Annotated in this window: 98 protein-coding genes, 1 tRNA gene and 2 pseudogenes; 50 read left to right on the top strand and 51 right to left on the bottom strand. The window is 73.2% G+C overall.

The genetic code is table 11. The annotated features are described in order from the left end of the window. The first annotated feature begins 464 nt into the window (after positions 1-464). The 6 genes from ACTT8P_RS09515 (at position 465) to ACTT8P_RS09490 (ending at position 7,458) form a co-directional block, all read left to right on the top strand. On the top strand, positions 465-1,229 hold the full coding sequence (locus ACTT8P_RS09515) for an IclR family transcriptional regulator (RefSeq protein ID WP_442831107.1): 765 nt from the start codon (positions 465-467) through the stop codon (positions 1,227-1,229). 296 nt (positions 1,230-1,525) lie between these two features. Then, positions 1,526-2,320, top strand: coding sequence for an MIP/aquaporin family protein (locus tag ACTT8P_RS09510; protein ID WP_442831106.1), 795 nt, complete (start codon positions 1,526-1,528; stop codon positions 2,318-2,320). Positions 2,321-2,366: 46 nt separating this feature from the next. Then, a complete protein-coding gene (gene glpK / locus ACTT8P_RS09505) occupies positions 2,367-3,905 on the top strand; it encodes a glycerol kinase GlpK (RefSeq protein ID WP_442831105.1) in 1,539 nt (512 codons plus the stop codon). Positions 3,906-3,913: 8 nt separating this feature from the next. Continuing rightward, positions 3,914-5,530, top strand: coding sequence for an FAD-dependent oxidoreductase (locus ACTT8P_RS09500; protein WP_442831104.1), 1,617 nt, complete (start codon positions 3,914-3,916; stop codon positions 5,528-5,530). Positions 5,531-5,657: 127 nt separating this feature from the next. After that, positions 5,658-6,329, top strand: a complete 672-nt coding sequence (locus ACTT8P_RS09495) for a FadR/GntR family transcriptional regulator (RefSeq protein ID WP_442831103.1) — start codon at positions 5,658-5,660, stop codon at positions 6,327-6,329. Positions 6,330-6,477: 148 nt separating this feature from the next. Next, complete coding sequence (locus ACTT8P_RS09490; protein ID WP_442831102.1) at positions 6,478-7,458, top strand: PAC2 family protein; 981 nt, start codon at positions 6,478-6,480, stop codon at positions 7,456-7,458. Positions 7,459-7,612: 154 nt separating this feature from the next. Here the strand turns inward: ACTT8P_RS09490 and mshC are convergent, their stop codons facing one another. From mshC to ACTT8P_RS09470, 4 genes are all read right to left on the bottom strand, one after another. Further along, positions 7,613-8,842, bottom strand: coding sequence for a cysteine--1-D-myo-inosityl 2-amino-2-deoxy-alpha-D-glucopyranoside ligase (mshC, locus tag ACTT8P_RS09485; protein ID WP_442831101.1), 1,230 nt, complete (start codon positions 8,840-8,842; stop codon positions 7,613-7,615). A 95-nt stretch (positions 8,843-8,937) separates the two neighbouring features. Beyond that, on the bottom strand, positions 8,938-9,765 hold the full coding sequence (locus ACTT8P_RS09480; RefSeq protein WP_442831100.1) for an SCO1664 family protein: 828 nt from the start codon (positions 9,763-9,765) through the stop codon (positions 8,938-8,940). Next, positions 9,729-10,319 carry a DUF3090 domain-containing protein gene (locus ACTT8P_RS09475; RefSeq protein ID WP_442831099.1) on the bottom strand — a complete coding sequence of 197 codons (591 nt, stop codon included), beginning with the start codon at positions 10,317-10,319 and terminating at the stop codon, positions 9,729-9,731. Before ACTT8P_RS09475 ends, ACTT8P_RS09480 begins: the two co-directional genes overlap by 37 nt. Positions 10,320-10,386: 67 nt before the next feature. Continuing rightward, positions 10,387-11,073, bottom strand: a complete 687-nt coding sequence (locus ACTT8P_RS09470; RefSeq protein WP_442831098.1) for a histidine phosphatase family protein — start codon at positions 11,071-11,073, stop codon at positions 10,387-10,389. 61 nt (positions 11,074-11,134) lie between these two features. On the opposite strand from ACTT8P_RS09470, the gene corA reads away from it, so the two are divergent. Next, positions 11,135-12,130, top strand: a complete 996-nt coding sequence (gene corA, locus ACTT8P_RS09465) for a magnesium/cobalt transporter CorA (RefSeq protein ID WP_442831097.1) — start codon at positions 11,135-11,137, stop codon at positions 12,128-12,130. 15 nt (positions 12,131-12,145) lie between these two features. Here the strand turns inward: corA and ACTT8P_RS09460 are convergent, their stop codons facing one another. Together ACTT8P_RS09460 and ACTT8P_RS09455 are read right to left on the bottom strand one after the other, a co-directional pair. Continuing rightward, complete coding sequence (locus ACTT8P_RS09460) at positions 12,146-12,928, bottom strand: ferritin-like domain-containing protein (protein ID WP_442831096.1); 783 nt, start codon at positions 12,926-12,928, stop codon at positions 12,146-12,148. A gap of 231 nt (positions 12,929-13,159) precedes the next feature. Further along, positions 13,160-14,215: an LLM class F420-dependent oxidoreductase gene (locus ACTT8P_RS09455; RefSeq protein ID WP_442831095.1), complete on the bottom strand. Its 1,056-nt coding sequence runs from the start codon at positions 14,213-14,215 to the stop codon at positions 13,160-13,162. A 111-nt stretch (positions 14,216-14,326) separates the two neighbouring features. Here ACTT8P_RS09455 and ACTT8P_RS09450 point away from each other — a divergent pair, with 111 nt between their 5' ends. Beyond that, positions 14,327-15,313: an aldo/keto reductase gene (locus tag ACTT8P_RS09450; protein ID WP_442831094.1), complete on the top strand. Its 987-nt coding sequence runs from the start codon at positions 14,327-14,329 to the stop codon at positions 15,311-15,313. Next, positions 15,310-17,643, top strand: coding sequence for a helix-hairpin-helix domain-containing protein (locus tag ACTT8P_RS09445; protein WP_442831093.1), 2,334 nt, complete (start codon positions 15,310-15,312; stop codon positions 17,641-17,643). The genes ACTT8P_RS09450 and ACTT8P_RS09445 overlap by 4 nt, the downstream gene beginning before the upstream one ends. A gap of 129 nt (positions 17,644-17,772) precedes the next feature. Here ACTT8P_RS09445 and ACTT8P_RS09440 read toward each other — a convergent pair whose 3' ends face one another. Continuing rightward, positions 17,773-18,549, bottom strand: a complete 777-nt coding sequence (locus ACTT8P_RS09440; protein WP_442831092.1) for a hypothetical protein — start codon at positions 18,547-18,549, stop codon at positions 17,773-17,775. Between the two features lie 47 nt (positions 18,550-18,596). On the opposite strand from ACTT8P_RS09440, the gene ACTT8P_RS09435 reads away from it, so the two are divergent. Then, a complete protein-coding gene (locus ACTT8P_RS09435; RefSeq protein WP_355745702.1) occupies positions 18,597-18,785 on the top strand; it encodes a DUF5703 family protein in 189 nt (62 codons plus the stop codon). An 82-nt stretch (positions 18,786-18,867) separates the two neighbouring features. Here ACTT8P_RS09435 and ACTT8P_RS09430 read toward each other — a convergent pair whose 3' ends face one another. The 3 genes from ACTT8P_RS09430 to ACTT8P_RS09420 form a co-directional block, all read right to left on the bottom strand. After that, complete coding sequence (locus ACTT8P_RS09430) at positions 18,868-19,722, bottom strand: chaplin (RefSeq protein ID WP_442831091.1); 855 nt, start codon at positions 19,720-19,722, stop codon at positions 18,868-18,870. Between the two features lie 127 nt (positions 19,723-19,849). Then, positions 19,850-20,083, bottom strand: coding sequence for a chaplin ChpH (chpH, locus tag ACTT8P_RS09425; RefSeq protein WP_361165835.1), 234 nt, complete (start codon positions 20,081-20,083; stop codon positions 19,850-19,852). Between the two features lie 128 nt (positions 20,084-20,211). Next, positions 20,212-21,537, bottom strand: coding sequence for a M20/M25/M40 family metallo-hydrolase (locus tag ACTT8P_RS09420; RefSeq protein ID WP_442831090.1), 1,326 nt, complete (start codon positions 21,535-21,537; stop codon positions 20,212-20,214). 196 nt (positions 21,538-21,733) lie between these two features. On the opposite strand from ACTT8P_RS09420, the gene ACTT8P_RS09415 reads away from it, so the two are divergent. Together ACTT8P_RS09415 and ACTT8P_RS09410 are read left to right on the top strand one after the other, a co-directional pair. Continuing rightward, positions 21,734-21,821, top strand: a tRNA-Leu gene (locus tag ACTT8P_RS09415). 70 nt (positions 21,822-21,891) lie between these two features. Further along, a complete protein-coding gene (locus tag ACTT8P_RS09410) occupies positions 21,892-22,266 on the top strand; it encodes a YchJ family protein (RefSeq protein WP_361165829.1) in 375 nt (124 codons plus the stop codon). Positions 22,267-22,275: 9 nt separating this feature from the next. On the opposite strand, the gene ACTT8P_RS09405 is transcribed toward ACTT8P_RS09410, so the two are convergent. Next, the gene (locus tag ACTT8P_RS09405; RefSeq protein WP_442831089.1) at positions 22,276-22,977 is read right to left on the bottom strand and encodes a FadR/GntR family transcriptional regulator; all 702 of its coding nucleotides are present in this window, start codon (positions 22,975-22,977) and stop codon (positions 22,276-22,278) included. Positions 22,978-23,114: 137 nt separating this feature from the next. Here ACTT8P_RS09405 and ACTT8P_RS09400 point away from each other — a divergent pair, with 137 nt between their 5' ends. The 5 genes from ACTT8P_RS09400 to ACTT8P_RS09380 all read left to right on the top strand — a co-directional run bounded on the left by ACTT8P_RS09400 (position 23,115) and on the right by ACTT8P_RS09380 (position 26,478). Further along, a complete protein-coding gene (locus ACTT8P_RS09400) occupies positions 23,115-23,639 on the top strand; it encodes a gluconokinase (RefSeq protein ID WP_442831111.1) in 525 nt (174 codons plus the stop codon). A gap of 53 nt (positions 23,640-23,692) precedes the next feature. Continuing rightward, a complete protein-coding gene (locus ACTT8P_RS09395) occupies positions 23,693-25,090 on the top strand; it encodes a GntT/GntP/DsdX family permease (protein WP_442831088.1) in 1,398 nt (465 codons plus the stop codon). A 110-nt stretch (positions 25,091-25,200) separates the two neighbouring features. Continuing rightward, the gene (locus ACTT8P_RS09390; RefSeq protein WP_442831087.1) at positions 25,201-25,710 is read left to right on the top strand and encodes an NUDIX domain-containing protein; all 510 of its coding nucleotides are present in this window, start codon (positions 25,201-25,203) and stop codon (positions 25,708-25,710) included. A gap of 28 nt (positions 25,711-25,738) precedes the next feature. Continuing rightward, entirely contained in the window at positions 25,739-26,131 is a 393-nt protein-coding gene (locus ACTT8P_RS09385; RefSeq protein WP_442831086.1) for a YidH family protein, read from the top strand. Beyond that, positions 26,128-26,478: a DUF202 domain-containing protein gene (locus ACTT8P_RS09380; RefSeq protein ID WP_442831085.1), complete on the top strand. Its 351-nt coding sequence runs from the start codon at positions 26,128-26,130 to the stop codon at positions 26,476-26,478. Before ACTT8P_RS09385 ends, ACTT8P_RS09380 begins: the two co-directional genes overlap by 4 nt. A gap of 12 nt (positions 26,479-26,490) precedes the next feature. Here ACTT8P_RS09380 and ACTT8P_RS09375 read toward each other — a convergent pair whose 3' ends face one another. Continuing rightward, positions 26,491-27,447 (bottom strand): NADP-dependent oxidoreductase, encoded by a 957-nt coding sequence (locus ACTT8P_RS09375; RefSeq protein ID WP_442831084.1) that lies wholly within the window; start codon positions 27,445-27,447, stop codon positions 26,491-26,493. A 237-nt stretch (positions 27,448-27,684) separates the two neighbouring features. Here ACTT8P_RS09375 and ACTT8P_RS09370 point away from each other — a divergent pair, with 237 nt between their 5' ends. Both ACTT8P_RS09370 and ACTT8P_RS09365 read left to right on the top strand, forming a co-directional pair. Continuing rightward, complete coding sequence (locus tag ACTT8P_RS09370; RefSeq protein ID WP_442831083.1) at positions 27,685-28,707, top strand: phosphotransferase family protein; 1,023 nt, start codon at positions 27,685-27,687, stop codon at positions 28,705-28,707. 5 nt (positions 28,708-28,712) lie between these two features. After that, positions 28,713-29,927, top strand: coding sequence for an acyl-CoA dehydrogenase family protein (locus tag ACTT8P_RS09365; RefSeq protein ID WP_442831082.1), 1,215 nt, complete (start codon positions 28,713-28,715; stop codon positions 29,925-29,927). A gap of 39 nt (positions 29,928-29,966) precedes the next feature. Here ACTT8P_RS09365 and ACTT8P_RS09360 read toward each other — a convergent pair whose 3' ends face one another. From ACTT8P_RS09360 to ACTT8P_RS09350, 3 genes are read right to left on the bottom strand one after another with little or no spacing between them, the layout of a single operon-like run. Further along, complete coding sequence (locus tag ACTT8P_RS09360; RefSeq protein ID WP_442831081.1) at positions 29,967-30,560, bottom strand: TetR/AcrR family transcriptional regulator; 594 nt, start codon at positions 30,558-30,560, stop codon at positions 29,967-29,969. Positions 30,561-30,610: 50 nt separating this feature from the next. Further along, complete coding sequence (locus ACTT8P_RS09355) at positions 30,611-32,272, bottom strand: class I adenylate-forming enzyme family protein (RefSeq protein ID WP_442831080.1); 1,662 nt, start codon at positions 32,270-32,272, stop codon at positions 30,611-30,613. Beyond that, positions 32,269-33,039, bottom strand: coding sequence for an SDR family oxidoreductase (locus ACTT8P_RS09350; RefSeq protein ID WP_442831079.1), 771 nt, complete (start codon positions 33,037-33,039; stop codon positions 32,269-32,271). Before ACTT8P_RS09350 ends, ACTT8P_RS09355 begins: the two co-directional genes overlap by 4 nt. Before the next feature lie 155 nt (positions 33,040-33,194). Between ACTT8P_RS09350 and ACTT8P_RS09345 the strand changes: the two genes are divergently transcribed. Continuing rightward, positions 33,195-34,430 (top strand): exo-beta-N-acetylmuramidase NamZ family protein, encoded by a 1,236-nt coding sequence (locus ACTT8P_RS09345; RefSeq protein WP_442831078.1) that lies wholly within the window; start codon positions 33,195-33,197, stop codon positions 34,428-34,430. Between the two features lie 97 nt (positions 34,431-34,527). Then, on the top strand, positions 34,528-35,829 hold the full coding sequence (locus ACTT8P_RS09340) for a serine-threonine protein kinase (protein WP_442831077.1): 1,302 nt from the start codon (positions 34,528-34,530) through the stop codon (positions 35,827-35,829). A 34-nt stretch (positions 35,830-35,863) separates the two neighbouring features. On the opposite strand, the gene ACTT8P_RS09335 is transcribed toward ACTT8P_RS09340, so the two are convergent. Next, positions 35,864-38,635 carry a penicillin acylase family protein gene (locus ACTT8P_RS09335; RefSeq protein WP_442831076.1) on the bottom strand — a complete coding sequence of 924 codons (2,772 nt, stop codon included), beginning with the start codon at positions 38,633-38,635 and terminating at the stop codon, positions 35,864-35,866. A 265-nt stretch (positions 38,636-38,900) separates the two neighbouring features. Between ACTT8P_RS09335 and ACTT8P_RS09330 the strand changes: the two genes are divergently transcribed. Continuing rightward, entirely contained in the window at positions 38,901-39,503 is a 603-nt protein-coding gene (locus tag ACTT8P_RS09330; RefSeq protein WP_442831075.1) for a hypothetical protein, read from the top strand. 213 nt (positions 39,504-39,716) lie between these two features. After that, entirely contained in the window at positions 39,717-40,475 is a 759-nt protein-coding gene (locus ACTT8P_RS09325; protein ID WP_442831074.1) for a 3-keto-5-aminohexanoate cleavage protein, read from the top strand. Between the two features lie 33 nt (positions 40,476-40,508). On the opposite strand, the gene soxR is transcribed toward ACTT8P_RS09325, so the two are convergent. Further along, complete coding sequence (gene soxR, locus ACTT8P_RS09320) at positions 40,509-40,982, bottom strand: redox-sensitive transcriptional activator SoxR (protein ID WP_442831073.1); 474 nt, start codon at positions 40,980-40,982, stop codon at positions 40,509-40,511. Positions 40,983-41,095: 113 nt separating this feature from the next. Between soxR and ACTT8P_RS09315 the strand changes: the two genes are divergently transcribed. Beyond that, positions 41,096-41,557 (top strand): MaoC family dehydratase, encoded by a 462-nt coding sequence (locus ACTT8P_RS09315; protein ID WP_442831072.1) that lies wholly within the window; start codon positions 41,096-41,098, stop codon positions 41,555-41,557. Here ACTT8P_RS09315 and ACTT8P_RS09310 read toward each other — a convergent pair. The 3 genes from ACTT8P_RS09310 to ACTT8P_RS09300 form a co-directional block, all read right to left on the bottom strand. Continuing rightward, on the bottom strand, positions 41,548-42,177 hold the full coding sequence (locus ACTT8P_RS09310; protein ID WP_442831071.1) for a TetR/AcrR family transcriptional regulator: 630 nt from the start codon (positions 42,175-42,177) through the stop codon (positions 41,548-41,550). The two genes, ACTT8P_RS09315 and ACTT8P_RS09310, sit on opposite strands and share 10 nt — an antisense overlap. 78 nt (positions 42,178-42,255) lie before the next feature. Continuing rightward, positions 42,256-42,543 carry a YiaA/YiaB family inner membrane protein gene (locus ACTT8P_RS09305; RefSeq protein WP_442831070.1) on the bottom strand — a complete coding sequence of 96 codons (288 nt, stop codon included), beginning with the start codon at positions 42,541-42,543 and terminating at the stop codon, positions 42,256-42,258. A 61-nt stretch (positions 42,544-42,604) separates the two neighbouring features. Next, positions 42,605-43,759: an acyl-CoA dehydrogenase family protein gene (locus ACTT8P_RS09300; RefSeq protein ID WP_442831069.1), complete on the bottom strand. Its 1,155-nt coding sequence runs from the start codon at positions 43,757-43,759 to the stop codon at positions 42,605-42,607. Positions 43,760-43,844: 85 nt separating this feature from the next. Between ACTT8P_RS09300 and ACTT8P_RS09295 the strand changes: the two genes are divergently transcribed. After that, the gene (locus ACTT8P_RS09295; protein ID WP_442831068.1) at positions 43,845-44,486 is read left to right on the top strand and encodes a TetR/AcrR family transcriptional regulator; all 642 of its coding nucleotides are present in this window, start codon (positions 43,845-43,847) and stop codon (positions 44,484-44,486) included. On the opposite strand, the gene ACTT8P_RS09290 is transcribed toward ACTT8P_RS09295, so the two are convergent. Continuing rightward, a complete protein-coding gene (locus tag ACTT8P_RS09290) occupies positions 44,483-45,775 on the bottom strand; it encodes a PP2C family protein-serine/threonine phosphatase (RefSeq protein WP_442831067.1) in 1,293 nt (430 codons plus the stop codon). The genes ACTT8P_RS09295 and ACTT8P_RS09290 overlap by 4 nt on opposite strands. Then, entirely contained in the window at positions 45,729-46,583 is an 855-nt protein-coding gene (locus ACTT8P_RS09285; RefSeq protein WP_442831066.1) for an alpha/beta fold hydrolase, read from the bottom strand. The genes ACTT8P_RS09290 and ACTT8P_RS09285 overlap by 47 nt, the downstream gene beginning before the upstream one ends. A 179-nt stretch (positions 46,584-46,762) precedes the next feature. On the opposite strand from ACTT8P_RS09285, the pseudogene ACTT8P_RS09280 reads away from it, so the two are divergent. Further along, positions 46,763-47,510: pseudogene (locus tag ACTT8P_RS09280) on the top strand (ArsR/SmtB family transcription factor). 139 nt (positions 47,511-47,649) lie between these two features. After that, positions 47,650-48,624, top strand: coding sequence for a DMT family transporter (locus ACTT8P_RS09275; RefSeq protein ID WP_442831065.1), 975 nt, complete (start codon positions 47,650-47,652; stop codon positions 48,622-48,624). A gap of 206 nt (positions 48,625-48,830) precedes the next feature. Here ACTT8P_RS09275 and ACTT8P_RS09270 read toward each other — a convergent pair whose 3' ends face one another. From ACTT8P_RS09270 to ACTT8P_RS09235, 8 genes are all read right to left on the bottom strand, one after another. Continuing rightward, a complete protein-coding gene (locus tag ACTT8P_RS09270; protein ID WP_442831064.1) occupies positions 48,831-49,916 on the bottom strand; it encodes a Zn-dependent alcohol dehydrogenase in 1,086 nt (361 codons plus the stop codon). Between the two features lie 28 nt (positions 49,917-49,944). After that, positions 49,945-51,333, bottom strand: a complete 1,389-nt coding sequence (locus ACTT8P_RS09265) for an aldehyde dehydrogenase family protein (protein ID WP_442831063.1) — start codon at positions 51,331-51,333, stop codon at positions 49,945-49,947. A gap of 142 nt (positions 51,334-51,475) precedes the next feature. Next, the gene (locus tag ACTT8P_RS09260; protein ID WP_442831062.1) at positions 51,476-52,027 is read right to left on the bottom strand and encodes a DUF3574 domain-containing protein; all 552 of its coding nucleotides are present in this window, start codon (positions 52,025-52,027) and stop codon (positions 51,476-51,478) included. Positions 52,028-52,047: 20 nt separating this feature from the next. Further along, positions 52,048-53,379 carry an ABC transporter ATP-binding protein gene (locus ACTT8P_RS09255; protein WP_442831061.1) on the bottom strand — a complete coding sequence of 444 codons (1,332 nt, stop codon included), beginning with the start codon at positions 53,377-53,379 and terminating at the stop codon, positions 52,048-52,050. A 173-nt stretch (positions 53,380-53,552) separates the two neighbouring features. Further along, complete coding sequence (locus ACTT8P_RS09250; RefSeq protein ID WP_442831060.1) at positions 53,553-54,776, bottom strand: MFS transporter; 1,224 nt, start codon at positions 54,774-54,776, stop codon at positions 53,553-53,555. Between the two features lie 29 nt (positions 54,777-54,805). After that, a complete protein-coding gene (locus ACTT8P_RS09245; RefSeq protein WP_442831059.1) occupies positions 54,806-56,185 on the bottom strand; it encodes a CitMHS family transporter in 1,380 nt (459 codons plus the stop codon). A 166-nt stretch (positions 56,186-56,351) separates the two neighbouring features. Beyond that, positions 56,352-58,631, bottom strand: coding sequence for a molybdopterin oxidoreductase family protein (locus tag ACTT8P_RS09240; RefSeq protein ID WP_442831058.1), 2,280 nt, complete (start codon positions 58,629-58,631; stop codon positions 56,352-56,354). 363 nt (positions 58,632-58,994) lie between these two features. After that, positions 58,995-59,813, bottom strand: a complete 819-nt coding sequence (locus tag ACTT8P_RS09235) for a helix-turn-helix transcriptional regulator (RefSeq protein ID WP_442831057.1) — start codon at positions 59,811-59,813, stop codon at positions 58,995-58,997. Between the two features lie 86 nt (positions 59,814-59,899). On the opposite strand from ACTT8P_RS09235, the gene ACTT8P_RS09230 reads away from it, so the two are divergent. After that, entirely contained in the window at positions 59,900-60,613 is a 714-nt protein-coding gene (locus ACTT8P_RS09230) for an SDR family oxidoreductase (RefSeq protein WP_442831056.1), read from the top strand. A 14-nt stretch (positions 60,614-60,627) separates the two neighbouring features. Here ACTT8P_RS09230 and ACTT8P_RS09225 read toward each other — a convergent pair whose 3' ends face one another. Both ACTT8P_RS09225 and ACTT8P_RS09220 read right to left on the bottom strand, forming a co-directional pair. Continuing rightward, positions 60,628-61,245, bottom strand: coding sequence for a TetR family transcriptional regulator (locus ACTT8P_RS09225; protein ID WP_442831055.1), 618 nt, complete (start codon positions 61,243-61,245; stop codon positions 60,628-60,630). Then, positions 61,242-61,895, bottom strand: a complete 654-nt coding sequence (locus ACTT8P_RS09220) for a hypothetical protein (protein WP_442831054.1) — start codon at positions 61,893-61,895, stop codon at positions 61,242-61,244. The genes ACTT8P_RS09225 and ACTT8P_RS09220 overlap by 4 nt, the downstream gene beginning before the upstream one ends. A 251-nt stretch (positions 61,896-62,146) precedes the next feature. Here ACTT8P_RS09220 and hmgA point away from each other — a divergent pair, with 251 nt between their 5' ends. The 3 genes from hmgA (at position 62,147) to ACTT8P_RS09205 (ending at position 65,464) form a co-directional block, all read left to right on the top strand. Then, positions 62,147-63,466, top strand: a complete 1,320-nt coding sequence (gene hmgA, locus ACTT8P_RS09215; protein WP_442831053.1) for a homogentisate 1,2-dioxygenase — start codon at positions 62,147-62,149, stop codon at positions 63,464-63,466. A gap of 68 nt (positions 63,467-63,534) precedes the next feature. Next, on the top strand, positions 63,535-64,284 hold the full coding sequence (locus ACTT8P_RS09210) for a GntR family transcriptional regulator (protein WP_442831052.1): 750 nt from the start codon (positions 63,535-63,537) through the stop codon (positions 64,282-64,284). 22 nt (positions 64,285-64,306) lie between these two features. Then, a complete protein-coding gene (locus tag ACTT8P_RS09205; RefSeq protein WP_442831051.1) occupies positions 64,307-65,464 on the top strand; it encodes a type ISP restriction/modification enzyme in 1,158 nt (385 codons plus the stop codon). Between the two features lie 4 nt (positions 65,465-65,468). Here ACTT8P_RS09205 and ACTT8P_RS09200 read toward each other — a convergent pair whose 3' ends face one another. Further along, positions 65,469-66,173 (bottom strand): TetR/AcrR family transcriptional regulator, encoded by a 705-nt coding sequence (locus ACTT8P_RS09200; RefSeq protein WP_442831050.1) that lies wholly within the window; start codon positions 66,171-66,173, stop codon positions 65,469-65,471. Between the two features lie 63 nt (positions 66,174-66,236). Here ACTT8P_RS09200 and ACTT8P_RS09195 point away from each other — a divergent pair, with 63 nt between their 5' ends. Both ACTT8P_RS09195 and ACTT8P_RS09190 read left to right on the top strand, forming a co-directional pair. Then, the gene (locus ACTT8P_RS09195; protein WP_442831049.1) at positions 66,237-67,205 is read left to right on the top strand and encodes an ATP-binding cassette domain-containing protein; all 969 of its coding nucleotides are present in this window, start codon (positions 66,237-66,239) and stop codon (positions 67,203-67,205) included. Further along, on the top strand, positions 67,202-67,996 hold the full coding sequence (locus ACTT8P_RS09190; RefSeq protein ID WP_442831048.1) for an ABC transporter permease: 795 nt from the start codon (positions 67,202-67,204) through the stop codon (positions 67,994-67,996). The genes ACTT8P_RS09195 and ACTT8P_RS09190 overlap by 4 nt, the downstream gene beginning before the upstream one ends. 15 nt (positions 67,997-68,011) lie before the next feature. Here the strand turns inward: ACTT8P_RS09190 and ACTT8P_RS09185 are convergent, their stop codons facing one another. The 5 genes from ACTT8P_RS09185 to ACTT8P_RS09165 all read right to left on the bottom strand — a co-directional run bounded on the left by ACTT8P_RS09185 (position 68,012) and on the right by ACTT8P_RS09165 (position 70,917). Further along, positions 68,012-68,941, bottom strand: a complete 930-nt coding sequence (locus ACTT8P_RS09185) for a peptidase dimerization domain-containing protein (RefSeq protein ID WP_442831047.1) — start codon at positions 68,939-68,941, stop codon at positions 68,012-68,014. Next, a complete protein-coding gene (locus tag ACTT8P_RS09180) occupies positions 68,938-69,741 on the bottom strand; it encodes a hypothetical protein (protein ID WP_442831046.1) in 804 nt (267 codons plus the stop codon). The genes ACTT8P_RS09185 and ACTT8P_RS09180 overlap by 4 nt, the downstream gene beginning before the upstream one ends. A 273-nt stretch (positions 69,742-70,014) precedes the next feature. Next, positions 70,015-70,284 carry a hypothetical protein gene (locus ACTT8P_RS09175; protein WP_442831045.1) on the bottom strand — a complete coding sequence of 90 codons (270 nt, stop codon included), beginning with the start codon at positions 70,282-70,284 and terminating at the stop codon, positions 70,015-70,017. A 116-nt stretch (positions 70,285-70,400) separates the two neighbouring features. After that, positions 70,401-70,604, bottom strand: a complete 204-nt coding sequence (locus ACTT8P_RS09170; protein WP_442831110.1) for an anti-sigma factor — start codon at positions 70,602-70,604, stop codon at positions 70,401-70,403. Between the two features lie 67 nt (positions 70,605-70,671). Beyond that, on the bottom strand, positions 70,672-70,917 hold the full coding sequence (locus ACTT8P_RS09165; RefSeq protein ID WP_442831044.1) for a hypothetical protein: 246 nt from the start codon (positions 70,915-70,917) through the stop codon (positions 70,672-70,674). Between the two features lie 250 nt (positions 70,918-71,167). Here ACTT8P_RS09165 and ACTT8P_RS09160 point away from each other — a divergent pair, with 250 nt between their 5' ends. Then, positions 71,168-72,802, top strand: a complete 1,635-nt coding sequence (locus tag ACTT8P_RS09160; RefSeq protein ID WP_442831043.1) for a serine/threonine-protein kinase — start codon at positions 71,168-71,170, stop codon at positions 72,800-72,802. 12 nt (positions 72,803-72,814) lie between these two features. Here the strand turns inward: ACTT8P_RS09160 and ACTT8P_RS09155 are convergent, their stop codons facing one another. Continuing rightward, positions 72,815-73,621: an SGNH/GDSL hydrolase family protein gene (locus ACTT8P_RS09155; protein ID WP_442831042.1), complete on the bottom strand. Its 807-nt coding sequence runs from the start codon at positions 73,619-73,621 to the stop codon at positions 72,815-72,817. A gap of 528 nt (positions 73,622-74,149) precedes the next feature. Between ACTT8P_RS09155 and ACTT8P_RS09150 the strand changes: the two genes are divergently transcribed. From ACTT8P_RS09150 to ACTT8P_RS09130, 5 genes are all read left to right on the top strand, one after another. After that, complete coding sequence (locus ACTT8P_RS09150) at positions 74,150-74,968, top strand: glycosyltransferase family 2 protein (protein ID WP_442831041.1); 819 nt, start codon at positions 74,150-74,152, stop codon at positions 74,966-74,968. Beyond that, positions 74,965-75,954, top strand: coding sequence for a glycosyltransferase family 2 protein (locus tag ACTT8P_RS09145; protein ID WP_442831040.1), 990 nt, complete (start codon positions 74,965-74,967; stop codon positions 75,952-75,954). Before ACTT8P_RS09150 ends, ACTT8P_RS09145 begins: the two co-directional genes overlap by 4 nt. A gap of 33 nt (positions 75,955-75,987) precedes the next feature. Further along, complete coding sequence (locus ACTT8P_RS09140; RefSeq protein WP_442831039.1) at positions 75,988-76,791, top strand: polysaccharide deacetylase family protein; 804 nt, start codon at positions 75,988-75,990, stop codon at positions 76,789-76,791. 81 nt (positions 76,792-76,872) lie between these two features. Further along, positions 76,873-77,967 carry a DUF5925 domain-containing protein gene (locus tag ACTT8P_RS09135; protein ID WP_442831038.1) on the top strand — a complete coding sequence of 365 codons (1,095 nt, stop codon included), beginning with the start codon at positions 76,873-76,875 and terminating at the stop codon, positions 77,965-77,967. Between the two features lie 7 nt (positions 77,968-77,974). Beyond that, on the top strand, positions 77,975-78,745 hold the full coding sequence (locus ACTT8P_RS09130; protein WP_442831037.1) for a DUF72 domain-containing protein: 771 nt from the start codon (positions 77,975-77,977) through the stop codon (positions 78,743-78,745). A 48-nt stretch (positions 78,746-78,793) separates the two neighbouring features. Here ACTT8P_RS09130 and ACTT8P_RS09125 read toward each other — a convergent pair whose 3' ends face one another. Next, the gene (locus ACTT8P_RS09125) at positions 78,794-79,162 is read right to left on the bottom strand and encodes a GntR family transcriptional regulator (protein WP_442831036.1); all 369 of its coding nucleotides are present in this window, start codon (positions 79,160-79,162) and stop codon (positions 78,794-78,796) included. A gap of 82 nt (positions 79,163-79,244) precedes the next feature. Here ACTT8P_RS09125 and ACTT8P_RS09120 point away from each other — a divergent pair, with 82 nt between their 5' ends. Next, entirely contained in the window at positions 79,245-80,174 is a 930-nt protein-coding gene (locus ACTT8P_RS09120) for a GNAT family N-acetyltransferase (protein ID WP_442831035.1), read from the top strand. Next, a complete protein-coding gene (locus ACTT8P_RS09115) occupies positions 80,155-80,664 on the top strand; it encodes a DUF402 domain-containing protein (RefSeq protein WP_442831034.1) in 510 nt (169 codons plus the stop codon). The genes ACTT8P_RS09120 and ACTT8P_RS09115 overlap by 20 nt, the downstream gene beginning before the upstream one ends. Here the strand turns inward: ACTT8P_RS09115 and ACTT8P_RS09110 are convergent. Continuing rightward, positions 80,661-81,311 (bottom strand): class I SAM-dependent methyltransferase, encoded by a 651-nt coding sequence (locus ACTT8P_RS09110; protein WP_442831033.1) that lies wholly within the window; start codon positions 81,309-81,311, stop codon positions 80,661-80,663. The two genes, ACTT8P_RS09115 and ACTT8P_RS09110, sit on opposite strands and share 4 nt — an antisense overlap. Positions 81,312-81,450: 139 nt before the next feature. Here ACTT8P_RS09110 and ACTT8P_RS09105 point away from each other — a divergent pair, with 139 nt between their 5' ends. Continuing rightward, entirely contained in the window at positions 81,451-81,594 is a 144-nt protein-coding gene (locus ACTT8P_RS09105) for a hypothetical protein (protein WP_442831032.1), read from the top strand. 14 nt (positions 81,595-81,608) lie between these two features. On the opposite strand, the gene ACTT8P_RS09100 is transcribed toward ACTT8P_RS09105, so the two are convergent. Continuing rightward, positions 81,609-82,070, bottom strand: a complete 462-nt coding sequence (locus ACTT8P_RS09100; protein ID WP_442831031.1) for a GNAT family N-acetyltransferase — start codon at positions 82,068-82,070, stop codon at positions 81,609-81,611. 171 nt (positions 82,071-82,241) lie between these two features. On the opposite strand from ACTT8P_RS09100, the gene ACTT8P_RS09095 reads away from it, so the two are divergent. Then, entirely contained in the window at positions 82,242-83,267 is a 1,026-nt protein-coding gene (locus ACTT8P_RS09095; RefSeq protein ID WP_442831030.1) for a lytic polysaccharide monooxygenase auxiliary activity family 9 protein, read from the top strand. Positions 83,268-83,283: 16 nt separating this feature from the next. Here the strand turns inward: ACTT8P_RS09095 and ACTT8P_RS09090 are convergent, their stop codons facing one another. Beyond that, the gene (locus tag ACTT8P_RS09090) at positions 83,284-84,324 is read right to left on the bottom strand and encodes a DNA polymerase Y family protein (protein WP_442831029.1); all 1,041 of its coding nucleotides are present in this window, start codon (positions 84,322-84,324) and stop codon (positions 83,284-83,286) included. 10 nt (positions 84,325-84,334) lie between these two features. Further along, positions 84,335-87,856 carry a DNA polymerase III subunit alpha gene (locus ACTT8P_RS09085; RefSeq protein WP_442831028.1) on the bottom strand — a complete coding sequence of 1,174 codons (3,522 nt, stop codon included), beginning with the start codon at positions 87,854-87,856 and terminating at the stop codon, positions 84,335-84,337. 152 nt (positions 87,857-88,008) lie between these two features. Here ACTT8P_RS09085 and ACTT8P_RS09080 point away from each other — a divergent pair, with 152 nt between their 5' ends. After that, positions 88,009-89,067, top strand: coding sequence for a DUF3533 domain-containing protein (locus ACTT8P_RS09080; protein ID WP_442831027.1), 1,059 nt, complete (start codon positions 88,009-88,011; stop codon positions 89,065-89,067). 70 nt (positions 89,068-89,137) lie between these two features. Here ACTT8P_RS09080 and ACTT8P_RS09075 read toward each other — a convergent pair whose 3' ends face one another. The 4 genes and pseudogenes from ACTT8P_RS09075 to ACTT8P_RS09060 form a co-directional block, all read right to left on the bottom strand. After that, entirely contained in the window at positions 89,138-90,220 is a 1,083-nt protein-coding gene (locus tag ACTT8P_RS09075; RefSeq protein ID WP_442831026.1) for a S1 family peptidase, read from the bottom strand. A gap of 246 nt (positions 90,221-90,466) precedes the next feature. Then, a pseudogene (locus ACTT8P_RS09070) lies at positions 90,467-90,916 on the bottom strand (hypothetical protein); the annotation flags it as partial. A gap of 465 nt (positions 90,917-91,381) precedes the next feature. Continuing rightward, positions 91,382-92,290, bottom strand: a complete 909-nt coding sequence (locus ACTT8P_RS09065) for a S1 family peptidase (protein WP_442831025.1) — start codon at positions 92,288-92,290, stop codon at positions 91,382-91,384. 206 nt (positions 92,291-92,496) lie between these two features. Beyond that, positions 92,497-93,537: a DUF5685 family protein gene (locus ACTT8P_RS09060; protein ID WP_442831109.1), complete on the bottom strand. Its 1,041-nt coding sequence runs from the start codon at positions 93,535-93,537 to the stop codon at positions 92,497-92,499. Between the two features lie 353 nt (positions 93,538-93,890). On the opposite strand from ACTT8P_RS09060, the gene ACTT8P_RS09055 reads away from it, so the two are divergent. Then, positions 93,891-94,328: a cell division protein SepF gene (locus tag ACTT8P_RS09055; RefSeq protein WP_361165623.1), complete on the top strand. Its 438-nt coding sequence runs from the start codon at positions 93,891-93,893 to the stop codon at positions 94,326-94,328. 46 nt (positions 94,329-94,374) lie between these two features. Here ACTT8P_RS09055 and ACTT8P_RS09050 read toward each other — a convergent pair whose 3' ends face one another. Further along, positions 94,375-95,550, bottom strand: a complete 1,176-nt coding sequence (locus ACTT8P_RS09050) for an acyl-CoA dehydrogenase family protein (RefSeq protein ID WP_442831024.1) — start codon at positions 95,548-95,550, stop codon at positions 94,375-94,377. 194 nt (positions 95,551-95,744) lie between these two features. Then, entirely contained in the window at positions 95,745-97,358 is a 1,614-nt protein-coding gene (locus tag ACTT8P_RS09045) for an MFS transporter (protein ID WP_442831023.1), read from the bottom strand. Positions 97,359-97,516: 158 nt separating this feature from the next. Between ACTT8P_RS09045 and ACTT8P_RS09040 the strand changes: the two genes are divergently transcribed. Both ACTT8P_RS09040 and ACTT8P_RS09035 read left to right on the top strand, forming a co-directional pair. After that, on the top strand, positions 97,517-98,707 hold the full coding sequence (locus ACTT8P_RS09040; protein WP_442831108.1) for a hypothetical protein: 1,191 nt from the start codon (positions 97,517-97,519) through the stop codon (positions 98,705-98,707). A gap of 240 nt (positions 98,708-98,947) precedes the next feature. Further along, on the top strand, positions 98,948-99,955 hold the full coding sequence (locus tag ACTT8P_RS09035) for a phosphatase PAP2 family protein (protein ID WP_442831022.1): 1,008 nt from the start codon (positions 98,948-98,950) through the stop codon (positions 99,953-99,955). A 78-nt stretch (positions 99,956-100,033) separates the two neighbouring features. Here ACTT8P_RS09035 and ACTT8P_RS09030 read toward each other — a convergent pair whose 3' ends face one another. Then, positions 100,034-100,249 (bottom strand): I78 family peptidase inhibitor, encoded by a 216-nt coding sequence (locus tag ACTT8P_RS09030; RefSeq protein WP_442831021.1) that lies wholly within the window; start codon positions 100,247-100,249, stop codon positions 100,034-100,036. Between the two features lie 453 nt (positions 100,250-100,702). Between ACTT8P_RS09030 and ctaD the strand changes: the two genes are divergently transcribed. From ctaD to ACTT8P_RS09015, 3 genes are all read left to right on the top strand, one after another. Next, positions 100,703-102,394: an aa3-type cytochrome oxidase subunit I gene (ctaD, locus tag ACTT8P_RS09025; RefSeq protein WP_442831020.1), complete on the top strand. Its 1,692-nt coding sequence runs from the start codon at positions 100,703-100,705 to the stop codon at positions 102,392-102,394. Positions 102,395-102,692: 298 nt separating this feature from the next. After that, a complete protein-coding gene (locus ACTT8P_RS09020; protein ID WP_442831019.1) occupies positions 102,693-103,484 on the top strand; it encodes a hypothetical protein in 792 nt (263 codons plus the stop codon). Between the two features lie 103 nt (positions 103,485-103,587). Next, the gene (locus ACTT8P_RS09015; RefSeq protein ID WP_442831018.1) at positions 103,588-103,851 is read left to right on the top strand and encodes a hypothetical protein; all 264 of its coding nucleotides are present in this window, start codon (positions 103,588-103,590) and stop codon (positions 103,849-103,851) included. Positions 103,852-103,880 lie beyond the last annotated feature (29 nt).

The raw sequence follows: 103,880 nt of genomic DNA, 5'->3' as shown, positions 1-103,880 counted from the left end.
TCCAGCGTGGGGTTCTGCGCCTGGAGCATGGTGCCCATCGCACCGTCGGCGACCACCACACGGGTGGCGAGCGCCTCGCGCAGGGCGGTGACACGGGTCCGGGTGTCGGCGGACGGGGTGGACGGCGACGAGGCCATGTACGGGCTCCCTAGGATGCGACGGCTGTCGGCTTTGCGGCTTCCCGGGGTCATCGGTACACAACACACCGGGCGGGCGCACGCCGCCAGGGTAGCCGGGAGACGGGACCCGCGGTCAGGGCGTCCACGGGACGGACGAGGATGAGACGGGGGCGCCGGCCGGCCTCGGCGGGGGCGGCGCGGCGGAGCCCGGGGTGGCCGAAGAGTGCCACAGTTGCCCACCGGCCATTGGCGGGAGGTCGGCATGGACCGGTAGTGTTCGGCATTGCCGAACAGTGGAAGTGACGTCGCGCGTCGACGGTAGGACGGGACGGAGGCGGGACGGCGATGGCACGGAACATCCAGTCGCTCGAACGGGCGGCCGCGATGCTGCGGCTGCTCGCGGGCGGCGAACGACGGCTCGGCCTCTCCGACATCGCCTCGTCGCTGGGCCTGGCCAAGGGCACCGCCCACGGCATACTGCGCACCCTCCAGGCGGAGGGCTTCGTCGAGCAGGACACCGCCTCCGGGCGCTACCAGCTGGGCGCCGAGCTGCTGCGTCTGGGCACCACCTATCTCGACGTGCACGAGCTGCGGGCGCGCGCCCTGGTGTGGACCGACGACCTGGCCCGCTCCAGCGGCGAGAGCGTCCACCTGGGCGTGCTGCACCAGCAGGGCGTGCTGATCGTGCACCACGTCTTCCGGCCCGACGACAGCCGGCAGGTGCTGGAGATCGGCGCCATGCAGCCGCTGCACTCCACGGCGCTGGGCAAGGTGCTGTCCGCCTACGACCCGGTCGCGCACAGCGAGGCGCTGGAGACCGAGCGCCGGGCCTTCACCGACCGGACCATCTGCGCGCCGGACGCCTTCGAGCACGTACTGGACCTCACCCGCGCGCGGGGCTACGCGGCGGACGTCGAGGAGACCTGGGAGGGCGTCGCCTCGATCGCCGCCCCCATCCACGACCGGCGGCGGATGCCGGTCGGCTCGGTCGGCATCACGGGCGCCGTGGAGCGGCTCTGCCAGGAGGGCGAGCTGCGCCCCGAGCTGATCGCGGCGGTGCGGGACTGCGCCCGCGCGGTCTCCCGGGATCTGGGCGCCGGACGTTTCTGACCCCGCCGCGGCGGGCGGCACCGGGGCGCCGAGGGCAGCGTCCCGGCGCTCGGCATGCCCGGGACCAGCCGGAAAACGGCAATACATCACCGTAAGACGACAGACCTCACCAAAGTTTGATCAGGGGACTGATCGGTATCAATCGTGTTTTGGACAACAGAGCTCTTGACGTGCGTGCGATGTCGGGATGAGACTCCGTCCATCGGTCGGCATTGTCGAACACCTACCGGCATCACGCGATAGAGTGGACGACCTCAAGGGCCGGCTTCCCTGGACGAAGGACAAAGGAGTCGCGGGTGTCCAGCTCCGACATCTTCATCGGCGAGACCATCGGTACCGCCATACTCATTCTGCTCGGCGGTGGCGTCTGCGCCGCCGTCACACTCAAGAAGTCCAAGGCGCAGAACGCCGGCTGGGTGGCCATCGCGCTCGGCTGGGGCTTCGCCGTCATGGTGGGGGCCTACATCTCCACCCCGCTCTCCGGCGCCCACCTGAACCCGGCCGTCACGCTGGCCCTGGCGATCAAGGACGGCAACTGGGGCGACGTCCCGGTCTACTGGGGCGGCCAGATCCTCGGCGCCCTGATCGGCGCCACCCTGGTGTGGCTCGCCTACTACGGCCAGTTCCACGCCCACCTCACCGACAAGGAGATCGTCGGCGGTCCGGGCGCCCAGGACACCACGGCCAAGTCGGTGGAGGCCCAGGAGAAGGGCGCGGGCCCGGTGCTCGGCGTCTTCTCCACCGGCCCGGAGATCCGCAACACGTGGCAGAACCTGGTTACCGAGATCATCGGCACCTTCGTGCTGATCCTCGCCATCATGACCCAGGGGCTGAACCAGGACGGTGACGGTCTCGGCGCGCTCGGCGTCCTGATCACCTCGTTCGTGGTGGTCGCCATCGGCCTCTCGCTCGGCGGCCCGACCGGATACGCCATCAACCCGGCCCGCGACCTCGGCCCGCGCATCGTGCACGCCCTGCTGCCGCTGCCCAACAAGGGCGGCTCCGACTGGAGCTACGCCTGGATCCCGGTGGCCGGACCGCTGATCGGCGCCGCCATCGCCGCGGGCGTCTACAACGTCGCCTTCGCGTGAGCCACGCCGTACCCCACCGCCACCACCACGGACCCCAGGAGCAACAGTGAGCGACACCCACACCACCGGCCCGTTCATCGCCGCGATCGACCAGGGCACCACCTCCTCCCGCTGCATCGTCTTCGACCGCGACGGCCGCATCGTCTCCGTCGACCAGAAGGAGCACGAGCAGATCTTCCCCAAGCCGGGCTGGGTCGAGCACGACGCGAACGAGATCTGGCGCAACGTCCAGGAGGTCGTCGCCGGCGCCGTCCAGAAGGCCGGCATCACCCGCGACGACATCAAGGCCATCGGCATCACCAACCAGCGCGAGACCACCCTGGTCTGGGACAAGCACACCGGTGAGCCCGTCCACAACGCCATCGTCTGGCAGGACACCCGCACCGACGCCCTCTGCCGGGAGCTGGGCCGCAACGTCGGCCAGGACCGCTTCCGCCGCGAGACCGGCCTCCCGCTGGCCTCCTACTTCGCCGGCCCCAAGGCCCGCTGGCTGCTGGACAACGTCGACGGCCTGCGCGAGCGTGCCGAAGCCGGCGACCTGCTCTTCGGCACCATGGACAGCTGGGTCATCTGGAACCTGACCGGCGGCGTCGACGGCGGCCGGCACGTCACCGACGTCACCAACGCCTCCCGCACCCTGCTGATGAACCTGCGCAAGCGGGAATGGGACGAGAAGATCTGCGAGTCCATCGGCGTGCCACCGCAGATGCTCCCCGAGATCCGCTCCTCCGCCGAGGTCTACGGCGAGATCAAGGGCGGACAGCTCGGCGAGCTGCTCGGCGGCATCCCGGTCGCCTCCGCGCTCGGCGACCAGCAGGCGGCCCTGTTCGGGCAGACCTGTTTCGCCGAGGGCGAGACCAAGTCGACGTACGGCACCGGCACCTTCATGCTGATGAACACCGGTGACAAGGTCATCAACTCCTACAGCGGCCTGGTGACCACCGTCGGCTACCAGATCGGCGACCAGGAGCCGGTCTACGCGCTGGAGGGCTCCATCGCCGTCACCGGTTCGCTGGTGCAGTGGATGCGGGACCAGATGGGCCTGATCTCCACCGCCGCCGAGATCGAGACCCTCGCCCTGACGGTCGAGGACAACGGCGGCGCCTACTTCGTACCGGCCTTCTCCGGCCTGTTCGCCCCGTACTGGCGCTCCGACGCCCGCGGTGTGATCGCCGGCCTGACCCGGTACGTCACCAAGGCGCACCTCGCGCGCGCCGTCCTGGAGGCCACCGCCTGGCAGACGCGGGAGATCGCGGACGCCATGACGAAGGACTCCGGGGTGGAGCTGACCACCCTCAAGGTCGACGGTGGCATGACCTCCAACAACCTGCTGATGCAGACCCTCGCCGACTTCGTGGACGCGCCCGTGGTGCGCCCCATGGTCGCCGAGACCACCTGCCTCGGCGCCGCCTACGCCGCCGGCCTGGCCGTCGGCTTCTGGAACAGCACCGACGACCTGCGCGCCAACTGGCGGCGGGCCGCCGAGTGGACCCCCCGCATGGACGCGGACACCCGCGACCGCGAGTACAAGAGCTGGCTCAAGGCCGTCGAGCGGACCATGGGCTGGCTCGAGGACGAGGAGTAAGAACCACCATGACCACTCAGTCCACCCTGACGTCCGTACCTGCCCTGGGGACGCACCCGGCCGCCGGCTCGAACCCGAGCCGGGCCGAGACCCGGGAGCAGCTCTCCCAGGCGTCGTACGACCTTCTCGTCATCGGCGGCGGCATCCTGGGCATCTCCACCGCCTGGCACGCCGCGCAGTCCGGCCTCAGGGTGGCTCTGGTCGACGCCGGCGACTTCGCCGGCGCCACCTCCTCCGCCTCCTCCAAGCTGCTCCACGGCGGTCTGCGCTACCTGCAGACCGGCGCGGTGAAGCTGGTGGCGGAGAACCACTTCGAGCGCCGCGCGGTCTCCCGCCAGGTCGCCCCGCACCTGGCCAACCCGCTCACCTTCTACCTGCCCGTGTACAAGGGCGGGCCGCACGGCGCGGCCAAGCTCGGCGCCGGTGTCTTCGCGTACTCGGCGCTGTCCGCGTTCGGCGACGGCGTCGGCCACCTGCTCTCCCCGGCCAAGGCCCAGCAGGACGTGCCCGAGCTGCGCACCGAGAACCTGAAGGCGGTGGCCGTCTACGGCGACGACCAGATGAACGACGCCCGGATGGCGCTGATGACGGTCCGCGCGGCCGTCGACGCGGGCGCGGTGGTACTCAACCACGCCGCGGTGTCCGGGCTGCGCTTCACCAAGGGCCGGGTGACCGGCGCCGAGCTGACGGACCGGCTGACCGGCGAGGAGTTCGGCGTCAACGCCCGGCTGGTGCTCAACGCCACCGGCCCCTGGGTCGACCACCTGCGCAAGCTGGAGGACCCGGGCGCGGCGCCGTCCATCCGGCTGTCCAAGGGCGCGCACCTGGTGCTCAAGCGCACCTCGCACTGGAAGGCGGCGCTGGCCACCCCGATCGACAAGTACCGGATCACCTTCGCCCTCCCCTGGGAGGACATGCTGCTGCTCGGCACCACCGACGAGGAGTACGAGGGCGACCCGGCGGACGTCGCCGTCAACGACAAGGACATAGCCCAGATCCTGGACGAGGCGGCGTTCTCCGTCCGGGACCAGCAGCTGGACCGCGACCTCATCACGTACGCCTTCGCGGGACTGCGCGTCCTGCCGGGCGGGCCCGGGAGCACGGCCAAGGCCAAGCGCGAGACGGTCGTCACCGAGGGCCGGGGCGGCATGCTGTCGGTGGCCGGCGGCAAGTGGACCACCTTCCGGCACATCGGCCGCACCGTCATGCAGAAACTGGAGGCGCTGCCGGGCCACCCCCTCGGCGACGACTTCGAACCGGTCTCCTCGCTGCCGAAGAAGCTGCCGCTGCCGGGCGTCGCCAACCCCCGCGCGATCGCCCACCGGCTGCTGGTGGACGGCCCGGCGCCGGGCCCGCGGATGGCCGCCGACACCGCCAAGCACCTGGCGACGCACTACGGTTCGCTGGCCCTGGACATCGCCCGGCTGGCCAACGAGAGCCCGGAGCTGGCCGAGCGGGTGCACCCGGACGCGCCGGAGATCTGGGCGCAGGTGGTCTGGGCCCGGGACCACGAGTGGGCCGAGACGGCGGACGACGTGCTGCGCCGCCGCACCACGCTGACCATCCGCGGCCTGGCCACCGACGAGGTGCGCGGCAAGGTGCAGGACCTGCTCGACAAGAAGTAGGCGCCCGCGCCGGGCGGCGGCCCCGCGCCCTTCGGGGCCGGGGTCGCCGTCTGTCGTGTCGGTGCCCCCATAATGGCCTGATACATCGGATGTCTGAGGGGCGTCCGGCAGAGGCAGGAGGCCGAGCGTGGCAGTCACCGACGAGGCGATCGAGAAGATCAAGGACATGATCGTCTCCGGCGCGCTGCGCCCCGGCGACCGGCTGCCCAAGGAGAGCCGGCTCGCCGACGAACTCGGGCTGTCCCGCAACTCCCTGCGCGAGGCGGTCCGCGCCCTGTCCCTGATCCGCATCCTGGACGTGCGGCAGGGCGACGGCACCTATGTGACCAGCCTGGACCCGCAGCTCCTGCTGGAGGCGCTGAGCTTCGTGGTCGACTTCCACCGCGACGACACGGTGCTGGAGTTCCTCTCCGTCCGCCGCATCCTGGAGCCGGCCGCGACCGCGATGGCGGCGGCCTCGATCAGCGCGGCGGAACTGGACGCGCTCGACGCCCAGTTGGACGCGCTCGGTGCCGAACCCTCGGTGGAGCGGCTGGTCGCCTGCGATCTGGAGTTCCACCGGGGCATCGTGCGCGGCTGTGGCAACACGGTGCTGTGTTCGCTGCTCGACGGTCTGTCCGGGCCGACCACCCGGGCCCGGGTGTGGCGCGGTCTGACCCAGGAGGACGCGGTCGGCCGCACCCTGCGCGAGCACCGCGCGATCCTCGCCGCGCTGCGCGACCGGGACGCGGAGGCGGCGCGTTCCTGGGCGACCGTGCACATCGCGTCGGTGGAGCAGTGGCTGCGCTCCACCTTGTGATCCGACCCTGTGATCGCTCCCGCGTGTTCCACCCCGGGGAACGGGGCAGTGATCCGTTCACTCCCCCGTGCAAGGGGGCTGCGGGCGCCCCCGCCGCACGCCGTAAGGTTGGGTCGTTAGGCGAGGGCACGTCGGAAGGAGGCGCTGGGTGATCGAGCTCGAGGGGGTTCCCGAGCTGATCGACCCGGTCATGGTGGCCGCGTTCGAGGGCTGGAACGACGCCGGCGACGCCGCCTCCACCGCGGTCGCGCATCTGGACCGGGAGTGGAAGGGCGAGGTGTTCGCGGCGCTGGACGCCGAGGACTACTACGACTTCCAGGTGAACCGGCCGACGGTGTTCCTGGAGGCCGGGGTGCGCAAGATCACCTGGCCGACGACGAGACTGTCCGTGGTCCGGGTCGGCGGTGACAAGCCGCGCGACCTGGTGCTGGTCCGCGGCATCGAACCGTCCATGCGCTGGCGGTCGTTCTGCAACGAGCTGCTGGGCTTCGCCCATGAGCTGGGCGTCGAGCTGGTGGTCGTCCTGGGCGCCCTGCTCGGTGACACCCCGCACACCCGTCCGGTCCCGATCAGCGGCACCACGTCGGACGCCGACCTGGCCCGCCGCATGGACCTGGAGGAGACCAAGTACGAAGGTCCCACGGGCATCGTCGGCATCCTCCAGGAGGCGTGCACGCACGCGGGCGTGCCGGCCGTGTCGCTGTGGGCGGCGGTGCCGCACTACGTGTCGCAGCCGCCCAACCCGAAGGCGACGCTGGCCCTGCTGAACCGGCTGGAGGACCTGATCGACGTCCGCATCCCGCTGGGTGAGCTGCCCGAGGACGCGCGGGCCTGGCAGGTGGGGGTGGACCAGCTGGCCGCCGAGGACAGCGAGGTCGCGGAGTACGTGCAGACGCTGGAGGAGGCCCGGGACACCGCGGAGCTGCCGGAGGCGTCGGGCGAGGCGATCGCCCGCGAGTTCGAGCGGTATCTGCGGCGCCGGGACGGCGGACCGGGCGGCCACGCGACGGCGGACGGCGGCGAGGTCCCGCCCGGTCCGCCGTTCCGACGGGACGGTCCGGGCGGCCGGCCGCGACCGCCGAAGCCGCCGAAGACCGGCGGCGACGACGAGGAATCCTCGGAGGAGTGAGGTGGGGAGGGGGGCTCGTCCGAGCCCCCCTCCCCCGTTTCAGATCTGGTGCACCGGGCGCGGGGCCGGCCGGCGGCGAAGGAGCACGGCCCAGCACATGAACGAGGGCTTCCGCGGGGTCGGCCGCGGAAGCCCTCGTGTCGCTTCTCGCCCGCTACAGGGCGACGCCCAGCAGCGCGTCCACCGCGCGGGAGACGACGCCGGGGGCGCCGGTGTCGGTGCCGCCGGACTCCCGCTGGAGCGCGGCCCAGCGGTCCACCGCGGCCAGCGCGGCCGGGGAGTCCAGGTCGTCGGCGAGGGCCTCGCGCAGTTCCTCGACGAGCGGCTCGGCGGGCGGGCCGTCGGGCCGGGAGACGGCGGCCCGCCAGCGCTCCAGGCGGGCCTCGGCGTCCCGCAGCACCTGGTCGGTCCACTCCCAGTCGGACCGGTAGTGGTGGGCGAGCAGCGTGAGCCGGACGGCGGCCGGGTCGACGCCGTCGCGGCGCAGCTGGGAGACGAAGACCAGGTTGCCCTTGGACTTGGACATCTTCTCGCCGTCCAGGCCGACCATGCCGGCGTGCACGTACGCCTTGGCCATCGGGAACTCGCCGGTGAGCGCCTGGGCGTGCGAGGCGCCCATCTCGTGGTGCGGGAAGGCGAGGTCGGAGCCGCCGCCCTGGACGTCGAAGCCCATGCCGAGGTGGTCCAGGGCGATGGCGACGCACTCGATGTGCCAGCCGGGCCGGCCGCGGCCCAGCGAGCCGCCGTCCCAGCTGGGCTCGCCGTCGCGGGCCGCCATCCACAGCATCGGGTCGAGGGGGTTCTTCTTGCCCGGCCGGTCCGGGTCGCCGCCGCGTTCGGCGGAAAGCAGCCGCATCGCCTCGGCGTCCAGGTGGGAGACCTGACCGAAATGCGGGTCGGACTCGACGGAGAAGTAGACGTCCCCTTCGAGTTCGTAGGCGGCGCCCGCGTCGCGGAGCCGCTCGACCAGCGGGACGATGCCCGGTATGGCCTCCACGGCGCCTATGTAGTGCCGCGGCGGGAGCATCCGCAGGGCCGTCATGTCCTCGCGGAAGAGGGCGGTCTCCTGCTCGGCGAGGGCGGTCCAGTCGACGCCGTCCCGGACGGCCCGCTCCAGGAGGGGGTCGTCGACGTCGGTGACGTTCTGGACGTAGTGAACCTGCCGCTTGGTGTCCAGCCACACGCGCTGAACGAGGTCGAACGCGTTGTACGTCGCCGCGTGTCCCATGTGGGTGGCGTCGTACGGCGTGATGCCGCAGACGTAGATACGGGCGACGGGACCGGGGTCGAGGGTGACCGGACCGCCGGTCGCGGTGTCGTGAATCCTCAGGTCGCGGCCCTGACCAGGCAGGGCGGGGACCTCGGAAGCGGGCCAGGCATGCATGACACGAGCGTAACCGGACGGATGTTCCGTACACGAACCGGACGGCGGCAGGATGACCGGTTAGGCGTTCTTGCCGATCACCGCGGTATGTGCTGCTACACGGGCGGCCAGGGGATGGCCGGCCACTCGCCGCCCGGCTCGGGATGGGTCCCGGCGGTCAGCAGCGCGTCGACCCGGGCGCGGGTGGCCTCGGTCTCGGCCGGGGTGATCAGTTCGGCCAGCCGGGTGGCCAGGCTCCCGCCGTCCTTGAGCGTCTCCCGCAGGGCGCCGAGCACCGTCCGGGCCTCCTCGGTCAGCGGCTCCCCCGCCCAGCCCCACAGCAGGGTGCGCAGCTTGTCCTCGGTGTGGAAGGTGACGCCGTGGTCGATGCCGTAGAGCCGGCCGCCGGCGGGCAGCAGGTGGCCGCCCTTGCGGTCGGCGTTGTTGATCACCGCGTCCAGCACGGCCAGCCGCCGCAGCCGCGGGTCGTCGGCGTGCACCAGCAGCGCGGTCTTCCCGTCGCCGACCTCGGCGAGGCCGATGGCCTTCCAGCCGGGCTCCGGTTCCTCGGCGTCCACCAGGGCGAGCAACTCGGTGTCCGGGGTGGCCTCGATCCACTGCTGGACCATGCCCTCGCCGTACGGCCCGTCGCGCAGCACGGTCACCGGCACCAGGCCCCAGCCGGTCGCCTCGGAGACCTGGTACGCGGCGACCTCGCGCTGGGCGAGGGTCCCGTCGGGGAAGTCCCACAGCGGCTGTTCACCGGCCACCGGCTTGTAGACGCAGGCGGCCTCGCGGCCCTGGTGGGTGACCGTGCAGTACAGCGCCGCGTTGGAGGCGTCGCGGATGCGGCCGCGGACGGTCAGCTCGCCGTGGGTGAGCAGGTCGACGGCCACCGGGTCGGCGGTCACGCTCCGCGGCGGTATCCGTTCTGGCGCGGACATACGTGTCCTTCCGGGTCGAGCGGGAGGCTGCACAGCGGGCACGGCGGCCGCCCGGCGTTGACGACGTCGAGGGCGCGCTTGGCGAAGGCCCTGGCCTGCGCGCCGGTGAGCCGGACCCGCAGCATCGGGGGGCCGTTCTCCTCGTCCTGGAGAAGCCTTTCCTCGGCTTCGGCGAGGTCCTCCTCGGACTCGGCGTCCAGCTCCACCAGGGCCTGCGCCTCGACGATCATGCGCTGGTCGTCGCCGTCCCAGGCCAGCGCCATGGTGCCGACCCGGAACTCCTCCTCCACCGGGGCGTCCAGCGGGGCGGTGTCGGCGGGCTCGGTGGGCGCCATCGCGGGGACCGCGGCGACCCCGCCGCTGCGCCGGACCACCTCGTCGAGCAGCTCGTCCATGCGTTCGGCGAGCGCGGCGACCTGTGTCTTCTCCAGGGCCACGCTGGTCACCCGGGGGCCGGCGGTGGCCTGGAGGAAGAACGTACGGCGCCCGGGCAGTCCGACCGTGCCGGCCACGAAGCGGTCCGGCTGGTCGTAGAGGAACACCTGACGGGACACGTCCTGTCTCCATGGGAATTCGGGGGTGGCTACTGCTGGGACCGCTTCACCCTACTGCGGCCGACGATCACGGTGCGCCCGCGCCGCCCCCGACCGTCGCGTCGCCGCCCGGCGGCGCCTCGGGGGGCGCCAGCGAGGTGAGGTCGCCGGTGTCGCCGAGCCGCACCAGGAAGGGCCGCAGCCGGGTGTAGCGGATCGCCGTGACGGAGCACGGGTCCACGTGGATGCGCTGGAAGAGGTCGAGATGGAGGCCGAGGGCGTCCGCGACGAGCGACTTGATGATGTCGCCGTGGGAGCACATCAGGTACACGGCGTTCGGCCCGTGGTCGCGCTCCACGCGCGCGTTCCACTCGCGGACCGCCTCGGCCGCGCGGGTCTGCATGGCGCGCATCGACTCGCCGCCGGGGAAGGCCGCCGCGGACGGGTGCGCCTGCACGATCTCCATCAGCGGCTCGTCGTTCAGCTCGGCGAGCTTGCGGCCGGACCAGTCGCCGTAGTGGCACTCGCCGATCCGCTCGTCGGTGTGCACGCGCAGCTCGGGCCGGGCGGCCAGCAGCGGCCGGATGGTCTCCTGGCAGCGTTGCAGGGGGCTGGTGACGATCTCGGAGAGCGGCAGCGCGGCGAGCCTCGCGGGCAGGGCGGCGGCCTGGGCGGCACCGCGTTCGTCGAGGGCGACGCCGGGCGTCCAGCCGGCCAGCAGCCCCTCGGTGTTGGCGGTGGAACGTCCGTGCCTGACCAGGATCAGCGTGGGCATGCGCCAAGGGTAGGCGTACGGCACCGGGCACCGACGTCCGGGCGAGGGGAGAATGGGTTCGGTGATCGTCGACTGTGCCATCTACCGGGACGGGCACCGCTCCGAGGGCCCGGCGGACTTCTCCGACGCGCTGGAGCAGGCGCGGTCCGCGGGCGGCTTCGTGTGGATCGGGCTGCACGAGCCGACGGAGGAGGAGTTCGAGCACGTCACCCGGGAGTTCGGGCTGCACCCGCTGGCCGTGGAGGACGCTCTGAAGGCGCACCAGCGGCCCAAGCTGGAGGTGTACGACGACTCGCTGTTCGTGGTGGTCAAACCGGTGGTCTACGAGCCGGAGAGCGACACCGTCTCCTCCGGCGAGGTGATGATCTTCCTTGGCGACGCCTTCGTGGTGGTGGTCCGGCACGGCGAGGGCGCCGCGCTGAAGGCGGTCCGGCAGCGCCTCGAGCACGAGCCCGAGCTGCTCGGCAAGGGCCCGACCTCGGTGCTGTACGCGATCGCCGACGCCGCCGTCGACCACTACCTGGAGGTGGCCACCGAACTCCAGACCGACCTGGAGGAGCTGGAGGCGGAGGTGTTCTCGCCGGACAGCGGCGGCTCGCGGAACACGGCGTCGCGGATCTACACCTTCAAGCGGCAGGTCCTGGAGTTCCGCCGGGCGACCGGCCCGCTGGCGCTGCCGCTGACCCGGCTGGCGGGCACCGGCTCCTTCGGCGCGCCGGTGCCGTTCGTCAACGACCAGGCGCGGCCGTTCTTCCGCGATGTGCAGGACCACATCCTGCGGGTGAACGAGTCGGTGGACGGCCTGGACCGCCTGGTCTCGGACATCCTGTCGGCGCACCTGGCGCAGATGAGCGTCCGGCAGAACGACGACATGCGGAAGATCTCCGCGTGGGCGGCGATGGCCGCGGTCCCCACCATGATCGCCGGGGTCTACGGCATGAACTTCGACCACATGCCCGAGCTGCACTGGGTGTGGTCGTACCCGGCGGTGATCGCGCTCATGGCCGCCCTGGAGGTGCTGCTGTACCGGATGTTCAAGCACCGGGGCTGGCTCTAGCGGGTCCTACTGCGGTCAGGCGGGGGCGGGGGTCGCCGGGCCGCCGAGGGCGTCGCGGCGGTCGGGCATCCTCAGAGTCACCATGCGGCGCCAGCCGCCGAGCCGCTCGTAGGCGTACATCGCGCGGATGCCCGTGGCGAGCGCCGCCGACTTGGCGCGCGGCCAGCCCAGGAGGCGGCCCATGTGCGCCATCACCGCGAGGCTGACGTCCCGGTAGACGCCGATCTCGGCGAGCGCGCACGCGCGCAGGGTGCGCTGGATGAGCCGGCCGTGTCCGGCGGCGGCGAAGCGGAGCAGTTCCTCGTGCGAGTAGGCGAGGTGGTTGTCCTCGTCCCCCGAGATCATCCGGACCGCGTTGCCCACGTCCGGGTGGCCGGCGAAGTACTTGCGGAGCATGACCATCTGGTCGGCCGCCCGCTGCTCGGTGACCCTGCTGTGCGCCAGGTACGTGATGATGTCCTCGACGGTGAGCGGCTGGTCGGCCTTGAGCTTCTCGTGGGCGAGACCGATGCCGTGCCGCTCCAGGAGCGCCGTGTAGTCGGTCTCCGGGGGGACCGGCACCGGTTCCAGGCCGCGCTTCTTCAGCAGGGCGTCGAAGATGCGGCCGTGCTTGTCCTCGTCCGCGCCGTGCCGGGTGATCTTGGGGGCGAGGGCGCGCTCGCTCTCCGGTACCAGCGCCGCGATCCGCGCGTTCTCCCAGCCGCCCTGCGACTCACCGCTGGCCGCGATGGAGCAGAACAGCCGGAACGACTCGTCGTGGTCGAGGATCTCCTGGAACAGACTCTTGGCCGACAGCATCACCGGTCACCTCTCCGCCTCTGCAATGTTCCGCAAGGGTGCGCGAAGAACGAGTCAAGTGCGGGACACAGGGCGCGGCAACAGGTGTGTCGGACAACTCCGCCGAACGAAGGACAGGCGGGCCCATGCGCGGGCGTAACCACGCGCGCGTGCGGGCGTTGTTCCCCGTGACGGCCGTGGCGGGGAAGACCCCCGAGCCCCCACCACGGCCGTAAGACTTCTCCACGCCGCCTAGGCGAGTCCGGCGCGTTCGAGTGCTTCCGTGCCGGCCCGCAGCGAGGCGAGCCGCTCCTCCAAGGCGAAGCCCGCGGGGGCGAGGGTCAGGGTGGTGACGCCGGCCGCCGCGTAGGCCCGCATCCGGTCGGCGATCCGGTCGACCGAACCCAGCAGGGTGGTCTGGTCGATCAGGTCGTGCGGTACGGCGGCGGCGGCGCCCTGCTTGTCGCCGTCCAGGTACTTGTCCTGGATCTCGGCGGCCTGCTTCTCGTACCCCATGCGGCCGGCCAGCTGGTTGTAGAAGTTCTGCTTGCGGCTGCCCATGCCGCCGACGTACAGCGCGGTGTACGGACGGAAGGTGTCGGCGAGCGCGGCGACGTCCTTGTCGTCGCCGACGGCCAGCGGGACGGTCGGGCAGACGTCGAAGCCGTCGAGGGTCCGGCCCGCCTTCTCGCGTCCGGCGCGCAGATGCCGGATCGCCGTCTCCTCCAGGTGCTCGGCGGACGGGAAGATCAGCAGGGCGCCGTCGGCGATCTCGCCGGTCTGCTCCAGGTTCTTCGGGCCGATCGCGGCGATGTACAGCGGGATGTGCTCGCGCTGCGGGTGCACGGTGAGCTTGATGGGCTTGCCGGGGCCGCCGGGCAGCGGCAGCGTCCAGTGCGCGCCGTCGTGCGTCAGACGCTCCCGGGACATCGCCTTGCGGACGATCTCGACGTACTCGCGGGTGCGGGCCAGCGGCTTGTCGAACTTCACGCCGTACCAGCCCTCGGAGACCTGCGGGCCGGAGACCCCGAGGCCGAGGCGGAACCGGCCGCCGGAGAGCGAGTCCAGGGTGGCGGCGGTCATCGCGGTCATGGCCGGCTGGCGGGCCGGGATCTGGAAGATGGCCGAGCCGACGTCGATCCGCTCGGTCTGCGCGGCGACCCAGGTGAGCACCGTGGCTGCGTCGGAGCCGTAGGCCTCGGCGGCCCAGCAGACGGCGTAGCCGAGCCGGTCGGCCTCCTGCGCGACGGCCAGATTGTCCCCGTCCATTCCGGCGCCCCAGTAACCGAGGTTGATCCCGAGCTGCATGGCCGATCCCCTTACCGATCAGTAACGTCCCTGGTGCACCGACCTTAGCGGGCGAATCCGGTTGTCCACAGGCCCCCACAGGCGAAGCCGTGGCCAGTAATCTCGGCGTTCATGGAGCAGAGGCATCTCGGCCGCACCGGCCTGCGTGTGTCCCGTATCGGCCTGGGCACCCTGACCTGGGGCCGGGACACGGACGAGCACGACGCGGCGGAGTGCCTGAAAACGTTCTGGGAAGCGGGCGGCACGCTGGTCGACACGGCCGATGTGTACGGGGACGGCGAGGCCGAATACCTGCTGGGCCGGCTGATGGAGGGCCTGGTGCCGCGCCGGGACCTGGTGATCTCCACCAAGGCGGGCAGCGTGCCCGATCCCGACCGCCGCTTCGACGGCTCGCGCGGCCATCTGCTCTCCGCGCTGGACGCCTCGCTGTCCCGGCTCGGCACCGAGTACGTCGATGTGTGGCACGTGCACGCCTACGACCCGTACACCCCGCTGGAGGAGACGCTGCACGCCCTCGACCTGGCGGTGAGCACCGGACGGGCCCGGTACGCCGGGGTGTCGAACTTCTGCGGGTGGCAGCTGGCCAAGGCGGCCACCTGGCAGCTGGCGGCGCCGGGGGTGCGCAACCGGCTGGCGAGTACGCAGTTGGAGTACTCGCTGGTGCAGCGCGGCATCGAGCGGGAGGTGTTGCCGGCCGCCCTCGACCTGGGGGTCGGGCTGCTGCCGTCCTCACCGCTCGGGCGCGGGGTGCTCACCGGCAAGTACCGCGGTGGCACGACTCCGGGCGACTCGCGCGGGGCGTCGGAGCACATGGCGCCGTTCGTCGCGCCCTACCTCGACGACGCCGCCGGACGCATCGTGGACGCGGTGAGCACGGCGGCCGACGGGCTCGCGGTGACGCCGCTCCAGGTGGCGCTGGCCTGGGTGCGGGACCGGCCCGGGGTGGCCGCGCCGATCGTGGGCGCGCGCAACGCGCGGCAGCTCACGGCGGCGTTGTCAGTGGAGGCGCTTAGTCTTCCTGACGAGATCTGCCGGGCGCTCGACGACGTGTCGGAGCCCGTGCACCGCTATCCCGATCACGACTGGAGCACGCTGTGAGCACGGAGCCCGAGCCGGCCGAGAACACCGGGGACCCCGGGGACACCGTGGACGCCGGACCGACGACGCCGGGTGCTGTGGCGGGAGGCGGCGCGACGGAGGGCGCGGAGGGCGCGGACGAGACACCGGCGGGCGCCGAGGGAGCTGACGTCGAGGGCGTCGACGCGCAGGACGCCGGCGCCGAGAGCAGCGACGTTCAGGGCGCTGATGCCGAGGCCGAGGCCAAGAAGTTGTCCGAGGCCGAGGCCGAGCTGGCCGCCCAGCGGATCGAGCGGGAACGGATCGAGCGGCGCAAGGCGGAGCGCAAGGAGCCGGTGGCCGCCGGGACCAAGCTCAGTGGCACGGCAGCCGAGCTGCTCGCCGCCGTCCGGGCCGTGGAGAGCGGCGCGAAACCGGCGGCGACGGTCTTCGCCGAGCCGGCGCCCGCCCCCCGCCGCCCCTCCCCCGCGTCCGAGCCGGCGCCCGCCCCCCGCCGCCCCTCCCCCGCGTCCGAGCCGGTACGCCGGCCCCAGCCGGTGCCCGACCAGGCACCCGGCGCGGCGACCCCGGCGCCCGCGCCGGAGACCGTCCAGGCGGTACGGCAGGTACTGGCTCAGGGCGGCGCCCCCGAGACGCTCGCCCCGTCGGCCGCCGCGGCCCTCGGCGAGGGCGCGGACGAGACCCTGCGCGCGGACCCCTGGCAGTTGCTGCGGGTCGCCGGGGTGCGGCCGGAGCAGGCCGACGGCTTCGCGCGGGCGCTGCTCGGGGCCGACTGCCACCCGGACGACGAGCGGCGCGGGCGCGCGGTCACCGGCTGGCTTCTGGAGCAGGCGGCGCTCGCCGGGCACACCGCCCTGGAGCTGCCGACGCTCACCGCGACGCTGGCCCGGCGGGGCGTGCCGGACCCGGACGCCGCCGTACAGAGCGCGCTGGCCGAGGGCGAGGCGCTGGCCTTCCAGGACGCCCTGGAGGAGACCGGCGCCCCGGCTCCCCGGCAGGCGGAGGGCGATGAGGGCGAAGCGGAGGCGGAGCGTCCGGTCCGGGTGCTGATCGGGCTGGAGCGGTACGCGATGGCCGAGGAGAGCCTGGCCGACGGGCTGGCCCGGCTGGCCGGCTCGGTCCCGGAGCGGAGCGGGGCCCCGGAGGACTGGGAGCGGGCCGCCGCCGCGGCGCAGGGGGCCGCCGCCGACCTGATCAGCGCCGTCGCCGGCCACGGTCTGGTCCTGCACACCGGCGGCGAGGCGGCCCTGGCCGAACCGGCGGCCCTGCTGCGCGCCGCGGGCGGACTCGGTCTGCGCGCCTGGGCGGCCACGCCCAGCCCGGCCGGCCGCGACCGTTTCGTCGCCCTGCTCGAAGACGCGCCCGGCGCGGACACCTCGGCCGCGGCCGCGCCCCCGCCGGTCGCCACCGTCGCCGGTCTGCTGGCCGGGTCCGAGGGCCCCGGCCGGGACGGGGAGGGCGCCCTCGGCCTTGACCTGCTGGTCGTGTGCGACGCACCCCTGCTGGATGTGGAGGCGGCCGCCCTGCTGACCGAGTCGCTGCCGGACGGGGCGCGGCTGGTGCTGGCCGGCGACCCGGCGGTGCTGTGGTCGGTGGGCCCGGGGCGGGTCTTCGCGGATCTGCTGGCGGCCCGGATCTGCCCGCAGATCGCCTCCCGGCAGCCCGACCCCGGCCCGCTGGGCGAGCTGGTCTCCGCCATCGGCATCGGCGAGCTGCAACAGGTCCAGGCGCCCGGCAAGGAAGTCGTGATCGTGCCGGTGCGGGACCCGGGCGAGGCCGTGCACCGCACCGTGCAACTGGTGTCGGACTCGGTGCCGCGGGCGATCGGCGTACCCACCGAGGAGACTCAGGTGATCACGCCGGGGCACGGCGGACCGGCCGGCACCCGGGCGCTCAACGCGGCGCTGAAGGAGCGGCTCAACCCGGGACCGGGCCGGTTCGGCGGCTTCGACCCGGGCGACCGGGTCGCCTACACGCCCGTGCCCGGCCGGACGCTGCCGGGCCGGGTGGTGGACGCCGACGCCGAGGGACTGCGCCTGTCCTGCGCGGGCGGGACCGTGGTCGTACCGAGGGAGCAGGTGGAGAGCCGGGTGCGGCACGGGTGGGCGCTGACCGCGCACCAGGCGGCGGGCGGCAGGTGGCCCGCGGTGGTCGTGGTGCTGCCCGGTGACGCGGCGCAGGCGCTCAGCCGGCCCTGGGTGTACACGGCGTTCGGCCGGGCCGCCCGGCACCTGTCCGTCGTGCACGGCGTGGACCAGGCACTGCCCCGGGCCGTGGCCGAGGTCCCGGCCAAGCCTCGGACCACCCGGCTGCCGGCGCTGCTCGCGCCGCGGGAGCCGGCGGCGGACTGACCGCCGAGCGGGAACGCCGACGGCGGTGGCCCCGGGAGCCGGCTCCCGGCACCACCGCCGCACGTACGAGGGATACGAGGCGTACGAGCCCGTACGAGGCGGATGGCCGGTACGCCGCGTACGGCTCGCTCAGCGATCCGCGTCCAGCGGCTCCAGATCCTCGTCCTCGTCGAGCTCCACGGCCCCGTGCTCGTCTTCGTCCTCGTCTTCGTCCTCGTCTTCGTCCTCGTCGGCGTCGGCGTCGGCGTCGGCGTCGGCCAGTTCCTCCGGGTCGAGGTCGTCGTCGAGGTCGTCGTCCGCCTCGTCGTCGAAGACCGAGCTGACGTCGAAGCGGCACACCACGTGCTGCGCGTCGACGTGTTCGAACGGGGCCTCCAGCCATTCGCCGGCCTCGGCCGGTTCGTCCGCCGCCGTGACCCACAGCGTGGAGTCGCCCTCCTCCAGGCCGAACTCCTTGTGCCGGGAGGCGACCTCGTCCGGTTCGAACTCGCCGAACAGCAGCCCCAGCGCCCCGTGCACCGTGCCGGAAGCGCCGGTGCCGGAGCCGCGTTCGTCGTCCGCGTCCTCGACCCGGCGGGCCTGCGCCAGCAGCCGCTGCGGCTCCACCACGGCGTAGTCCCGGCGGATCAGCACACTCACCGCGTTCGGTTCCTCGGGACCCGTGTACGGCGGCAACGCGTCCTCCGCCGCGGGGATCTCGAAGGGAGTGACCTCGTCGTAACGGTCGTAGAGCAGCTCGTCGTACGCCTCGGCGGCCGCTGCCACCTCGTTGAACGCCTCGTAGACGGCCGGGTCGTCGTCCCCCGACCGTCGTTCGACCGCGGCCAGGTGACGGTCGAGCGCGGTCTTGACCGCCTCGGCGGCGGCGCGTACCTCGGCAGCGGTGGGCTGCACAGCATCAGACATACGGCAGACGCTATCCGTACCGAGCCCCAGCCCGCACAATAGATGCGATGCCGGAATACGAATTTGTCGACGTGTACGTGCCGCGCGGGGTCTCCCGCAGGGAGACGGCGCGTCTGCTGACCGACCATGCCGAGTACGGACACTGGGAGTTGTACCGCCTGAGCCTGCTGCGCGACGGCAGCCGCAGGGTGCGGCTGCGCCGTCGGATCATCCGACAGGTGCGCGCCACCTGGTGAGACGCGGCGGACCGGTGGCGGTGGAGACGGAGCGGGCCCCGCCGATGCAGCGGGGCCCGCTCCGTCTTCGCCGTGAGGTGTGTCACATCGAGGCGCGCGCCCTGCGGTAGAGCGTCGCGCCGGTGAGCAGTACGCCCGCGCCCATCGGCAGGGCGAGGCCCAGCGGCAGGTCGCTGCCGGTGTCCGCGAGCTGCGCCTCGGGGGCCGGCTGGCTGACGGACGGGCCGTCCGGGGTCGGGCCGCCGCCCTCGCTCGGCGGGGTGCTCGGCTCCTCCGGGGTGCCGGGCTCACCGGGGTTGCCGGGTTCGCCGGGGTTGCCCGGCTCCTCGGGCTCGCCCGGGTGTCCGGGTTCACCCGGCTCACCGGGCTCCTCGGGGCTGCCGGGCTCCTCCGGCTCCTCCGGCGGCGTCTCCTCACCGCCGCCGGGCGGGTTGCCGGGGTGACCGCCGCCGCCCTCCTGACCGCAGCCGTTGCCGGTGGCCGGGTTGGCGACGCCGACGACACTCACGGTGTTGCCACAGACGTTCACCGGCACGTGCACCGGCGCCTCGACGTGGTTGCCGGAGCCGACGCCGGGCGAGTCGGTGGCGTGGCCGTCGGCGTGCCCGCCGCCGTGGCCCGCACCGCTGTGCCCCCCGTCACCGTGTCCCCCGCCGCCGTGTCCGCCGGGCCCGTCGGAGTCCTTGCCGGAGCCTCCGTTGGCGCAGGCGTTGCCCACCGAGGCGTTGAGGCCGCCGATGACGGTGACCGTGTTACCGCAGATGTTGACCGGCGCGTGCACCGGCGCCTGCACCGAGTTGCCGGAGAGTACGCCGGGCGAGCCCGAGGCGCCGCCCTGGGCGCCGGAGCCCGTGGCGTGGGCGGTGCCGCTCGCGGCGGCGATCACGCCGGTGGCCGCCGCCACCGTCATCAGGCCCTTGCGGGTGACCTGTCGCATGTACTGAATTCCCTGTCTTCGACCTGGTACCGACGTTTCGCGTTCCGATAAGGCCGGTCGGCCCCGGAACACACGGCGTGCGTTCCGGGGCCGACGGGCTCAGGCCCTCAAGGGGCGAGGCACAACGTCACTTGTTGATGCAGGTGTTGCCGAAGGCCGGGTTCAGCAGACCGATCACGTTGATCGTGTTGCCGCAGACGTTCGCGGGGATGTGGATGGGCGCCTGGACGACGTTGCCGGAAAGGACACCCGGGGAGTGCAGGGCCGCACCCTGGGCACCGGAGTCGGCAACGGCCAGGCCCGCACCCGCGAGAACCAGTCCACCGGTGGCAGCGGCGGCGGCGACGACCTTCTTGATCATTATTCCTCCTAGTTGACAAGCGCGATCCAAAATGCGGATCACATGACCAGTAACGAGGAGGGAGTAATCAGGCTACGAGCTTATGGTCGCATTCACTCTCCCAGGGTGACTTTCGTATGAGCGAGCGATTAGGAGGCGTCGATGAAACGGTCCAGCACCCGCACCCCGAACTTCAGGCCGTCCACCGGCACCCGCTCGTCGACACCGTGGAACATCCCGGCGAAGTCCAGCTCCGGCGGCAGCTTCAGCGGGGCGAAGCCGAAGCCCCGGATGCCGAGGTCGTCGAAGGACTTGGCGTCCGTGCCGCCGGAGAGCATGTAGGGGATGGCCTTGGCGGCCGGGTCCTCCGCGACCAGCGCGGACTGCATCGCGGCGACCAGCGCCCCGTCGAAGGTGGTCTCGACGGCCTTGTCGGAGTGCACGTCCTCGCGCCGCACCTTCGGGCCGAGGATGCGGTCCAGGTCGGCGAGGAACTCCTCCTCGTAGCCGGGCAGGAACCGCCCGTCGACGTGCGCGGTGGCCTCGCCCGGGATGACGTTGACCTTGTAACCGGCGCCCAGCTGGGTGGGGTTGGCGGTGTTGCGCAGGGTGGCGCCGATGAGCTTGGCGATGCCGCCCAGCCTGGCGAGCGTGCCCTCCATGTCGTCGGCGTCGAGTTCGATGCCCATCGCGTCGCCGAGTTCGTCCAGGAAGGCCCGGGTGGTCTTGGTGACCCGGATCGGGAACTGGTGCCGGCCCAGCCGGGCGACGGCCTCGGACAGCTCGGTGATGGCGTTGTCCCGGTGGATCATCGAGCCGTGCCCGGCGGTGCCGGCCACCGTCAGCTTCATCCAGTGCATGCCCTTCTCGGCCGTCTGGACCAGGTAGAGCCGGCGCTGCTCGCTGACCGTGAAGGAGAAGCCGCCCACCTCGCTGATCGCCTCGGTGACGCCCTCGAAGAGGTCCGGGTGGTGGTCGACCAGGTACCGGGCGCCGTAGGTGCCACCCGCCTCCTCGTCGGCGAGGAAGGCCAGCACGATGTCGCGGGGCGGCTTGCGCCCGGCGCGCAGCCGGTCGCGGACGACCGCGAGGGTCATCGCGTCCATGTCCTTCATGTCGACGGCGCCACGGCCCCACACACACCCGTCGGCGATCTCGCCGGAGAACGGGCCGTGGGTCCAGTCGTCGGCGTTGGCCGGGACGACGTCCGTGTGGCCGTGGATGAGCAGCGCGGGCCGGGACGGGTCCTCGCCCTCGATCCGGGCCACCGTGGAGGCGCGTCCCGGGTGGGACTCGAAGATCCGGGGTTCGAGCCCGACCTCGGCGAGCTTCTCGGCGACGTACTCGGCCGCCGCGCGCTCGCCCGGCCCCGAGTGGTCGCCGTAGTTGCTGGTGTCGATCCGGATGAGGTCGCGGCAGAGGTCGACGACCTCGTCCTCGCCGGCCAGGTTCCCGGTCGTGCCCGAGTCGCTCACGTGCTTCCTCCCGCTGTCACTGCTGGTGGGTCCCCTTCATCCTCCTCCTTGGGAGGGTGACACCCAAGGCCGGTCCCGGCCCGTCACACGCCGTTCACGCGCGAGCGGGGCGGGTGGCGGGGTGATCGGGCACCCCGGGAAGCCTGGTAATGTTTACGTCGTCGCCGCGGGCAGCGCTCCGCACGGCAGACACCTTGTCCGGGTGGCGGAATGGCAGACGCGCTAGCTTGAGGTGCTAGTGCCCTTTATCGGGCGTGGGGGTTCAAGTCCCCCCTCGGACACCAGATGAGACCCCTGCTCGCCAGGGGTCTTCTGCTTTTCCCGGTCCGGGGACGACCCGGCACAATGGCCGCCATGAGCACGCGTACCTGCCCCTGCGGACTGCCCGAGCCGTACGAGAGGTGCTGCGGCCGGTTCCATACGGGGGCCGCCGCCGCGCCGACCGCCGAGGCCCTGATGCGCTCGCGGTACAGCGCCTTCACCCGGCTGGACGCGGGCTATCTGCTGCGCACCTGGCATCCGCGCACCCGGCCGGCCCGGCTCGATCTCGATCCGGGGATGCGCTGGACCGGGCTGGAGATCCTGGAGACCGGCGACGGGTCGGCGTTCCACACCACCGGCACCGTGACGTTCCGGGCGTCCTACCGGGGCGGCTCGCTGCACGAGCGCAGCCGGTTCCAGCGGATCGACGGGGGCTGGGTGTACGTCGACGGGGAGTTCCTGGACTGACGGCCGGCGCTACGGGGCCAGGATGTCCAGTTCCTGGAGGGCGCCGACGGTGATCTCGCGGGTGAGTGCCTCGGCGCGCCCGGCGTCACGCTCGCGGACCGCCTCGGCGAGCCGGACGTGCAGGGTGACGGCGGCCGGGTCGGGGTCCTCGAACATCACGTCGTGCTGCGTACGCCCGGTCAGCACCTCGGCGACCACGTCGCCGAGGCGGGCGAACATCTCGTTGCCCGAGGCGTTGAGGATGACGCGGTGGAAGGCCACGTCGTGGAAGAGGTACTGGTCCAGGCGGTGGCCGCTGGAGTTGGCGACCATGCCGAGGGCGCACTCGGTCAGTTCCGCGCACTGCCCCGAGGTGGCGTGGCGCGCGGCGAGTCCCGCCGCGACCGGCTCCACGGCCGAGCGCAGCACGGTGAGCGAGCGCAGTTGCCGGGCCCGGTCGGCGCCGGCCAGCCGCCAGCGGATGACCTGGGGATCGTAGACGTTCCACTCGCGCTCGGGCAGGACGGTGACGCCCACCCGGCGGCGGGACTCGACGAGGTGCATGGACTCCAGGACCCGTACCGCCTCGCGCATCACCGAGCGGGAGACGTCGTACCGCTGGGCGAGTTCGTCGGTACGCAGGACACTGCCCACGGGGTACTCGCCGGCGGTGATGGCGGGGCCGAGGGTGTCCAGTACTCGGCCGTGCAGACCCCGGCCCGGTGTGCTCATGCACTCAGCGTACGTGCCGCATCACAGCGACAAAAAGTCAGACTTATATGTCACAGACACTTGAATTTGTCGTACCTAATGAGCTTCAGTTGCGTCGACATCACGTGTCGACGAAGACAGCAGACAGCGAGAGCACGATGCAGCAGCCGCAGACCCCCCATGTCGTCGTGGTCATGGGCGTGGCGGGCACCGGGAAGACCACCATCGGTCCCCTGCTCGCCGCCCGCCTCGGCGTTCCCTACGCCGAGGGCGACGACTTCCACCCGCCGGCCAACATCGCCAAGATGACGGCCGGCACCCCGCTCGACGACGACGACCGGTGGCCGTGGCTGGACGCCATCGGCGGCTGGGCGCACCAGCGGGCGGGGCTCGGCGGGGTGGTCAGCTGCTCGGCGCTGAAGCGGTCGTACCGCGACCGGCTGCGGGGCGAGGCCCCCGGTCTGGTCTTCGTCCACCTCACCGGCAGCCGCGAGCTGATCGAGGACCGGATGTCGCACCGCGAGGGGCACTTCATGCCGACGGCGCTGCTCGACTCCCAGTTCGGCACGCTCCAGCCGCTCCAGCCGGACGAGCCGGGGGTCGCCGTGGACGTCTCCGGCGGCCCCGAGGAAATCGCCGAACGGGCCGTCACCGCGCTCCAGGCGCTCCCCGGACCCGCGTAGCCCACCCCGCCCCTCGTATCCCCCCGCATCCCCATCACCGCAAGGGAATCACCGTGACCAGACTCAGCGTCGAGATGCTGGCAGCGGACACCGTCGAGCCCATCACCTCGGCCGGTCATGCCCAGTTGGGCATCGCCGTGCTGCTGGGCATCGCCGTCATCGTCCTGCTCATCACCAAGTTCAAGCTGCACGCCTTTTTGGCGTTGACCATCGGGTCGCTGGCGCTCGGCGCGTTCGCCGGGGCGCCGCTGGACAAGGTCATCACCAGTTTCACCGCCGGACTCGGCTCCACCGTGGCCGGTGTGGGCGTGCTGATCGCGCTCGGCGCGATCCTCGGCAAGATGCTCGCCGACTCCGGTGGCGCCGACCAGATCGTGGACACCATCCTCGGCCGGGCGGGCAGGCGCTCGATGCCGTGGACGATGGTGCTGATCGCCTCCGTGATCGGCCTGCCGCTGTTCTTCGAGGTCGGCATCGTGCTGCTGATCCCGGTCGTCCTGATGGTCGCCAAGCGCGGCAACTACTCGCTGATGCGGATCGGCATCCCGGCGCTGGCCGGGCTGTCCGTGATGCACGGTCTGGTGCCGCCGCACCCCGGTCCGCTGGTCGCGATCGACGCGGTCGGCGCCAACCTGGGCGTGACGCTGGCGCTGGGCGTCCTGATCGCCATACCGACCGTGATCATCGCCGGTCCGGTGTTCTCGAAGTTCGCGGCCCGCTGGGTGGACGTCCCCGCTCCGGACCGGATGATCCCGCAGCGCGCCTCCGAGGACCTGGAGAAGCGTCCCGGCTTCGGCGCCACGCTGGCCACCATCCTGCTGCCGGTCGTGCTGATGCTCGCCAAGGCGCTGGTCGACATCATCGTGGACGACGCGGACGCCCTGGTGCAGCGGACCTTCGATGTCATCGGCAACCCGCTGATCGCCCTGCTGGCCGCCGTGATCGTGGGCATCTTCACGCTGCTGCGGCCCGCCGGGTTCGCCAAGGACCGCGTCTCGGGCCTGGTCGAGAAGGGGCTCGCGCCGATCGCGGGCATCCTGCTGATCGTCGGCGCGGGCGGTGGCTTCAAGCAGACGTTGATCGACTCCGGCGTCGGCCAGATGATCCTGGAGATCTCCAAGGACTGGTCCATCCCGGCGCTGCTGCTGGCCTGGCTGATCGCGGTGGCGATCCGGCTGGCGACGGGTTCGGCGACGGTGGCGACCGTCTCGGCGGCCGGTCTGGTCGCGCCGCTGGCGGCCGACATGTCGACCACGCACGCGGCTCTGCTGGTGCTGGCCATCGGCGCCGGTTCGCTGTTCTTCAGCCATGTCAACGACGCCGGCTTCTGGCTGGTGAAGGAGTACTTCGGCCTGAACGTCGGCCAGACGCTCAAGACCTGGTCGGTCATGGAGACGATCATCTCGGTGGTGGCCGGGGCGCTGGTGCTCCTGGTCTCCCTGATCCTGTAGCACGTCTCCGACAGCTCCTCCCCGGTAGCTGCGCACGACGGTGACGGACGGCCCGAGGCCCCGGCGGACACCCCGCCCTGGCCTCGGGCCGTTCCTGTTTGAATGGCCGGATGAGCGCTGAAGACGAGATCCTCGACATCGTCGACGAGCACGACCGGGTGGTCGGCCGGGCCCCGCGCGGCACGGTGTACGCCGAGGGGCTGCGCCACCGGTGCGTGTTCGTCCAGGCCCGGGACGCCGAGGGGCGGATCTTCGTCCACCGGCGCACCGCGGAGAAGCTGGTCTTCCCGTCCCTGTACGACATGTTCGTCGGCGGGGTGGTCGGCGCGGGCGAGTCCTACGACGCCGCGGCGCTGCGCGAGGCGGAGGAGGAGCTGGGGGTGAGCGGGCTGCCGCGGCCCCGGTTCCTGTTCAAGTTCCTGTACGACGACGGCGGCGGGCGTACCTGGTGGTCCTCGGTGTACGAGGTGCGGTGCGAGTCGGCGGTGCGGCCGCAGGTCGAGGAGGTCGCCTGGCACGCGTTCCTGCCGGCGGCGGAGGTGGAGCGGCGACTGGCCGAGTGGGAGTGGGTGCCGGACGGGCTGGCGGCGTACCGGCGGCTCACGGGGCGGGCAGGGTGACCGGCGGCGGCCCGGTAGGGTCCTGGGCGTGATCGACTTCGCACGGAACGTCCGCCTGTGGTTCGCGCCCGACGCGGTCCGGCGGGAGGGCGGCACCCCCGACTACCGGTTCTCGCTGGCGAACGAGCGGACCTTCCTGGCCTGGCTGCGCACCGCGCTCGCGCTGATCGGCGGCGGGTTCGCGGTGGACCAGTTCCTCCCCGACCTGCGCGGGCCCTGGCGGGTCGGGCTCGCGCTGACGCTGCTGGCGGCGGGGGCACTGTGCGCGCTGCGCGCCGTCAACCACTGGGTGCGCTGCGAGCGGGCCATGCGGCGCGGCGAGGACCTTCCGGTGTCCCGCTTCCCGGCGCTGCTCGGCGTCGTCGTCGCCGTGGTGGCGGTCGCGATGGTCGTGGTGGTGCTGGTGGGGTGGGAAGGGTGAGCGGGGACGCGGAGTCAGCACGGCACCCCACTCCCGATCCCGATCGTGATCCGGGGCTGCAACCCGAGCGCACCCGGCTCGCCTGGCGGCGGACCACGCTGGCGGGGGCCGTCGTCGCGGTGCTCGGGGCGAAGACCGCGCTGAGCGGCGGCGCCTCGGGGGTATCCGTGGCCGGCGGTGCGCTGGTCTGTCTGCTGTGGCTGGGCGTGCTGTTCCTGGCCCACCGCCGCATCGTCGCCGTCGCGGCCTCGAACCGGCCGCCGGCGCTCGGTCCGCCGCGGGCCGCCGCCGTCGCCCTGTGCACGGTGGCGATGGCGGCGTGCGGGGCCGTCCTGATCGTGGCCTAGCGGCCGGCCGGCTCAGCCCTCGTTCCTGTCCGCGTCCGCGGCCCCGTCCACCGTCACCACGATCTTGCCGCGGGTCCGTCCCTCCTGGTTGCGCCGGTAGGCGTCCGCCGCCCGCTCCAGTGGGAACGTCTCCGAGACGTGCACCGTCAGCACGCCCTGCTCGACCAGCTCGGTCAGCTGCCGCAGGTCGCGCGGGTCGGGGCGGACGAAGGAGTAGCGGCCGCCGTAGGCGACGACGTCCGGGTCGGCGATCGAGGTCAGGCGGCCCTCCGGGGCCAGCAGGTTGGCGGAGACCTTGAGCGTGTCGCCGCCGACCGTGTCGAAGACCGCGTCCACGCCCTCGGGCGCCAGCCCCCGGACCCGTTCGGCCAGGCCCTCGCCGTACGTCACGGGCTCGCCGCCCAGTTCCCGTACGTAGGCGTGGTGGTGTTCGCTCGCCGTGCCCAGCATCCGCGCGCCCAGGTGGCGGCCGAGCTGGACGGCGATCGAGCCGACGCCGCCCGCCGCCGCGTGCACGAGGACCGTCTCGCCGCGTTTGACCTCGAGTGCCCGGGTCAGCACCTGGTAGGCGGTCAGCCCGGTCAGCGGGAGGCCCGCCGCCGCCGCGAAGGACAGGTTGCGCGGCTTGCGGGCCAGGGCGCGCACGGGGGCGGCGACGTACTCGGCGAAGGTGCCGCGGGAGAGGAAGTCCTCGCGGCAGTAGCCGATGACCTCGTCGCCCACGTCGAACTCCGTGACGGCGGCGCCGGGCTGGACCACGACGCCGGCCACGTCCCAGCCCGGCACGACGGGGAAGACGGGTTCGAGGAGGGCGTCCAGGTGTCCCTCGCGGCACTTCCAGTCCACCGGGTTCACGCCCGCCGCGCGGACCTTCACCAGGACCGAGTCGGGGCCCACCCGGGGGTCGCGGACCTCGCCGTACTCCAGCACCTCGGGGCCGCCGTACCGTGCGTAGCTGATCGCCTTCATGGCTCCGACCCTCCGGGGTACCCGGGCGCCACGCAACCGGAATGAGGGCCACCGGGACGACCACTGGCCGCACGTGGTCCGAGCCCCTCGGCGGCTCCTCGCGCACCCGCGCGGGGAGCCGTCCGCGTGTGGTGGCGCGGATCACGTTCCGGTCCGCCCTCTGGACGGCATACCGACCGGTCGGCATCATGATCCCGGTACTGTCCCGTCCTCGTCCACCCCGCCCCAGGAGCGCCGATGAGCCCCGATCACCCGCCCGGACTCGATCCCGACCGGCTGCGCGGCCTGCTCGACCGGGAGCGGCCCGGTCTGGTGCGCGGCCCGCTGACCGGCCGGCTGATCGAGGGCGGGCGGTCCAACCTCACCTACGCGGTCACCGACGGCGTCTCGCGGTGGGTGGTGCGGCGTCCGCCGCTCGGCCATGTGCTGGCCACCGCGCACGACATGCGGCGCGAGCACCGGGTGATCAGCGCCCTGCACCCGACCGGGGTGCCGGTGCCCCGTACGGTGCTGCTGTGCGAGGACGAGGAGGTCCTCGGGGCGCCCTTCTACGTCATGGAGTTCGTGGCGGGCACGCCGTACCGTACGGCGGACCAGCTCGCCCCGCTGGGTCCCGAGCGCACCCGGAGCGCGGTGCTGAACCTGGTGGACACGCTGGTGGAGCTGCACGCCGTGGACCCGGGTTCGGTGGGGCTGGCCGACTTCGGGCGGCCCGAGGGGTTCCTCGACCGCCAGTTGCGCCGCTGGGCCAAGCAGCTCGACGCCTCCCGCGACCGCGACCTGGCCGGCATCGACGAGCTGCACGCCACCCTCGGCCGGGAGCTGCCCCGCTCCCCCGCCCCGGCGGTGGTGCACGGCGACTACCGGCTGGACAACGTGCTGATCGGCGCCGACGACCGGATCACGGCGGTGCTGGACTGGGAGATGTCCACGCTCGGCGATCCGCTGACCGACCTGGGGCTGCTGGTCATGTACAGCCAGCGGCTCGGCATGCCCGATTCCCCGGTGTCCACCACCGCCGAGGCACCCGGGCATCCCACGCCCCGGGAGCTGATCGAGCAGTACGCCGCGCGGTCGGGGCGGGACGTGTCGGGGGTCTCCTGGTACACGGCGTTCGCCTGGTTCAAGCTCGCCGTGATCCTGGAGGGCATCCACTACCGCTACACCCTGGGCCAGACGGTCGGGCGCGGCTTCGACCGCATCGGCGACCTGGTGCCCGTCTTCATCGAGCACGGACTGACCACTCTTCAGGAAGGCTGACCGGCATGGACTTCGCGTTCGACGCCCGCACCGAGGAACTCCGCGCCCAGCTGCTCACCTTCATGGACGCGTACGTGTATCCGGCCGAGGCGGTGGCGCACGAGCAGCGCGCCGGGCTGGCGTCGCCCTGGCAGACGCCGCCGGTGGTCGAGGACCTCAAGGCCGAGGCCCGCCGGCAGGGGCTGTGGAACCTGTTCCTGCCCGACGCCGAGCACGGCGCGGGCCTGACCAACCTCCAGTACGCGCCGCTGGCCGAGATCACCGGCCGCAGTCCGCAGCTGGCGCCGACGGCCACCAACTGCGCGGCGCCGGACACCGGGAACATGGAGGTGCTGGCCCAGTTCGGGAACGAGGCGCAGCGGGGGCAGTGGCTGGAGCCGCTGCTGGCCGGACAGATCCGGTCGGCGTTCGCGATGACCGAGCCGGAGGTGGCCTCCTCGGACGCCACCAACATCACCACCCGGATCGAACGGGAGGGTGACGAGTACGTCATCACGGGCCGCAAGTGGTACATCTCCGGGGCGATGCACCCGGACTGCAAGATCTTCATCGTGATGGGCAAGACCGACCCGGACGGCGCCGACATCCGCCGGCAGCAGTCGATGGTGCTGGTGCCCCGCGACACCCCGGGCGTCACGGTCGAGCGGGCCATGCAGGTGTTCGGGTACGAGGACCACTACCACGGCGGGCACGCGGAGGTCGTCTTCGACCACGCGCGGGTGCCGGTGGCCAATCTGATCGGCGAGGAGGGCGGCGGGTTCGCCATCGCCCAGGCCCGGCTGGGTCCCGGCCGCATCCACCACTGCATGCGGCTGATCGGCATGGCGGAGCGGGCGATCGAGCTGATGTGCCGGCGGGCCGCCTCGCGTTTCGCGTTCGGCAAGGCGCTGGCCCAGCAGGGGGTGGTGCAGAACTGGATCGCGGACGCCCGGGTCGCCGTCGAGCAGTTGCGGCTGCTGGTGCTGAAGACGGCCTGGATGATGGACACCGTGGGCAACCGGGGGGCCCACACGGAGATCCAGGCCATCAAGATCGCCACTCCGCGCACGGTCGTCGGCATCCTGGACCGGGCCATCCAGCTGCACGGCGCGGGCGGGGTGAGCCAGGACTTCCCGCTGGCCGAGCTGTACGCGGGGGCCCGGACCCTGATGCTGGCCGACGGCCCGGACGAGGTGCACCAGCGGTCGCTGGCGCGGCGGGAGCTGAAGAAGTACCTCTAGGCGGCTCGGTAAGGGGCGGGCGTCATGGGCGCTCGCCCCTTACGGGCGCAGCGCCCGCAGCAGCAGGTCCGCGAGGTGGTCGGCGAGTTCCTGGGGGGTGAGGGGGCCGTCGGGGCGGTACCAGGTGGACAGGTGGTGGATGGAGCCGAAGTGGTAGTCGACCACCAGGTCGGCCGGGGTCTCCTTGGTGAAGACGCCGGACTGCTGGCCCTCCTCCACCAGGGCGCGGAAGCGTTCGTGGTAGCGGCGGCGCTCGGCGCGTACCTGGAGGTTCTTCTCCGGGCTCAGGTGGTGCATGGAGCGGAAGAAGATCGACGCGTCGTCGAGGTTGTCGATGGTGGTGACCACGACGTCGGCCGCCGCGTCCCGCAGCCGCTTGTCGACCGGCTCGTCGGCGTCCGCGAAGTGGTCCAGGCGTTCCTGCTGGAGGCGCAGCACGCGCGCGTACACCTCGTGCAGCAGGTCGTCCTTGGAGCCGAAGTAGTGGTAGAGCGCGCCCTTGGTGACACCGGCCGCCTCGACGATCTCCTGCACCGAGGTCCGGTCGTAGCCCTGCTCCGCGAAGAGCCGGGTGGCGGCGGCCAGCAGCCGCTGCGGTACCGGGGTACCGCCCCCGTCCGTGGTTCTGGGCACTGCCGCCACCCGCCTTTCCGTCGTCCTGCTGGTCGTGCTGGTCGTACCGCTCAGTCGTTGCGGGAACGCAGTTCCCGACGGAGGATCTTGCCACTAGCTGTTTTCGGCAGGTCGGGCAGGATCTCCACCTGGCGCGGGTACTTGTAGGCGGCCAGTCTCTCGCCGCAGTACGCGGCGAGTTCGCCGGGGTCCGCCGCGGCGCCCGGGCGCAGGCTGATGTACGCCTTGACGGTCTCGCCGCGGTACCCGTCGGGCACCCCGACGACGGCCGCCTCGCGCACCGCCGGGTGGGTGTACAGGACGTCCTCGACCTCGCGCGGCCAGACCTTGAAGCCGGACGCGTTGATCATGTCCTTCTTGCGGTCGACGACGTACAGCCAGCCGCGTACGTCCATGAAGCCGATGTCGCCGGTGCGCAGTTCGCCGCCGGGGAAGGTCTCGGCGGTGGCGTCCGGGCGGCGCCAGTAGCCGGGGACGACCTGGGGGCCGCTGACCACGATCTCGCCCTGCTCGCCGAAGGGCACCTCCGCGCCCTGGTCGTCCAGGACGCGGACGACGGTCTCGGGGCCCGGCACGCCCACCGCGAGGGTCCCGGAGACCGGGTCGACCGGTGCCTCCAGGTGCGGCGGTACGGAGGCGCAGGGGGCGGTGCACTCGGTGAGGCCGTAGCCGTTGCGGACGTACGGTCCGAAGCCCGCGCGGAACTGCTCCACCAGGGCGGGCGGCAGCGGGGCGCCGCCGGAGGAGAGGACGGTGAAGGAGGCGAAGTGCTCGCGGGTGACGTCCGGGTGGGCGGCCAGCGCCATGAAGGCGGTGGACGGGCCGACGGTGTAGTGCGGGCGGTGCTCGGCGAACGCGTCGAGGACCACGCCCGGCTCGAAGCGGTAGGCGAGCACGAGGGTGCCGCCGCTGTTCAGGCAGGCGCCGAACTCGCACACCATGCCGGTGATGTGGAACAGCGGCGCGAGGGCGAAGTAGACCGGTGCCTCGGGCAGGCCGAGGCCGGTGCGCTGCCGTTCGGCGTTGTACATGATGTTGCGGTGGGTGTTGGTGGCGCCCTTGGGGGTGCCGCTGGTGCCCGAGGTGTAGCTGATCAGCGCGAGGTCGCCGGTCTCCGGGCCGCGGTCCGCCGGCGGCCGGTGTCCGGCGCGGGCCGCCTCGGTGAGGTCGTCGGTGTCGGCCGCGGGCTGCCGTTCGAAGGTCAGTACGCGCGCGTCGCCGCGGGTCTGGAAGTCCAGCTCGCAGGCGGTGAGCACGATCCGCACCGGCGAGTCGGCGGCCGTCTCGCGCAGGTACGCCGCCCAGGCCCGGTCGGAGCAGATCAGCGCGGTCACCTCGGCGTCCTTGAGGACGTGCCCGGTCTCCCCCGACTTGTACATGGGGTTGACGGGGACCACGACCCCGCCCGCCTTCCAGGCGCCGAGGACGGCGAGCACGAAGTGCGGGGAGTTCTGGAGCAGGACGGCGACCCGGTCGCCGCGCGCCAGGCCGCGGGCGGCGAGGTGGCCGGCGACGGAGTCGCTCAGCTCGTCCACCTCGCGGTAGGTCAGGCGGCCGTCGAAGTAGGCCAGGAAGGCGCGGTCGGGGGTCTCGGCGACGGCCCGGCGCAGGGCGTGCACCAGGGAGGTGTCCGGGTGCAGCGGGGCCTTCTGGGCGTCGGTGAGCAGGTCCAGCCAGGGCTTGGCGGCGTACCGGGAGCCGGTGGCGGTCATCGGGCGCTCGTCTCCTCCCACTGCCGCTGGAGCCGGTTCATGCCGCGCAGCCAGCGGTCCGGCTCGGCGGCGCGGGCCTGGTAGTACTCGGCGACCTCGGGGTGCGGCAGGATCAGGAAGCGGTCCGCCTCGATGCCCCGGAACAGGGCGTCGGCGACGTCCTCGGGCTCGATCGCGGTGGGGGTCAGCACCAGTTCGCCGGCGCTGCCGCTGGCGGTGAGCATGTCGGTGCGCACGCCCTGCGGGCAGATGGCGTGCACCTTGACGCCCCGGTGCCGGTAGGTGAGCGACAGCCACTCGGCGAAGGCGTAGGCGCCGTGCTTGGTGACGCTGTAGGGGGCGGCGCCGATCATGGTGAGCAGTCCGGCGGCCGACACGGTGGAGACGAACCGGCCGCGGCCGCGCTCCAGCCAGCCGGGCAGCAGGGCGTGGGCCGCGCGGACGTGGGCCATCACGTTGACGTCCCAGGCCCGGGCCCAGACCTCCTCGCCGGCCGCTTCGGTGCCGCCGGAGCCGACGCCCGCGTTGGCGCAGTAGACGTCGACGGTGCCGCCGAGCGCTTCGCGGGCCTCGTCGACGACGGCCGAGGCGTCGCCCGGTACCGCGATGCCGCCGATCTCCTCGGCGACCGTCTTCGCCCTGCCGGCGTCCAGGTCGTTGACGACGACCCGGGCACCCTCGGCGGCGAAGCGGCGGGCCAGCGCGGCCCCGATGCCGCCTCCCGCTCCGGTGACGACGACACCCGCGTCCTGCACGGCTTCCACCATCGGTCTCCTTTGACGCGACACTGACGGGGCGCTGCCCGAGGCACGGACCCGCCTTCGGCTCGGCGACAGACTAACCAGTCGGTATGTGCGGCGGAAGGGGTCCGCGCGGTTCGCCTCGTTCCGTCCGGCCGGGCCGGGCACTAGCGTGCGTGCGCATGACACTGTCCAGACGGGCCTTGCTCAGCACGACGACGGCGGCCGCGGTGGCGGCCGGTGCCGGTACCGCCGAGGCGTCCGCCGGGCGCCGGCTGCGGACCGGCTTCGAGCGGCTGGCCGCCGACGGGTACGCGCTGCTCGACGGCGACCGGGTCGGCGTCGTCACCAACCCGACCGGGATCACCCGGGACGCCCGGCACATCGTCGACGTCATGCACGCCGACGACCGGGTGCACCTCACCGCCGTCTTCGGCCCCGAGCACGGCTTCCGGGGCACCGCCCAGGCGGGCGGCTCCGAGGGCCGCTACGACGACCCGGCGACCGGGCTGCCGGTCTACGACACGTACCTCAAGAGCGGGCAGCCGCTCGCGGACGTCTTCACCGCGTCCGGCGTGGACACCGTCGTCTTCGACATCCAGGACGTGGGCGCGCGCTTCTACACGTACATCTGGACGCTGTACGACTGCATGGCGGCCGCCGCGCTCGCGGGCAAGCGGTTCGTGGTGCTGGACCGGCCCAACCCGGTGACCGGGCGGGCCGCGCTGGGCCCGGTGCTGCACAGGGAGTTCGCGACGTTCGTCGGACGGGAGCCGATCGCTCAGGCGCACGGCATGACCGTCGCCGAGCTGGCGCGGCTGTTCAACGGGGAGTTCCTGACCACGCCCGTCGCCCTGGAGACCGTGCCCATGACCGGCTGGCGGCGGTCCGACTTCTACGACGCCTGCGGGCTGCCGTGGGTGCCGCCGAGCCCGAACATGCCCACCCCCGAGACCGCGCTGGTGTACTCGGGGACCTGTCTGTTCGAGGGCACCAACCTGTCCGAGGGGCGTGGCACCACCCGTCCGTTCGAACTGCTGGGCGCGGCGGGGATCGACGGGGCGTGGGCGGCCGCCGCGAACGAGCTGGGGCTGCCCGGGGTGCGGTTCCGGGAGGCGTACTTCGCGCCGGTCTTCTCCAAGTTCCAGGGGACGACGGTCGGGGGCGTGCAGGTCCATGTCGCCGACCGCGCGGTGTTCGATCCGGTGCGGACCGCGATCGCGCTCCTGGTGACCGCCAGGCGGGTCTGGGACGGGTTCGCCTGGCGCTCCGACCAGTGGATCGACAAGCTGACCGGCTCCGCGCGGGTGCGCACGATGATCGACGCCGGCGCGGACACCGACGAGGTGGTGGCGGGCTGGCGGACCGAGCTGGCGGCGTTCCGGCGGGTGCGCGAGCGGTACCTCGGCTACCGCTGACCCGCCCGGGTCCGGCGGCTGGCCAACTCCCCTCCCCCGCAGGACGATGCGAGGACTATGCGAGCGGGGGGCCGCTTCGGGCCGGAGGGAGCCGGTCATGGCCGACCCGTCGATGAGTGTGTCTCCGTACTGGGAAGTGGCCTTCGACGCGGACGGGGACGCCGACCGCCGCGGGCGCGACCGGCTGCTCGCCGGGGCGGCCGGCGGCTCGGTCCGCGACCTGATCGTGTTCGCGCACGGCTGGAACAACGACCGGGCGGGCGCCACCCGGCTGTTCAGCCGGTTCTTCGCCCCGGTTCCGGGGATCGTGCCGAACGCCCGGGTCGGGTACGTGGGGGTGGTCTGGCCGTCGATGCGGTTCGCCGACGAGCCGATCCCCGGCTTCCCGCGCGCGGTGGCGGCCGAGCCGGTGCGGCCCCCGGCGCTGGACAAGGACACCCGGCACGCCCTGGTGGAGGCGTTCCCGGGACGACAGGTCATGGTCGAGCAGGTGGCCCGGATGCTGGAGCGGCAGTCGTTCGAGGCGGGCGAGCCGGCCGAGTTCCGGTGGGTGGTGCGGCTGCTGGTGGAGCTGGTGCCGCCGGGCCCGCAGGCGCTGTTCGCCGCGGACACGGTGGCGGACGGCGGGCCCGCGGACGAGCCGTGGATGTTCGCGGGGCCGGTGACGGAGGTCTGTGCGGAGTTCACCCGCGCGGTGCTCGGTGACGGCCCGCGGCCGCTTGTGGTGCCGAACCCGTGGGAGGGCGCGCGGGAACTGCTGCGGCAGGCGACGTACTACGCCATGAAGCGCCGCGCGGGGACCGTCGGGGAGCGGGGGCTGGGTCCGCTGCTGGGGCGGCTGGCCGAGGTGGCGCCCCGCGTCCGGGTGCATCTGGTGGGGCACAGCTTCGGCGCCCGGCTGGTGTCGTTCGCGCTGCGCGGGCTGCCGGCCGGCGTACGCGCCGTGAAGTCGGTGACGCTGCTCCAGGGGGCGTTCTCGCACTACGCGTTCGCCGAGCGGCTGCCGCACGACGGGCGCGCCGCGGGCGTGCTCCGGGGCCGGGTGGGCCGGATCGACGGCCCGCTGGTTTGCTGCCACTCCCGGCACGACACGTCGCTGGGCACGTTCTACCCGCTGGCGTCCCGGATGGCCGGTGACGACCGCGCGGTGGCCGCCGGTGCCGGCCGGGTGCTGGGCGAGCGGTGGGGCGCCCTCGGGTACGGCGGGGTCCGGGCGGTGCCGGGCACGCGCGCGTGCCCGCTGGCCGAGGCGCTGCGGGCCGGGCTGCCGGAGACGGGGTGCGTGAACGTGGACGCGGCGGCGGTGGTCCGGCGCGGCGGGCCGCCGTCCGGCGCGCACAGCGACATCCTGCACGCCGAACTGGCCCGGCTGGTGCTGGCGGCGGGCCGGGTCCGCTGACGGCCCGCCGCCTGTCTCGTTGCCTGTCCGGCCGCTACCGGTGCGAGGTGAACTCCACCACCTGCTGGTAGGTCGGCCGGTTCTGCCAGGCGATGCCGCCGTGCTTGATGCCGCCCAGGGTGCGGTGGATGATCGAGTCGGCGCACCACTGGTCGCCCGCCGCGCAGCTGTCGTCGCCGGGGTAGACCTGCGCGGGCGTCTTGGCCGCCGCCTCCTTCAGGGTGCTGAGCAGCGTGTCCCGGCAGGCCGCCGGGTCGCCGCCGCCGCAGTAGGTCCGGGCCAGGGGACCGCGGACGGACTCCCCGAGCACCGCCCGCAGATCCTTGTCGACGTAGCTCCACCAGCCGTACTGGAAGGAGCTGCCGGCGTGCGCGCCGGTCGCGCCGTGGGCGGCGGACGGGGACTCGTCGACGGGGAGGTTGGCGGTGAAGGCGGTGTAGAGGCCGCTGCCGAGGCCGGGTTCGAACGCGGCCCGCACCAGCAGCGGCCACCAGGCGTCCATCGCCCGGACCGCGTCGGCGTGGGCGTACGTCTTCGAACCGGCCGAGGTCTCGGTGCGCTTGCCGCCCGCCGCCAGCCAGGCCCGCAGCTTGTCGACGGCCGCCTTGGCCGCGGTGTCGGTCACCGGGGCGGTGTCGATCACCTTCAGCAGCTCGGGCAGTACGTCCTCGGCCCGCAGGTCGGCCAGGGCCGCGTCGGCCATCGCCTTGACCAGCGCCGCCCGGGTCACCCCGCCCTGCTCGACCAGTTTCCGCACCCGGTCGTCGAGCAGGTCGCCGCGGTGCACCGAACCGTCGCCCCAGGACGCGACCGAGTAGCCGTCGGCCACCTTGTTGTTCCAGGAGACGTAGTAGTCCTGGTCGGTGGACTGGGGGTGGGCGGCGGGCGGGGTGTAGTCGGCGGTGTTGGCCGCCGGGTCCCAGCCCTGCCACTCCCGCTCCGGGCGGGCCCAGACCGGGAAGTCGGCGTCCACGCCGGCCGCCCGTACCGGGTTGTCGCCGCTGTTGTAGTACGCGGTGTGCCCGGCGTCGGCGTAGAACCAGTTGAAGGTGTAGTTGATGTGCTGGACCGCGCGCTGGAAGTCCTGCGGGCCCTGGACGTAGCCGGGGTCGTTGAGCATCTGGAAGCCGATGATCGAGTCGGCCTCGTGCAGGAAGGACGAGCGCAGCGAGACGTAGGCGACCTTCTTGCCGCCGACGCTCGCGCGGTACTCCACCGGGCCGTACTTCGTGCGCCAGACCCGCATGGTGTACGAGCCGGCGGCGGTGGAGTCGGCCACGGTCGGCGTCCAGGAGTTCTTCCGCTCGACCGGTTCCATCGGGGTGCAGGTGCCGCGGTAGAGGTAGTGCCGGTCGTCCTGGCACAGCTCGACGGCGAAGGTGTCGATGATGTCCTGGCCCGAAGTCGTCGCGCTCCACGCGTAGTCCTGGCCGCGGCCCAGTTCGACGTACATGCTCAGGCCCGCGAAGGAGGCGCCGCGGGCGCTGAGGCCGGGGCCCTGGAGCTCCTGGAGCATCAGGAGCTGGGGGGCGAAGTAGCCGGTCTGCGGTCCGAAGACGGCCACCGGGTGGCCGCTCGCGGTGTGCTCGCCGCTGACCACCAGCGCGTTGGACATGCCGCGCCGGGCCGAGGAGAGACCGGTGGCCGAGGCTTGCGCGGCCGCGCTGCCGGTACGGTCGTACACGAGCGGTTCCGCCTGGACCGTGCCGGCGTCGGGCAGCGCCCGGCCCTGCGGGTCGGCGGGCGGGGTGAGGTACGGGAAGCTGCCGTCCTGGACGGTGCGGGCGGCTTCCGGGTCGTCGCGCTGGCGGAAGGACTCCCAGACCTTGGTGCCCTCGGTGACGCCGTACTTGTCCTGGGCGGCCAGCAGGGACAGGGCGTTGTTCACCTCCCCGCCGCCACCGGAGCCGAACAGGGCGCCGATCACGGAGGCCAGGGCGACCAGGTCGGCGGGCTCGAAGTGCTCGATGGTGCCGGCGTTGGTGATCGCGTCCTTGTGGCCGGTCAGGACGTACTCGCCGGGGAAGTTGCGGGCCTGGTCGGAGGCGTCGATGTAGGCGTTGACGCCGGCGATGTACGCCTCCACGTCGGCCAGGGCCTGTTCGCCGCGCGCGCCGGCCTTGGCGGCGGCGCTGTCGATCTGGGCCTGGAGTTCGGCCTCGGTGTACGGGGCGCTGCGCCAGAACTGCTGCTCCAGACCTTGGTTGGCGGGGGCGCCGCCGGCGAAGGAGGTCAGTTCGCCGCGGCCGACGTGGCGGAAGAGGTCCATCAGCCACAGCCGGTCCTGGGCGGCCGCGTAACCGGCGCCGAACTCGGTGCCGTACCGGGTGGTGCCTGTGATGTGCGGCACACCGGTCTTCTTGTCGCGCACGATCGTCACGTCGGCGCGGCCGGCCGGGCGGACGGTGGAGGCGACCTGGTCGGCGGGGACGCCGAACGAGGCGTCGTTGAAGAATGAGTTGATCTTGTCGTTGGTGAGCGACTGGTGCCCGGTGGCGAGGTTCGCGTAGGGCCCGAGCTGGTCCTCGGCGTGCGCCGGCTGGGTGCCGAACGCCTGGTTGAGCAGGATCTGGGCGAGAGTGGCGTTGCCGTTCTGGCCGGGCGGCAGGATGTCGGAACACTGTCCGCCGCAGTGGTCGTCGGCCGCCGCCGCGACGGCCGGGGCGGCCTGGACCGCAACGGCTGGGGAAAGCGGTGACAAAAGACCGGCAATGAGGGCGCATAGGGATGCGCCCTTCAGGAACCCGTGGATTCCGCGGGGAGTTCTCAGTCTGTCTAGGGCCGTGCGTGGGGTGCGCCGTGACATGGGGCAGCTCCTCCCGACGGGGACGCGCCGGATGTTACCGGCGGTATCCCCGGGAATGAAGATGAACATGCGTCACTTTTCAGCGACGGCACAGCGGACACACAGGTCACAGGAGTCGACTCGGGAGGCGGTTCGGCCGGTTCATGGGGGCCATCGGACATCGGATGGAGCCGAATCGCCTGTCGATACGTCTATTCGGCGACGTCCGTACGACGACGCCGAAGTGACCGGAATACAGGTGCAGGTGTGACGGAGGTGCAGGGCGATGGCCGGTTTCCGGAGTCTGGCGAGACAGGTCCGCGATCCGCGGTCCGACCTGGCGCTGCGGCGCTACTCGCTGCGCAAGTGCCTTGAGCGGTTCGCCCCTTACGGACACAGGGCGACCTGGGACCATCTGTGCTCCCACTGGGGGTTCGGACCGGAGGACAGGTCCCCCGACCCGGCGCGGCTGGTGGCCGCGCTGGAGGAGCTGGAACAGGCGCGGTCGGTGTGGCTCGCCTACGAGGTGGGGTTCGCCGAGCGGCGCCGCAAGGAGAAGCACGACGGGCTGCGCCGGCCGGGCAGCGTGGACGACTGGCACCGGCTGACCTGGGGCGGGTTCGGTGTGGCGTGGTGCGACGACCCGGCGGTGCATCCCCGTGGGCCGCTGGCCGAGGTACTGCGCCGGCTGATCGCCGCGCTGGAGCGGGAGCCGGGGGTGTCGTGCCCGGTGTGCGAGGGTGAGCGGCTGGTCTGGAGGTACGAGCTGGACCATGAGCCGTCGGCCGGGCCGGTCTGCGTGGACTGCGGGATTCTGGTGCCGCGGCCGGTGCTGACACCGGAGGCGCTGGCCGCGATTGGCCGGGGGCGGTTGCTGGTGTCGGTGTAGGGGTGGGGTGGCGGGGGTGGTGCGGAGGTTCGGTGCGGTGAGTTCTGTGAGTTCTGTGAGTTCTGTGAGTTCTGTGAGTTCTGTGAGTGCGGTGGGTTCGGTGGGTTCGGTGGGGCGTGGGGGCTGATTGTTGTCGGTCGGCTGCGGGTGGTGGGTGGTTGTTCGCGCAGTTCCCCGCGCCCCCAGGGGGCGCGTCACGCCGGGCGGCGAGGTGTGGTGCAGGTCTGTCTGAACGGGGTTCGGGGGGCCGGGGACGGGGGTGTGGTGCCGTTGTCGGTTGAGGCGTTGGCTGGGGCTGCTGTCGGGGCCGTGGTGGCTGGGGCGGTGGATGTTCATCTGCATCCGAAGACGCCGTGCGGGCAGGACACCTTGTCGCCCCGGGTGCTGGCGGTGACACTGGCGGCGGTGCGGGCCCGGGTGCCGGCGTCCGTGCCGGTCGGCGTGACCACGGGCGCCTGGGCGGAACCCGAGGCGACGCAACGGGTGGGGCGGGTACGGAGCTGGACCGTGCTGCCCGATCACGCCTCTGTCAACTGGCACGAGCCGGGCGCCGAGCAGGTCGCCGCCGCGCTCCTCGACCGGGGCGTCGGCGTGGAGGCGGGCATCTGGTCGGGGACGGACGGCGCCGCCCGGTTCGCGCGCTCGCCCCTCGGCCCGCGGGTGCTGCGCGTTCTCGCCGAGGTCACCGACCCCGACCCGGCGACCGCGCCCGCGACGGCGCGGGCCCTGTTGGCGGACCTCGGCTCGGCGCACGGCCGCCCGGTGCTGCTGCACGGCGAGGACGGCGGCGCCTGGCCGGTGCTGCGGCTGGCCGGACGGCTCGGCCTCGCCACCCGGATCGGCCTGGAGGACACACTGTTCCTGCCGGACGGCCGACGGGCCTCCTCCAACGCCGAGTTGGTCGCCGCGGGCACGGAACTGTGGCACGCGGCGCGGGTGCGGCGCCCAGGAGCTCCGTCAGAAGCCTTTTAGGCCCCGCTTCAGCCTTAGGCCCCGCTTCAGCCTTTAGGCCCCGCTTCGCCCGCCCCGTTCCACCATCAGGCGTGAGCCGGCGCGGCTTTCGCCGAAGACGTCGTCGGGGTTGGACAGGACGCAGGTGGCCAGGGACAGGCAGCCGCAGCCGATGCAGTCGGTGAGGTGGTCGCGGAGCCGGTTGAGCTGCTTGATGCGTTCGTCCAACTCGGTGCGCCACGCCTCGGAGAGGCGGGCCCAGTCGTCCCGGGTGGGTGTGCGTTCCTCGGGCAGTTCGGCGAGCGCCTCGCGGATCGTGGCGAGCGGGATGCCGACCCGTTGGGCGGCCCGGATGAAGGCGACCCGGCGCAGCGTGTCGCGGCCGTAGCGGCGCTGGTTGCCCGAGGTGCGGCGACTGCGGATCAGGCCCTTGGCCTCGTAGAAGTGCAGGGCGGAGACGGCGGCGCCGCTGCGGGCGGCGAGCTGGCCGACCGTGAGCTCGTGGATCTTCTCTGGGATCTGGGGCACTCCGCGGAGCCTACCCACCCCCTCACCCGTCCGGTCCGGGTCCGTTGACAGGGACCGCACGGCCGACCATGCTAAGCAGTTGCTTAGAGATGACCTATGGGAGAGGCCGGGACATGGCAGAGCCGAGGATCTTCACCTCCGCCGACGACCTGAAGGCGGCGGTGGGCCAGCGACTGGGGTACACCGACTGGCTGGAGATCGACCAGAAGCGGATCGACCTGTTCGCGGAGGCGACCGGCGACCACCAGTGGATCCACGTGGACCCGGCGAAGGCCGCCGCCGGACCGTTCGGCACCACCATCGCGCACGGCTATCTGACCCTGTCGCTGCTGCCCCTGTTCGGGCCGCAGCTGCTCGCCGTCGAGGGCGTGAAGATGGGCGTCAACTACGGCACCAACAAGGTCCGTTTCCCCGCCCCCGTGCCGGTCGGCTCGCGGGTGCGCGCCACCGCCACGGTCACCAATGTCGAGGACGTCACCGGCGGTGTCCAGGTGAGCGTCGCCTTCACCGTGGAGCGCGAGGGCGGCGACAAGCCGGTGTGCGTCGCGGAGTCGGTCTCCCGCTACTACCTCTGACCGGCCCCGACCATCCGCAGCACGAGGTCGGCGTAGAGCGCGCCGACCTCGTCGGGCGTCCGGGCGCCGTCGACGCTGAACCAGCGGGCCACGTCGATGCAGAGCGAGAGCACGGCCAGCGTCGTGCCCTTGAGGTCGGCCACCTCGAACTCGCCGGTGGCCACGCCGTCCTCGATGATGCCGCGCACCTCGGTGTCGCACTGGCGGCGCAGCGCGACGATCTCCGCGCGGGCGTCCGGACCGAGCGCGTCCAGTTCGTACTGGACCACCCGCGCGGTGGTGCGCCGGCCCGCGTGCCAGCCGACGAAGGAGCTGACGGCGTCGGCCAGCCGCGCCGTGGCGCTGCCCTCGCCGCGAGCCGCCGTGCGCAGGATGTCCAGCGCCCGGTCGTGGCCGATCCGGCTGATGCGGTGGAGCAGCTCTTCCTTGGTCTTGTAGTGAATGTAGAGCGCGGCCGGGCTCATGCCGGCCCGCCCCGCGATGTCCCGGGTGGTCGTGGCGTGGTAGCCGCGCTCGGCGAAGGCCTCCACGGCGGCGACCAGCAGCCGCCGGGCCGCGTCGGGGGTGACCTCGCTCCAGGGTTCGGTGTCGCCGCCCCTGGTCTCCTCCGCCGTACTCATCGCCTTTTACGCCCCTCTCGGTGACAGCAGCTCCACCATACCGCCGAAGCTGAGCGGTCGCTTAGAGCGCCTGTCGGCTCACAGCTTCTGGAAGGGGTCGTGCGCGGCGAGCAGCTGTTCCACCCGCGCCTGGTCGACGCGGCTCACGATCTGCCCGGCCTCCTGCCGGTCTCGGATGATCTTGGCGAGGGTGAAGCAGGAGGTGACGAGGTACAGGACGGCGATGCCCAGGAAGGCGCGCACCCAGGCGTCCGCGTCCAGGTTGAAGATGCCGATGGCGGTGGCGACGATGGCGACCGCGAAGGACGCGACGGCCTGCCCGTAGAAGGCGGCGGTGCTCTGCTGCTTGACCGGTGTGTCACTCATGGGGACAAGGGTCGGCGGAGGCGGCCGCGACCACATCCGCCGGACTACTCAGACCGGGTACTCAGAACGCGGACACCCCGGTGAGCGCCCGGCCGATGACCAGCTTCTGGATCTGGCTGGTGCCCTCGTAGAGGGTCATCACGCGGGCGTCGCGCAGCAGCTTGCCCGCCGGGTACTCGTCGATGTAGCCGTAGCCGCCGAAGACCTGGAGCGCGTTGTTCGCGGCGCGCACCGCGGCCTCGGAGGCGAACAGCTTGGCCTTGGAGGACTCGGTGGTGAAGGGCTGCCCCCGGTCGATCAGGTCGGCGACCCGCCAGGTCAGCAGCCGGGCGGCGTCCACGTCGACGGCGATGTCGCTGATCAGTTCCTGGACCAGCTGGTGGTGGGCGATGGTCTTGCCGAACTGTTCGCGCTCGCCCGCGTACCGCACGGCCGCGTCCAGCGCGGCCTGGGCTATGCCGACGCAGCCGGCCGCGACCGACATCCGGCCCTTGGCCAGCGCCGACATGGCGACCGCGAAGCCCTTGCCCTCGGGCCCGAGCATGGCGGCGGCGGGCACCCGGACGTCCTCAAGGACCAGTTCGGCGGTGGCCTGGCCGCGCAGGCCGAGCTTGCCGTGGATGGTGCGGCGGGTCAGGCCGGGCGTGTCGGTGGGCACCAGGAAGGCGGAGACGCCCTTGTGGCCGGGGGCGTCCGTGGAGCGGGCGAAGAGCAGCACGACGTCGGCCCAGGTGCCGTTGGTGATGAACATCTTGGTGCCGTTGATCACGTAGTCGCCGTCGCCGTCGCGCGCCGCGCGGGTGGTGAGGTTCCCGGCGTCCGATCCGGTACCGGGCTCGGTCAGGCCGAAGCAGCCGACGTACTCGCCGGAGGTCAGGCCGGGCAGCCAGCGGCGCTTCTGCTCCTCGTTCCCCCAGGCGGCGACGGTCTTGGCGACCAGGCCGAGGGAGACCGAGACGATGCCGCGCACCGAGGAGTCGCCGCGCCCCAGTTCCTCGGTGACCAGGCAGTACGCGAGGTGGTCGCCGCCGCTGCCGCCGTACTCCTCGTCGATGGTCAGACCAAGGAAGCCGACTTCGCCGAGCTTCTTGACGATCGCGCGGTCCACTTCCTCGGCGCGGTCCCAGGCGACCACGTGCGGGGCGATCTCGCGCTCGACGAAGTCCCGGGCCAGCTGCCGGACAGCGGTCTGCTCCTCGCTGAGCTCCAGGTTCATGCCGCGCACCTCACAGGTAGTCCAACGCCGTCCAGCGCTTAAATTAGCACTGCTAGTTTCTAGTCGCAGCCCTACTATGTGCGCCATGGCCCGACCGCGCAAGCCCCTGCTCAGCACCGACCGGATCGTCACGGCGGCCCGTGCGCTGGTGGACGCGGAGGGCCTCGCGGCCGTCTCCACCCGCCGGCTCGCCGCCGAGCTGGGCGTCAGCGGGCCCTCGCTGTACAACCACTTCCGCACCAAGGACGAGATCCTGGAGGCGGTCGCCGACTCGGTGAGCGGCCAGGTCGACCTGTCGATGTTCGAGGACGGCCGGCCCTGGCGCACGGCGCTGCACGACTGGGCCGTCTCCTACCGGGCGGCCCTGCGCGACCACCCCAACATCGTCCCGGTGCTCGCCCACGGCCCCGGCCGCCGCCCGTCCGCGCTGCGCCTGGCGGACGCCGTCTACGGGGCGATGGTCGAGGCCGGCTGGCCGCCGGCCCAGGCCACCTCCATCGGCGCGCTGATGCGGTACTTCGTGATGGGTTCGGTGCTGGGATCGTTCGCCGGGGGCTTTCCCGACGAGCCGGGCGCCTACGACCCCGCCGACTACCCGCACCTCCAGCAGGCCCACCGGCTCGCCGAGCAGCAGGAGAAGATCGACGAGCGGGCCTTCGAGACGGGGCTGGCCGCGCTGCTGGACGGCCTGGCGCAGCAGTACGAGCAGGTCGCGAGGGCTCTCTAGGCGCCCCTCGGCGGGGTGCCCAGGGCGAGCAGGGCGGTGTCGTCGTCGACGCCGTCGCCGATCTTCTCCAGCAGCGCGGCGACCGCGGCGACCAGGTCGTCCGGTGCCGTCGACGCCTGCCCGGCGACGAAGTCCCGCAGCCGCTCGTCGCCGTACAGGACCCGGCGCAGCGGGTCGATGCGGGCCTCGGTCAGGCCGTCGGTGTAGAGCAGCAGGCTGTCGCCGGGGTACAGGACGGCCTCGGCGGGGGTGAAGACGGCGTCGGGGAAGGCGCCGACCAGCATGCCGCCGGGCGTGGTCAGGTAGTCGGCGCCCGCGCCGGCCCGCAGCAGCAGGGCCGGCGGATGGCCGCCGGAGGCGAGCTTGACCGTGGTGCGGCCCCGCTCCGGGTCGGGTTCGGCGACACCGACGACGGCGGTGCAGTGGCGGGGGTCGGCCTCCGTGCCGTAGCGGTCGTGCAGAACGGCGTTGAGCGTGGTCAGGGCGGCGACGGGATCGGCGTCGTGGGAGACGGCCGCGCGCAGCGTGTACCGGGTGAGGGAGGTGACGGTGGCGGCCCTGGGGCCCTTGCCGCTCACGTCGCCGAGGAAGAACGCCCAGCGCCGCGCGTCCAGGGCGAACAGGTCGTAGAAGTCGCCGCCGAGCCGGTCGGGCGAGGCGGTGTAGTAGTACGAGGCGACGTCCAGGCCGGGCACGGTGGGCAGCTCGGCGGGCAGCAGCGCCTGCTGGAGCACGGTGAGGGCGTCGGTCAGCCGGGCCCGGTCCGCCTCGGAGCGGGTCCGGGCCTCCTGCGCCAGCCGCAGGGCGGCCTCGGCCTGGGCCCGGGCCTCGTCGGCCACCGCGCTGCGGCGCAGCAGTTCCTCCTCGTAGCTCCGCCGGTCGGCGGCGTCGAAGACGGTGGTGCGGATCAGTATCGGCTGGCCGGCCGCGTTCCGCTTGACGGTGGCCGAGACCAGCACCGGCAGTCTGCCGCCGGTCGCGGTGGTCAGCTCCAGCGCGATGCCGCCGATCTCGCCGCGCATGCTCAGCAGGGGCGCGAAGTGGGTCTCGTAATAGAGCTTGCCGCCGACGGTGAGCAGGTCGACGAAGCGCGTCCGGCCCACCACCTCCGCGCGCCGTCTGCCGAGCCAGCGCAGCAGGGTCGCGTTGATCTTGGTGATGGTGCCGTCCGGGGTGGTCGACAGGAAACCGCAGGGGGCCGACTCGTAGAGTTCCTCGGCGCTGTCGGCCGCCCCGGCGGGGTCAGGTGCCGTGCCGGGCGTCATGGCGGGTGTCGGGTGGGGCGTCATGCGTGCGGTCCAGGAAGTCGAGCAGGGCGTCGGCGGTGGCCTCGGGGGCGCTGAGCTGCGGGCAGTGTCCGGTGGCGGCCAGGGTGACCAGCCGGGAGCCGGGAATCCGGGCGTGCACGAACGCGCCGACGCCCCGGGGGGCGATGACGTCCTCGGCGCACTCCAGCACCAGCGTGGGTACCTTCACCCCTTCCAGGTCCCCCCGGTTGTCCGAGAGGAACGTGGTCCGGGCGAACACACGGGCCATCGCCGGGTCGGTCGCGCAGAAACTGTCGGTCAGCTCCTGGCCCAGCTCCGGGCGGTCCGGGTTGCCCATGACGACCGGGGCCATCGCGGACGACCAGCCGAGGTAGTTGGAGTCCAGCGAGGCCAGCAGTTCCTGGATGTCGGTCCGGCTGAAGCCGCCCCGGTAGCCGTCGTCGTCGAGATAGCGCGGGGAGGGGGTGACCAGCGCCAGGGAGGAGATGCGGTCCGGCGCGGCGCGGGCGGCCAGTACGCCGGCCATCGCGCTCACCGAGTGCCCGACGAACGCCACGTCCCGCAGGTCCAGCGCCGCCAGGATGTCGACGACGTCCTGCGCGTAGCCCTCCGGGGCGGCGTAGCGCCGGGCGTCCCAGGCGGCCGGGTCGGAGCGGCCCGAGCCGACGTAGTCGAACAGGACCACCCGGTGGTGCTCGGCCAGCCGGGGCACGATCAGCCGCCACATGTGCTGGTCGCAGCCGAAGCCGTGCGCCAGCATCACCACCGGCCCGTCCGGGTCGCCGGTCACCGTGACGTTGTTGCGGTGGCGTATGTCCGTGTGTGCCATTCCTGCTCCCGTTGTTGCCGTGTGTGGCGTCGTGTCGTCTCTGTCACATTCACATCTCTTCCTCCCTCAATACATAGGTAAGTCGATTTGTTTCCGTTTTCGCCGCGGTGGCCGCCGCGGCTGCGGTCCGCCCGGACCCTTCGGCGTCCGCCGAACCGTGGGTGCCGCATGCTGGTGGCATGACCACCAAGGACCCCGGGGCGGTCGGGCTCGCGCGGCTGGCCGGGCTGATCGCCGACGAGACCCGGGCCGGTGGGGGCGCCCCCGCGCGAGCGAAGCCGAGCGTGGGGGACTGCTGGCGCGCTCGACGGGCGGGCGTGGACCGCCGGTGAGCTGGCCCGGCACGCGGGGGTCGCGCCGTCGACGGCCAGCGAGCACCTGGGCAAGCTGGTCGCGGGCGGTCTGCTGGCCGAGGAGCGGCAGGGGCGGCACCGGTACCTGCGGCTGGCCGACGACCGGGTGGCGCAGCTCGTGGAGGACCTGGCCGCGCAGGTGGCGCCGGAGGCGGTGGCGCGGCGGCCGCGTTCGCTGGCCGCGGCGGGCGCCGGGTCGGCGATGGCCCGGGGGCGGACCTGTTACGACCATCTCGCCGGGCGGCTCGGGATCGCGGTGACCGACGCGCTGACCGCCCGGGGGCTGCTGCGGCAGGACACCGGGTTCGCGCTCACGGACGCGGGGCCGGCCTGGTTCGGCACGACCGGCATCGCGCTCGTCCGCACCGGGCGCCGGCCACTGGCCCGAGCCTGCCTCGACTGGACCGAACGCCGTCCCCACCTCGCCGGGGTGGCGGGCGCGGCGCTGTGTCGGCACGCCCTGGCCGCGGGCTGGTGCGTGCGGATCGGCAGCGGGCGGGCGGTGAAGGTGACGGCGGCGGGCGAACGGGCGCTGTCGGAGCTGCTGGGCGTGGCGCCGGACGCGTTGCGCTGAGCGGCGGGCCGGGCCGGGCCGGCAGGTGTACGGGCGGTCCGCGCCGCGCCGCCCCGCCTGAAACCCGTCCGGGCGGTCCGCGCCGCCCGGTCCGAAAACCGCGAGCTTTCCCTGCCCTGTTCTCCCTAGCCTCTGGAGCATGATGTCCCCCTCTCCCGCCCCCGTCCCCGCGCTGTCCGGCCGCCCGCGGTTGCTCGCGGCCGGGGCCGCCGCCGTCACCGTCGTGCTGTGGGCCTCCGCCTTCGTCTCCATCCGCAGTGCGGGCGACGCCTACGCGCCGGGCGCGCTGGCGCTCGGCCGGCTGCTGTCCGGGGCCCTGGTGCTGGGCCTGATCTGTCTGGTGCGGCGGGAAGGGCTGCCGCCCCGGTCGGCCTGGCGCGGCATCGCGATATCGGGCGTGCTCTGGTTCGGCTTCTACATGGTCGCCCTCAACTGGGGCGAACAGCAGGTGGACGCCGGTACCGCCGCGCTGGTCGTGAACGTCGGGCCGATCCTCATCGCGCTGCTCGGCGCCCGGCTGCTCGGGGACGTCATGCCGCCCCGGCTGCTGGCCGGGATGGCGGTGTCGTTCGCCGGCGCGGTGACCGTGGGGCTGTCGATGTCGGGCGAGGGCGGTGCCTCGGTGCTCGGGGTGGTGCTGTGTCTGCTGGCCGCCGTGGCCTACGCCGCCGGGGTCGTCGCCCAGAAGCCGGCCCTGGGCCGGGCGAGCGCGCTCCAGGTGACGACGTGGGGCTGCCTGGTCGGGGCCGTGGTCTGTCTGCCGTTCGCGGGGCAGCTGGTGCGGCAGGCGGCCGACGCGCCCCTGTCGGCGACCCTGAACATGGTGTACCTGGGGGTCTTCCCGACCGCGCTGGCCTTCACGACGTGGGCGTACGCGCTGGCCCGGACGACCGCGAGCCGGATGGGCGCGACCACGTACGCGGTGCCCGCGCTGGTCGTGCTGATGTCGTGGCTGGCGCTGGACGAGGTGCCGGGTCCGCTCACGCTGGTGGGCGGGGTGCTGTGTCTGGCGGGGGTGGCGGTGTCGCGGTCCCGGGCGCGGGTCCGGGCGGCCGCCGCTGCCCGGGACGGGGCGAAGCGGCGGCCGGAGCGCGCCTCGCGGGCCCGGCGTTGAGCCGGGTGACCCGGTGAGCCGGGTAAACCAGTGAGCCGAGTGAACCAGTGAGCCGGGTGAACCAGGTAACCCGGTGTGCCGGGTGACCCGGTGAGCCGGGTGACCCGATGAGCCGGGTGACCCGATGAACCGGGTGACCCGATGAACCAAGCGACCCGATGAACCAAGCGACCCGGTGCGCCAAGTGACCCGGTGCGCCGCGTGGGCTAGAAGACGACCAGCGCGCGTCCGCCCTTGCCCGCCAGCATGTTGTCGAAGGCGGCCGGGATGCCGTCCAGGGCGATGCGTTCGGTCACCAGGGCGGCGAGGTCCAGGCGGCCGGCCCGGACGTGGTCGGCGAGGACCGGGAGGTCGCGGGCCGGGTCGCTGTTGCCGTAGACGCAGCCGGTGAGGGTGCGGCCCCAGTGGAAGATCTCCAGGGCGTTGAAGGTGACCTGCTGGTCCTTGCCGCCGATGCCGACGACCGTGGTGCGGCCGCCGCGCCGGGTGGACTCCCAGGCGACGCGGATGGTGACCGCGCGGCCCACGCACTCCACGGCGACGTCCACGCCCTGCTTGGCGGTGAGCGCGCGGATCTCCCGGGCGGTGGTGTCGGAGGCGACGACGTAGTCGGTGGCGCCGGCCGCGCGGGCCAGTTCCTCCTTGGCCGGGGAGACGTCGACCGCGACGATCTTCGCGGCGCCGGCGATACGGGCCGCCTGGAGGGCGGCGAGGCCCACGCCGCCGACGCCGAAGACGGCGACCGTCTCGCCCTCGCGCACCCGCGCCGAGTGGTGCACGGCGCCGTAGCCGGTGAGGACGGCGCAGCCGAGCAGGGCGGCGTCGGCGAGCGGGACGCCGTCCGGGGCGGGCAGTACGCAGGACGCGTCGACGACCGTCTCCTCGGCGAACGCGGCGACGTTCAGCCCGGGGTGCAGTGCGGTGCCGTCGTCGGCGCGGTGGGCGTGCGTGCGCGCGGCGCCGGACAGGGCGTTCGCGCACAGCCAGACCTCGCCGAGCGAGCAGGCGTGGCAGGTGCCGCAGGACGGCGCCCAGTTGAGGACGACGGCGGCGCCGGGGGCGAGGCCCTCGACGCCCTCGCCGACGGAGACGACGGTGCCGGCGCCCTCGTGGCCGAGGACGGCGGGCAGCGGCACCCGCATGGTGCCGTTGGACAGCGACAGGTCGGAGTGGCAGACCCCGGCGGCGGTGAGCCGCACCCGGACCTGGCCGGGCCCGGGGTCGGGCAGGTCGATCTCGGTTATCTCCAGCGGGGAGCCGATGGCGGGGACGACGGCGGCGCGGACAGCCATGACGGAAGCAACTCTCCTGTTACTGGGGTTAGAACTGGAGGGACTTGGTCTGGAGGTACTCGGTGAGGCCGTGCCGGCCCAGCTCGCGGCCCACGCCGGACTGCTTGTACCCGCCGAACGGGGCGAGCGGGTTGAACCGGCCGCCGTTGATGTCGACCTGCCCGGTCTCCATCCGGCGGGCGAAGGCGACCGCCTCCTCCTCGTCCCCGGCCCAGACGGCGCCGGCCAACCCGTAGACGGTGCCGTTGGCGATCCGCAGGGCGTCGTCCTCGTCCTCGTAGCGCAGGATCGTCAGGACCGGGCCGAAGATCTCCTCCTGGGCGACGGTCATGTCCGCGGTGACGTCGGCGAAGACGGTGGGCCGGACGTAGTAGCCGCGCTCGTGCGGGGCGTCGGGGCCGCCGGCCACCAGCCGGGCGCCCTCGGCGACGCCCTTCTCGATGTAGCCGCGCACCCGCTGGCGCTGCCCGTCGTTGACGACCGGGCCGATCCGGTCGCCGTACTTGGCGGCGGCCGTCGCGGCGAGTTCGACGGCCTCGTCGTACTGGTCGCGGTGGACCAGCATCCGGGTCCAGGCGCTGCACGTCTGGCCGGAGTTGGACATCACGTTGGCGACGCCGACGTTGACCGCCTTGGCCAGGTCGGCGCTGGGCAGGATGACGTTGGCGGACTTGCCGCCGAGTTCGAGGGCGACCCGTTTGACGGCGGCGCCGGCCGTGGCGCCGATCCGGCGGCCCACCGCGGTGGAGCCGGTGAAGGAGACCAGGTCGACGCCGGGGTGCTCGGCGAGCGCCTGGCCGGCGACCGGGCCGAGGCCGGTGACCAGGTTGAAGACGCCGGCCGGGACGCCGGCCTCGTGCACCGCCTCGGCGAACAGCTGGGCCACCAGCGGGGTGTCCTCGGCGGGCTTGAGGACGACCGTGCAGCCCGCGGCGAGCGCCGGGGCGACCTTGGCGACGATCTGGTGCAGCGGGTAGTTCCAGGGGGTGATGGCGCCGACCACGCCGACCGGCTCCTGGTAGACGGTGGAGTTGCCGACCTTCTCCTCGAAGGGGTACGTCGTGGCCAGCTCGGCGTAGGAGCCGGCCACCGCGATCGGGGCGCCGGCGTGCACGGCCTGGGAGAACTTCAGCGGCGCGCCCAGCTCCGCGGTGACCGTCTCGGCGATCTCGTCCTTGCGGGCCACCAGGACGTCCCGCAGGGCGGCCAGCCGGGCGCCCCGCTCGGCCGGCGGGGTGGCGGCCCAGCCCGGCAGGGCGGCGCGGGCGGCCCGCACGGCGGTGTCGACGTCCTGCGCGTCCCCGGCCGGGACCCGGCCGATCACCTGCTCGTCGGCCGGGTTCACCACCGCGATCGTGTCCCGGCTCGCGGCGGGTCGCCAGGCTCCGTCGAGGTACATGCCGTCTTGTGCCTTCATCGCGTTCGCGTTCCTTCCGGGCGGGCGGTCTCCGTCGTCCGCGCCCCAAACTAGCGCCGTTAGTTTTCTGGCACCAGGGGCCGCTGTCATGGCACGGCTCACCCTGCCCGGGACCGGGTCGGGGCGACCGCCGGGCGGAACCTCAGAAGTCGGCGTCGCCGCGCAGATCGACCCGGCCCACGGACTCCTGCCCGAAGGTCTTCTCGTAAACCCGGCGGATCTCCTCGATCCGGCGGTCGCTCGTCCGCGCGGCGGCCACCGGGTACAGCAGGATCAGCTCGTAGGACCGCTCCTTCTCGACGGTGCCGGTGGCGTCCCGCCACTGCCCGTGGCCGCGCCGCACGGTCAGCCCGGCGGGGAAGCCCGGGGTGACCTCGGCGTCGACGAAGGCCATGAACTGCCGCTCGGTGACGGCCGGCCCGCCGTCGGGGCGGGCGGTGCCGAAGAAGAGCTGGGTCTGCACGTACGGGGTGCCGCGGGCCGGCGCCGGGGAGGCCGCGGGGGCGGTGTCCCCGCCGTGGCGGGCGGCGGGCGCGGTGTCCCCGCCGTGGCGGGCGGCGGGCGCGGTGTCCCCGCCGTGGCGGGCGGCGGGCGCGGTGTCCCCGCCGTCGAAGGTGCCGTACGCGGCGGGCGCGGCGACGGTCAGCAGGAGCGCGGCGGTGGCGAGGGCGGTACGGCCCCGGGTGCGGTTCATGGCCCTTCGTCTACCGGGTCTCACTCCTCCAGGTCGGGCAGCCGCGCCGGGGCCGGGCAGATCCGCTCGCCGTGCTGGTCGAAGACGAACAGGTGGGCGAGGTCGACGAGGAGCGGGAGCTGCATGCCGTGGCGGAGGTCGATGTCGGGGGTGGTGCGGACGATCAGGTCGCCGGGGAGCCGGCCCTCGGGGGGCGGCGGGCCGGTGTCGTCCGGCTGGTCGTCAAGGAGCACCACCGGTCCGGCCCGCAGGGTGCCCGCGCGGTCCCGCAGCCGGTCCAGGACCGAGCCCTCGCGGCGCCGGCGCCGGGCCGGTCGGGCGGGCCGTGGCGCCTCCAGCTCCGGTACGAGGGCGGGTCGGGAGCCGGTGTCGAGGTGGACGAGGGCCTCGTGGCCCTGGAACTCGACGTGTTCCACCAGGCCGGTGAGGAGGACCTCGCCGGGACGGGCCGCCGCCGGCTGCGCGATCCGGACGGCCTCCGAACGCAGGCCGACGATGATCTCGCGGCCCTGCTGGACGCGGAGCAACTGGTGGTCCCGGGTGAGCGGTTCGGGCAGCCGGAGGTACTGCTTGCCCAGGCTGATGGTCATCGCCCCGTCCAGCGGGGCGCGCACCAGGCCGCGCAGCAGGTTGATGCGGGGGGTGCCGATGAAGGCGGCGACGAAGACGTTGGACGGCAGGGCGTAGACCCGGCGGGGGGTGTCGACCTGCTGGAGGACCCCGCCGCGCAGCACGGCGACCCGGTCGCCGAGCGACATGGCCTCGGACTGGTCGTGGGTGACGTAGACCGTGGTGACGCCCAACTGGCGGGTGAGCCGGGTGATCTCGGCGCGCAGGTGGTTGCGGAGTTTGGCGTCGAGGTTGGACAGCGGCTCGTCCATCAGGAAGGCGGAGGGGTGCCGGGAGATGGCCCGGCCCATCGCCACCCGCTGCCGCTCCCCGCCGGAGAGCTGGGCGGGGAAGCGGTCGAGCAGGTCCTCGATGCCGAGCAGGCGGGCGGTGGCGTCCACCTGGGGGCGGTGGTCGGCCTGGGGGTTCTCGACGCGGAGCGGGAAGCCGATGTTCCCCCGGGTGGTCATGTTCGGGTAGAGGGCGAAGTTCTGGAAGACCATCGCCATCCGGCGCTCGGCGGGGAGCAGGTCGTTGGCGTACTCGCCGTCCAGCAGCAGCTGGCCGTCGCTGATCTCCTCCAGGCCGGCGATCATGCGCAGCACGGTGGACTTGCCGCAGCCGGAGGGGCCGAGCAGGACGAGGAACTCGCCGGGCGCGATGTCCAGGGAGAGGTGGTCCACGACGCGGACGCCTCGGGTGTAGGTCTTGCTGACGTCGTGCAGGGAGATGGCGCGGGTCATCTGGGGTGCCCCCGGGGCTCACTGAGCGGTGGTGCGGGTGGGGCACGGGAATTTAATGGAATGCGGGTGGGTGGGGAAGGTGTCGGGCGGGATTGGGAGGGGGCGTCCGGATAGTGAGAAAGCGGATGTTTTCGTTCCGGGGGGGGCGGGTGTGCGGCCCCCGGTTCAGCGGGTCAGCGGGTCACCGAGCGGCTTCGGCGGGCAGTGCGGTGTTCGTCCGTCGGGGCCGCCGGGCGTGGGGCACGTATCGCCACGCCCGACGAGAGCAGCAACAGGGCGCCCAGCATGACGAAGGGCGCGGCGACGCCCGCGACGCCCGCGATCAGGCCCGCCGCGGCGGGGGCGGCGACCTGGCCGAGGCGGTTGCCGGTCAGCCGCAGGGCGAGGGCGGTGGAGCGGGCCTCGGCGGGGGCCGCCTGGACCACCGTCGTCATGGACAGCGGCTGGCCGACGCCCAGGCAGAAGCCGAGGACGGCCAGGACCAGGCCGAGCGCCCACACCGGCAGCGGCAGCGCGACGCCCGCGCAGAGCAGGGCGGCGAGCAGACAGGTGACGGTGAGCAGCGCGGTGCGGCCCAGCAGCCGCAGCAGCGGCGTCAGCACCAGCCGGCAGGCGATGGTGGCCGCCGCCCGCAGGCTGAGCAGCACGCCGACCACCGAGGGCGCGATGCCCCGGTGTTCGCCGACCACCGGGAGATACGCGGTGAGGATGTCGGTCGCGGACAGCACGGACAGGCTGATCAGCATGCCCGCGGGCACGCCCCGGGCGCGCAGGATGCGGCTCACCGGGACCCGGGCGCCCGGCGCGGCGGCGGACGCCTTGACGGCCGTACGGTGCTCTGTGCGCCACAGCGAGGTCAGCGCGACCGCGCCGCCCGCGCCCGCCGCCACCAGGGCCACCGCGCTGCTGTGCGCCATGTCGGAGCCGTCGACCACCGCGCCGGCCGCGATCGGGCCGATGAGCTGGCCCAGTGAGGCGCCGATGGTGAAGTGGCCGAAGTTGCGGTCCTGTTCGTGCGGCGCGGACTGGCGGGCCACCAGCGACTGGGCGCCGATCACGAAGCACAGGTGGCCGAGGCCCATGACGCCGCTCCACAGCGCCATCGTCCCCAGCGACCCGGCGGCGCCGCTGAGCGCGCAGCCGCCGGAGATCAGGACCACCCCGACCGGCAGCAGCGGGGCGCAGCGGCCGTGGTCGGTCCGGCGGCCCAGCGGCACGGCCGCGAACAGCGGCAGCAGCGCGTACACACCGGCGATCACCCCGACCGCCCGCTCGTCCGCGCCGAGCGCCAGCGCCCGGTACGAGACGGCGGGCCGGGCCATCGACACCGCCGCCTGCGCGAACGAGAAGGCGATGACCAGGCGCAGCAGCCAGCGGCGGTTCGCACCGGACCTCATGAACACGTCCTCCGATACGGCCGTTCGATTCAGATGATGCCGAACAGGATGCCCGCCCCGAGGACGGCCAGGCAGGTCAGGGCCGCCCACTTCACGACGAACCGGGTGTGGTCGCCGAACTCGACCTTCGCCATGCCGACCAGCACGTAGACGGCGGGGACCAGCGGGCTGGACATGTGCAGCGGCTGGCCGACGATGGAGGCGCGGGCGATCTCCAGGGTGGAGACCCCGTGCGCCTGGCCGGCCTCGGCGAGGACCGGCAGCACGCCGAAGTAGAAGCCGTCGTTGGACATGAAGTAGGTGAGCGGCAGGCTGAGGACGCCGGTGACCAGGGCCATGTGCGGGCCCATGGCGTCGGGGATGGCGCCGACCAGCCAGTCGGCCATGTGGTCGACCATGCCGGTGCCGGTGAGGACTCCGGTGAAGACGGCGGCGGCGAAGACCATGCCGGAGACGTTGAGGACGTTGTCGGCGTGCGCGGCGATGCGGGCCTTCTGGTCGGGCATGTGGGGGAAGTTGACGGTGAGCGCGAGGGCGGCGCCGAGCAGGAACAGCACCGGGATCGGCATCAGTTCCATGATCATGGCGGTCAGCAGGGCGACGGTGAGCAGCGCGTTGAACCAGTACAGCTTGGGGCGCAGGGTGGGGCGGTCCGGGTCCAGGCCCTGGAAGCCGTCGGCGCTCCCGGTGGAGCCGCCGCCGCGGGCCTCCGCGACGCCGCCGGCCCCGGCCCCGACCAGCACCGTCTCCTTCTCCCTCTCCATCTCCTCCACCAGCACCTCGTCCAGGGTGAGGGTGCCGAGCCGGCGGCGTTCGCGCACGCCGAGGACGTAGGCGAGGACGAGGACGAAGAGCAGGCCGACCGCGAGGGCCGGGATCATCGGGACGAAGATGTCGGTGGCGTCGACCTTGAGCGCGGTGGCGGCGCGGGCGGTGGGGCCGCCCCAGGGCAGCGTGTTCATCACGCCGTTGGCCATCGCGGCCACGCCGGTCAGCACCACCAGGCTCATCTTCAGCCGCTTGTACAGCGGGTACATCGCCGAGACGGTGATCATGAAGGTGGTGGAGCCGTCGCCGTCCAGGGAGACGATCGCGGCGAGCAGCGCGGTGCCGACGACGATCCGCATCGGGTCGGCCTTGCAGAACCGCAGGATGGCCCGGACGATCGGGTCGAACAGTCCGACGTCGATCATCACGCCGAAGTAGACGATCGCGAACATCAGCATCGCCGCGGTGGGGGCGAGGCTGGAGACGCCGTCGATGACGTAGTCACCGAGGTGGGCGCCCTTGCCGACGAGCACGCAGAACAGCGCGGGGATCAGCACGAGCGCCGCGATCGGCGACATCTTCTTCAGCATGATCAGGACCAGGAAGGTCGCGATCATGGCGAAGCCGAGGATGGTCAGCATGAGTTGAGTACCTAACGTTCGCCTTTGAACATCCCACCTGGGACCGGCGGTGCGATGACGTTAGGTGCCCCGCGACGGCGTTAACAAGATGTTGACACGCGAGCAATAAGCGCAAAACTCCTGGTCAGGGGGTCGGGCTCACGAGGTCGGGGTCACAAGGCCGGGGTCACAAGGCCGGGGTCAGCTCGACGGGGACGCCGTTGAGGACCGCGTTGCCGGACAGCGGGTCGAGCAGGCGGCCGTCGAGGAGCTGGTTGACGTTGACCCCGGGGTCGGTCGCGGCGTGGCTGAGGCGGGTGCCGGGGCGGTCGTGGCCCCAGCCGTGCGGCAGGCTCACCACACCTGGCCGTACGGCGTCGGTGACCTCGGCGGCCACGGTCACCTCTCCCCCGGCGCCCTTGACCCGCACCGCCGTTCCGTCGCCGATGCCGAGCCGGCCGGCGTCGGCGGGGTGGAGGTGCAGCGTGCAGCGGTTGGAACCGCCGGTCAGGGCCGGGATGTTGTGCAGCCAGCTGTTGTTGGAGCGCAGGTGGCGGCGGCCGACCAGGAGCAGTCCGGCGGGGCGGTCGGCCAGCGCCGCCCGCAGCCGGGGCAGGTCGGCGGCGATCGGGCCGGGCAGCAGTTCGACCTTGCCGCTGCGGGTCTTCAGCGGCTGCGGCAGGCGCGGGCGCAGCGGGCCGAGGTCAATGCCGTGCGGGTGGGCGAGCAGCTTGTCCAGGGTCAGCCCGTCGGGGCGTACGCCGAACCCGTCGCCGTAGGGGCCGAGGCGCAGCATGAGGTCGAGCCGTCGCTCGGGGCCGTCCGCGCCGGTGAGCCGGGCGGCCAGCTCGCCCGGGTCGCGGCCGTGCACCGGTGAGTGCGGTGCCCGGACCGCCTTGCCGAGGGTCTGGGCGATCGCCAGGTCGTCCACGGCGGCCGGGTCGGTCCCGCCGGTGCCGGTGACGGCGAGGATCAGCCGGGACATGATCTCGGTCTCGGCCATCCGGCCGGGCTCCAGGGGGACGGCGGGGCGGGTGTAGCGGACCTGGTCGCGGACGGCGAGGGTGTTCAGGGCGAAGTCGTGGTGCGGGCTCTGCGCGGGCGGGGGCGGCGGCAGGACGACGTGCGCGTGCCGGGAGGTCTCGTTGAGGTACGGGTCGACGCTGACCATGAAGTCGAGTCCGGCCAGGGCCTTGTCGAGGCGGTCGCCGTCGGGTGCGGACAGCACGGGGTTGGCGGCGACGGCGACGAGTACGCGCAGCGGTCCGCCCGCGGCGGTGGCGGTGTCTGCCGCCGTGGTGATGGCAGTATCGATTTCCACGGCGGTGGCGGTGTCGATCTCCTCCGCGAGGGCGGCCAGCGGCAGTTCGCCCTTGGCCTCCGGGTGTCCGCTCACCCGGGAGCGCCAGCGGCCGAGCGCGAAGCCGCGGCCCGGTCCGGCGGGGCGCGGCGTGGGGGCGGTGGCGGCCTGCGGGAAGAGCGCGCCGCCGGGCCGGTCGAGGTTGCCGGTGAGCACGTTGAGAACGTCGACCAGCCAACTGGCCAGGGTGCCGTGGGCCACCGTGCAGCTGCCGATGCGGGCGTAGACGGCGGCGGTCGGGGCGGCGGCGAGTTCGCGGGCGAGGGCGCGGATCGTGCCGGCCGGCACATCGCAGGCGGGGGCGACGGCCTCGGGGGTGAAGTCCCGCAGTTCGGCGCGGAGTTCGGGGACGCCCTCGACCTGGGGGGCGAGTGCGCCGAGGTCCGTCAGCCCCTCCTCGAACAGTACCTGGGCGACGGCCGCCAGCAGCAGCGCGTCGGTGCCGGGGCGGATCGCGACGTGCCGGTCGGCGAGCTTCGCGGTACGGGTGCGGCGCGGGTCGACGACGGTGAGGGTGCCGCCGCGCGCCCTGAGCGCCTTGAGCCGGCCCGGGAAGTCGGGGGCGGTGCACAGACTGCCGTTGGACTCGACCGGGTTGGCGCCGATGAGCAGGAGGTGGTCGGTGCGGTCGAGGTCGGGCACCGGGATCGCGTTGGCGTCGCCGAAGAGCAGGCCGCTGGAGACGTGCTTGGGCATCTGGTCGAGCGTGGAGGCGGTGAAGACGTTGCGGGTGCCGAGGGCGCCGATGAGCAGGGACGGGTAGAGGGCGCCGGCCACGGTGTGCACGTTGGGGTTGCCGAGGACGACGCCGACGGCCGCCGGACCGTACCGCGCCAGCAGTGGCCGGATGCCGTCGGCGACCGCGGCGAACGCCTCCGCCCAGCTCGCCTCGCGCAGCTCGCCGCCGCGCCGCACCAGGGGCGCCCGGAGCCGGTCCGGGTCGGCGTCGAGGGCGCCGAAGGAGGCGCCCTTCGGGCAGATGAAGCCGCGGCTGAAGACGTCGTCGCGGTCACCGCGGGCGGCGGTGACGCGGGTGCCGTCCAGGGTCAGGGTCAGGCCGCAGGTGGCCTCGCACAGGGGGCAGATACGCAGGGCGGTGCGGGTCACGGGGTCCTCCGGGAGGCGACGGCGGTGGCGCACGGACGTGGAGCGTGGGACCGGCCCCGAGCATACCGACCGGTACGCATGCCGGGGAGGGGGTGACGGGGAACGGCACCGGGAACGGCCCGCGAACCCCGGCCGACGACCACCCGGCGACGGCGCCGGCGCCGCGGGCGACGGCGATCAACCGGCCCCGGGCCCCGACCGCCGACGATCAGCCAGTCCCAGATCCCGACCGCCAGCGATCAACCGGTTTCGCCCGCCGGCTATCCGGTGACCGTCGCGATCAGCCGGTCCCGGATCCCGACCGCCGGCGATCAACCGCTCCCGGATCCCGACCGCCGGCGATCAACCGGTTTCGCCCGCCGGCTATCCGGTGACCGTCGCGGCCAGTCGGTCCAGGGTCCGGGCCGATGGGGACCCCGGGTCGGCTGTGATCAGGACGACTTCCTGGTCGTCCTCCGGGACGAGGAGGACGTCGCAGTTGAGCCGGAGCCGGCCCGCCGCCGGGTGGTCGAGGGTCTTGGTGCGGTGGCCGGGCGCGTGTACCGGACGGGTCTCCCACAGCTCGCGGAACTCCGCGCTGCCGGCGCGCAGTTCGGCCAGCAGCGCGGCGAGCCGGGGGTCGTGCGGGTAGCGGTCGGCGGACCGGCGCAGCCGCCCCACCACGATCCGCCCGAACTCCTCGCGGCTGGAGCTCTCGTACCCCGGCCGCTCGCCGAGGAAGCGGCGCCGGGCCAGGTTCGGCGTACGCCGTCCGGGGCCGGCCCCGAGCAGGGCGCGGGCCAGCGGGTTCCAGGCCACGACGTCGTAGGCGGCGTCGGTGACGATCGCGCCGGTGGCGGGCAGCCGCTCCAGCATTGCGGCCACCTGCGGACGCACCCGCCGGACCGCACCGGTGGCGGGCGGCGGCGCGGCCGTGCCGGCCAGCCGGAACAGATGGCTGCGCTCGGCCGGCGTCAGCCGCAGCGCGCCGGCCAGTGCGTCCAGCACGCGGGGCGAGGGACGGGGCCCGCGGGCCTGCTCCAGGCGTACGTAGTAGTCGACGGAGATGTGGGCCAGCTCCGCCACCTCCTCGCGGCGCAGGCCCGGGGTGCGGCGCGGCGCGCCGGCGGGCAGGCCCAGCTCGTGCGGGCGCAGGGCCGCGCGGCGGTCCCGCAGGAAACGGGCGAGTTCCGGCCGGGCCATGAGGCGCTCCTCCCGGTGCCCGAGGCGGGCTGCCTGGTACAGGTTGTCCCTGGCGGGGTGGCCGCCGCCGGGGGACCGTGGGTGTCATGAACGATCGCACAGCACTGGTCACCGGGGCCAACAAGGGAATCGGCAAGCAGATCGCCCGGCTGCTCGCCGCCGAGGGGTTCGAGGTGTACGTCGGGTCCCGGGACGCCGGGCGCGGGCGGCGGGCCGTCGAGGAGATCGGCGGCGGCGCGCGGCCGCTGGCCTTGGACGTGACCGACCCGGACAGCGTCGCCGGGGCCGCGGCGCGGGTGGACCGGCTGGACGTCCTGGTCAACAACGCGGGCATCTCGCCGTCGCTCGCGCCGGTGACGGAGACCGCCGCCGACGAGTTCCGGCGCACGTACGAGACGAACGTGTTCGGCGTCGTCGCGGTCACCAACGCCTTCCTGCCCGTCCTGCGCCGCTCCCCGCACCCCCGGATCGTCAACGTCTCCAGCGGCACCGCGTCGCTGGCCTGGAGCACCGGCCCGAATCCCCAGTTCGCCCCCGGCAGCGGCGGCGCGGCGGCGTACCGCTCGTCGAAGGCCGCGCTCAACGCCCTCACCGTGCTCTACGCGCAGACGCTGGCCGCGGACGGCGTGAAGGTCAACGCGCTCGCCCCGGGCCTGCGGGCCACCGACCTCAACGCGCGGGCGGCGGCGGGCGGCGACCCGGCCGAGGCCGCCGCGGGCGCCGTACGGCTGGCGCTGCTGCCGGACGACGGGCCGTCCGGCGCGTTCTTCTCCTGGGACGGGACGCCGGTGCCGTGGTGACGGCGGGGTGACCGTCAGTCGAGTACCCGGCCCAGATAGGCCCGCAGCAGCTCCCGCGCCTCGTCGATGATCTTCTGGTCGCCGTCCGGCGCGACCCGGAAGGCGAGCTGGACCAGGGTGTCGGCGGTCTCCACGGCGATCAGGAAGACCCGCCGCAGATCGTCGTCGGGGCGGCGGCCGAGCGAGCCGGCCAGCAGGTCGGTGAGGCGGTCGGCGACGCGGTGGTTGGGCGCGGCCTGGCGGTCGCCGACCGGTATCTGGTTGCCGAAGTCGACCAGCGAGAAGCCGGGCGCGGTCCGCTTCATCGCGAGGTACTCGTCGAGGACCGTGTCCAGCGCCGTGCGCCAGCCGCCGTCGCCGGCCCGCTCCAGCCGTTCGGTCACGCGCCGCGCGAACTGTTCCAGGTTGCGCTGCGCCAGCGCGTCGGCCATCTGCCGTTTGTTGCCGAAGAAGCGGTACACCGAGCCGATCGGGACGCCGGCCCGCTCGGCGACGGCGCGGGTGCTCAACGCCTCGTAGCCGACCTCGTCGAGCAGGTCGGCGCAGGCGTCGAGAATCCGGGTCAGGCGTTCGGCACTGCGCCGCTGGACGGGAGCGCGGCGGAGCGGGGTCGCGGGGGGCACGCCGTTCATGATGCCCGCTCGCCGTCGTCCGGCGCACCGGGGTCCGTGCCGGCCGGGTCCGCCGCCGGTTCCGCCACCGGAACCGTCATCGGGTCCGCCGTCGTCACGCCGCCCAGGTCCGCCGTCGCGTCCGCCGCCGGGTCCGCCGCCGCCGCACCGCCCGGGTCCGACGCCGTGATGTCCGCCGTGTTCTCGACGGGTTCGCCGTCCACCGCCCACACCGTGCCGTCGTCGGCGTACAGGCGGGCGGTGACGTGGTGGGTACCGCGCGGGACGAGGCGGGCGGGGAGGCGGTGGTCGGGGGTGCGCAGCCGGCTGACGAGTTCGCCGTCGACGTAGAGGTACGCCAGTCCCCGGCCGCGCGCCGCCGTGGCCGGGGTGCCGGCGGGCGAGAAGCGGAAGCCGCGGACGGTGAGCCGTACCCGCCAGTCGCCGTCGGCCTCCGGCTGCACCTCGATGCCGACCTCCGGGGCGTGCTCGCGGCCGACCTCGCGCAGCCGCCGGCCGTCCTCGTCGGTGGCGTCGAGGAGCCGGCCCGCCGACGCGGTCGCCGCCGGCCGGTCCGGTCCGTCCGTCCCACTGGTCCCGCAGCTCACGGATCCGGTCAGCAGCAGGACACAGACCGCGAGCGCGGCGAAACTGTTCCGCGTCCACGACATGTCCGCGAGCGTAGAACACGAGTCCGACCGGCCGAATCCCCCAGGAGGACGGGTTCCGGTCATCCTCTCCCCCGAGCCCGGCGACCGGGCGGACCTCTGGCACAACCACTGGCACAACCACTGGCACGACCTCTGGCCCGACCTCCGGCACTCCCTCTTGCGCACCGGCGACCGCAATCCTACGGTTCTCCATAGGAATCGGTTCCCCGGCACGGGACCGGTCCCGTGCCGGAACCTGCGAGGGAGCGACCATGGGCGCGGACGCGCGAAAGACCGCGGCGGGACTGTCCTACCTGTCGGGATTCGGCAACGAACACAGCTCCGAGGCCGTGCCGGGCGCCCTGCCCGAGGGCCGGAACTCGCCGCAGCGCGCCCCGCTCGGCCTGTACGCGGAGCAGCTCAGCGGCACGGCGTTCACCGAACCGCGGGCGCACAACCGGCGCTCGTGGCTGTATCGCGTCCGCCCCTCCGCCGCGCACCCGGCGTTCACCCGCGCGGACAACGGCGCGCTGCGCACCGCCCCGTTCACCGAGTCCGTGCCCGATCCCAACCGGCTGCGCTGGGACCCGCTGCCCGCGCCGCCGGCCGGCACCGACTTCCTGGCCGGCCTGTGGACCCTCGGCGGCAACGGCGACGCGGCCCAGCGCACCGGCATGGCGGTGCATCTCTACCACGCCAGCGCCGACATGGACCGGGTCTTCAGCGACGCCGACGGCGAGCTGCTGATCGTCCCGGAGCGCGGCGGCCTGCTGCTGCGCACCGAGTTCGGGGTGCTCGGCGCCGAGCCGGGCCAGGTGGCGCTGATCCCGCGCGGGGTCCGCTTCCGGGCACAGCTGCTGGACGCCACCGCCCGCGGCTACGTCTGCGAGAACTACGGCGCCCCCTTCCGCCTCCCCGACCTCGGCCCGATCGGCGCCAACGGCCTGGCGAACGCCCGGGACTTCCACGCCCCGGTGGCCGCCTACGAGGACGTCGAGGGCCGGGTGGAGGTGGTGAACAAGTTCTGCGGCAACCTCTGGACGGCCGGCTACGACCACTCCCCGCTGGACGTCGTCGCCTGGCACGGCAACCTGGTCCCGTACGTCTACGACCTGCGCCGCTTCAACGCCCTCGGCTCGATCTCCTACGACCATCCCGACCCGTCGGTCTTCACGGTGCTGACCTCGCCGTCCGACACCCCCGGCCTCGCGGGCGTCGACTTCGTGGCCTTCGTGCCGCGCTGGCTGGTGGGCGAGGACACCTTCCGGCCGCCGTACTTCCACCGGAACGTGATGAGCGAGTACATGGGGCTGATCGAGGGCGCCTACGACGCGAAGTCCGCCGGTGAAGGGGGGTTCGTGCCGGGCGGCGGCTCGCTGCACACCATGATGTCGGCGCATGGCCCGGACCGGGAGACCTTCGACCGGGCCAGCGCCGCCGAGCTGCGGCCGCAGAAGGTCGACGACGGGCTGGCGTTCATGTTCGAGACGCGGTGGCCGCTGACCCTGACACCCGCGGCGGCCGGGGCGCCGCATCTGCAACAGGGCTACGACGACGTGTGGCGGGGCCTCGAACGGCACTTCCGCCCGTGACGACACCCGGAACGACACCCGGAACGACACCCGGGACTGCACCTGAGACGACCCCTGAGACGACACCCGTGACCGCCTTCGCCCCGGACTCCCTGGTCCTGAACCGCAAGCTGCCGCTGTGGTACCAGGTGTCGCAGTCGCTGCGCGCCTCCATACTCGGCCGCGCGCCGCACGACCCGCTCCGGCTGCCCACCGAGGAGCGGCTCGCCGGGCACTACGGCGTCAGTGTGCTCACCATGCGGCAGGCGCTGAAGGAGTTGGAGGAGGAGGGGCTGATCACCCGGCACCGGCGGCGCGGCACCTTCATCGAGCCGCACGTGGCGCGGGCCGCTCCGGTGCGGCTGCTCGGCTCGGTGGACGCGATCGTGGCCCAGCAGTCGGGGATGCGCGGCGAGCTGCTGGCGCACGGCAGCGGGCCGGTGCCCGCCGGGTTCGGCGACTGGTTCCCGGACCTGACCGAAGTGGCGACGTACCACCGGCTGCGCGGGGACGCGGAGACGGGCGAGCCGAGCAACCACGCCCGCAACTGGGTCCGGCCCGAACTGGCCGCCCGGATCGACCCGGACGACCTCACCCGGCTGCCGATGACGAAGGTGCTGCGGGACGTGGTGGGGGTGGCGATCGGCCGGATCACGGACACGGTGGCGGCCCGGCTCGCGGACCCGGAGACGGCCCGGCTGCTCAACGTCCCGCTGCTCAGCCCGATCCTGCACTACACGGGCGTCACCCGGGACCCGGCGGGACGGGTGCTGGACGTGGCGGTCATCCACTACCGGGGCGACCGTTTCTCGTTCAGTGTCACGCTGGACGCCACCTGAGACCGGGCGGGTCCGTCGTACGATGCCCAGCGTGACGCACGACGACGCTCCGCCGCTGGCGGACCTCATGCCGTGGTCCGTCGCACCGCTCCGGCTCGGCCGGGGGTGGCCGACGGCACCCGACGCGGCATCCCTGAAGGCCCGTTGGGACGCGCTGCTGAAGGCCGAGGGGCCGGACCGGGCGGCCCTGTTCGAGCCGACCCGGGCGCGGTCGGCGCGGACGGCGGTCGGGCAGCTGCCGGGGGTCGCGGCGGGCACCGGGCGGCTGGTGCGCGCTTCGGGGCCGTGTCCCGAGCCGGTGCGGGTGCTGCGCGCGCCCTTCGACGAGCAGTGGCTGATCCCCGACCACCGGCTGATCGACGCGGCCCGGCCCGAACTGTGGCGGGTGGCGGACGCGCGGCAGGTGTTCGCCGTCGAGTCGCCCGGCACCCCGGGCGGACTGCTGGCCACCTCGCTGCTCCCGCTGTTCGGCCCCGGCCGGATCCGTCCGCTCTACCGCCGCCCCGGCGGCACCGAACCGAACCTGGCCCCGGGCCTGCTGGACCACCTGGCCGCCCGGCTGGGCGCCCGCCCCGAGCCGCTGGACGTGCTGGCCTGGATCGTGACGGCGGTCCGCGAGGACGACCTGACCGTGCCCCTGACCTCGGACCCGGCCCGCTGGCAGCACGGCGCCCGGCTGGGCCGGCGCGCGCTGTGGCTGCTGCGCCGCGACGGCGAGCGGCCCAGACTCCCGGGCGGCCGCCGCCCGTACGTCCGCGCCCCGCTGCCGCCGCGCCCGCTGACCCTGCGCTACGACCGTGACGAGGAGGTCCTGCACCTCGACGAGGGCCGGATCTCCCCGGTGCCGCCGGACGCCTGGGAGTTCACGGCGGGCGGCGAACGGGTGCTGGAGCAGTGGTTCGCGGCGCGCACCGCCGAGGGCGAGCCGGGCACGCTGTCCGCGATCCGCCCGGCCACCTGGCCGCAGAGCTGGACCTCGGAGCTGCTCGAACTGATCACGGTGCTGGCGCTGCTGGCCGAAGTCCGCGCGGAACGGGCCGCCTTCACGGTGCCGGACCCGGTCACCACCGCCGAACTCCGCGCGGCCGGCGTCCTCCCGGTCCCCCGCCCGGCCCGCGCCCCGGCCTCCGTACTGGACGGCCGGGAAGAGGGCCCCGAGGGACAGCTCACCCTGCTGTGAGCGGCTAGCCGAACCCGTTCAGCACCCGCCGCAGCGCCTCCTCGAACACCGCCTCCAGGTCGATCGGGCCCGCGTCCTCCGTGAAGGCCGCCGCGAGCCGCGGACAGCCGCCGCCGGCGAGCTGCGAGCCGAGGTAGGAGATCCGCGCCCGCTGCTCCTCCTCGGCCGACCAGGGCAGCGAGCGGGTCCGCTCGGCGGTGGCCAGCTCATTGCCCACATACGTCGTCACCACGCCGTTCACCAGCGCGATCAGCTGCATCTTGACGCCGTAGGACTCGCCCAGCGGGTCCAGGCAGGCCAGGCAGTGCTCCAGGTAGCGCAGGGCGTTGGGGCTGAAGCCGTAGACCGGGGACATCAGGCGCGGCAGCCAGGGGTGGGCGTGCATCAGGGCCCGGGTGTCGCGGGCGACGCGGAACATGTCGGCCCGCCAGTCCCCCGTCGGCTCCCACGGCGCGTGCTCACCGCTGACGGCGTCCACCATCAGCTCGTAGAGGTCCTCCTTGCGGGGGACGTAGTTGTACAGCGACATGGTGCCGCAGCCCAGCTCGGCCGCGACGTGCCGCATGGAGACCGCGTCCACTCCCCCGGCGTCCGCGAGCCGTACCGCGGCGGCCGCGATGTCGGCGCGGCTGAAACCGGGCCGCGGACCTCGGCCGGTGCGCTCCGGGCGCGCCCAGATCACTTGGGGTACGGCCGCTCGGCCCGCCATCGATCATCACCTCGGCCACCATCCTAGTTACGTACGCCGTACGTAGTGCGCTATGGTCGGCACATGACTTCTACGTACGCTGTACTTAGTGAAGGTCTGGAGAAGCGCTTCGGCGAGGTGCGCGCGCTGCGGGGGCTGGATCTCGCGGTGGCCGAGGGCACGGTGTGCGGGCTGCTCGGGGCGAACGGGGCGGGGAAGACCACGGCGGTGCGGCTGCTGACCACGCTGCTGCGCCCGGACGCCGGGTCGGCCCGGATCGCCGGCCACGACCTGGTGCGCGAGGCGGCGGCGGTACGCCGCCGGATCGGCGTCACCGGTCAGGACGCGTCGGTCGACGGGGACCTGACCGGGCGGCAGAACCTGCGGCTGTTCGCCCGGCTGCACCGGGTGCGGGACGCGGCCGACCGGGCCGGCGAGCTGCTGGAGCGGTTCGGGCTGGCCGGGGCCGCCGACCGGCCGGTGTCCACCTGGTCGGGCGGTATGCGCCGCCGCCTCGACCTGGCGGCGAGCCTGGTCCGCCGCCCCGACGTGCTGTTCCTGGACGAGCCGACCACCGGCCTCGACCCGGTCAGCCGCAACCGCATCTGGGAGGCGGTGCGGGCGCTGCGGGCCGAGGGCACGACGGTGCTGCTGACCACGCAGTACCTGGAGGAGGCCGACCGGCTGGCCGACGACATCGTGCTGATGGACCGGGGCCGGGTGGCCCGCACCGGGTCGCCCGCCGAGCTGAAGGCGCTGGTCGGGGCGCGCGCGGAGGCGGTCGTCACGCACCCGGCCGCGCTGGCCCCGGCGGCCGCCGTCCTCGACCGTCTCACCGGCGCCGAACCGGTCCTGGACCACGAGCGGCTGGCCGCCGGCGCGGTCAGCACCGACCCGACCCTGACCCTGCCCCGGCTGGTGCGGGCGCTGGACGCGGCGGGCGTGCCGCTGGCCGACGCGAGTCTCAGCCCGCCCACCCTGGACGACGTCTTCCTGCGCCTGACCGGCGCCACCGGCGCCACCGGCGCCACCGAGAAGGAGTTCGCGGCATGAGCACCCTGGCGTACGACCTGGCACACGACGGCACCGCGCTGCTGGGCCGGCAGCTGCGGCGGGCGCGGAACAATCCCGGGCTGCTGATCCTCACCCAGTCGATGCCGGTGTCGATGCTGCTGTTCTTCGGGTACGTCTTCGGCAGCGCGCTGGCGATGCCGGGGGCGCGGTACCGGGCGTTCCTGGTGCCGGGGCTGCTGGTGGCCACCGCGGCGGGCGGGATCATGACCGGCATGTTCCAGGCGGCCCAGGACACCCACCGGGGCGTCACCGACCGGCTGCGGACGCTGCCGGTGAACCGGGCGGCGGTGCCGCTCGCCCAAGCGGTCGCGGACCTGGCCCAGACGGCGGCCGGGACGGTGCCGTTCCTGCTGGTGGGGCTCGCGGTGGGCTGGCGGATGCAGGGCAGCGCGCTCGGCGCGGCGGGGGCGCTGGCGCTGTTGCTGCTGTTCCGGTTCGCGTGCGTGTGGGCCGGGATCTTCCTCGGCCTGCTCACCCGCAGCGAGGAGGCGGCCGGCCAGCTCGGCGGCGCGACCTTCCTGCTGCCGCTGCTGTCCAGCGCCTACATCCCGACCGAGGGGCTGCCGGGCTGGCTGCGCACGGTCGCCGAGTGGAACCCGATCAGCGCGGTGACGACGGCGCTGCGGGACCTGTTCGGCAACGCCCCCGTACCGGAGGGCGCCGCCTGGCCGGTGGCCCACCCGGTGGCGGGGTCGCTGGCCTGGTGCGCGGTCCTGCTGGCGGTCTTCGTCCCGCTCGCCGTACGCCGGTACGCGCACGGCGAGCGGTGAACCGTTCGTGCCGGGTCAGGTCTGGGGGGCGAGTTCGGGGCCGAGGGAGGAGAACTTCTCCTTGGAGACGATCTTCTTCGGCGGCCAGGTGATGTTCTCTGGGGGCCAGGACTGGCCGGTCCGCTTCAGGAACCACTGGGGCGGCTCGTAGCCGTCGGGCAGGGCGGTCTGCCACTCGACGCCCTCGGTCCGCTCGGCGAACTCGTCCTTGACCGTCTTCAGCCGCTCCGGCTGGGTCAGCAGGTCGACGGCGGTGGCCGCGAGGTACTTGGCGGCGGCCAGCACGGCCGCCTGTCCGGGGGCCGCCGCCGCGCAGGACGCGGTGGACCAGGTGTGCATCTTGGTGCCGATCGGGGCGAGGGCGGCACCCATCGAGACGGTCGGCACCTGCCAGCTGATGTCGGCGACATCGGTCGAACCGCCGCCCATGAACACCGGGTTGGGCGCGGTGAGCGCAGCGACCTCGGCGTGCAGGCCCTTCTGCGGCGGCCCCAGGGACTCCTGGAGTTCCTTGGCCAGCGTCTGCGCCTCGGCGCTGAACTCGGGCGGGCCGATCTGCCGCATGTTGTCGTGCATCAGCTCCGCGAAGGACTTGGAAGGGAGCTGGTTCCAGCAGGCGGCGGTGACGCGGTGGCTGACGGAGGTCTGCGACGCCTTGGCGGCCGCCTCGGAGACGGCGATCACCTTGTCCAGGAGGACCTGCACGCGGGCCGGGCTGCCCTCGCGGACGTAATACGAAATTTCTGCGATCTCCGGGGTCACGTTCGGTATGTCCCCGCCGTTGTTGATGACCCAGTGCAGCCGGCCGGAGGGGGCGAGGTTCTCCTCGCGCAGGAACTCCGACATGGTCGCCATCATCACGGCCGCGTCCAGCGCGCTCTTGTTGCCGAGCGGGGTGCCGCCGTGGCCGGCGACGCCGAGGAAGGTGAAGGTGACGGCGGTCATCGCCGTGCTGCTGCCCCAGCCGGTGGCGTTGGCGGTGGACGGGTGCCAGTCCAGGAACGCGTCGAGGCCGTCGTAGACGCCCTTGCTGACCGCGTAGGTCTTGCCGATGAGGGTCTCCTCGGCGGTGGAGCCGAAGAACGGGAGGCGGTGCTTCTTGGCCGCCTGGGCGACCGCCGCGGCGGCGGACGCGGCGGCGGTGCCGAGCGCGCAGTGCCCGCAGCCGTGGCCGGGTCCGTAGCCGGGGGCTGGGGGTCCCCCCAGGCGTTGAGCACTGGGGGAGGGTCGTGGACGTACTCGCGGGGGTCGTGGTGGCCGACGCCCTTGTGCTGGGAGAGGCCGGGCAGCGCGTCGTACTCGCCGCTGAAGCCGAGCGCCGGGCCGCCCTTGCCCTGGGTGAAGGTGGCGGTGAAGGCGGTGGGGAAGCCGGCCGTGCCGAACTCGACGTCGAAGCCGGCCTTCTTCAGGAAGTCGGCCTGGGCGAGGGAGGAGTTCCACTCGCGCAGGCTCAGCTCGGCCTGCTCCCAGATCTCGGCGTTGAGGCCGGTGATACGGGTGGCGTGGCCCTCGATCCAGGCCAGGGCGCTGCGCTTGGCGGCGCTGTCCTCGGCGAGGCCGGTGGGGGCGGTGTAGGCGGCCGGGGTGTCGTCGGCCGAGGCGGCCAGCACGGGGTCGGCGTCGGCGGCCAGGGTGGCGGTGGTGACGCCGGCCGCGCTCAGCAGCTGCATGATCCGGCGTCTGCTGAGGCCGGTGCCGTTCGCGGGTGTCGCCTCGTGGTCGTGCTGATCGTGCAGGTCACACACGCGCGCCTCCGGGGGTGAGGGTGCAGCAGCCGCTTACAGGAGTAAACGATCAGCAACCCTGGCCCCGGATGATTGCCTCGTCAATATGTGCGCATGACAAATGGGTTACCGCAGAGGAGTGCGTTGCCGCAGGGCGGGGGTGGACCGCCGGGGAGGAGAAACGGGAGTGCCCGCGCTCGGGAACACACCGGGGGCGTCACCGCGTGCCGTGGGGATGGCGGACAACGGGTGCGCGGCGTGACGCCGGACGGTGTGGCCTCTTGAGCGCGGGCCTCAGTTGTTGCCGAACAGCGAACGACGCAGTCGGCGCAGTGGCGCGAAGAGCGAGACCCGGCGGACCCGGGCCCGCCTGGCGCTGTGCTCACGCGCGGGCTCCCGCGCGATCAGCTCCCGCATCAGCGAGGTCGCCTCGACCGTCTCACGCTGGGGCACGGCGGGACCGCCGAGCACCGCGAGATGCCGGTCCAGACGCGAACTGGTCGCGCTGCTCCCGCAGGTGATCGCAGGGACCCTGGCCCTGCTGCGCACTGTTATCTGTTCCATGTCACTCCCCACCCGTAACGAGTCCACCCGGCCCGGGCAGGCTAACCCTATCTCCCCCGCGAGGCTCCCGTGTATCGCGGTCACAGTAATCACCTACCCCACAAGGGCGTTGACGATTACTCTCCGAATCCGACCGATTTCAGGGCGAGTTGGACAATCGGGTGGCTGGTGGGCCGTATCGAACCGCCGTCGGGTTCCACGGTCACCGCCCGTGCCGACGCGGATCGGTCGAGGTCGAAGGCGATCACTGGCGTGTCGTCGGCGAAGAGGCTGAGGGAGCGTGGTGGTGCGCCGGGGCGCATGAGCCACAACTGATGCACGTGGTCGCCCGGTGGAGCGTCGTATCCCCGCAGGGTCACCACCGCGCGCCCTCGGCGGCGGAGGCGATCACGCCGAGGCCGCGGCGGCGGGCGTCCCGGCCGGTGGCCGCGCGGGCGTCCGGGCGGCGAGCACCTGGGCGGTCTCGCCGGACCGGTCGCGCTCCGCGGCCGGCTCGTCCCGGCCCCGGTCGGCCTGGACGGCGAACACGGCGGCGACGACGAGCGCGGCGGCGGCCCCTCGGTGATCGAACCCGAGCAGGACGGTGCCGCGGAGGATGGGGACAGCGGGGTCGGCGTGTATGGGGGTGTGCATGGGGGCGTCGCCGTGGTCCGGTTCGGCGGCGCGGCCTGACCCGCGCGCTGGAGCGGCGTCCGGGCCGGTCCGCGGGGCGCGCGGCGGCCCTGGTGCGCGGGAGCGTGCCGCTGGGTTCGGCGTGTGTCGTGGTGGCCCTGGGGGCCGGATTGCTGCTGAAGGGGGCGGCAACGGCACTAGGCTGAGCTACTTTTGGGGAGATATCACGCGAGACGCACCAGACTCATCACGAGACTCCCAGGGGGCGCCGGTGTTCGAGGAACCCGGCGGCGAGCGTGTGATCGCCGGCCGCTACCGTCTGCTGTCCCCGCTCGGCGAGGGCGGGATGGGCACCGTGTGGCGGGCCCGCGACGAGGTGCTGCGCCGCGAGGTCGCCGTCAAGGAGGTGCGCGCCCCGGCCGGTCTGCCGGCCGGCGACGTGGCGCGGATGTACACCCGGCTGGAGCGGGAGGCGTGGGCCGCGGCCCGGGTCACCCACCCCAACGTGGTCACCGTCTACGACGTGGCCACCGACGACGGCCGGCCGTGGATCGCGATGGAGCTGGTCCGCGGCCTGTCCCTGGCCGACCTGCTGGCGGCCGAGGGACCGCTCGCGCCGCGGCGGGCCGCGGGCATCGGCGCCGAGGTGCTGGCCGCGCTGCGGGCCGCGCACGAGGCCGGGGTGCTGCACCGGGACGTGAAGCCGGGCAACGTGCTGCTGGCGAACGACGGGCGGGTGGTGCTCACCGACTTCGGGATCGCCGTGGTCGAGGGCAGCTCCGCGCTGACGATGACCGGGGAGGTCGTCGGTTCCCCCGAGTTCCTCGCCCCGGAGCGGGCGCTGGGCCGCACGCCGGGCCCGGAGTCCGACCTGTGGTCGCTGGGCGTGCTGCTGTACGCGGCGGTGGAGGGCGCCTCCCCGTTCCGGCAGGACACCCCGCTGAGCACCCTGCGGGCCATCGTGGACGAGGAGTTGCCGGCGCCGCGCCGGGCCGGCCCGCTGGCCCCGGTGATCGAGGGGCTGCTGCGCAAGGACCCGGCCGGGCGGCTGCCCGCCGACCGGGCCGAGCGGGACCTGCGGATCGTCGGCGCGGGCGGCGTCCCGGGCACGGAGACGGCGCCCCTCGTGCCGTCGTACCCGCCGACGGTCGCGGCGCCCGCGCCGTCCGGGGCGCCGTCCGCCGCGCCCCCGGCCACCACCGCGTCCGGTCCCGGCGACACCGCCCCGGCCGCCGCCGCGCCCCGCAGCCGCCGCGCCGCCGTCGCCCTGATCGCCGGGATCACGGTCCTGGTACTGGCGCTGGCGGGGCTGACGTACGCGCTGCTGGACCGGGACGACGACGGTCAGGGCGGTGGCGGCGGCGCGGCGGAGGGGACGGGCGGTGCGACCCGGACGAGCGCGCCGCAGACCTCGGAGAGCGGCGGCGAGGAGCCGGCCCCCACCTCGGAGACCGGTGACGACGGGCACGGGAACGGCGACGACGACGGGGCGGAGACCTCGTCCGCGCCGCCGCAGTCGGTCGAGGCCGGGGTGACGGGTTCGCGCACCGAGTACGCGGGGGCCTGTCCGCCGTCCGAGGCCGAGGCACCGGCGTTCACGGCGACGTTCCGGGTGGCGCGGCTGCCGGCCGAGGTCGTCTACCGCTGGGTGACGCCGGACGGCGCGCTGTCCGGGCAGGGCTGGAAGACGCTGTCGTTCCCGGCCGGCGGCGGCCGGGAGAAGCGGGACTCGGTGGTGGTGACGACGTACGACGAGAGCGGCACCGTGGCGAGCGAGATCGGGGTCGAGGTGCGGGAGCCGGTGGCGGTCACCTCGGACTCGGTGCCGTTCTCGGTGACGTGCGAGGGGGAGACCCCGACGGACGGGACCTCCCCCTCGGCTTCCGTTTCTCCGTACTCCCGCTGACGGGGTGCCGGGTCAGGCGGCGCTGTTCAGGGCCGCGAGGTAGCCGCCCGACTGGCCGGCGGCCGTCGGGTGGTAGGACTCGCCGACGTTCAGCCAGTTGACGCTGTGCAGCCAGGAGCTGCCGGAGCAGATCTCGTGGCCGGTGAACGGGCCGCGGACGTCGGCGAAGGTGAAGCCGTGGGCGGCGGCCCGCTGGGCGATCACCGTGTTGAGGTGGTCGGAGCCGGCGTTGATCGCCGCCCGTTTGGTCTCGGAGAGGCCGAGGCAGGTGGCGCCGAGCCGGTAGAAGCGCGGGTAGCCGACGACCACGACCCGGGCGCTCGGTGCCTTGGCGCGGATCGCGGAGTAGGCGCTGTTCAGGTTGGCGGGCAGGGTGGAGTCGAGGTACGCCTCGGCGGTGGCGATCCGGGACAGGCAGGCGCTGTCGGACTGGAGCACACAGGTCGTCATGACGTCGCCGAAACCGGCGTCGTTGCCGCCGACCGTGACCGAGACCAGGCCGGTGGTGGCGCCGAGCGGGGCGAGCTGCCCGGACACCACATCACTCGTACGGGCGCCGGAGCAGGCGGTGAAGTCGAAGGACGAGGGGGCATGGGCGGCCGCCCAGAGCTGCGGGTACGCCTTGGTACTGCGCTTGCAGTCGCCGCTGGCGGAGGTGTAGCTGCCGGCGCCCACGCCGGAGGCGTAGGAGTCGCCGAGGGCCACGTAGCCGGTGGCGGCGGCGGATGTGTCCGCCTGCGCGGTGGCGGCCCCGGTCAGGGCGGTGCACACGGCGAGGACGGCGGCACTCAGGTATCCGACAAGTCGGGAACGTCTCATGGAACCTCCCTTTAGCAGGTTCTCTGCCTCAACCGTGGTAACAGCTACGCGTGTTGACAGGAAGTGTTCATGCCAAAGATCTTCGGAACGCCACCCCAACAGCAGGCGGTCTTGACGATTTCCGCCGGTTCGCGCGACATTGAGGCCGCGAATGACCGGCAAAACAACAAAAACGTGAGGGCTCGTTCCAGGTCTTGCCATACGGGTTCAATCGTCAATATCGTCATACATCTCACTCGCATCGGTACCGTCAGTACGCGGCTCTAGGGGAGGGCTCAAGACCGCGACGGTCCCGGAGTGGGGCGCGGTAGGGGGGTGCCGTGCTCGGTGACCGATCCACCAGCCGAGCCGGTCGTGCCGCGCGGTCGGCTGCCGTTTTCCGCAGTCGGCCAGTTTCGCCAGCTCACTGGCGTGCACGGAGCGTTGCCGCTGCCGTGCCGTGGGTGAGACCAACCCCCCTTTCGAACCGGACACACAGCCGGACCGCCCCTGGGGCGGGCGGTCCGCCGGACGAGAGGGACCAGACTCATGAGCTCAGTACTTCAGCCGCCGGCCACCGGCAAGGACCCGTCGGGCGCCGCCAAGTACCGTCCCGTCTCCTCGCATCTGGCCATCGCGCCACCGGTGAGCGTCGTCATACCGGCGATGAACGAGGCGGAGAACCTGCCGTACGTCTTCAAGACCCTGCCCGACTGGATACACGAGGTCGTCCTGGTGGACGGCAACTCCACCGACGACACCATCGCCGTCGCCCGTGAACTGTGGCCCGGCGTCAAGGTGGTGGAGCAGCGCGGCAAGGGCAAGGGGGACGCGCTGATCACCGGCTTCCAGGCGTGCGGCGGGGACATCATCGTGATGGTCGACGCCGACGGCTCGGCCGACGGACAGGAGATCGTGTCGTACGTCTCCGCGCTGGTCTCCGGCGCCGACTTCGCCAAGGGGTCGCGCTTCGCCAACGGCGGCGGCACCGACGACATGACCTTCATCCGGAAGATGGGCAACGCCGCGCTGTGCGCGGTGGTCAACCGCAAGTTCGGCGCCCGCTACACCGACCTGTGCTACGGCTACAACGCCTTCTGGCGGCACTGCCTGGACAAGATCGAGCTGGACTGCACCGGCTTCGAGGTGGAGACCCTGATGAACATCCGGGTCGTGAAGGCCGGTCTGAAGGTGCAGGAGATACCGAGCCACGAGTACCTGCGCATCCACGGCGTCAGCAACCTGCGGGCGGTGCGGGACGGACTGCGGGTGCTCAGAGTCATCCTCCAGGAGCGCTCCAACCGGCGTGAGCTGCGCGGCAGCCGCGACCGGTCGCCGGTGCTCAGCACGGTCCGGGGGAAGGTGTGAGCGCTCCGGACATCTCCGTGGTGGTCTGCGCCTACACCGAGGACCGCTGGGAGGACATCCTCGCGGCGGTCGCCTCAGTGCGGGCGCAGTCCCGGCCGGCCCTGGAGACGCTGCTGGTCGTCGACCACAACACGGCGCTGCAGGACCGGCTGGGCAAGGAGTACAAGGAGACGGACGACGTGCGGGTGCTCGCCAACGCGGGCCCCCGCGGGCTGTCGGCCGGCCGCAACACCGGCATCGCGGCGGCCCGCGGCGAGGTGATCGCCTTCCTCGACGACGACGCGGTGGCCGAGCGGGACTGGCTGCTGCACTTCGCCGGGGCCTACGACGACCCGCGGGTCATGGCGGTCGGCGGGCGGACGGTGCCGGTCTGGGCGTCGGGGCGGCGGCCGGTCTGGTTCCCCGAGGAGTTCGACTGGGTGGTGGGCTGCACGTACCGCGGCCTGCCGCCCGGCCGGGTCCGGGTGCGCAACGTGCTCGGCGGCAACGCCTCCTTCCGGCGGGCGGCGTTCGACGCGGCGGGCGGTTTCGCCACCGGCATCGGCCGCGACGGCGACAAACGCCCGCTGGGCTGCGAGGAGACGGAACTGTGCATCCGCCTCAGCCGGGCCCGCCCGGACGCCGTCCTGCTGATCGACGACCGCGCGGTCATCCACCACCGGGTGCCCGCGCCGCGCGAGCACTTCGGCTACTTCCGCACCCGCGCCTGGGCCGAGGGCCTGTCCAAGGCGCTGGTGGCCCGCAGCGTCGGCACGGAAAAGGGCCTGGAGTCGGAGCGCCGGTACGCCTCGCGGGTGTTGCCGGCCGGGGTGGCGCGCGGGCTGCGGGACGCGGTGCTGGCCCGGCCGGGCGGCGCGGGCCGGGCGGGCGCGATCGTCGCCGGGGTGCTCACGGCGGCGGGCGGCTACCTGGTGGGCAGCGTACGGGCCCGGCGGGGCGCGGTGACGTTCTCGTCGGCGCCGATCGGGGGTGACCGGCGTGACTGACGGGCGGGTGCCGATCGCCGAAGGAGGGCACGCATGAGTGACGACCCGCGCGTGCCGATCCTCATGTACCACGCGGTCGCCGCCGAACCGAACGACGCCACCCGGGCGTTGTCGGTGTCCCCGGCGGCGTTCGCGGAGCAGATGGCGGTGGTGGCGGACCTCGGGCGCACCCCCGTCACCACGGCCGAGCTGGCCGCGGCCTGGCGCACCGGCCGGCCGCTGCCCGCCCGGCCGCTCCTCATCACCTTCGACGACGGCTACGCGGGGGTGCACCGGCACGCCCTGCCGGTGCTGGCCGGGCACGGCTTCCCGGCCACGCTGTTCGTCTCCACCGGCTGGCTGCGCGGCCCGTACGACACCGGGGGCGCGCCGGACACCATGCTCGACTGGGGCCAGGTGCGCGAACTGGTCGCCGCGGGCGTGGAGATCGGCGGGCACAGCCACACCCATCCGCAGCTCGACCAGGTGCACACCGGGGACCTGCGGCACGAGCTGATCCACTGCAAGGAGATCATCACCGACCAGCTGGGCGCCGCGCCGGTGTCGTTCGCCTACCCCTACGGCTACTCCGACCGCCGGGTGCGTACGGCGGTGCGCGAGACGGGGTACGCGCAGGCGCTGGCGGTGGGCAACGCGCTGGCCCGCCGCGCCCAGGGACCGTACGCGCTGCGCCGGGTGACGGTCCGCCGCACGACCGGCGCGGCGGAATTCGCCCGGCTGGTCGAGGGCCGGGCGCTCGCCCGTACGTTCGTCCGGGACCGGGCGCTCACCAAGGGGTACGCCGTGCTCCGCCGGGCCCGGCGGCTGCGCGGCAGGACGCTGCGGCCCGCGTTCTGACCCGGGGCCGTACGGGGTCCCGCGCCGCGTGTACCGGGGAAACCGGGTGCACGCGGCGCCGCCGTGGCGGATCATGGCGGCATGTCAGTCAACCCGCACGACGCGCTGCCGATCCGGCTCCACGTCGACGACAGCGACTCCCCCACCGACGTGGTCGACGCGCTGTTCCTCGGCCGGTTCGCGACGGGTGAGCAGCCGTTCTCGCACGCGGCCAACATCGACCGGGTGCGCTCCGGCGCGACGCTGCTGCCGTCCGGCGCGAAGATCCTGCGGGCCGCCCGCGACGGCGACCGCAGCGCCACCCTGGCGGAGGGCGACGGCTGGACGCTGCTGATCTCGCGCTGGAACCGGGGCGCCGACGTCACGGTGACGGCGACCAGCGCCGAGCTGGCCGAGAAGGTCCTCGGCGACGCCACCGACGGCGCGGCCGACGAACCGGAACCGCAGCCGGAGAACGTGACGATGGGGTTCTGGTACGTCTCCCCGCGCCGCGGCCCGCACCGCACCACCCGGCAGATCTCCGCCGGTACGTGGGAGGAGGTGCGGCCCAACTACACGGCGCCGGTGGCGGACGTGATGGACCGGCTGATGAAGACCGGCCCCGAGGACATCGCCGGCCGGCTGCTCCTGCTGCACGGCCCGCCCGGCACCGGCAAGACGTCCGCGCTGCGCACGCTGGCCCGGTCCTGGCGGGACTGGTGCCAGGTGGACTGCGTCCTGGACCCGGAGCGGCTGTTCTCCGACGTCGGCTATCTGATGGACATCGCCATCGGCGAGGAGGACGCGGCGGGCAAGGACCGCTGGCGGCTGCTGCTCCTGGAGGACTGCGACGAGCTGATCCGCGGCGAGGCCAAGCACACCGCCGGGCAGGCCCTGTCCCGGCTGCTCAACCTCACCGACGGACTGCTCGGCCAGGGCCGCAACGTGCTGGTCGGCGTGACCACCAACGAGGACCTGGAGCGGCTGCACCCGGCCGTGGTCCGCCCCGGCCGCTGTCTGGCCCGGATCGAGGTCGGCCCGCTCACCCGGTCGGAGGCGGTGAGCTGGCTCGGCACCGAGGAGGGCGTCGGCCGGGACGGCGCCACGCTGGCGGAGCTGTACGCGCTGCGCCGGGGCACGTCGCCGACCGCGCTGCCGGAGCCGCGGGACGGCGCCTCGGCAGGGCTGTATTTGTAATGGGGTCATGACTCTGTTCGTCGGCACGTCCGGCTGGCAGTACCGGGACTGGCGGGGCGTGCTGTACCCGGCCGGGCTGCCGGTGCGGCGGTGGCTGGAGGAGTACGCGGCGGGTTTCGCCAGCGTCGAGGTCAACAACGCCTTCTACCGGCTGCCGGCCCGGGAGACCTTCGAGGCGTGGCGGGACCGGGTGCCGGCGGACTTCGTGGTCGCGGTCAAGGCCAGCCGGTTCCTGACCCACGTCAAGCGGCTGCGCGAACCGGCGGAACCGGTGCACCGGCTGATGAGCCGCGCCGCCGGGCTCGGCGACCGGCTCGGCCCGGTGCTGCTCCAGCTGCCGCCGACCCTGCGCGCCGACCCGGCGCTGCTGAACGCCTGCCTGGCCCGCTTCCCGGCCGGCACCCGGGTGGCCGTGGAACCCCGGCACGCGTCGTGGTGGACGCCGGAGGTCCGCGCCGTACTGCGGGCCCGGGGCGCCGCGCTGTGCTGGGCCGACGTCCGCTCCCGCCCGGCGACCCCGCTGTGGCGCACCGCCGACTGGGGCTACGTCCGCTTCCACCAGGGCCGGGCCCGCGCCTGGCCGCGCTACGGCCGCCGGGCCCTGGCCACCTGGGCCCACCGGATCGCCGAGACCTGGCCCCCGGACGCGGACGTGTACGCGTACTTCAACAACGACCCGCACGCGGCGGCCGTCCACGACGCGGTGACGTTCGCCCGGCTGGCGAGGACGGCCGGACTGCGGGTCACCCGCGTACCGGCGAACGTGACGTCCGTCTGAACCCCCTCCGGCTCCGCCCAGGGCAGCCATCCACGGGCGGCGGCAGCCTCAGTCCGCGAACGCCGCCCGCAGGGCGTCCCGCGCGGCGGCCGTCGCCTCGGCCTGCGTGGCTCCCAGCCGGCGGGCCCGCGCGGCGAACTCCTGCGCGGCCGACGCCAGCTCCCGCTGCGCCGCCGCGCCCGCCGCGGCGACGAACGTGCCGTTGCGTCCCCGCGTCTCGATCACTCCGTCCGCCTCCAGCGCCCGGTACGCCTTGGCGACCGTGTTCGCGGCCAGCCCCAGGGACTCGGCCAGCCCGCGCACGGTGGGCAGCCGGTGGCCGACCGGCAGGACACCCGCCCGGGCCTGCTCGGAGATCTGCGCGCGCACCTGCTCGTAGGGCGCCGCTCCGTCATCGATGTGGATCTTCAGGGTCACCCCGCGATTGTCCCGTACCCGGCACCGTATCCGGCGGAAAATGAGAGGCGGCCGCCCGCCGGTCGCCGTAGCGTGCGCGCATATGACCGTCTCCCTGCGCGATCTGCGGCTCGACGTCCGGTCGGACGTCGAGGAGTTCGCCCGCGTCCGCCATCTGGCCCTGCCGTTCATCCTCTGGACGCCGGACGCCGTCGTCCACCACCTCACGCACACCCACCCGGACACCCGGGCCCGCTCCCTCGTCGCGGAGGAGAACGGCGAGGTGCTCGGCACCGCCCAGCTCGGCCTGGTCCACGAGAGCCCGGAGCCGGGGCAGGCGTATCTCAACGTCTACGTACGCCCGGACCGGCCGCGGCGCGGCGCCGGCGGGGTGCTGGTGCGGGCGGCCGAGGAGTATCTGGCGGCCCAGGGGGCGACCAGGGTGTACTCCTGGGTGCTGGACGCGCCGGGCAACCGGGCCTTCGCCGAGCGGTACGGCTACCGCGCCGGACGCTCGGCCCACTTCCTCCGCCTGGACCTGTCCCAGGACTCCCTCCCGCCGCTCCAGCCCGCTGCCCCGGGCGTCGAACTGCGCACCGCCGCCGACTACGCCGACGATCCGCGCCCGCTGTTCGCACTGGACGCCGAGACGACGGCGGACGAACCCAGCGACGTCGACACCACGTTGGCGGACTACCAGGCGTGGTGCGCCGAGACCTGGCTCCATCCGATGCTGAGCCACGACCTGACCACCGTCGCCGTCGTCGACGGCCGCCCCGTCGCCTTCACCGCGGCCTACCGGGACGGCGGCACCCGGTACTCGACCGCGATGACGGGCACCGCCCGCGCCTTCCGCAGCCGGGGCCTGGCCAAGCTCGTCAAGAACGCCTCCCTGCACCGGGCCCGGGCGGCCGGGTGCACGGAGGCGTTCACGGGCAACGACACCGGCAACGACGCGATGCTGGCGGTCAACAAGTGGTTCGGGTACGAGGTCTGCGCGACGGAGGTGCGGTATGTCCGTGAACTCGGCTGAGCCGGCGGACCCGGCGGCCCCGGTGGACGTGGTCCTGGTCAAGGGCGGCCGCACGAAGATCCGTTACCGGAGCGAGCTGCTGGCCGACGACGGCACCCGGATCACCGTCCGCGCCCCGTGGTCCGGCGCGGGCGTCCGGGACTTCGGCTTCGTGCGGTTCGAACCCGGCGACGTGTTCACCGAGTACTACTGGCGCGACCGCTGGTACGCCGTGAAGGAGGTCCGGGCGGGAACGGGCGCCCTGAAGGGCTGGTACTGCGACATCACCCGCCCGGCCGTGCGCACCGGCGCCGAACTGGTCGTCGAGGACCTCGACCTGGACCTGTGGCGCTCCGCGGACGGCACGGACGTACGGCGCCTGGACGAGGACGAGTTCGCCGAGAGCGGCCTGCCGGACCGGGACCCGGCCGCCGCGGCCGCCGCCGCGGCCGCGCTGGACGACCTGGAGCACCTGGCCCGCACCGGCGGCTTCGCCCCGCTGCTGGCCTAGGGCCTGTCTGACAATTCCCGCCTGCCTCCGGCCGGGAACCGCACGATGGCCACGTACCGCTCGTCGTCGACCTCCTTGCCCCACAGCGCCGGATCACCGGACAGCGTCTCGACCCGTGCTTGCCCGCCGAGCGGCGCGAGCAGGGCCGTGAGCCGGCCGGCCGATATCCCGACCGGTGTCACGCTCCCCCACACGCCCTCGACCAGGACCAGCCGCCCACCCGGGCGCAGCAGCCCCCGCCAGTGCCGCAGCACCTGGCCGGGGCCGGGCAGCGTCCACAGGACGTGCCGGACCAGGACGACGTCGAAACACCGCTCCCCGACGGGCGGCGCCGCGGCGTCACCGGCCAGGAACACCACGTCACGCCCGGCCGCTTTGCGCCGGGCCCGCGCCAGCATCGCCGGGGACGAGTCGACGCCCGTGACCCGGTGCCCCTGTTCGGCCGCGAGGAGCGCGAGGCTGCCGGTGCCGCAGCCGAGGTCCAGGACGTCGCTCGCCCGTTCCGGCAGCCAGGAGCGCAGCCGCCGGTCCCAGGCCCGGCGCACCCGCGGGTCGCGCAGCCCGTGGTCCGGCTCGGCGTCGAACCCGGCGGCTTCCGCCTCCCAGTCGACACGCGCCGTAATCGCACCGTCACTCTCGTATGTCATGCCCCAAGGGTGACACCCACCACTGACAATCGAATCGTGACAGTCGCCACTGACAGATCACCCGCCGATGAGGAACTCTCGCGAAAAGGGTCTGCCTCCGTGAGATCGCGGAACCCGGTGGATCCGTGAGGAGGCAGCCATGCGCCGTGTCACCGTGCACAAGCCCCTGAGTTCGAAGAAGGAGACGGCCGCCCGCCGGCTCCGCGAGCGGGCCGACGAGCGCCCCGTCGCCCGGCCCGAGATCCGCGCGGACATCGCCCGCACCTGGTGGCCGGACGCCTGAGCCGGCCGGCCCGCTCATGAGACCCCCGGAAGCAGCCGCTTGCGGTAGTGGACGCGGTCGTAGGGCCCGTCCACGCGGCGCTCCACGACCTCGTAGCCGTACCGCGGATAGAGCCGCTGGTTCTCCCGCATCAACGCGTTCGTATAGAGCCTGATCTCGGGGAGCCGCAACGCACGCGCGCGTGCCTCCACGAACGTCAGCAGCCGTCGCCCCACGCCCCCGCCACGGGCGTCGGGGTGGACGGCGACGCTCTCCAGGAACAGATGGCCGGGGAACGCCTCGACCACGACCAGCCCCACCACCGGCGCACCCGTGACGAACACCCGTCCCGCGGCCACGTCCGCCGCGTGATCGGCCGCCATTGGCGCCGGCGCGACGCCGATGGCGGCGAGGTACGGCCGGTAGGCGGCGTCGGTGACGGCCCGTACGGCGGGCACGTCCCGCGCGTCGGCCGGTCTGATCGTCTCGTCCGTCATGCCGTCGACGGTACCTACCTGAGCCCAGCCTGAGCACTCCCTTAACGCGACCATAAGGATCTCCGTCCGCCGCCGCCAGCAGGCGTTTTCGCGGTTTTCCGGGGCTAGCGTGCTGGTCACCCCCCACGGGTTCCGGACCGCCTTTCCAGAGACCGTTTCGAGGAGTTCGCCATGCCCGCACCCCTGCCCGCCGCCCCCCGCAGAGCCGTCGCCGCCGTCGCCGCCGCCTGCGCGCTCCCCCTCGCCCTCACCGTGCTGACGGCCGCGCCCGCGGCCGCGCACGGCACGATGGGCGACCCGGTCAGCCGGGTCTCGCAGTGCTACGCCGAGGGCCCGGAGAGCCCCGACTCGGCGGCGTGCAAGGCGGCGGTCTCGGCCGGCGGCACCCAGGCGCTCTACGACTGGAACGGCATCCGCATCGGCGACGCGGCGGGTCAGCACCAGCAGTTGATTCCGGACGGCAAGCTGTGCAGCGCGAACAGCGAGGAGTTCAAGGGCCTCGACCTGGCCCGCGCCGACTGGCCGGCCACCAGTGTGAGCAGCGGCGCGTACACCTTCAAGTACCGGGTGACGGCCCAGCACAAGGGCACCTTCAACGTGTACATCACCAAGGACGGCTACGACCCGTCCCAGCCGCTGGCCTGGGCCGACCTCGACCTGTCCGCCCCGGTGGCGACGGTCACCGACCCGGTCGCCGCCGACGGCTTCTACACCTTCTCCGGCAGCCTGCCCGAGCGCACCGGCAAGCACCTGCTGTACGCCGTCTGGCAGCGCTCGGACAGCCCGGAGGCGTTCTACTCCTGCTCGGACGTCACCTTCGGCGGAACCAACACCACCACCGGCACCACCACCGACACCACCGGCACCACCGAGAAGGACGACACCTCCGCCGCCGCGCCCACCGCCTCCGCCCCCTCCGACGAGCAGATCGAGGCCGGCGCCGACAAGTCGACGGTCGAGCACCACGGCCACGGCGACCAGGACGCCACCACCACGACCGACCCGACCCCGGCGACCGGGGCGGCCACGGACGAGGGCAACGACCTCACCGCCGCCGGCGGCACCACGAACCTCGCCGAGACCGGCGGAAACAGCAGCACCCCGTACCTCGCGGTCGGCGGCGCCGCCGTCCTGGCCCTCGGCGCGGCCACCCTGTTCGCCTCGGTCCGCCGCCGCGCCACCCACGGCCACCGCTGACCGGCGAACTAGCCGGCTACGCCGCCAACGCCCCCGGCAGCACCGCCCGTGGTCCGAATCTCGCTCGTGCGCGGTCCGCGGCCTCCTCGATGCGGCGGACCTTCTCGTCCACCGGGTCGAAGGTGAGCTGGTGGGTGGCCTGTTCGGCGGGGGCGAGGCCCTCCGCGCGCAGGGCGATCGCGCGGACCCGGGCGCGCTGGAGGCCGAGCGCCTCGTACATCTCGTACGCGGTGGCGGTGAGCGCCGCCGAGTGGGCGGTCGGTTCGCGCAGGGTGCGGGTGCGGGTGGTGGCCATGGGGGTCCCCCCGCTCGAGCGGAGCCGAGAGTGGGGGAGGTCGGCGTAGCGGACGGTCAGGGTCAGGGTGCGGCAGATCTTGTCCAGGGCGCGCAGCCGGGTGCCCAGTTCCTCGGCGGCGGAGAGGAGGGCGCGGCGGTGCCGGGCGGGGTCGAGTTCGTCGCGGGGGAAGGGGCGGTCGGCGGCCAGCATGGGGGTCCCCCCGCTCGAGCGAAGCCGGGAGTGGGGGAGGGAGACGCCGTTCGGGACGACCCGGCCGAGGTCGACGCCGTTCGCCTTCTCGTGCAGGTCGCGGGCGGTCTTCGCGCCGACCAGGCGCTGGAGCGTGGACAGCGGTGCGGCGGCGACCCGGCCGAGGGTGTCGAGGCCGTACTCGCACAGGGTGCGGGCGGTGGCCCGGCCGACGCCGGGCAGCGCGGCGACCGGCCGTTCGGCGAGGAACGCCACCGCCTCCTCGGCGGTGACCGCGCGGACCGCGCCCGGCCGGGCCTCCCGCAGCGCCATGCGGGCCAGCAGCGGGCCGGGACCGGCGCCGATCGCGCAGTCGATCCCGTGCAGGGCGAGGGCGCGGACCCGGATCACCGACGCCAGCTCCACCGCGTCGCGCCCGAAGTACCGTTCGGCGCCGCGCAGATCGGCCAGCGCCCCGTCCGGCGGCAGCGCCTCGACGACCGGCGTGAACTCCTCCAGCAGCCCGAGCAGTCCCGGCAGGGCCGCCTCGTACATCGGCGGCAGCTGGAAACGTACGCAGAGAATGGTCATCCCGCACTCCTCATCCCGCACTCCCCGGACTCTGGTGCCACAACTTCCTTCCCACCGCGGGCCCTTCGCCCGCGGGGCGCAGATCGGCCCAGGGGTGCATCTCGTACCCCGTGGGCATGCGGACGGTCCGCTGCCGTTCCATCGCGTCCTGCGCGGCGGAGCCGGCCGGCGCGGGCTGCCCGTCGGAGCCGGCCAAGCGGCGGCGGGCGGCACCGTCCTCGGGCGTGCCGCCGCCCCCGGTCCCGCCGGCGAGCCGGGCCGCGACTCCGTCCAGGCCCTCTTCCCGCCGTACCTCCAGCAGTTCGGCCAGGTTCCAGGCGGCGGCGCCCACCACGCTGTAGCTGCGCGGCCCGCGCCGCTGCACCACCCCGCGCACCAGCAGCAGCCAGGAGTGGAAGACGGTGTGCGCGCAGGCGTCGTGCGAGTCGTCGAAGAAGGCCAGGTCGACCAGGCCGGTGCCGTCGTCCAGGGTGGAGAAGATGACCCGGCGGCCGGACCGGACCGGCGGCGTCTGGGTGGCCGCCTTGGCACCCGCGACCAGTACCGTCTGCCCGTGCCGGGCCTCGCGCAGCCGCCGCGCCGAGAGCACACCCAGTTCGTCGAGGAAGCTGCGGTGGTCGTCCATGAGGTTGCGCGAGGCGTCCATCGACAGGACGCCCAGCTCGGCGCTGAGCTTCTCCGCCGAGGTGAGGTCGGGCAGCCCGGCCGAGGCGGTCCTGCGGCCGCCGGACAGCGGGAGCTGGTCGCCGCGGCCGCCCCGGGCGCCCCGGTGCAGCTCGGTCAGGTGCAGCTGGAGGTCGCGGCGGTTGGCGCCGAACGCGTCCAGCGCGCCGACCTGGGCGAGCCGCCCGGCGAGCGGGCGGCTGGGGCGGGCGCGTTCCCAGAAGTCGAGCAGCGAGGCGTACGGCTGCCCGGCGGCGATCCGCTCCGCCTCGGCCTCGCTGATGCCGTGCACGTCGGAGAGGGCCAGCCGCAGCCCCCACACTCCTGATTCAGACACCAGTTCGATCCTGTGTGCGACCCCCGACTTGTTCACGTCCAACGGCAGGATCGGCACCCCGCGCCGCCGCGCGTCCGCCAGCAGCAGCCGCTTCGGATACATGCCGGGGTCGTGGGTGAGCAGCCCGGCGTAGAAGGCGGCCGGGTGATGGGCCTTGAGCCAGGCCGACTGGTACGTCGGCACCGCGAAGGCCACCGCGTGCGCCTTGCAGAAGCCGTACGAACCGAACGCCTCGACGATCTCCCAGGTCCGCCCGATGGTCTCCGCGTCGTACCCGTTCGCCGCCGCGTGCTGCGCGAACCACACCCTGATCCGCCCCTGCGACTCGGGGTCGGACAGCCCGCGCCGCACCCGGTCGGCCTCACCGCGCCCGCAGCCGGTCAGGACCGCGATGATGTCGATGACCTGCTCATGGAAGACGACCACCCCGTACGTGCTCTCCAGCGCCTGAGCCAGGTCCTCGTGCGGGTGGCGCACCGGCGCCCGCCCGTGCCGGGCCTCGATGAACGGCCGCACCATGTCGGCGGCGACCGGTCCGGGCCGGAAGAGGGAGATGTCCACGACCAGGTCGTGGAAAGTGGCCGGCTGGAGGCGGCCGACCAGGTCGCGCTGGCCCGGCGACTCGATCTGGAAGCAGCCCAGCGTCTCCGTGGAGCGGATCAGCCGGTACGTGGCCGGATCGCCGTCCGGTACGGCGTCCAGGTCGACCCGCTCCCCCGACGCCCGTGCCACCTCGGCGACCGCGTGCGCCATCGCCGACTGCATCCGCACCCCCAGCACGTCCAGCTTGAGCAGCCCGAGGTCCTCCACGTCGTCCTTGTCGAACTGGGCCATCGGGAAGCCCTCGCCGCTGGTCGGCATGACCGGCGTACGGGAGAGCAGGGAGGCGTCGGAGAGGAGGACGCCGCAGGGGTGCATGGCGACGCCGCGCGGGAGGGCGTCGAGCGCCTCGACCAGTTCCCAGAGCCGGCCGTACTTCTCCTGCTCGCCCGCCAGCTCCCTCAGCTCGGGCAGTTCCGCCAGGGCCGCGCGGGCGTCGCGGGCCCGGATGTGCGGGAAGGACTTGGCGACCCGGTCGATCTCGGCGGGGTCCATGGACAGGGCGGCGCCCACGTCCCGGATCGCGTGCCGGACGCGGTAGGTCTCCGGCATCGCGACCGTCGCCACCCGCTCGGTGCCGAACCGGCCGATGATCGCCCGGTAGACCTCCAGGCGGCGCGCGGACTCCACGTCGATGTCGATGTCGGGCAGCACCACCCGTTCCTTGGAGAGGAACCGTTCCATCAGCAGCCCGTGCCCGACCGGGTCGGCGTGCGCGATGCCGAGCAGGTGGTTGACCAGGGAGCCGGCGCCGGAGCCCCGCGCGGCGACCCGGATGCCCATGTCCCGTACGTCGTCCACCACCTGAGCGACGGTGAGGAAGTACGAGGCGAAGCCGTGGTGGGCGATGATGTCCAGCTCGTGGTGCATCCGCTCCCAGTAGGTCCGCTGGTCGCGCCGCCGGTCGTACCCCTTGCGGATCATCCCCGCCGCCGCCCGGGAGGCCAGCGCCCGCTGGGCGGTGCGGCGGCCCGCGCCGACCAGATGCGGTTCGGGGAAGTGGACGGCGCCCATGCCGAGGTCGTCCTCGGGGTCGACCAGGCACGCGGCGGCCGTCGCCCGGGTCTGCTCCAGCAGCCGGTGCGCGGTGTTCCGCCCGAAGCCCGCGGCCTCGACGATCCGCTCGGCGGCGGCCGCCATGGCACCCGGGTCCTTGAGCCACGCCGCCCCGGAGTCCAGTTCCCGGCTCGCGCCGACCGGGACCAGGCGGCGGGCCGCGTCCAGTACGTCGGCGACCGGGCCCTGGCCGGGGTCGGCGTACCGGACGGCGTTGGTCAGCACCGGCCGCACGCCCTGCTCGGCGGCGAAGCCGACGGTGCGGGCGGCCAGCCGCAGGGAGCCGGGTCCGGTGCCGGTACGGCCGTGCCAGACGGCCTCCAGGCGCAGGTCGTCGCCGTACACCTCGCGCCAGGGGACGAGCAGCCCGGCGGCGCGGTCGGGGCGGCCGGCGGCGAGCGCGCGGCCGACGTCGGAGTCCGGGCCGAGCAGGACGGTGAGGCCGTCGGCGTGGTTGTCGGGCCAGGACAGGAGAGGGGTCTCGGGATTGCGGTGCGCGGCGGAGACCAGCCCGCACAGGCCGGCCCAGCCGCGGGCGCCGTCCCGGGCGAGGAAGGTGACCCGCGGGGCCGACTCGTCGACAAAGGCACCGCCGCGCACGGGGGTGCGGCGCCGGTCCCGGCGCACGGAGGTCTCGCCGCGCTCCGGCGCCGAGGCGGGCGGCGCCACCGCCAGGTCGGCGCCGAACAGCGGGCGGACGCCCGCCTTCGCGCACGCCTTGGCGAAGCGGACCGCGCCCGCGAGGGTGTCGCGGTCGGTGAGGGCGAGGGCGTCCATGCCCCGCTCGAAGGCGCGCTCGGCCAGCCGCTCCGGGTGGGAGGCGCCGTACCGCAGGGAGAACCCGGAGACGGTGCGCAGATGCGTGAAACCCGGCACACACACCTCCCGCACTGATGACCTTCCGACGCTCTATCGAACGCCTGTTCCAACTACACCACCCACCATACCTCCATCCTCGAATGTGTGTACGACATCCGTTCGGCCCCGCCCCACCTGCGCGAACACCCTCCGACCGGGACCGTGGGGACATGTCACACACCTCGGGCACCAGCGATCGGAACGCTTCGTTCCGCGACGAGGTGAGGGACGCCGTCACCCCGCGGGCCACCCTGCTGGTGCTCGGCGTGATCGCGCTCCAGTTGCTGTTCATCGCCTCCTACGTCGGGGCGCTGCACGACCCGAAGGCGCGGGACGTGCCCTTCGGCGTGGTCGCGCCCGGCGCCGCGGCCGGGCAGACGGTGGCCCGCCTGGAGCGGCTGCCGGGCACGCCGCTGGACCCGCGCGCGGTGACCGACGAGGCGAGCGCCCGGAAGAAGATCATGGACCGGGAGATCGACGGCGCCCTGGTGGTGACCGCGCGCGGCACCCGCGACACGCTGCTGGTCGCCTCCGGCGGCGGCACCGCCCTCGCCACCACCCTGGAGCGCCTCGTCACCGAGTTGGAGGGGACCGAGCGGCGGACCGTGCAGACCGTCGACGTGGCCCCGGCCTCGGCCCACGACTTCGACGGGCTGTCGTCCTTCTACCTGGTCGTCGGCTGGTGCGTCGGCGGCTATCTGTGCGCCTCGATCCTCGCCATCAGCACCGGCGCCCGGCCCGCCAATCCGCGCCGCGCGGCGATCCGGCTGATCGTGATGGCACTGGTCGCGATCGTCGGCGGACTGGGCGGCGCGGTGATCATCGGGCCGGTCCTCGGGGCGCTGCCCGGCAGCGTGGTCGACCTGTGGGGGCTGGGCGCGCTGATCACCTTCGCGGTCGGCGCCGCCACCCTCGCGCTCCAGGGCGTCTTCGGGATCGTCGGCATCGGCCTGGCGATCCTGCTGGTGGTGATCGCGGGCAACCCGAGCGCGGGCGGCGCCTTCCCGCTGCCGATGCTGCCGCCGTTCTGGAAGGCGATCGGTCCGGCGCTGCCGCCGGGCGCGGGCACCTGGGCGGCCCGCTCGGTCGCCTACTTCAGGAGCAACGACCTGACCTTCTCACTGCTGGTGCTGTGGGCCTGGGCGGTGGCGGGCACGGTGCTCACGCTGCTGGCGTCGGTACTGCGCCGCCGGCGGCCGGAGGCGGAACTGCCCACGCAGGCGGGCTGAACCCGGCCCGGAAACGGCGCAGGTCCCGCCCCTCGCGCGCGGGGCGGGACCTCCTTGACACGTCAGCCGGTCAGCCGATCTCCGTCCCGGTGGCCGACAGCGCCTCCGTCACCGGCTGGAAGAAGGTCTCCCCGCCCGAGGTGCAGTCGCCACTGCCGCCGGAGGTGAGGCCGACCGCGCTGGAGCCGGAGAAGAGGGAGCCGCCGCTGTCGCCGGGCTCCGCGCAGACGTCGGTCTGGATGAGGCCGTTGACTATGTCGCCGTTGCCGTAGTTCACGGTGGCGTCCAGGCCGGTGACCGTGCCGTCGTGCACCTGGGTGGTGGAGCCGCTGCGGGTCACCGCCATGCCGACGGTGGCCTCGGCGGCGTCCGTGATGGACTGCGCCGAGCCGTCGTAGAGGTTGACCTCGCTCGGGTGGTCCACGTCGGCGGTGTACTTGACCAGCCCGTAGTCGTTGTCGGGGAACTCGGAGACCTCGTTCTCCCCGATGACCGTGCCGGACGAGTCCGACCACGAGGTGATGGCCTCGGTGCAGTGGCCGGCGGTCAGGAAGTACGGCTCGCCGCCCTTGGTGACGTTGAAGCCGAGCGAGCACCGCCCGCCGCTGCCGGTGATGGCGTCGCCGCCCGCGACGAAGGGCTGGTACTTCCCCTCGGTGCGCTTCAGTTCGGCCGTGCCGCCGAGTCCGCCGACCACCTCGGTGAGCTTGGCCCACTCGGCCTTGGAAACCGTGCGGTCGGCGGTGACGACGACCTTGTTGGTGGTCGGGTCGGTCACCCAGGAGGTGCCCGGCACGGTGGCGTCCCGCTCGATGGTGGTGCGCGCGCGCTTCAGGTCGGCGAGCGAGTTCTCGACGATTCTCGCCGTGGCGCCGGCCTCCTCGACGGTCCGCGCGGCGGCCTCGTCGAGGACGTTGACCACCAGGCTCTTGTCCTGGGCGTCGTAGTAGGTGCCCGCCGCGTCGGCGCCGAGGTCGCCGAGCAGGGTGGAGGCGAGCTTTCCGGCCGCGGTGGCCGACAGGGTCTCGGGGCTAGCGGGCGCCGGGGTCTCACTGGCGTTCGCGGACTGGAAGGTGACCGCCGTGGCGATCAGCGCGACGATGCCCGCGCCCGCCACGGCCGCCCGCCGCCTGGGTGTGCGTCGGTGCTTCAACTCATGTCCTCCTGTGGGGGGTCGGCCCGCGCGGTAGTGGGGACCGCGCGGACCGGAAGGCCGGTTGACAGGCGCTTACTCTTCCGAACGGCACAGCTCGCACACAAGGTCGACTTCGAGACGTGCGCACGACAACTCCGGTGCGCACACACGACCTCCACCGTTTGCTCCCGGGCCAGGGACGATTCGCGGACGATTCGCAGAGCAAACACTCCGGATCAAGAACCGTTCACCGGAGAGTGAGGTCTACTCCTGTCTGGATTCCGCCTCTTGCGCCGCACCCCGCAGCCGTGCATCTACGCGCGGTGGCCCGCTCCGGCCGGTCTCCGGCGGGGCCGGCTGCTGAGCCCGCTCCAGGAACCGCAGCAGTTCCACCGGGAAGGGCAGGACGAGCGTGGAGTTCTTCTCGGCGGCGACCGCCACCACCGTCTGGAGCAGCCGCAGTTGCAGCGCGGCGGGCTGCCCGGACATCTCCTTGGCCGCCTCGGCCAGCTTCTTCGACGCCTGGAGCTCGGCGTCGGCGTTGATGACCCGGGCCCGCCGCTCCCGGTCCGCCTCCCACTCCCGGTCCGCCTCCCACTCCCGGTCCGCCTCCCGTTCCCGGTCCGCCTCCCGCTCCCGGTCCGCCTCGGCCTGCTGGGCCGTCGGGCGCTTCATGGTCCCGGGCAGCGAGACGTCCTCGGTCTCGACCCGGTCGGCCGGCCGGCTCCGGCCGCGGGTGCGCGGGCCCGGCTTCACCCGCGAGAGCGACCTGGACGCCTCGCCACCGCCGCTCCCGGCGCCACCAGCTCCTCGACCATCACGGCCCCCGGGGTCCGAAGTGGGCGCGTCGAGTGATCCGCGCATGCTCCATCCCTGATCTTGCGTGAGTATCCCGGCTTCAGTCGGGGAGGGAAACGCATCCTGATTATCGGAGCTGCGAAGCGGCGTAGTACGCTGCGCAGCTGCTTCGGCAGCGGTCAGGGCTTGGCCGTCCTGCGGGTCTTCGGCCCCAAGGGAGAAGCCTCCTCGTTCACGAGGGGGAGGAGTCACGTGCACGCTTTGACCGCTCTTTGTGCGCTCTTCGACGGTAACGCCGGTTCCGGACAAAAGGGAGCCCCCGCACGGCGATTGCCGTGCGGGGGCCGGTGGTGCCGCTGGCTGCGACCGCGCGCGGGCGGCTCAGTAGACGCTGACGCCGTAGGCGCTCAGGGCCTCCGTGACCGGCTGGAAGAAGGTCGTGCCGCCGGAGGTGCAGTCACCGCTGCCGCCGGAGGTCAGACCGTAGGCGGTGCCGTTGCTGCCGTAGAGCGAACCGCCGGAGTCGCCGGGCTCGGCGCAGACCGTGGTCTGGATGAGGCCGTAGACGATGTCGCCGCTGCCGTAGTTGACGGTGGCGTTCAGAGCGGTGACCCGGCCACTGTGGGTGCCGGAGGTGGAACCGTCACGGATGACGGTGGCGCCCACGCTCGGGGTGCCGGCGCTGGTGATGTCCACACCGTTGGCGGTACCGGGCTTGGCGACCGACGTGTTGGTGTACCGGACGATGCCGTAGTCGTTGGTCGGGAAGCTGGAGCCGGCGGTGGTGCCGAGCGTCGTGGTGCCCGAGGAGTTGGAGTACCAGGTGCCGGCGCCGTCGGTGCAGTGCCCGGCGGTCAGGAAGTACTGGGTGCCGCTGCTGCTCTGCACGTTGAAGCCGAGGGAGCAGCGCCAGCTGCTCGTGTAGATGGCGTCGCCGCCCTGGATCAGCTTGTTGAACGTGCCGTTGGTGCGCTTGATGCTGAGCGCGCCGGCGTTGTCCCCGGCCTGCTGCTTGATCTTGGCGATCTCGGCCTGGGAGACCGTCTCGTCAATGGTGACCAGGACCTTGCCGGTCTTGCTGTCGACGGCCCAGGCGGTGCCCGGGACGTCGGCCTTCAGCACCGAGCTGCTCGCGCTCTTGAGCTCGGCGGAGCTGAAGGTGGTGGGGGTGTCGGCCGCGGTCGCGCTGGGGACCGCGATCGCGGCGGCGGCCACGAGGCCGGTGGAGACGGCGATCAGCCGGGTACGTCTCGTGATACCGCTGCGGGGGGTGGTGCGCTTGATCCTCACTTTTCGTTCCTCCACGGGGGAAGTAGGGGGCCCATTCGTGGGGTTGCCGGGCCCGTGAGGCGCAGCCAGAAGCCCCCCGGATGTCCGGATTCCGGAAACGGCGTGCCCCTGACAAGCGCTGAGTGGGAGTATTCGGCCGAACGAACGGTCGGCGCAAGGGTGCCTTTCGGCCGTCACCACTAGTACGACCGGTACGGTCAGCTCACTCAGCGCACTCGGGCCAGTCGCCGCTCTCCCGCCTCGACAGCGATGTCGAGGGTGTTCCCCGGCAGTGGGAACGGACCGCCGAAGCGGTCGGCGAAGACACACGGCGGCGACCGCGCGCGGTTGCGGTCGACCGCCGTCCGGCCGTCCGGCCGTCCGGGTCCGGCGCCGACGGGCAGACGGGTACAGGAACCGGAAGCGGTAACTGCCGTGCCCGTTGGTGGCGTCCGCGCTCCGTAGGCGCGGTGGCGGCGGTGGCACGAGGACCGCGTGGCGACGGTCGCCGAACTCCGCCTCCCGCAGCGCGAGCCGCACCCCGTGCACGGCGTCGTCGGCCAGCCGCCGGGCCTCGGCGAGCGGGGTCCCGGTGGCGGATGGGGGTCCCCCCGCGCGAGCGAAGCCGAGCGTGGGGGAGGATTCCACGCACCCGAGGCGGCGTCCGCCTCCCGGTCCGCCACCGCGTCCAGCAGATGCGCGAGCCGCCCGAACAGCCGCCCGGCCTCGGCGAGCGGCGCGGCGCTGTGCGGCCGGCCGGCGAGGTGGGCGGTGTGCGCGAAGGCGGCGGCGGTCGCGGTCTCGGTCGGCTCGGTGACGACGCGGACCGGCGTCCCCGGCCCGGCGAGCGCCTCGATCCCGCCCTGCCGGTCCACCGCGTCGACCAGGACGGCGGTGTCGAAGCCGACCGCACCGCCGCTACGGGCCCCGGCCGCGTCCCAGCGCGCGGCGACCCGGCGGGCGGCCGGCGCCACCGGTCGGCGGGCCAGCAGCCCGTCCCCGTCGGCGACGTGGTCGCGCACCTTCGCCGACGCCAGCACCAGCGAGACGGCCGCCGCCAGCCGTGCCCCCTCGCCGTGCGCGACGGAGGCGGTACGCATCCCGCGCAACGGGCAGGGTCCCGCCGGGCTCAGGCCCCCGCGCCGCCCCGCCGGGGCCTGAGCCTCCGTCAACACCGATATGAGCAGCCCGTCATAATTGGTCACGATCCGCGCGAACTGTCCGTGGTCCCCGCGCAAAGCGAGACACAATCCACACAAGTGCGCCATCCACTGGCCGGTGAGGCTCTCCCCGAGCCGATGCCGGCAGGGCCTGACCATCCCGAACACAACACTCCCCCGTGTCTGCGTCACGTCGCTTGAGCTGCGGCATCGTACCGACCGCCGGGTTCACCCGTACGCCCCGTCCCTCACCCGTCCGCCAGGAAGAGTCATATTTCACTCACGGTCAGCATCCGTTTGGGGAACGACCCTTGGGACACATGGACTCTCGACGGATTCGCTGTGCACCAGTACCGTCACAAACCCCCCGCGCGGCGTCTATCCACTTGGCGCGACGTCCGCATCATGGATGACCATAGGGATGCGGAAGGCACGAAAGACCGCTGAGGAAGGAGGCGTCCATGGGATCGGTACGCAAGGCGAGTGCGTGGCTCGGCCTCGTCGACGACAACGATGACGAGCGCTACTACGACGACGACTACTCCGAGGGCAACGAATCCGGGGACGCCTGGGTCACGGACCCCCGGGTCAAGGTGGCCGCGGACACGGCCGAGGAGCGGGGCCGCCGGATCGGCACGGTCACCCCGGACAGTTTCCGGGACGCCCGCGCCATCGGCGAGCTGTTCCGGGACGGCGTCCCGGTGATCATCAACCTGACGGCCATGGAGGCCGGCGACGCCAAGCGCGTGGTCGACTTCGCGGCCGGGCTGATCTTCGGCCTGCGCGGCTCCATCGAGCGGGTGTCCAGCCGGGTGTTCCTGCTGAGCCCGGCCGACACCCAGGTCATCAACGGCGAACCGGCCGCGCACCGCACGGACGGTTTCTTCAACCAGAGCTGAGGCAGGGCCGCCCCCGCCGGCCCTGCCCGCAGTGTTTCCCGGGCTCCTACCGGAACGCGTCGAGTCCGGTGAGCGCCTTGCCCAGCACGAGCTGGTGCATCTCGACGGTGCCCTCGTAGGTGAGCACCGATTCCAGATTGGTCGCGTGCCGCATCACGGGGTACTCCAGGGAGATCCCGTTGGCGCCGAGGACCGTCCGCGCGGTACGGCAGATCTCGATCGCCTCCCGTACGTTGTTCAGCTTGCCGAAGCTGACCTGTTCGGGCCGGAGCCGGCCCGCGTCCATGCGCCGCCCGAGGTGATGGGCGAGCAGGATCCCCTTGTGCAGTTCGACCGCCATGTCGGCGAGCTTGGCCTGGGTGAGCTGGAAGCCGCCGATGGGCCGCCCGAACTGCTCCCGCGTCTTCGCGTACTCCACCGCCGTCTCGAAGCAGGCGCGGGCCGCGCCCATCGCGCCCCAGACGATCCCGTACCGGGCGTGGCTGAGGCAGCTGAGCGGGCCGCGCAGCCCCGTGACCTGCGGCAGCACCGCGTCAGCGGGCAGTCGTACGTCGTCGAGGACGAGTTCGCTGGTGACGCTGGCCCGCAGGGACCACTTGTGCTTGATCTCCGGCGCGGCGAACCCGGGCCGGTCGGTGGGCACGACGAACCCGCGGATCCCGTCGTCGGTGCGCGCCCACACCACCGCCACCCCTGCCACGGACCCGTTGGTGATCCACATCTTCCGCCCGCTCAGCACCCAGTCGGTGCCGTCGCGCTTGGCGTACGTGCGCATCGCGGCGGGGTCGGAGCCGTGGTCGGGCTCGGTCAGCCCGAAGCAGCCGATCACCTCGCCGGCCGCCATGCGCGGCAGCCAGCTCTGCTTCTGCTCCTCACTGCCGAACCGGTGGATGGCGTACATGGCCAGGGAGCCCTGTACGGAGACCAGGGACCGGATGCCGGAGTCGGCCGCCTCCAGCTCCAGACAGGCGAGGCCGTACTGGACGGCGCCGGCGCCCGCGCAGCCGTACCCGGTGAGCGACATGCCGAGCGCCCCGATGCCGCCGAGTTCGCGGGCCAGCTCCCGGATGCCGGGCAGTTCCCCGCGCTCGTACCAGTCGGCGACGTACGGCAGTACGCGGTCGGCGGCCCAGGACCGGACGGTGTCGCGGACGGCGAGGTCCTCGGGGTCGAGCAGGTCGTCGAGGCCGAGGGGGTCGGCGGGGTTGAAGGACACGGACATGGACACCCTCCGGGGACTGAAACTAGCACTGCTAGTTACGACTCCCGGCCGACGTTACGACGCGCCGCGCCGCACGTCCAGCCACTCTCCCACCCACACACCGCGAGCCGCCGACGGCGCACGAGCCCCACGAGCGACATCCGCCTCGCGACGGACAGCAAACGGGCGGTGCGCCTGGCGGGAGAAGGAAACACTCACACCGAGACCCGCGACTCCACCTCGCCGCGAGGCGAAGGCACCCCCACCGCCCCCTCGACCCCCCGCATCCCCCGCGGCAACCGCAACGCCATCCCCGCCCCCAGAACAAGCAACCCCGCGCTCACCACCAACGTCACATGCAGACCGTGCACGAACGCCCCCGCCGCCGCCGACCGCAACGCCGCCCCACCCGGCCCCCCGAGCCGCGCGGCGACCTCGTACGCCTCCCCCAGCGACCGCCCCGCCGCCGCCGACGCCGCCGCCGGCACCCCGGGAACGTCCGCCAGCGCGGGCCCGTACGCCGCGTTCATCACCGTACCGAGCAGCGCGATCCCGATCCCCGCGCCCAGTTGGTACGACGTCTCCCCGATCGCCACCGCCCCGCCCGCCTGCTCGGCCGGCACCTCGCTCAGCATCGACTCGTACGCCCCGAAGAGCGTGGTCTCCAGACCGAAGCCGAGCAGCACGAACCCGCCCAGCATCAGCCCCCACGCGTCGGTCCGCCCCAGTCCCGTCAGCAGCAGCACCGCCCCGGCCGTCAGACAGAACCCGAAGCACACCGTGCGGCGCGGCCCGAACCGCCGCAGCAGCCGCGCCCCCGCCAGCCCGGCCGCCATCGCCGCGAAGGTCAGCGGCAGCAGCCGCAGGCCGGTCTGGAGCGGCGACAGCCCGAGCACCAGTTGCAGGTACTGCGCCGCGATCAGCTCCAGACCCACCAGCGCCAGCATCGCCAGCACGATGCACCCCACCGACGTGCTGAACGCCGGCCGCCGGAACATCCGCAGGTCCACCAGCGGATACGGCCGCCGCCGCTGCCGCCGTACGAACAGGGCCAGCAGCCCGGCGCCGGCCACCAGCGGGACCACCGTCAGCGCGCTCGCGGCCGGCTCCCCGCCGCCGAGCCGTTTGACGCCCAGCACCACCCCGAACAGCCCGGCCGCCGCCAGCAGCGCGCCGGCCACGTCCCAGGGCCCCTGCCCGGTGTCCGCCGAGCGGGGCCTGGACTCGGGCAGCAGCAGCCGCCCCACCGGCAGGGCGGCCAGCATCAACGGGATGTTGACCAGGAAGACCGACCCCCACCAGAAGTGCTCCAGCAGGAGACCGCCGAGCAGCGGTCCGACCGCCGCGCCCACCGCCGCCACCGCGCTCCACACACCGATCGCGAGCGCCCGCTCGCGCCGGTCGGGGAAGACCTCGCGCAGCAGCGACAGCGTCGCGGGCATGATCATCGCGCCGCCGGCGCCGAGCAGCGCGCGGGCCGCGATCAGCACCGGCGCGCTGCCGGCGCAGGCCGCGAGGGCCGAGGCGACGCCGAACAGCGCGTACCCCAGCAGCAGAATCCGGCGGCGGCCCACCCGGTCGCCGAGGGTGCCGAACAGGATCAGCAGCGAGGCGCAGACCAGCGGGTAGACGTCGACGATCCAGAGCAGTTCGACGGCGCCCGGCCGGAGGTCCTCGCTGACGGCGGGCACCGCCACGTGCAGCACGGTGGCGTCGAGCGCCACCAGCAGCAGGCTGACGCAGAGGACGACCAGGACCACCCAGCGGTTGGCACCGGCACCGGCCGTCCGACGGCGCGGCGTGGCGGCGGCCGCGGTCGTCCCGGACATGTACGTACCTCCAAGAAGTGGCTCGTCAGAGTACGCGAGTCCGCGCGTGCCCCACGTGGCACACCTCTCACCGGCCCCGGTCACGGATGTGGCGTGCGCCACTGGCCGCCCGGCCGTCCGACGGCTGGTGCCCGGCGCCGATAATCGAGCCCGTGACCGTGACCGAACTCGAGAAGCACCCCGCGCCGGCCCGCCCCGGCGCCGCGCGCCGGGCCGCCGGGGCGCTCCTCGGCTACGCGGCCGTACGCGCCCTGGGCCTGGTCGCCCTGGCCCTGTGGAGCGCCGCGCGCGACAAGAGCGCGTACCCGCTGCTGACCGCCCGCTGGGACTCCCTGTGGTACGCGCGGGTCGCCGCGGACGGCTACGGCTACGAGGTGCGGCTGCCGAACGGTGACGTCCACTCCGACCTGGCGTTCTTCCCGCTGCTGCCGTGGCTGGAGCGGCTCGGCGCGGCGCTGACGCCGCTGTCGCCCGCGGACACGGGGTTCGTCGTCGGCGCGCTCGCCTCGCTCGCGGCGGCCTGGGGGATCTTCGCGGTCGGTGACCAGGTGTACGGCCGCCGCGCCGGGGTCTGCCTGGTGCTGCTGTGGGCGGTGCTGCCGGTCGGGATCGTGCAGTCGATGGCGTACAGCGAGTCGCTGTTCACGGCGCTGGCCGCCTGGTCGCTGTACGCGGTCCGCACCCGCCGCTGGGTGACGGCGGGGACGCTGGCGCTGCTGGCCGGGCTGACCCGGCCGGTGGGGCTGGCGGTGGCGGCGGCGGTGTGGGCGGCCGGCGTTGCGGCATTCGTGCGAACCCGGGGCCCGGCCGCCGCGCCCGGCGCGCCTGCCGTCGCACGCGCCCCCGGGGAGGGCGTGCGGTGTGCGCTCGGCCTGCTGCTCGCGCCCCTGGGCGCCGCCGGGTACGTCCTGTGGGTCGGCCACCGCACCGGCGGCGGACCGTTCGGCTACCTCGACGTGCAGGCGGGCTGGCGCAACGGCTTCGACGGCGGCTGGGCCTTCGCCCGTTTCGTGGCCGCCATGTTCACGTCGTTCCCGTCGGTCCTGGCGGGCCTGGGCCTGACCGTCGGCGTCGCCCTGGTGATCTGGCTGTACGTGGTCGGCGTACGGCGGCGGCTGCCGCTCCCGCTGCTGGTGTACACCGGGCTCGTCACCGCACTGGCCCTGTGCGCGTCGGGATATTTCGGCTCGAAACCGCGGCTGCTGCTGCCCGCCTTCCCGCTGCTGCTGCCGCTCGCCGCGGCCCTCGCCCGGCGGCGGACCGCCAGGTCGGCGGCGGTGCTGGCGGGGCTCGCGGTGGCGTCGGCGCTGTACGGGGCGTTCTGGCTGAACGGCTCCGGCCCGCCGTGACCGACGGCGAACACCCTCGGTGAGCACCGGGAGAATTCCACACCAGCATTCGGTGAACGAATTCATAAGCACGATAAAACCGCCGCCTGAAATGATCAAAAGAAATGAAGGCCGCAGTCGGCATGGTCTGCCGAATCCAGGGAATTAGGGCGGGCCCTGAGAGGAATCCCACATCACATCGTCATCACAAAGCCGTTGATTCGGCGGGGACCGGAGCTCACTCGCTGTAACGTCGATTGGGTGCGTACCGAACGGAACCTCACCCGTCTGGACCGGGTGTTCGCGAGACTGGACCGGGAGCCCGAACGGCCGGTCCATCTCGACGTGCCGACCATGAGCCGGCACAGGATCGCCTTGCTCGCCGGGTTGCTCGCGGTCTACGTCGCGATCGTGTGGGCCGTGGTGATCACCTCCTGGCTGGTCCGGCTGGACTGGCAGGTCATGTTCTTCCGGCCGTACCAGCAGTGGCCGGAGATCCACGCCTTCGTCGACTACTACGTGGTGCTGGGCCAGCGCGGCCCCACCGCCGTGATGGTCGCCGCCTGGCTCGGCTGGCGCTCCTGGCGGCAGCACACGCTGCGGCCGCTGCTCGCGCTGGGCGCCTCGCTGCTGCTGCTGAACATCACCGTGGGCGCCGCCAAGTACGGCATGGGCCGCCTCGGCCCGCACTACGCGGTCACCGTCGGGGCCAACGAGATGTGGTCCGGCGGCGATATATTTCCGAGCGGTCACACCGCGAACGCCGTGGTGACCTGGGGCATCCTGGCCTATCTGGCCTCCACGCCCAGGGCCCGCCGCTGGCTGTCCGCCCTGTCCGCGGTCACCTCGCTGGGCGTCGGGATGTCCACCGTGTACCTCGGTACGCACTGGCTGAGCGATGTGGTCCTCGGCTGGATCGCGGGACTGCTGGTGCTGCTGGCGCTGCCGTGGTGCGAGCCGCTGATCGCCCGCTGCGAGTCCTGGATCCTGAGCCTGCGCGACCGGTTCGCGGCCCGGCCCGGCCGGACCGCCGCCGCGTCCCGTCCGGTGGTGTTCACCCCGGCCGCCGCCGACCAGGACGCCCCGGCCCGGGAGCCGGTCGGCACGGCCCGTTCCTCGCGGGCGGCGCCGGTCTACCTGGCCCCCGGCCCGCACAGCACCCGCGCGGAGCGCTCGCCGGTCACCCCGGCCGGCAGCCGCCGCCCGCCGCACTCCGACCGCCATCCCCGGGGCTCCGCCTCCCCCGCCCGCCCCGTCTCGGGCGGCTGACCGCCCTCCCGGTACGCACTCGTCGGCCCCGGCTCCCGCACAGGGAACCGGGGCCGACGCCGTGTCCCGGCCGTCGCCTCAGCCCTTCCAGGCCCGTGCCACGCGGCCGTCGCGCACCTCGAAGTTGAGCCGGCCCACGCGGTACTCCATGGTGATGACCGCGCCGGGCGGCAGCGACCGCACCGCCGCCCACCCCCGCTCCCGCGCGCGCTCCTCGGCGGCGTCCGCGGCGAGGCCGAGGTAAGCGTCCGGACTGTCCTGGGGTTCGCCCGAGGGGGTCGGAATCGATGCCATGCCGCCACGCTATGCCCTGGTTACCGGCCGGGGAAGCCCGGACCGGTAACCGGTTCGGCGGCCCGTCCCCGTCACACTTCTGTCACAGATCACGCTGTGGGTTTTGGCGGAACTCCGTCACCCGGACGAGCGGTTCTCGCCCACTTTCGCGGACCGGTCGGGAGAATTCCCGCACGCACTTCCGCGAGGTCCACCCAAGTCCTCGCCCGAGTCCGCACAGGAAGCGTTCCGGCTCTTCGAATAGCCGAGCGAAAAAGGCCGGAGAAGGGCCGGCCAAAAGCCCTCGGGCAGCTCCGCATTCCGGCCACGGCAGCCCCTCCCCGGCCCACGGAATGCGGGACCGGGCGCGGGCCGCGCACATCACCGCCGTACGCCCCCTGTCGGCCGGCCGGTGCCGCGAGCATCATGGCGTGGGCGCGGCGGGACCGGGAGGCGACGACGAAGGGGCGGGCGATGGGAACGCAGACCTTGGGGGCCACGGCGGAGCCGGTGCGCGCCGAGCGGCGGGGCCGGGTGGTGGTGGACTGGCTGACCACCACCGACCACAAGAAGATCGGCCACCTCTACCTGATCACGTCGTTCCTGTTCTTCCTGATCGCGGGTGTCATGGCCCTGATGATGCGGGCCGAGCTGGCCCGGCCGGGGCTCCAGATCGTCGACAACCAGCAGTTCAACCAGCTCTTCACGATGCACGGCACGATCATGCTGCTGCTGTTCGCGACACCGAGCTTCGCGGGCTTCGCCAACGAGCTGATGCCGCTCCAGATCGGCGCCCCCGACGTCGCCTTCCCGCGGCTGAACATGCTCTCGTACTGGCTCTTCCTCTTCGGCGGCCTGATCGTGCTCTCCTCGCTGCTGGTGCCGAGCGGTCCGGCCGCCTTCGGCTGGTTCGCCTACGCGCCGCTCAACGGCCAGGTGCACTCCCCCGGCATCGGCGCCGACCTGTGGATCATGGGCCTGGCGCTGGCCGGGTTCGGGACGATCCTCGGCGCGGTCAACTTCCTCACCACGATCGTGGGGATGCGCGCGCCGGGCATGACGATGTTCCGGATGCCGATCTTCGTGTGGAACACCCTGTTCACGTCGATCCTGATCCTGGTGGCGTTCCCGGTGCTCGCGGCGGCGCTGCTGGTCCTGGAGGCGGACCGGCGGCTCGGCAGCCAGGTGTTCGACGCGGCCAACGGCGGCGCGCTGCTGTGGCAGCACCTGTTCTGGTTCTTCGGCCACCCCGAGGTGTACATCATCGCGCTGCCGTTCTTCGGGATCATCAGCGAGATCATCCCGGTCTTCGCCCGCAAGCCGCTGTTCGGCTATCTGACGCTGGTGGCCGCGACGATGGCGATCACCGGGCTGTCGGTGGTGGTGTGGGCGCACCACATGTTCACCACCGGCGCGGTGCTGCTGCCGTTCTTCTCCTTCCTCAGCTTCCTGATCGCGGTGCCGACCGGCGTGAAGTTCTTCAACTGGACCGGCACCATGCTCAAGGGCTCGCTCTCCTTCGAGACCCCGATGCTGTGGGCGACGGGCTTTTTGATGTCGTTCCTGTTCGGCGGGCTGACGGGGGTGATCCTGGCGTCGCCGCCGCTGGACTTCCACGTCAGCGACACCTACTTCGTGGTCGCCCACTTCCACTACGTCGTCTTCGGCACCGTCGTCTTCGCGACCTTCGCCGGCTTCTCCTTCTGGTGGCCCAAGTTCACCGGGAAGATGCTGGACGAGCGGCTCGGCAAGATCCAGTTCTGGACGCTGTTCGTGGGCTTCCACACCACGTTCCTGGTGCAGCACTGGCTGGGCGCCGAGGGCATGCCCCGCCGGTACGCCGACTATCTCGCCGCCGACGGCTTCACCGCGCTGAACACGCTCTCCACCATCGGCGCCTTCCTGCTCGGCTTCTCCACGCTGCCGTTCCTCTACAACGTGTGGAAGACCGCGAAGTACGGCAGGAAGGTGGACGTCGACGACCCCTGGGGCTTCGGCCGTTCCCTGGAGTGGGCGACCTCCTGCCCGCCGCCCCGGCACAACTTCACCACGCTGCCCCGTATCCGCTCGGAGTCGCCGGCCTTCGACCTGCACCACCCGGCGTACGCCGGACAGGCCCCGCAGCCCGAGCCGAAGCGGCACCAGGCCGGCGCCGAGGAGTCCTGACCGGTCTTTTTCAGCCACCCCATTCATTCCCCGATTTCCTGATTTGTCGACCCGTCGCCGAAGCGACCAGCGACCCGTCGCATCGCCTCAACTCCCTTACTCAGCAGTGGACTTGACGCACCGGGCCGAGGGCCGCCCGGTGGGTGCCGGTGCGCGTCGGTCGGTTCGATTCCGTTCGCCGCCGGGCGTGACTCCCGCCACGGATCACCCGTTGTCTTCTGCATGAGCCGGGGACCCACCCGGACCACGGGCCGGGGAAACCCGGCCTTGCCACGTACGCATCCCGAGGGAGCCACCCGTGCCGCGCATGCTCGACGTCAGCGACGAGGTACGCGCCGAGATCGGCGACGAAGAAGCCGACCGCCTGCTCGCCGGAGAGACCGCCCCGGGCAGTTACGACTGCACGTCCTGCCGCACCCCGGGCGACTGTGAGCAGGAGCGCACCAGCACCGTCCTGTTCATCGGGGACGAGACCGCAGTCCTCGCCTTCGCCCACGCCGGCTGTCTGCCCTCCCAGGTGGTCAAGGTGACCGAGGAGCAGCTCCAGGGAGCGGTGAAGTCCATCAGCGGCGGCGGCCCGCTCGGCGGCGAGCCGCAGCCCGCGAAGGCCGTGCCCGAGCAGGCGGTGCTCGGCGTGACCAGCGGACTGATCCTGATCGCCGGGGAACTGCACCCGGCCCTGGTGGTGGAGCCGACCGCGCCCGTGGTGCGGCCCGGCACCAACGGCACCACCGACGAGTTCCTGCCGCTGCTGATCGAGCAGGGCTTCCTGCCGGTCACCGACCTGTCCGCGGTGCCGCCGGTGCTGCACGGCTGGTCCGTGCTGCTCGCGGTGGGCCAGCTGCACGCGGTGCTCCAGCCGGGGGCGGGCGACGGCCGGCCGGTGGCCTGGTGGCAGGCGCACCAGCCGCTCCAGGTGACCGAGGGCTGGCGGACGGCCGCCAACAAGCACCAGCAGGTCCTGATGTTCGCCGCGCCGGTCGGCTCGATCGGCCGGCAGCCGCGCGAGGACCTGTTGCGGGACGCGCTGGACAAGGCGGCGGCGGGCGGCCGGCTGGTCGCGGCGGCGCTGCCGCTGGCGGGCACCTGAGCACCCGCCACGCCCGCGGCCCGCCCGGCCGTCCCGGCCCCACGCCCGGCGAAGACGCAACTGGCAGCCGCATCTCTTCGGCCGCGGGGTCGTTTGCACGAATGTGCACACATACGACGCCTTTCACCGCCAGGGCGGCCCCTCGGCCACACCGATCTACGACGCGCTCTACAACGAGTACGTCCGGTCCTTCCGCGCGCTGCCGGGCGACCGCAGCGGCGAGGAGCAGCTGGGGTTCGTCTCCTTCCGGCACATCCCGCGGGGCAGGGGCTCGTACAGCGCCTACAGCGCGGGCGCGCACAGCGCCCGGCTCGGTATGCACCACGTCCCGGCCGCGCTGCCGCCGGCCCCGCGCCGAGGCGCCTGACCGCGGGCGGTACGAAGGGGGGGGGCCCC

It is taken from the genome of Streptomyces sp. JW3, assembly GCF_052216785.1.
Taxonomy (GTDB): domain Bacteria; phylum Actinomycetota; class Actinomycetes; order Streptomycetales; family Streptomycetaceae; genus Streptomyces.
This window is presented reverse-complemented; position numbering and strand designations above follow the sequence as displayed.

What these genes read in the sequence shown, in the direction of transcription:
- ACTT8P_RS09165 (WP_442831044.1), bottom strand. Translation starts at nt 70,917, where the DNA reads ATGCACACCCCCATACACGCCGACCCCGCTGTCCCCATCCTCCGCGGC.
- ACTT8P_RS09365 (WP_442831082.1), top strand. Translation starts at nt 28,713, where the DNA reads ATGGACTTCGCGTTCGACGCCCGCACCGAGGAACTCCGCGCCCAGCTG.
- ACTT8P_RS09300 (WP_442831069.1), bottom strand. Translation starts at nt 43,759, where the DNA reads ATGAACCTGGAGCTCAGCGAGGAGCAGACCGCTGTCCGGCAGCTGGCC.
- ACTT8P_RS09350 (WP_442831079.1), bottom strand. Translation starts at nt 33,039, where the DNA reads ATGGTGGAAGCCGTGCAGGACGCGGGTGTCGTCGTCACCGGAGCGGGA.
- ACTT8P_RS09470 (WP_442831098.1), bottom strand. Translation starts at nt 11,073, where the DNA reads ATGCCCACGCTGATCCTGGTCAGGCACGGACGTTCCACCGCCAACACC.
- ACTT8P_RS09045 (WP_442831023.1), bottom strand. Translation starts at nt 97,358, where the DNA reads ATGTCCGGGACGACCGCGGCCGCCGCCACGCCGCGCCGTCGGACGGCC.
- ACTT8P_RS09500 (WP_442831104.1), top strand. Translation starts at nt 3,914, where the DNA reads ATGACCACTCAGTCCACCCTGACGTCCGTACCTGCCCTGGGGACGCAC.
- ACTT8P_RS09230 (WP_442831056.1), top strand. Translation starts at nt 59,900, where the DNA reads ATGAACGATCGCACAGCACTGGTCACCGGGGCCAACAAGGGAATCGGC.
- ACTT8P_RS09110 (WP_442831033.1), bottom strand. Translation starts at nt 81,311, where the DNA reads ATGACATACGAGAGTGACGGTGCGATTACGGCGCGTGTCGACTGGGAG.
- ctaD (WP_442831020.1), top strand. Translation starts at nt 100,703, where the DNA reads ATGGGAACGCAGACCTTGGGGGCCACGGCGGAGCCGGTGCGCGCCGAG.
- ACTT8P_RS09205 (WP_442831051.1), top strand. Translation starts at nt 64,307, where the DNA reads ATGCCCAGCGTGACGCACGACGACGCTCCGCCGCTGGCGGACCTCATG.
- ACTT8P_RS09450 (WP_442831094.1), top strand. Translation starts at nt 14,327, where the DNA reads ATGGAGCAGAGGCATCTCGGCCGCACCGGCCTGCGTGTGTCCCGTATC.
- ACTT8P_RS09410 (WP_361165829.1), top strand. Translation starts at nt 21,892, where the DNA reads ATGAGCACGCGTACCTGCCCCTGCGGACTGCCCGAGCCGTACGAGAGG.
- chpH (WP_361165835.1), bottom strand. Translation starts at nt 20,083, where the DNA reads ATGATCAAGAAGGTCGTCGCCGCCGCCGCTGCCACCGGTGGACTGGTT.
- ACTT8P_RS09405 (WP_442831089.1), bottom strand. Translation starts at nt 22,977, where the DNA reads ATGAGCACACCGGGCCGGGGTCTGCACGGCCGAGTACTGGACACCCTC.
- ACTT8P_RS09355 (WP_442831080.1), bottom strand. Translation starts at nt 32,272, where the DNA reads ATGACCGCCACCGGCTCCCGGTACGCCGCCAAGCCCTGGCTGGACCTG.
- ACTT8P_RS09340 (WP_442831077.1), top strand. Translation starts at nt 34,528, where the DNA reads ATGGCCGACCCGTCGATGAGTGTGTCTCCGTACTGGGAAGTGGCCTTC.
- ACTT8P_RS09195 (WP_442831049.1), top strand. Translation starts at nt 66,237, where the DNA reads ATGACTTCTACGTACGCTGTACTTAGTGAAGGTCTGGAGAAGCGCTTC.
- ACTT8P_RS09285 (WP_442831066.1), bottom strand. Translation starts at nt 46,583, where the DNA reads ATGGCACACACGGACATACGCCACCGCAACAACGTCACGGTGACCGGC.
- ACTT8P_RS09330 (WP_442831075.1), top strand. Translation starts at nt 38,901, where the DNA reads ATGGCCGGTTTCCGGAGTCTGGCGAGACAGGTCCGCGATCCGCGGTCC.
- ACTT8P_RS09050 (WP_442831024.1), bottom strand. Translation starts at nt 95,550, where the DNA reads ATGTCCGTGTCCTTCAACCCCGCCGACCCCCTCGGCCTCGACGACCTG.
- ACTT8P_RS09400 (WP_442831111.1), top strand. Translation starts at nt 23,115, where the DNA reads ATGCAGCAGCCGCAGACCCCCCATGTCGTCGTGGTCATGGGCGTGGCG.
- ACTT8P_RS09260 (WP_442831062.1), bottom strand. Translation starts at nt 52,027, where the DNA reads ATGAACCGCACCCGGGGCCGTACCGCCCTCGCCACCGCCGCGCTCCTG.
- ACTT8P_RS09220 (WP_442831054.1), bottom strand. Translation starts at nt 61,895, where the DNA reads ATGTCGTGGACGCGGAACAGTTTCGCCGCGCTCGCGGTCTGTGTCCTG.
- ACTT8P_RS09115 (WP_442831034.1), top strand. Translation starts at nt 80,155, where the DNA reads ATGTCCGTGAACTCGGCTGAGCCGGCGGACCCGGCGGCCCCGGTGGAC.
- ACTT8P_RS09435 (WP_355745702.1), top strand. Translation starts at nt 18,597, where the DNA reads ATGCCGGAATACGAATTTGTCGACGTGTACGTGCCGCGCGGGGTCTCC.
- ACTT8P_RS09430 (WP_442831091.1), bottom strand. Translation starts at nt 19,722, where the DNA reads ATGCGACAGGTCACCCGCAAGGGCCTGATGACGGTGGCGGCGGCCACC.
- ACTT8P_RS09150 (WP_442831041.1), top strand. Translation starts at nt 74,150, where the DNA reads ATGAGCTCAGTACTTCAGCCGCCGGCCACCGGCAAGGACCCGTCGGGC.
- ACTT8P_RS09135 (WP_442831038.1), top strand. Translation starts at nt 76,873, where the DNA reads ATGTCAGTCAACCCGCACGACGCGCTGCCGATCCGGCTCCACGTCGAC.
- ACTT8P_RS09480 (WP_442831100.1), bottom strand. Translation starts at nt 9,765, where the DNA reads ATGTCCGCGCCAGAACGGATACCGCCGCGGAGCGTGACCGCCGACCCG.
- ACTT8P_RS09030 (WP_442831021.1), bottom strand. Translation starts at nt 100,249, where the DNA reads ATGGCATCGATTCCGACCCCCTCGGGCGAACCCCAGGACAGTCCGGAC.
- ACTT8P_RS09335 (WP_442831076.1), bottom strand. Translation starts at nt 38,635, where the DNA reads ATGTCACGGCGCACCCCACGCACGGCCCTAGACAGACTGAGAACTCCC.
- ACTT8P_RS09080 (WP_442831027.1), top strand. Translation starts at nt 88,009, where the DNA reads ATGTCACACACCTCGGGCACCAGCGATCGGAACGCTTCGTTCCGCGAC.
- ACTT8P_RS09455 (WP_442831095.1), bottom strand. Translation starts at nt 14,215, where the DNA reads ATGCAGCTCGGGATCAACCTCGGTTACTGGGGCGCCGGAATGGACGGG.
- ACTT8P_RS09310 (WP_442831071.1), bottom strand. Translation starts at nt 42,177, where the DNA reads ATGAGTACGGCGGAGGAGACCAGGGGCGGCGACACCGAACCCTGGAGC.
- ACTT8P_RS09055 (WP_361165623.1), top strand. Translation starts at nt 93,891, where the DNA reads ATGGGATCGGTACGCAAGGCGAGTGCGTGGCTCGGCCTCGTCGACGAC.
- ACTT8P_RS09270 (WP_442831064.1), bottom strand. Translation starts at nt 49,916, where the DNA reads ATGGCTGTCCGCGCCGCCGTCGTCCCCGCCATCGGCTCCCCGCTGGAG.
- ACTT8P_RS09275 (WP_442831065.1), top strand. Translation starts at nt 47,650, where the DNA reads ATGATGTCCCCCTCTCCCGCCCCCGTCCCCGCGCTGTCCGGCCGCCCG.
- ACTT8P_RS09175 (WP_442831045.1), bottom strand. Translation starts at nt 70,284, where the DNA reads ATGGAACAGATAACAGTGCGCAGCAGGGCCAGGGTCCCTGCGATCACC.
- ACTT8P_RS09375 (WP_442831084.1), bottom strand. Translation starts at nt 27,447, where the DNA reads ATGAAGGCGATCAGCTACGCACGGTACGGCGGCCCCGAGGTGCTGGAG.
- ACTT8P_RS09515 (WP_442831107.1), top strand. Translation starts at nt 465, where the DNA reads ATGGCACGGAACATCCAGTCGCTCGAACGGGCGGCCGCGATGCTGCGG.
- ACTT8P_RS09100 (WP_442831031.1), bottom strand. Translation starts at nt 82,070, where the DNA reads ATGACGGACGAGACGATCAGACCGGCCGACGCGCGGGACGTGCCCGCC.
- ACTT8P_RS09250 (WP_442831060.1), bottom strand. Translation starts at nt 54,776, where the DNA reads ATGAGGTCCGGTGCGAACCGCCGCTGGCTGCTGCGCCTGGTCATCGCC.
- ACTT8P_RS09315 (WP_442831072.1), top strand. Translation starts at nt 41,096, where the DNA reads ATGGCAGAGCCGAGGATCTTCACCTCCGCCGACGACCTGAAGGCGGCG.
- hmgA (WP_442831053.1), top strand. Translation starts at nt 62,147, where the DNA reads ATGGGCGCGGACGCGCGAAAGACCGCGGCGGGACTGTCCTACCTGTCG.
- ACTT8P_RS09155 (WP_442831042.1), bottom strand. Translation starts at nt 73,621, where the DNA reads ATGAGACGTTCCCGACTTGTCGGATACCTGAGTGCCGCCGTCCTCGCC.
- ACTT8P_RS09105 (WP_442831032.1), top strand. Translation starts at nt 81,451, where the DNA reads ATGCGCCGTGTCACCGTGCACAAGCCCCTGAGTTCGAAGAAGGAGACG.
- ACTT8P_RS09305 (WP_442831070.1), bottom strand. Translation starts at nt 42,543, where the DNA reads ATGAGTGACACACCGGTCAAGCAGCAGAGCACCGCCGCCTTCTACGGG.
- ACTT8P_RS09095 (WP_442831030.1), top strand. Translation starts at nt 82,242, where the DNA reads ATGCCCGCACCCCTGCCCGCCGCCCCCCGCAGAGCCGTCGCCGCCGTC.
- ACTT8P_RS09460 (WP_442831096.1), bottom strand. Translation starts at nt 12,928, where the DNA reads ATGCTGTCGGCCAAGAGTCTGTTCCAGGAGATCCTCGACCACGACGAG.
- ACTT8P_RS09255 (WP_442831061.1), bottom strand. Translation starts at nt 53,379, where the DNA reads ATGACCCGCGCCATCTCCCTGCACGACGTCAGCAAGACCTACACCCGA.
- ACTT8P_RS09235 (WP_442831057.1), bottom strand. Translation starts at nt 59,813, where the DNA reads ATGGCCCGGCCGGAACTCGCCCGTTTCCTGCGGGACCGCCGCGCGGCC.
- ACTT8P_RS09440 (WP_442831092.1), bottom strand. Translation starts at nt 18,549, where the DNA reads ATGTCTGATGCTGTGCAGCCCACCGCTGCCGAGGTACGCGCCGCCGCC.
- ACTT8P_RS09190 (WP_442831048.1), top strand. Translation starts at nt 67,202, where the DNA reads ATGAGCACCCTGGCGTACGACCTGGCACACGACGGCACCGCGCTGCTG.
- ACTT8P_RS09225 (WP_442831055.1), bottom strand. Translation starts at nt 61,245, where the DNA reads ATGAACGGCGTGCCCCCCGCGACCCCGCTCCGCCGCGCTCCCGTCCAG.
- ACTT8P_RS09185 (WP_442831047.1), bottom strand. Translation starts at nt 68,941, where the DNA reads ATGACCGCCGTCACCTTCACCTTCCTCGGCGTCGCCGGCCACGGCGGC.
- ACTT8P_RS09370 (WP_442831083.1), top strand. Translation starts at nt 27,685, where the DNA reads ATGAGCCCCGATCACCCGCCCGGACTCGATCCCGACCGGCTGCGCGGC.
- ACTT8P_RS09290 (WP_442831067.1), bottom strand. Translation starts at nt 45,775, where the DNA reads ATGACGCCCCACCCGACACCCGCCATGACGCCCGGCACGGCACCTGAC.
- ACTT8P_RS09130 (WP_442831037.1), top strand. Translation starts at nt 77,975, where the DNA reads ATGACTCTGTTCGTCGGCACGTCCGGCTGGCAGTACCGGGACTGGCGG.
- ACTT8P_RS09390 (WP_442831087.1), top strand. Translation starts at nt 25,201, where the DNA reads ATGAGCGCTGAAGACGAGATCCTCGACATCGTCGACGAGCACGACCGG.
- ACTT8P_RS09265 (WP_442831063.1), bottom strand. Translation starts at nt 51,333, where the DNA reads ATGAAGGCACAAGACGGCATGTACCTCGACGGAGCCTGGCGACCCGCC.
- ACTT8P_RS09245 (WP_442831059.1), bottom strand. Translation starts at nt 56,185, where the DNA reads ATGCTGACCATCCTCGGCTTCGCCATGATCGCGACCTTCCTGGTCCTG.
- ACTT8P_RS09120 (WP_442831035.1), top strand. Translation starts at nt 79,245, where the DNA reads ATGACCGTCTCCCTGCGCGATCTGCGGCTCGACGTCCGGTCGGACGTC.
- ACTT8P_RS09295 (WP_442831068.1), top strand. Translation starts at nt 43,845, where the DNA reads ATGGCCCGACCGCGCAAGCCCCTGCTCAGCACCGACCGGATCGTCACG.
- mshC (WP_442831101.1), bottom strand. Translation starts at nt 8,842, where the DNA reads ATGCATGCCTGGCCCGCTTCCGAGGTCCCCGCCCTGCCTGGTCAGGGC.
- ACTT8P_RS09140 (WP_442831039.1), top strand. Translation starts at nt 75,988, where the DNA reads ATGAGTGACGACCCGCGCGTGCCGATCCTCATGTACCACGCGGTCGCC.
- ACTT8P_RS09345 (WP_442831078.1), top strand. Translation starts at nt 33,195, where the DNA reads ATGACACTGTCCAGACGGGCCTTGCTCAGCACGACGACGGCGGCCGCG.
- ACTT8P_RS09090 (WP_442831029.1), bottom strand. Translation starts at nt 84,324, where the DNA reads ATGACCATTCTCTGCGTACGTTTCCAGCTGCCGCCGATGTACGAGGCG.
- ACTT8P_RS09200 (WP_442831050.1), bottom strand. Translation starts at nt 66,173, where the DNA reads ATGGCGGGCCGAGCGGCCGTACCCCAAGTGATCTGGGCGCGCCCGGAG.
- ACTT8P_RS09060 (WP_442831109.1), bottom strand. Translation starts at nt 93,537, where the DNA reads ATGGCGCACTTGTGTGGATTGTGTCTCGCTTTGCGCGGGGACCACGGA.